A 106,090-nucleotide genomic window follows, 5' to 3' on the forward strand; every position below is an offset into this window, starting at 1 on the left:
CGTTGTATGACACGACCGATCTCGACGGGATCATCTACCACTCCCGGCTCCGCAAGAAGAACTGCATCGCGATCTACGACCGTGCAGTGACGCCTGGATTGAGCGCGCAGCCAGTGGTCCAGCTCAAGCGGCTTGCCGCTCTGGTCCCTGCCCTCAAGACCCTCAAGACCGCCCTGATCTGACATATTGCGGGTTTATGGCGAGTTTGCGGCTCAGGTCTTCCTGGCGTCTCCCGGCGTAGCCGAGACCTTCGCTCTATTCCGCTTCACGTCACCGAGCCCGTGTCGGTCTCGGCCCTGTCGGGTGACGATCGACTGACGGGGGCGCTGCGCCCAAATTGCGATTCCGACCCAGAGCGGTCCCGTGGGGCGAGGCCGGAGGCTGCTCCAAGCCGTGTGCCTCTCGGACAGGGCGCACATTACCTCACCGCCATGGTCTCCAGGCCGGCTTTACCGCGCGATGCCAAGGAGGGATGCCCTGCCGGCATCACGACAGCCGCGCTCGAGACCTGTCGTCTTGGCGGGACGCTGCGCAGCACGGACCATCCCATGGTCATCTCGACACGCACGACACACGCGCCGTGACGGCGAAGACGGCACCAAGGTCCACGCCGCAACCATCACCCTTCATGACCGCCACTGGTGCAGGGCGGACGCATCAGCGAGGGAGGGTGTCAGAGCCGCCCCGGGTAGCTGGATCGAGGCACGATGACACTGCCGGACGAGCGACGCGACAAGGGCGTCCTGCTTCCCGGATCCTTGTCCATTGCCCGCCAGTGGGGTCCATCCCCTCTCTTTCCTGAACGACCTAATCCGGCCGTCCACCCCCTCCAACCCGCGATCATAAGGGCCGAGTTGCCGCTTACGCGGCTGCCCGCACCACCCCTTTGATCGGGGTTCCCCTTCGCGTCTTCGCGCTTTCGGTGGAGAGGCCGTCCTGGCCGTCTTTTTTGGTGTTCAGTCGAGGGGACGAACCCCCGGCGAGCACAAAAAGGAACCTCGAAATGCAGAACCTCGTCATCCTCGCCGGCAACGTCGGCGCCACGCCTGAAGTCCGCACCACCCAGGGCGGCACCAAGATCACCAACTTCTCCCTCGCCACCTCGCGTCCCAAGCGCGACCAGGACGGCAAGACCATGAAGGATGGCGAAGGTCGCCGGGTCGAGGACACCGAATGGCACCGCATCACCTGCTTCAACGGCGTCGGCAAGACCGTCGCCCAGTATGTCGAGAAAGGCCAGAAGGTCATGGTCCGGGGCCGCATCCACTACACCCGCTGGACCGACGATCAGAACATCGAGCGCTACGGCGTCGAGATCATCGCCGACGAAGTGACCTTCCTCTCCTACGGCAAGAACCGCCAGCAGCAGCAGGGCGGCACGCAGGACCACGGCGGTCTGGAGGACGATGACGTCCCCTTCTGACCAAGGCAGAACCGGCCCGGAGCTGACGCTCCGGGCCTTTTCCCGTGTTCACCGCTCCGCGTCTCGCGTCCGCTCGCAGGAGGTGAACGGCCTAATTTTGAGTCATGGCCATCATGGCTGATCTTCTCACCGTCCGAGAATCCATCCACCGGCTTGGCCCCATCGTTGCATGCGCAGCAGGCGTCGGGAGCCTGACGACTAGCCCGCGAATTTTCGCCGCAAGGCTTCGACTTCGGCACGATAAACGACGGCCGCTTAAACGTGGCGCCTTTAGCGCTTCACACCACGCGGCCGCGCGTCCTCCGTCAGTCGAGACACCCTGTGGATGTGCCGTAGATCGGACATACCGGTTTCTAGCGGCCAACCCGGTGCTCTGGTTCAGAAGGCTTCAGAACGCGTCCTGCCGGGTGGCGACGCTAGCGTGAAGACCTCGAAGCCACTTCGCCATCGACGGCATAATTGCCTGTTGCCGGAAGGCACCATTTCCCTGTCGTCGATCTGCGCCAATGGATCGATGCCTGACTGCCGGTATTTCAAGGTGCAGGTGCGCGCGAGTGAAACTCCACCGTTAGTCCGGCGTCTCCCGGCATAGCCAGGACCGTCGCTCTATTCCGCTTCGCTCCTCCGAGCCCGTGACCGGTCTCGGCCCATCCGGGTAACGATCGACTGACGGAGCGCAGCACGGAAACTCCTTTCCGAAAAGCGGCAACATCCTGCCATCCTGTTCGGGCCAGCGCGGCTCTGCCGCCCGGCGAACTCTCCCCATCGGCGTCGGCACGCAGTGTGGCGGGCGGAATGGGCAGGCCTCCAATATCCTCGCGTGGAAAGCGTCACCGGCGATCCAGCGCTGAGCGCAGCGCTCCGGGCAGACGAGCTTCACCCTGCTCTTGAGGCGCAATCCTTGGGCCGGCTCAGGGCCTAGTACGATCAACCCGCAAGGGGTCCGGGCGCTGCGCTACGGCTTTCTTGCCGGAGGCAACAAAGTGATCGCGGCCCCTCCCCGTCCTGTCGGGCGCCTGTCGAGCGGGGATGAACCCCGTCGGCTTCACAGGAGCCTCGGACATGTTCAACGATATCTGGATCGCCCGCAAAAACGCTTTGAACCTCGCACGAACGCTGATGGTGGCAACTATGGTCATCGCCGTCGGCACCCAATACGCCGTCATCACCGCCGAAGATCACGACATCTCGCTCACGATCGTCAACGAATACGATCCCTTCGCCTGACCAGGGCGGGGCGACGCCCCCGCCCTTCGGACTTGTGAGGAAGTTTGCACGTGCAAACTTTTGCAGGGAGCAGCGCCATAACGCGGATAATGCGAACCACGCCGATGCGGTCCGCCGAAGCGTATGATGCGGCAACACCCTATGGGTTGAGCGCAGCGGCGGTCCTCGCAGGGGGTAGCATCGCGATCTCGTCGAGCTGGCCGCGGTCGCTCAGCATGATCCGCCACGCCTGACCGTAGGACCATTGCGCCATGTAGAACGCGCGACCGGTACATTCGACGAGCCGACAGTCTTCGCGTCGATCGATCAACGATCCGTCAGGCCCGTACCTTGCGAGGATGTCGGCGAGATCGACCCGCATCAGTGCACTGCACCCTGGGCAGCGCGTCCGCACCCGCGAGTTGGTGCGCGCCAGCAACCCGGTCGAACGCATCCACCACGGCCACAAGGTAATGATCGGTGCCACGGTCTGCATGGTTGCCAGACTAGCCGCGGTCCCGACCGCTCGTCCAGCGCGATACCCTGTTCGTCACTGTCTTGGACGTCCCAGGTCGCTCCGGGGCTTTCGGGCTCTGTCCTCGCCGAGGCGCTCTCCAGCGCAAGCCCGCTGGCGCGGGCTTCTCCACTGCGTGCGACCCGTCGGGTGCGCCGGAACGCTATGCCCCGGCAGTCCGGTCGCCTGTCGAAAGGCCCCGATCGACGGGGTCTGGGACCCAAGGAGACGAACATGGTCGACATCCCCAAGCCTTCGCGCAGCATCGGACCAGCGCGATCCGCCGTCATCGCAGGGCTGAACGACGAACTGCGGCAGAACCCGACCCAACCCGGTGCCAATCGCGTGCTGGTGTCCAGCGGCGTGGCGACCTTGATCGGTGACACCAGCCTGTTCCGGGGCTTTCGCAAGCGCGCAGAGCTGCTGCGGGCGGTCCGGGACTTCGACGCCTTTCCCGTCGGCGATGACCCCTATGGCGAACGTGACTTCGGTGCACTCACCTTTGCCGACCAACGCGTGTTCTGGAAGATCGACTATTATGACGCGAACCTGGTGTTCGGCTCAGAGGATCCGACCGACCCGGCACTGACCACGCGGGTCCTCACCATCTATCTCGCCTCCGAACATTGAGACGACCAGGATCCCGGCTCCGTCGGAGCCGGGGTTTCCCGCTGTTCGCGGGAAACAAGACGTTCTGTCATCGACGCTTTTCGAGCATGACGGCCGGGCGGGACCGGCGTCAAGGATCGGCGGTTCCCCCAATTTTCTTCGAAAATCGGCTCCCCCACCGCCCGCTGGCGCGGCCGCGTACGCGGTCCTTGACCCCTGCCCCACCCGACCGTCCCGACGCCTCCGGTTCAATCCAACAGGAGATTCACATGCTCGACCCGATCGCACGCCACGCAGCCTGGATCATGGATCTGGCTGCAATCAACGCGAACATCGACCGCAGTGGCATACCGGCACCAATGCGGCGCCCGGGCTCGAAGCGGCAGCGTCCCACCAAGCGCGGGCCCTGGTGGGAGGAGTGAGCGGCACCCTTCCGATCCTTGGCGAGCCACCCGGAGAGGATTGCACTGGCCGAGCGCGTGTGCGACCTGTAAACAAAGTATCGCGACACTTAGTTTACAGGACACGAGACGACGTGCTGATCGGCTATGCCCGAGTTGGAGCTGACGAGCGAAGCCTCGCGACGCAGGTCGAGGTGCTGCGTGCGGTCGGCTGTGCGCAGATCTTTGAGGATCGCGCCGTCAATGGTGATACGTCCGTCAAACCGCAGTTTCTTGCCGCGTTGAACGCCTCGAGCGCAGGCGACGAGATCGTGGTATCGCAGCTTGACCGGGTGGCGCAGTCCTTCGGCGGCCTTATCGAGGCGATGCGGAGCCTGCAGGACAAGGGCGTCGCATTTCGCTCGATCCGCGAGGGGATCGAAACGGTCACGCCTGCCGGCCGATCATTTTTCCATACGATCGGGGCACTGGCGACGTTCGAGCGCGACATTGAAGCGCAAGCATCAGACGACGGGCAGGCCACGCCACCCAGCGGCATCAAGCGTATCGGTCGCCCGCCGCGCATCACGCCCGAGCGTTGGGAAGAAGCGCTTTTGCTATTGCAGGGGGATCCGCCGACCCCGGTCGCGGCCGTTGCCGAACGCCTCGGCGTCACCCGGCAAGCCATCTACAAACGCCTCAAGGACGAGGGAGTCGGGTCATGATCGATCGATTGCGACGGATGCTGCATGGCACGGCAGGAGTGATATCGGTCGCGCTGACGATCGGCGAGGTCCTGTTCTGGGGCCTCATGGCGGTCCTCGTCCTGTCGATGGATCAGGCGATGATGGGGGCGGTCGGGCTGTTGCTCGTCGCGATCCTGATCGGTCGGCTGGGTATTGCGCGCGACCGTCGTGGCGCTGCCGAACGTGAACTAGAATTCTGGCCGCTCAACCGCCGCATGCCTCACGGGTGCGACGCTTGGCACCAGCGCGGTTAGGAGCAGCAAGCCCGTGCGAACAATCACCCTCAACATCGAGAAGGGCGGCGTTGGCAAGACGACGCTGGCCTGCCATCTCGCCTGGTACCTCGCCGAGCGCGGCGAGCGGGTGGTCGTGCTCGACCTCGACCAGCAGGGCAATGCGACGTCGACGCTGACCGGCTATGAGAAACCGGAGGACGGTCCCGACGAGGGACCAAAGGTGCCTTTCTCGGTCATCGGTTCAATCGAATCGCTGTTCCGTCCCGGTTTCGTCTATCCGGAGGGCGTGGAGGGCACGGCCCATGTCTTCGACGGCGCAGAGGCGCTCCACGAATTCACCACCGACTATCAGCACGCGATCGAGGCGCTCGCCGACAACTTCCCGGCGCTCGCTCCGCATTATGATTTCTGCGTGATCGATACCGCGCCCGGTTGGAGCTGGATTAATTTTGCCGGGCTAATGATGACCGATCATCTGATCGTGCCGCTCCAGATCGAGAAGCTTGCGCTCGATGGCCTGCAGCGCATCTCGGACTCGATCCGGACCGTCGAGGAACGCGGACGCGGTGGGCGCAAGATCGATTTTCTGGGGCTAGTCGCTAACAACTACCGGCTGGACAATCGGCTTCATGCGTCCAACCTCGAAGCCTTGAAGCGGGAAACCGGCGACTTCCTCTTCCCGACGCCGATCCCGCATCGCCAGCATATCGCCGAGGCGATGGATCAGGCGGTGCCCGTTTGGCGGCTGGCCAAGGATACACGCGACGCGAGCGCCCTCATGACCGCGGTGCTCGACGAAGCCATGAAGCGGGTGCTCAGAACCCTGCAAAAGGAAAAGGCGGCATGACAGCCAAGACAGGTTTCGCCCGACAGCTGAGCAACATCGGCTCGAAAGTCCTGCGCGACGAGACGCCGGCCGGGACTGCAGCGCAGGTACCGATCGACGATATCATCCCCGATCCGAACAACCCTCGAAAGTCGTTCGATCAGGCGGCATTGAACGAGCTGGCCCAGTCGATCGACGCACGCGGCATTCTCCAGCCGATCGTGCTGTCGCCCAAGAACGCCGATGGCAAATATGTCATCCGCTACGGTGAGCGCCGCTGGCGGGCTGCGGCGATTGCCAAGCTTGCGGCGGTGCCGGCGATAATCGCATTGGCTGATGAGGGTGAAGGACGCGCGCTCGACCAGGTCGTTGAGAACGAGCAACGCGAGAATCTAAAGAACAGCGAGTTGCTGGACGCGATCCGGCAGGAGCTGGCCGCCAAGGTGAAGCAGGCGGAGATCGCCAAACGCCTCGGCCGGTCGAAGTCGGTCATCGCGATGTATGCCGCGCTGACCGACGCCCCGCAGCCGATCGCCGCGGTCATCGACCATATCTCGATCCGCTCTGCCTATAACCTCATGTCGGCGTGGAAGATCGATGCCGCGGCGACGCAGGACTATATCGAGGCAGACGTTGCCAACCTGTCCGCGGCCGCCACGCAGCGCCTGGCGACGGATGTTGCGGCCCCTCCCCCTACCGTGGTTCCGGACGACGTCGCTTCCGAACGCTCCGGCGACGGGACGACTGAGCAGCCGGAAAAGTTTGCACGTGCAAACTCCAGCGATGAGACAAGCATCGCGCCAGTTGAGCCGAGAGCGGCTGGTCAGGCCAAGGGCGACGGCAAGGCCGATGCCCAACCGGCAGAGGCCGACACCGGCCCAGCGTCACCGCGTGTCCTGACGGTGTTCGTCGATGGCCGGCCGGGGCAGCTCATCTTGTCGCAGCCCGATGTCGCTGCACAGATTGTCGTGCGGCTCGACGATGGCAGCGAGGTCTCGTTGGGATCGCTGCTCCCGCAAGACTGACCTTTCTTTCCGCGTCCTTCCTCGGCTTCCAACGAGCGGTTTGATCCTGTCGAGCCGCTCGTTCTCGTTGAGGGGCAATCGGTTGCGCGGGCAGGGGAGGGGGGTGGACCTAATGCGCTCAGGAAACGGACCGAGTTTGCATGTGCAAACCTCGCAGAGAGAATTAGGTCTGATGGCAGGATAGCGCCTGTGCGGCGTATTGTATTGCGATTGGCGGATTGAGCATGTCTCGATGACGACGCTGACGACCTTTTCAATTCGCCTCGATACCGCGACGATGGCGCGCTTCGATGCGATCGCAGCAGGGCAGGGGGGGCGCAGCGCCCTCCTGCGCCAGCTGATCGCGGCGCGGATCACGGATGCTGCGGCGGTGCGACCGGACCTAGGGGAGGGGGGTCTGCGTGACCGCACGATCCGGGTTCATCTGAGCGCCAGCGAAGCCGCGGTCGTCGCCGAGCATGCGCGCGGACTCGCCATCACGCCGGCGAGATGGATCTCCCTGCTGGTGCGCCGTCGCATCCGGATCGGTCCACGCGGCGACTTCGGCTGGCGGATCCTGCTCGTCGACATCCGACGCCAGCTGCGCGGCGTGGCTCGCAACCTCAACCAGGCGACACGCGCGGTGAATGCAGCGATGATGGACGACTCCGGGCTCGACCTGCAGCGTGAGGTCGGTCGCTTGCTCGACATGCGGGTGGAAGTCGCCGAGCTAATTGGCGCAATGGATGCGGCTCTTCTTGCCGACTACGCCTATTGGCAGGTTCCCGCGTGACGTTCGCAACGCTCGATGTCGCCGAACTCGACGGCGTCTGGTCCTGGCCGAAGCGCGCGCGTCGTGTGCAGGGGGGACCCGATGCCGCCCCCTATGCGCTCGGCGGCGCCGGCCGGTCCGGCGGCGGGCCTGGATCGGCCGGCCGAATGCCCGGTGCGCAGCTTGCAGCACGTGCGCGGCTCGACCGGCTAGCATCGAAGGTGCCCGAGGTGATGGTCAAGGTCACCGGTCGCAAGCATGTCGGCGGAGCGGCGTCCGCTCACCTCGCCTATATCGGCCGGCATGGTCAGCTCGAGATCGAAACACGGGACGGCGACGTGATCGACACGAAGGCGGCGATGATCGCGCTTGGGGTGGAATGGGACAGCGACGCCGATGCCGCGCGGGGTCAGCGCGTGGCAGCGGTATCGCTCGTCTTCTCGATGCCGGAAGGAACGCCACCCTCGGTGGTCAAGGACGCGACCCGCGCCGTGGCGCAGCAGACGTTCGGCGACACCCATGATTTTGTGATGGCGCTCCATACCGATACGAGCCGGCCGCACGTTCACCTGACCGTGGCGGCAGCGGGCGAGAACGGCCGGCGCTACAATCCGCGCAAGGACGATCTGGCCCGGATGCGCGAGCGCTTTGCACGCGAGCTTCGGAGCCGCGGCGTCGCGGCGGAGGCTACGCCGCGGCGTGCACGCGGCCAGATGCGCTCCGGGCAGGCGATGAGTCTCTACAAGCAGCGTGTGGCACACCAGCTAGGCGAGCGTCCGCTGCCCAACGCCGATGCAAGCGTCTTCAACGTGGTTCGTTCGGTGATCGCAGGCACCAAGCGCTTCCAGCACACGCCGGACGAGATCGCCGGCGGCCGCAACTGGCGGAACGCGAGATCCGCCTATACCCACGCAGCCGATCGCTTGGCGCAGTCCGACGAGCCCGAAGACCGGGCGCTCGCCGCCAAGGTCCGCGGTTTCGTGACCGCATTTCCGGCGCCCGACACGTACCGAATGGCGGTCGGGAAATCAGCTTTGAGGGAGCTTAAGCCCTCTACAAACCAACAGCGTCAGCGTGACGGACCTGATCGCTCCAACGCGCGGTAGCTGCGGTCCGCTCGGTCAGTTCGGCCTCCGAAAGTTTGCACGTGCAAACTCTAGTGGCCGTGGGGCTTGGTCCACAGAGGGCTCCCGGCGGTCATCAAAAGCGGTAACCAGCTGTTTACCACATGCCGGCTAGTCAGCCGGAGTGGGAGTCCGCAACCAAGCGCCGGCTATGAGCTCGCCGTAGGGCTGCGGCGGTTCACCCTGAGACGACGCGCCAACATTACCGGGATCTTTTGCGGTTGTGAAAGAGGATCTCCCGCGATTGTTCGGCCTGGACGGCCACACGGTCCTTGATCTGGACAGGCTCGATCGTCTCGCCGCGGGCAAGCCTGCCAGCGATCTCGATCTTGGCAGCGGCCGTCGCCTTGTCCACGCCGTCGCGATCGTCACCGAATTTCGCCCGGGCCGCAACATGCGCGAGCATTACATGACTTTGTGCTGCCTTCATATCGGGGTCGCGGGCGTTTTCGGCGTGCGACTGACGCATGAACCGCTCGGATACGGCGACCGGTCCTGTCTGTTGCCGCCCGTCGATACCCTTGATGTCCCACCGGTTGCGATCGACCGGAACCCGGCCTTTGTCGCTGTCCACCTCGACCGGCTCGGTCCCGGCACGCCGCACCGCGACATGATCGCCGACGCGGCTTCCCGATCGTTCCAGCGCAGCCGATAATCCGACACCCCATGCGCGTTCGCGCCGCCCATCGGCCGTTTCCAGATCGACAAAGGGCGTGTCGCGCCTGGCCTTCTCGTTGAACTTGGCTGCGCCGATCTCAAGGATGCGCCCTTCGACCCCGCGATCGAAGTCAGGACGGGCGGGTAGCGCGATGCCAGACCGTTCCGCCGGCCGTGATGGACCACGAGACCGATCGATATGCGTGATCGAACCCTCGCCGCGACGCCGTGCTTCCTCGAGCTCCACCTTGGTCGGCGCATATCCTTCGACCTCGATCCCGCGCGCCATCGCGGCCTTCCATACTTCGCGCCGGAACTCCTCGCTGCCGCTGACCCGCAGGCGGTCCCATTGGCGATGCTGGGCGATCTCGACCAACTCGCCAGCCACCGACGCGTCACGTCCTACCAACCGTGTGCCGCCATCCCGGAACGTCGGGCTCTTTTCCGACGAGTCCCGGAAATACTCATCGCCGACCTTCACATACCGCGACCGGATATGCGCGGGCAGGCTCTCGGGCTCGTCTGCGGTCGATATCCGTCGGGTTTTGGCATCGCCGGGTTGCGGAGGGGCGCTCTCGGCGGGACGCTTCCCGTCGTCGCTGCTGTGCGGCACGGACGCTCGATCGCGAGGTTTCACCTCGGTAATCTCAGGCAGATCGACGGCATTCACTCTCGCCCCCGACGAAGCCGGCAGTGGAACCTGTTGGGGCTCAGGCACCGTGCCCGCCGCTTGGCTGGACGGGCGATCAGTGGCGGTTGTGTCCGGGTCGGTCGACATGGTTGCTCCTGTCATGAGCGCGCCTTCTCGCGCGGGCGCGCGGCGCGGTTGATTTGCTTGAGGCTCTCGGGAGCGCTCTCGACAGCGTCTGTCCCGTCATCTGCGGGGATCTGGCGCGCAAAGATGCTGGGGAAGCGTTCGATGCCGATGCTGGCAATCACGGCACTGTCCAACCGGCCGAGGCCGGTATCGATCGCTTCCTCCGACAGGTCGCCGAACAGCGATGTCGCCGGCGTTGCGATATCGGCCAGCTTGGGCGGCACTCGCAGCGCGAGCGCATCTTCACAGGGTTCGACGACCGGTATTGGTGCCGCAGGCCGGGCGACCACGGGCGCGGCCTCTACGATCGGCGCCGGCAGTATGCGTCGGGTGAACAGGCGGGATGCGAAATAGCGGATCTTGGTCGCCATCACCGGAGGCATGCCTCCACGCAGGATCAGCATGCGATCGCGCGGCAACTGCATGAGCTCCTGGGGTAACATCAGCGCACGGCGTTGGTCGGATTCCGACATCGACCGGTTCGCGAGCATCCCGTGGATGGTTCGGCTCTTGGTAGTGGCAGTCTGGCCGACGAAGCCGATCCGCTCGGACAGTTCGTTCGCAACCTTCAGCTCTTTCGGCGTGAAGGCGACCTCGACGCCGCAATTGGCGACGATCTCGTCGGCGACGTCGTTGCCGTAGACGGCGCGCAGCTGCGAGCGCGACTGGATCACCGGCAAAAGCCTGAAGCCATAGCCCGCGACGAAGCTGAAGCCGTTGGCGATGACGTTGGCACGGCCGAGGCGGGCAAACTCGTCGAGCAGGACCAGCACGCCGATCCCGTGGCGACCCGCGTCCGGCAGATCGCGGGTGTTCAGGTCGATCAGCTGCTGGAAAAACAGATTGTAGAGCGGCGCGACCCTTTCCAGTTCATCGGGCGAGACGCCGAGATAGATCGACATGCGCTCGTCGCGGATCGTTCGAAGATCGAAGTCGCTAGCGGACGTCGCCGCATCGACATGGGAATCGAGCCACAGGTTCAGCCGCGAGGTGATCGTCTGCTTCAGGCCGGATACGGTATTCTCGGCACCGCCGATGAAATCGTGGATCGCGCGCACGCCGCCCGGCGCCATATGCCGTTCCAGGTCGGCGACCTGTTTGCGCAGATAGTCCTGCGTCCCCGGCTGCGTCACCTGCCGATAGATCTCGCCGAGCGTGAACGGCACCGCGTCCATTGCCGCGACCAGCGCGCCGACCCCGACAAAGCCCGTGATCGCGCCCTGCGTCCAGAAGGGGTCGGCGCGTTCAGGCACCGGGAACAACATGGTCGCGATCTTCTGCAGCTCGGTCACGACATCGTCGTGCGCGCGGCGATCGATATGCCCGAGCGGGTTGTAGCGCGCCGTCGCGCGATCGCGCGCCATGGGATTGAAAAGGAAAACCTTTTGCCCGTGCGCCTGGCGGAACCCGGCAGTGGCATTCCAATTCTCGCGCTTGATATCGAGCACCACCACCGACCCCGGCCAGGTCAGCAGATTGGGAATGACGATGCCGACGCCCTTGCCGCTGCGGGTCGGGGCCTCGAGCAGGACATGTTCGTTCCCGCCAAAGATAAGATAGCGCCCGCGCTTACGCCCCAGGACGATCCCGTCGGTGTCTCGCATGCCCTCGCGCCGGATCTCCGGCTCGCGGGCGAACCGGGCATCGCCGTGCAACGCGCGGGGCCGACGCAGGAACGCGATCATGCCCCCGACGACCACGAAGGTCGCGATCGCCATGCCAATCGCCAGCCATTTGGTGACCCGGCGGTCGTGGCGATAATACCAGAAGAACTCGGGCAGTTTGAGGGGGTCGAGCTTCGCGAACGGCAGGCCGAGGCCGGTCCAGGCCATGAACCCGCCGAACAGGAGGATCAGGGCGAGCGTCGCGAGCCCCGTGGCGATCCAGATGGCGCCCTTAGCGGCCAAGGTCTTGGCGGCCGGCCGGGTCGTGGAACACCTCCGTAATCCGGAAGCGCCCATCGACCTTCTTCATTTGCACCACGATATCGACCAGCAGCCGCAGCAAGGCGCGGATATCGTCGCGCGACAGATCCCGCCCGCCTTCGCTCTCCTTCACGAGCAACGTCAGCTGCTCGAAAGCCAGCTGAGCGGAATCCGCGTGGACGGTCGTGATCGATCCCGGGTGACCCGAATTGACGTTGCGCAGGTAGAAGAAGGCGGTCCCGTCCCGCAGTTCCTGCAGGAGAATACGGTCGGGTCGCATTCTAAGCGCGCTCTCGAGCAGATGCTTTGCCGAGATCTGCGCGGTGCCCTGACCGTCCTTGGCATAGATCATGTGCACCTTGTTGCGGTGGGGCACATCGAGTTCGCGCGTATCCTCGATCGTGAGGATCCGTTCGTGCGCGGGGATGCACTGGATGAGGCCCTTCGAGAAGGTGGTCTTGCCCGATCCGGTGGCACCACTCACCAGGATGTTCTTGCGGGCACGCACGGCCAGATCGAAGAAGGCGCGCCATTGCCCGGCGTCGCGTAGCGCGATCAGCTCATGATCCACCGCGCCCAGTGCGGTCGTGCCGGTGACGGTCTCCGAAAACAGACCATTCCGCTCGAAGTCATCGAGGCTGAGCGTGCTGCCGCTCGGCTTCCTGATCGTCAGCGAGATCGCCTCGACCGCGGGTGGCATCAGGATCTGGACGCGTTCGCCGGTCGGCAACACCGTCGAGCAGATCGGTGCGTGCTGCGTGATATCCTGCCGGGTCCAGGCGGCAGCACTGGTCGCGAGCGTCATCAGGTGGACATCGTCGAGCCCGTCGACCTGCGCCCAGCGCCATCCGTTACGATCCTCGATCCCGACGTCTCCGCCCGGACCGTTGATGACGAGCTCGGTCACGCCGTCGGCATCGAGCAGCGCGCGGATCGGAGCGAGACAGTGCGTCAGGACGGCCGCGTCGCTCGTGACCATGGACTAACGGCCTGTTCTTAGCCGCAGGTTGTAGACATCGCTGAAGTCGAAATCCTGCGCGACGAAGATGCTGACATCCTCGCCCTGGTTCTTGCGCAGTACCGGGCGAATCTGCTGGCTGTCGGCGACGATCGTCTGCGACGCCTGCGACGGCGTCCGGGTGATGTTCGTCACGCCGTTCGACCCGATCGCGTCGCTGGCGGCCTGGCCGCCAATCTGCCCCGCAGCATCGACGACGGAAAACAGCAGTGCCGCACCAAAGCGCTGCCAGAAAAAGGATTGCACCCCGCCCGGCAGCCCTGCGCGGCCGAGCGGATCGGACGCGGGTGAGCCGAGCGCGACAGCAACGCCGCGCGGCGTGATTGCGCGGTTCCAGACGACGAAGAGCCGGTAGCGCCCTTGCTCGATACCGCCCTGGTACTCGCCCAGGACGCGTGTGCCTTTCTCCATGAGGATGACCCGGCCATTGTCCGAATAGACGTCCCGGGGCAGGACGCAGGTGGCGTAGCCCGGTTGGCTGGAGTCCATCGCGGTCTGCAGCACGCAGGGCAGGACCGCGCCTGCCAGGAGCGCCAGGTCGCGGTTTCCCACCGACGACGCCGACACCCGGGCGATCCTGGAGGTTTGGCGCAGACGGTCGAGCGCGGTCGGCGGCAGCGGGGCGTCGGTGCCGGAGGCCTGGTTCGGAACGCCACCTTGCCCAGCAGTCGTCGCGCCGTCCGACACCCCGCTGCTGCCACCATAAGCGACCAGCGTCGATCGTCGTGCGGCCTCGCGCAGCACCTGCGCCTCGCTTTTCCTCGGTGCAGATTGCGACGACTGGCTGGGTTGGTTGGTCTGCCCGGCGGGCGTGACGGTGCCGTCGATCGCCGGCACCTGGTCCGGGGTCAGCACCACCGGCGCATTGGGATCCGTGCCCGCGTCTGCAAGTTGCGGTGCCACGACACCGTCGTCTTTCACCCGGTAAGCGGTTTCGGTTGCGGGAAGGGTCGGCTTCTCCTTGCCGGCGTTCGACGAAAGCATGCCGGTCGCTGCGGCAATGCCGAACACTGCGGCGGCTGCAATCAGGCTGCCGCCCACGAACAGCCGGTTTTTGTTCGTGGTAACACCGGGAATACCGGTCGTGGCAGCGCCACCCCGCTCGATGACGACCTCGTCGTCATTCGGGACGGCATCGCTCGCGATCCCCGATCCCTGGCTGATCCGGTTCATCGTTCGTCCTCTTCCTTGGTGGTGCGCTGGACGATCGGCGATGCGGTGTCGGTCTTGTAGTCCTGCCCGTAAAAGGACGGGTTCTCGTTGTAGACGGCGAGCACCAGGCGCCCGCGGCGAAGGCGGAACTCCTTGGCCAGCGCGTGGACGACGACGAAATCGTCGCGGACATCGAACGGGACGATCGCCTCGCTGCCATCGGGCAACACCCGGTACACGGTCGGCAGCTCGCGCTGGTTGGGAAACCGCATCACGGTCGAGACGCCGTTGTCGCTGACTTCGCTCGGTTGCAGTTCGGTCGCGCCCTGAACCGTATAGGCGAGGTTCCGCTTGCCCTCGAGTATGCCGACATCCAGCGCACTCTTTACCGCCGCCCGTTCGGCGGCCTGCAGGCGTTGCGTCGCGGCCTGGCGTGCGGCCTGGCGTGCGGCTGCCGCCTCGTCGGCTGGATAGCGAAACCTGACCTGGAAATAGGTATCGGCCGCGCGCGGGCCGATCGTGCCGCGGCGCGCGACAAGCTCGAACGTGTAACTGCGCAGACCTTCGGCCGTTCGCGTCGTCACGATCAGGTTGGTCGGACCAGCAAACTCGCGCGGTTTGAGGAACAGCATGTTCTCGGCTGGAGCGACCTCCCATGAAATCGTGTCGCCAAGCGCCACATGCGCGATCCGCTCGTTCGGCGCGAACACGATCTGCGTCGCCGACCGGTAGACGCCAGTGATGTGGAACACCTCGTCCGGGTGATAGTCCGCGAACCGGACACGCGCATCGTGGCGGCCGCTGGCGGGCACATCGTTGGCCACCGCGATCGTCGAAACGACGACCGATGCTAGGATCGCCGATCGCGACAGGCGGTTCATCGTCCGACCTCCCGCGTGGCAGGCTGCCCGCCCGAGGACACAGCGTTCGGCGTCGACGGTGCGGAAATGACGACGGGGCTTGCCTGCACCGGCACGGTGACCGGTGCCTGCGTGACCTCGGGATCCGCGCGGTAGGTGCTGACCTGGAAGCCCAGCGGGTTCATCAGCCGGTCGCTCTCGGAGAGCGGCGCGCGCGAATAGTCGAACGTCATCGTCGCAATCCAGCTCGTCCTGGTCACAGTCGTGCCCGCGACGATTTCCTTGACGAACCGGACCTGCGCGACATTGGCATTGACGAAGGTGATGGCGTTCATCTCGACGCCGACCGAGCCAGCTTCCGCATAGACGACCTGCGGGCTCAGCGGATTGTCGTTGCGGTAGAACGCGGCCCAGCGGCGTTGCTCGTCCGGGGTCGACATGATGGCGACCGAGTTGAAATAGTCGCGTCGCGCCCGGGGCACCCAGCCTTCGCGGAAGCGGACATATTGCGCGACGAAATACTTCGTCACCGCCTCCTCGTAGGGCACGCTTTCCCGGCCGGTCAGCGCGGTTGTTACCTCCGCAGACCCGGTATTGCGGTCGACGGTCACCACATAGGGCGCGACCGTCTTAAGCGGCGTGAGTGCCGCGACCGCGCCGATCGATACCACCGCGATCGCGGACGCGGCACCTGCAACGATATAGGCGATCCGCCGCGAGCGGATCGCACCCCGGATCCGTTCCTGATCCCACGACCGGGCCTCGTCGAAATAGGTCGCGAGATCCCTGCCGAACACCCCGTCAGCCATTGCTCAGTTCTCCATCGGATTGGTCGGGCCCCGGGTGTCCATGTTGATGACGGGCGCGGTGTCGAGCGCGGGCACCTGCGCGTCAGGCGGCGTGACGGGCGCCGTTGGCGGGGGTGATCCGGGCGTCGGGAACATCATCGTCGGCTCGGGGACGTCAGGTGGACTGGGGGGTGCCGGACGGGCGGGCGCGACAACCGTGCCTGCCACCGCGTCGACGCTGGGCAGGACGGTGCCATAGGGGTTTGCCGGTCGCCGGTGCCGTCCGTCAGGAACCTCGAGCTTGGCGAGCTTTGGGGTCGAACAGCCCGAGACTGCGACCAGGATCGGGAGCGCCCACCGCAGAGTCCCGCGGGTTTTCATTCGTCCCATGTCAGTTGCCCCTCGATATGGCACCGCCGGGATCACCGGCGCCGCGGCGGAAGCTGCGTCCCGCGCGGTAGTTGGCAAGGTGGCCGTTTCCGCGCGCGAGATTGCCGGCCGCGCCGAACACCGCGCTGGCAAACTGCGATGCGCCGGACGCGGCTCCGCCGGCGAGACCTGAGGCGATCGCGGGCAACTGGAAGAAAATGAAGGCGCCGACGAGGAAGAAGCCGCTGGCGACCAGTCCCATTGCCAGGGGCGTCTCGCGGTCGCCCGCCATCTCGACCGCGCGCTCGCTGATCGTGAGGATCATCGTCACGACCAGGATCAGGATGACGAACAGCAGCACATAGTTGATGACCTGCGACAGCCACGACATGAACCAGCCTCGCGTGGAATCGAACAGCAGCGCCGCGACGAACAGCGGTCCGACGGTCAGCACGATCACCAGCGCGAACAGCACGAAGATCACCATCGTGAAGCCGACGCATGCGCACAGCAGGATGCACACCACCGTGACGATGATCGCGAGCGCCAGGATGATGGAATCGCGCAGGTCCTCGATGCTGAAGTCGAGGCCGACCGCGCCGAGCGCGGCTTCGCCCCAGCTGGCGTCACCCGCGGCGGCACGCTCGTCGGCGCGCTTCTTGACGGCTTCGTCCTGCTTGTCGGCCATCTCGTTGACGACATCGAAGCCGCGCCCGACGAGCTGATCGAAAAACTGCCCGCTATTGTCGACCGTCGTGCCGCCCAGCGCCGTCGAGATCTCGCTCGGGATCGTCCGGTAGAAATTCTCGGCGATGAGCGTGCCGTACTGGCTGGTGACGAGGAACCACAGCATCGACAGCGCGAACATCCGGTACAGGAGTTCGCGGGCGGGATACTGGACCGCGCCCCGGATGACCGCGTAGCCGATCAGGCCGATATAGATGGTCAGGCCGAGCGCCAGCGGTCCGCGAACATAGCCGATCATCGCCCCATAGCCCGAGCCGAAGATCGCATCGATCGGCTCCTTGAACCCGGCGAACATCGTCGAGAACAGTTGCCCGTCATATTCGAAGGCCGGTGCCGCCATGCCTATCGGGCTTTTGCCGAGAGCGCGTCGGCATCGCGGCCGTTCGCGGCCCGCCGGTCGCCCGCCCGGCGTTCGCGCGTGATGCGGGCGTCGGCGAGTGCGCCGTTGTAGCAGTTCTGCTGAAGGCTCCTGACGGGATTGACCAGCTCAGCCGGGGTCGTCTCCTTCTGACACCGTCGCCCGAGCGCCGCCAGCTCCTCCCGGTGATCGTAATAGTAAGCGGTGCTCCGCACCTGCTCGCTACACGCAGCCAAGAACAAGGCGGCGAGCCCGGCGACTGCGATCCTCATCATCCCGCGGGGCGCGCATGTCATCGCCGGCCACCCAGGAAATCGGCATCGCGCTGGCGTGCCGCGCGGCCAGCATCGGTCCGCGCCTGTGCCCGCGTCGCGGCCGCGACACGCTGCGTCATCTCCAGCGCCCGAAGCCGCGTGTCGTCGTTGCTCGCCTGCGCCTGTTCCAGGGCGATCCGCGCCTGGTGGTCCTGGACTTCCTTGGCGGTCGTCGCCGTGCCCAGCCGTGCCTGCAGCTCGCCAAGCCCAGCGGCCCGGGACTGTACGGCCTCACCGGTGATGTCGGCCACGGCCGCCGATGTCGCGATCCGGTTGCCCGTCGCTTCCATCGCATCGCGGTAGGCCTGTTCGGCAGGCGTCGCCGCGGCGCCGCTGTCGGAGGGCCGCAGGAACCGCTGGTAATAGGCCTGCGCCTTCTGGCCGATGGCGCTGTTCCCGCTCGAGGCTCGGCCGGAACTCAAATCGGTCAGGCTGTCGGTAACCCCGATCGCCCGCAGCCCGTCCTTGCCGAGCTGGCTGGCGACATTCGGAATGTCGGTCAGCTTGTTGAGGTCGTTATACAGCCGCTGCGCCTCCGCGATCTGCTCCTTGCCCTGCTCGATCATTTTCACCGTCTGCTGGATCTGCTCGATCTGCTTGGCGATCGCGGCCGGGTCGATGACGGTCAGCTGTGCGGCTGCCGGGGAGGCCCACATCGCCAGTGCAATGGTCGTCAGCAGGGTGGTTCGCATGGGCATGTCCTTTCAGCTCGGGCGGCGCGCGCGGTGGAATACGGGTAACCAGTCGTCCGGATCGGGACCGGCCTCCGCGATCGCACGCGTCATGACCGCGATCGTCTCGGTCCGGCCCGACAGCACCGCCAGCGCATCGTCTAGACCGGCGAGATCGAGTTCCACCACGACCGAGTCATGGTTCTGCTTCACGAGAAAGCGCCGGCTCTGGGGTGACAGCTCTTCCCGGATCATCCGGTACTCGGCGTGCGTCAGGCCGAGCCCTTCGACATAGTCGTTCTCCGCCCCATAGGCATTGGGGAGCATGATCCGCGTCGCGACCTGTTCGATGATGGTGCGGGCGATCTCGGAGTTGAGCGCATCGGCCGGGCTCTGCGTCGCGAACACGAGCAGTGCGTTGCGCTTGCGATAGGTCTTCAGCCCGTCCTTGGCGAAGGCGCGAAACACCGGATCGTCCAGCGCGCGCCAGAATTCATCGATCGAGATGATCATGCGCTCGCCGGTCAGCAGCGCGTCGATCCGGTTGAACATGTACATCATGATCGGCGTGCGGATCTCTCCGTTGTCGAGGAAGTCGGTCATGTCGAAGCCGAGGAAGCGCGCGTCCATCGGGAGCGCGTCGCCGGGATTGTCGAATACCCAGCCAAGCGGTCCGCCCTGGATCCAGCGTTCGAGCCGGGCGCCGATGCCGCCCTCTGCGCGCTGCCCGAGCAACGGGCGGAGCGCGCCGAGCGAACGCTGCGCGACCGGCAGCCGCATGATCGCCGCCACCCCTTCGTCGATGCGCCGATCGTCATCGACGCTCAGCGGTTCGTCATCACGGCGGACGAGCTGACGGACAAAGGCTGCGAGAAACGCGCGATTGCCCTCGGTATCGTCGAGTGCCCGGAACGGCGCGAACCCGGTCGGTCGGCCGTCTTGCAACGTGAGGTAGGTGCCGCCCGAGGCGCGGACGAAGATCTCGGCACCGCGGTCCTTGTCGATGAAGATCTGGCGCGCCCCGGTCTTCTCGGCCTGCGCCATCAGGAAGTTCAGGAGGACCGTCTTGCCGGCGCCCGACGGCCCGATGATCAGGGTGTGACCAAGATCACCGACATGGAAGTTGAAGTAATAGGGTGACGAGGCGCTCGTCTTGAGGAGCGCGATCGCATCGCCCCATTGATTGCCCGCCATATGGCCAGCCGGGTAGGTGTGGAATGGCGCCAGCGCGCAGAAATTGCGCGAGGTGATCGCGGCCGGGCGCGCCCGCCAGGGAAAGTTGCCGGTCAGCTGCGACCAGTAGCTCGCTTCGAGCGCCGCACCCTCGCGGGCGGCCACCAGGCCGGCATCGGCCAGCGCGGCGCGTGCGACCGACAGGTTGTCGCGCAGCCGTTTGCGCGTCGGCGCATAGACCGCAAGCGTGAAATGGTGCGTGCCCAGCACGAAGCGGTTCGACAGCAGATCATCGGCAGCGTCGCTCAGCAGTTCGGCCTGGCTGACCGCATCGTCCTCCGCGACGAACATCTGGCGTTGCTTCAGCTTGAACCGTTCGGAGGCCGTGGCCTTTGACATGAAGGTGAACGACTGGGTCGCGGTAAACGGGAAATCGACGTTGAGCAGCGCACCTAGCTGCCCCGTGACCGTCGTTGCCGGATACTCGCGGATCCCGAACATGCCGCCAAACGCGCTTTGATCGGCATCGCGCAACTCCAGCGTCTCGGAGTCGAAGATTGCACGGAAGGTGTAGAGGGCGTTGCCGAGATGCCCGCGGATCAGCGGGACCCGCCGGTACCGGCCGGTCATGACGAGTTGCAGGACCTCAAGCGGCTCGGAGAAGGTCAGGCCGTGATGGTCATAGGTGGCGAGCCGGCGCGGCGCGCATCGCTGCATCAGCTTTTCGAAGTCGCCGGCCTTGTCCTGCAGGACGTCGAGCGCGTCGCCATCGACCTCCAGGGTGCCGCTCGCCTTCGACAGGCGCCGCATCAGCGAGGATAGCTTGCCCGCGGGTCCCAGGTCTGGCCGGATCAGCAGCGTCACGAAGAAGCGGTTGAGGTACAAGCGCTTCGTGCCGATCAGTCCGCGGTACGCATCGTCGAGGTCGCGGGCGAAACGCGAGCGGAACTGTCCACCGGGATACTCATGCGCTTCGGAGCGGACGAGGTGGACCCAGACTGACAGTCTCGGGTCCTGCAGGTTGCGCCAGACTCCGTTGAGCTTGGTATGCCAGTCGTTGAGATCGCGCGGATCGGCGGTCTCGAAGGCGCGCCCGTCGAGTTCGAACGTGATCATCAGATCGCGATTGTCGAGCGCGACCACTTGGCTATCGACGTGGCGGGCATAGGGGAGGAAGCGCTTGGGATCCTCCTCGCGCTTGGCGACCTTGAACGGAATGGGCGTGCGCACCCTCGCGTCAGTCATGGCGGCCAAAGCCCTTGCGACGCAGGCCGCCCAGCGGGAGGGGCGAATAGCTGGATCCGCCCCAGAAGACGCGGTTGCGGCTGCGGGCCTTGGTCTGGGTCCACAGGAAGAGCAGCCGGAACGTGTTGGGGTCGTGCCGCACCACCATGCGAGCCGCAAAATAGGCCCCGCCTGCGACCGCGATGGCATAGAGCGGATTGCCGGCGACAATCATCGTGATCGCGCCCGCCATCATGATCGGAACCGCGGCTTCTAGCGGCACGCCGGCGAACAACGCCGGGCGCGTCAGCCCGAGAAACAAGGCGTCGCGCTCCAGCATCTCGCGGTCGGCGGTCATCAGCCGCCCGTGACCTGGTCGACCAGCCATTCAGCGCTGAAGATGATGAAAATACCGACCACGACCGCGATCAGGGTGGTGAAGTTCACGCGTCCGGTCAGCCAGCCAAGTCCGACGATGATGACCGCGATGACGGCGACCGTGCGCACGAACCCGTTCTGAAGGATGCCGAGCACGTTGGTCGCCAGCGAGTTGAGGCCGCCCCCGGCGGCCTGCGCTGCGGCGGGATCGGCGATCAGGCACGAGACCAGCAGGGCGAGCAGCACAGCCAACCCTTGAAGCAGCATGCGGCTCTGGGCCGGCGTTCGTGTCTTCCAGGCGCTGAACAGCAGGATCGTGGGCATGGAAGCCTCCTTGGTTTTACAGGGGATCGGACTGGAAAAGGACGACGCGACGATCCGTCTGGAGCGCGAACACGTCCCACGATGCGGGTTTGATCGCCGCCGCCCGTTCGCTGGAACCCGGCGATGTCGAAACGGTCATTGCCCGTGGGACGCGTTCGGAGGGGATGATCGGCCGTGATGAAGTGATCGCGGACGCCGCCATGGCCTGCGTAGCGGCCACGGTCGTCACTGGGCGGTGATCCCCGAGCGCGGCACCAGCACGTTCGACGCGTGCGACATAGCCGTTGCCGAAGCCGCGCGCCGGATGGCCGGTATTGTACATCGAGAACGCGATGCGAAGCGCCTGCTGCCCGTGGCCGCCTCGTCCCGCTGCGCGGTAGTTCGTCGACAGGATCCGCGCCGAGGCGGCAAGATTGGCGCAGGGCACAAACATCTGCTCGATCGTCAGACCAAGCCGCCCGAGATTGCGCGAGTTGATCTGGGCGAGTCCCAGATCGACGGAATAGCCGGCTGCGATATAGCGCCGGGTGGTCTGGACGGCTGTCGCGAGGGTCGCTGCCGGCCGCGGATTACGGGCGCCGTTGACGTTGATCGCCAACGGGTTGCCGGCGCTCTCTGTCATCGCGATCGCGGCCATGGTCCTGGGATGGACCGACGGCGCACATTGCTGCGCAAGCATCATGATGGCGGGCACATCGAGCGTCACGCGCCATCTGTCCTTTGACCATTTAGGACGGGCGAGTGCGGGACGGTCGGAGGGCAGATCGTTGTGACCGCAGGGGTCTGAGCGCTGGCACGTTCCATTTTTCGTGTCCCTGCCGTGGCTTATCTTGAGCAAGGTTGGCGGAACGGCACGGGGGATGCGAGGTGGGAAGGGTCCGGATGCAGCGTCTGTTATGTCCGATAGTCAGGTGTGGACGAACATAAGCCGTGCTGGAACAAGGACTTAGTCTTCCCCGATCTCCCGGATGACTGCAGTTTGCACTGGTTTGAAGGGGTGGGCGTGCATGATAGCGATAGTCCCATGCTTGCCAGTGATCACGCAGCACGGATCGTCTCGCACTTCGGCGGGACATGGCACGGCGACCATGGGTTTTGCCATTGCCCCGCGCATGCCGACGGCACCCCGAGCCTCTCTGTCCGGCTCGGTCGCAAGGCGGTCCTGTTTCACTGCTTCGCCGGCTGTCCGAACGAGGATGTTCTTGCTGCCATCCGCGCCGAAAATCTCGATGCGCCGCGCGAGATGGCGTATGTTCCCGTCATCGGCCGCGATTACCGGGCTTTGGCGCTCGACGTCTGGCGATCCTCCGAGCCGATCGGGCGGACCCTGGCTGCCCGCTATCTTTCAAGCAGAACGATCGATATCCCGCTGCCATCCGCACTTCGCTTCGTGCCAGTCGCGCAATTGGGCACAGGGGCCGCGAAGAGCCACTGGCCCGCAATGATCGCAGCCGCGCACGACAATGCCGGTTTCGTCAGTATCCAGCGCACGTTTCTCGATCCGTCGACGGGCGGCAAAGCGCCCGTCGGCAAGGCCAAGCGCGCGCTCGGGAAGCTCGGCCGGGCCGCGATCCGCCTGTCACCGCCTGCGAGCCACCTGGGGTTGGCAGAAGGGATCGAGGATGCACTCTCCGTCGCTATGCTGCGGGGCGTCCCATGTTGGGCGGCCGCAGGGATCGAGCGCTATTGCTGGATCGAGTTTCCGCCAGTCGTGCGGTCAGTGACGATTTTTTCCCAGCCGGGGGCACCGGCCGAAGCAGCGATCGATCGCGCTCGGCCGAACTTCGCACGACAGGACATTACCCTCTCTGTCGAACTTCCGCCCGGGGATGGAGACTGGAATGACTATCTTCAGGCATGGCGTTACGGTGCGTAACGGCTGCCGGCCTGGCAGACGATCGTCATGCTGGCCCTAAGCGTCGGCATCAGCGGCTACGCGCTTCGCGCCAGCCAGGGCACCTTCCGTGCGGCGTCGACTGCCCGGTTCACGGCGGTCGCCCCGGTCATCGTCGACGGCGACACCGTCGGGATCGACGGGATGCCGATCCGGATCGGCGGGATCGATGCGCCGGACACCGAGCCACTGCGGCGGATCTCGGCCGATCATCTTCGTCGCCTAGCGCTTCGCGATGGCGGGATGACCTGCAGCGTCGACTTGTTCGCAAGGCTGACCGCCGGTCGTCCGTGCCGCACACCGGCCACAAGCTACGGCCGCAACAATCTGTCGTGCGTGTTCAACAAGAACGGCGCCGACGTTGCGGCGACGATGGTGGCCCACGGTCACGCCGTCGATTACCGCGTCTTTTCCGATGGGGTCTACCGTCGTGCAATGCTCGCTGCGGCCGATGCTCGGCAAGGTCTCTGGAGCGAGCATTATACTGCGATGGCAACGCTCGCCGACCGGCGCGCGACGGTCAGCGACCGAAATTGCCAGCGCTGACCGTTGTTTGCACGTGCAAACCACGGCCGTGTCACTGGCCGATCTCGCGGGCCGCGATTTCCTTGTCGAGCCATAGATCGACAGCTTTCCGCATTCCGGCGTTCATGACGACATAGGTCCGTCGGGCATCGGTGGGATCTGCAATTCGTGAGATGCTGCCATGAGCGATGAGCTGGTCAATATGGCGCAACGCGGTCGTCCGCGGGCTCGCGCTGGCGATGCACAGGCTGGTCACGTCGATGCGCCGTCCTTCTTTTGTGGCGGCGTAGAGATCAAGGATCATATCCCAGCTTGGCTCGCCGAATTGGACCCCCTGAAAGATCTGCGCCCGTCGCCGCCGACCGCTCAAGATCGCCTTTGCGATCACCAAGCGGCTTCGCGACCGGTCCTCTCCGGCGCTGCGCGCTGCCAGGATCGACCGTTCGACTGCCTCACGCGGAAGTCGAACAACCAACTCTATCAGATCTTCGTCTGGGTCTCGTTCTGGTGCTGCTGCTGCCACAGGCGCCTAGACCCGTTCCGAAGGACTGGGCTGGCGTCTCGGGGGAGGAAGAATGTGCCGATCGCAAGAGCTCCGAGCCCTAGATATGCGTAAAGCACGACTCCGGACGAATAAGCGAAGAGCGTGATGTTTGGCAGAATCGCCCCCGCCGCGCCAATGAACACGTTCGCAAGCGCGAACCCGAATGCCCAGACCGGCCAATATCGAATGGTGCTCACGGCCAGCCAAAAAAATCCTGCGGTCGCGGCAATATCGATCGAGACAATAATGAGATGGGCGGGTTCCCAGTACGCAATCGACCAAAACTGGATAGCGCCCGAGACGGCTGATGCCATCAGCGTTATCGCCGCTCCGTGGCGTTCTGGGCGGCCTCCTCGCAAAACCGCGTAGCTGCAGACCGCGAGTAGCGCTGCGTTGTACAGGATCGCCAGGAATGTTTGCATAAGCATGTTGCCGGCAGATCATCTCAGATGCTCCGATACACAAGCCTCATGCCATTTCCGGCTGCGAGATATCGCCACCGATTGCCGGCTTGGGCGCGCTTCCCCCATAGGCTTCTTCGGTGAGGCCAAGGCTGGTCGCTACCTTCTCGATCGCGGGATGAGCACGCATCGCCATGTGGTGCTGGCTTTCTACTAAGGCTGACAGCGCATCGACCGTCGCCTTTACCGTGCGATGCACGAAAGCCGGCGAAATGTTGTGAGTTTCGGTCGCATCCAGGGTCGTGAGCAGAAACTGCGCGGTGTCACGCGCTGCGGCATTGATCGAGCGTTCTGCGCGACGAAGGTCGTTGGCAACGACTTGGCTGGTGTTTGACAGGTTGTGCATCGACGTCCTCATGCCGAGCGCCGAAGCGCCCTATCCAGGGTTAACGCCGAGCAGGAGTGTCAGCGCGATGATCACGGTAGCGGCGAGCGTGATGGCGGCTGGCGCGGCGATCGCGATGATCGCCCCCCATGCCAGGACCTGCTTCCACGTCAGCGTATTCGTCGGTTCGCTCTTAGTCGGCACCGGCATAGGAAGCGGCCAGAAGGGGCGGCGGGAAGGTGCAACGCTTGCAGCGTAGAACTCTTCTACCCCTGCCTCATGCTCGGCAAACAGCCGGGCGGCCTCGAAACGCGACGTTGCGCCGATGATGTCCTTTGCCAAGAGCAGCTGCTTGTCGACGGCGCGGGAACTGGCCCCCGTCAGGTAGGCGATCTCGCCGGATTTTTTGTGTTGAAACACGTACCGCAGATACTCGCGTTGCCGCTCGCTCAGCGGCGTGAAACGTTCGCTCGTCATTCTCACCTGCCGCGCGTATACCCACTAGGTCCGCTAACAGCCTGATCTATTTTGAGATAGGGTTCGAGGGGAGCCTCGCGGCGGCGAAACACCGGTTCGCCGCAATCCGCTGATAACTTAAAATTGCGGATCGATAATAAGTGTTATGTTAAATCGTATCATTATTGGATCCGATATGGGAGTCATCCCAGCGTTCGGCCGGCACCCGCGTTGCATCACATCGGTCATAATAGCGGCACGTCTTCGTACCGTCCAACTTTCCGCAGCTGGCGCACGATCCCGTTGAACGCCGCGGTGACGCCCTGCGCCCGGCCGATGTCGTTCTCCTGCGCTGCCGCATCCCAGTACAGTTCGAGCGGCCAACGTTCCGGGCAATGCGGCAACAGGCAGCGCAGTGCCAGCCGGACCTCGACGCCGTCGATGCGCGCATCCGAGCAACGCGCGACGCCATTGCGCAGGATATGAACCGAGAGCGCGATTACAACGCGCTGATGCCGCGGCAGCTTGTCCATGGCTCAGTGGAAGTCGCGTGATTTGAGCTGCACGGCGTCTTCAGGATCCATGCCGTCCGCGTGCGGCGGCCAGTAGCAGCTGCGTGGGTTCGGGCTCCAGCCCCTGTCGCCGCGATCGGGCGCCCCCGGATGCTGGCCGGCATCGCCGCGCCCGGTACGGTGCGGGAACGACATTTCGCCGACCCGGTGCAACAGGTCGCCATGATCGATGATCCGGTCGCAGATGACATGGACGACTTCGCCCTCCTTCTGGACCCGACCTTTCATCCCGATCATCGACGCCGACATGACGGCGCGGCGCTGGGCCTCGAAGCGATCGGGCCACAGGATGCCGTTCGCGATGCCGGTCTCGTCCTCGATCGTCAGGAACAGGACACCCTTCGCTGATCCCGGCTTCTGCCGGACCAGAACGATACCGGCGACCTCGACATGGCGACCGTCGCGGATGGTGGCGAGATCGGCGCAGCGCGTCACCCCGCGCCGCGTCAGCTCGTCGCGCAGGAACGTCAGCGGATGCGCGCGGAGCGAAAGCTGCAGCGCCCGGTAATCCTCAACGACCTCGCGGCCGTCGGTCAGCGGACGCAATGCAACATCGGGCTCGACCCCTTCGGCGCTGAAGCCCTGCGCTGCGCGATCGGCCGCGGCGAACAGAGGCAGCGGGGCTTCGCCCAGGCCCCTGACCTTCCACAGCCCCTGCCGGCGATCTGCGCCGAACGCGTGAAAGGCATCGGCATCGGCCAGCTTCTCGACCGCGGCGCGCTGGACGCCCGATCGCTGCCAGACATCTTCGACGGACTCGAAAGACCCCGCCCCTCTCGCACCCACGATCGCAGAGCCGTCCGTATTCGAGAGACCGCGGACCTGACGCAGACCCAGCCGAACCGCCAGGTATCGCCCGCCGGTCGGCTCCAGCGTGCAGTCCCAACGGCTGGCATTGATACAGGGCGGCCGGACGACGACGCCGTGTTCCTGCGCATCGCGGACGATCTGCGCGGGCGCATAGAAGCCCATCGGATACGCATTCATCAACGACGCGCAGAACACGTCCGGGTGGTGATGCTTCATCCAGCACGACGCATAGGCGATCTTGGCGAAGCTGGCGGCATGGCTCTCGGGGAAGCCGTAGCTGCCGAAGCCTTCCAGCTGGCGGAACGTGCGCTCGGCGAACTCACGCGGGTAGCCACGCTCGACCATCCCCTCGATGAGCTTCTCGCTGAAGTGGCTGACCCCGCCGGTGAACTTGAACGTCGCCATCGCCCGCCGCAGTTGGTCGGCCTCGGCTGGCGTGAAGCCCGCCCCGACGATCGCGACCTTCATCGCCTGCTCCTGGAAAAGCGGCACGCCGAGCGTCTTTTCGAGCACAGCGCGCAACTCGGGGCGTGGATATTCGGGTTTCTCTAGGCCTTCGCGTCGTCGGAGATACGGGTGCACCATGTCGCCCTGGATCGGACCCGGGCGCACGATCGCGACCTGGATAACAAGATCGTAGAACCGCTGTGGTTTCATCCGCGGCAGCATCGCCATCTGGGCGCGACTCTCGACCTGGAAGGTGCCGAGCGTGTCGGCCTTCTGGATCATGGCGTAAACGTCCGGGTCGTCGCTCTGCAGATCGGCCATGCCGATCCGGACGCCCTTGGTTTCCTCGAGCATGTTGAAGGCGCGGTTCATGCATCCGAGCATCCCCAGCCCGAGCACATCGACCTTCATGAACTTCAGCGCATCGATATCGTCCTTGTCCCACTCGATGATCTGGCGATCCGCCATCGCGGCCGGCTCGATCGGCACCAGGTCGTCCAGCCGGTCATGCGTGAGGACGAACCCGCCGGGATGCTGCGACATGTGACGCGGGACGCCGATCAGCTTGCGGGCAAGATCAAGGGTCAGGCGTAGCCGACGGTCGGCAAGGTCGAGGTTCAGCTCGGCGACCTGCTTCTCGCCCACCCCTTCCGCGGACCAGCCCCAGACGAGGCCGGCCAGTGAGGACGTCAGGTCTTCCGGCAGCCCGAGCGCCTTACCGACGTCGCGCACCGCACCGCGCGCGCGGTAGCGCTGGACCACCGCAGTCAACGCCGAGTGGTTGCGGCCATAGGTCTCGAAGATCCACTGGATGATCTCTTCGCGGCGCTCATGCTCGAAATCGACATCGATGTCGGGCGGCTCGCGGCGCTCGCCGGAGACGAACCGCTCGAACAGCAGCTCGTGCTTGATCGGATCGATCGAGGTGATCGCGAGCACAAAGCATACACAGGAGTTGGCCGCCGAGCCCCGCCCCTGGCACAAGATGCCGCGACGCCGCGCCTCCCGGACGATGGCGTAGACGGTGAGGAAATAGGGCGCGTAGCCAAGCTCGGCGATCAGCTTCAGCTCGTGCGTGATTTGGGTGCTGTACGCGGGGGGCACGGCCCCATCGAACATTCGCTCGACCGCTTCGCGCGCGAGTTGCTCCAACGCCTCCTGAGCATTCAGCCCCTCGATCAGCCGCTCATGGGGATATTGGTACGCCAGCTCGCCAAGATCGAACGTACAGGCGTTGGCGATGTCGACGCTGGCACGCAGCGCGTCTGGATAGTTGGCGAAGCGCCGAACCATTTCGGTCGGTGATTTCAATGCGCGATCGGCGTTCACCTCCCGGCGATAGCCGAGCTCATCGACGGTGCATTTCTCGCGCACCGCGGTGACCACATCCTGCAACAGCCGCGCTTCGGGCGCATGGTAGAGCACATCACCGGTCACGACTGCGCGGACGCCTGCGCCGCCCGCCTGCCGCGCCAGCGCATCGATACGGACCGCGTCGTTCGGTCGGCGTCGCTGGAACAGCGCCATGTAACCGCGTCGTCCATAGACCGCCTTGAGATCGGCCAAGGCGGTGAGATTGTCCGCATCCGGCTCGTGCGGCAGCAAGATGGCGATGATGCCGTCGGACCATGATGCGAGATCATGCCAGTGGAGAAGACAGCCGCCCTTCCCCGCACGCTTCTTGCCGACCGTCAGCAACCGCGTCAGCCGCGACCAGGCCGGGCGATCGGTCGGCAGCAGGATGAGGCGCCGTCCACACGACAGATCGACGCGCGTGCCCGCGATCGAGCGGACGTCCGTCGCCTTCTGCGCCTCCCAGGCGCGCACCACGCCCGCGACCGTGCCGACATCGCCGATACCCAGCGCCGGATAACCGAGCAGTGCCGCCGCAGCGAACAGCTCTTCCGGGCTCGATGCGCCGCGGAGCAACGAGAAGTGGGTCAGCACCTGGAGTTCGACATAGACCGTCATCCGAACAGCCCGTGCATCCACCAGCTAAGATCGCCGGTGTCCGCCTCGAAGCCGTCGCCGCGCCGAAATACCCAGTAGCGGCCGCCCGTCTCATCCTCGACACGGTAATAGTCGCGGACCGCCCAGACCTCGGCATCCCGGCGCCACCATTCGCCGTGGATCCGCTCGGGCCCGTCACCGGCGACGATGCGGTACAGCTTGCCGCGCCACTCGAACCGGCGGGGCGGCTGGTCCGGCAGCAACGCGATGACCTGGAACAGCGGCTCGGGCCGCGCGAGCAGGCGCGCCGGCCGCACCCACGCCGGCCAATCACCCGGCGCGACGACAGGGTCCGCGCAGACGATAGCACGCTCGGGCACATGGCTTTCGACCGGCGCAATCCGGAATACCGATCGGGCGCCGATCCTGCCGGCCACGACATCGACGAGACGGGCGGGATCCCGGACCAGCGTCTCGCCGGCCAGCACCGCGCCGAGATCGACCGCGTCGAGCGGTTCGGTATGCGGTGCCACCAGACGGAACTGCTCCAGCCCCATGCCAGGGTCGATTTGCTCAATCCGTAGCTTCAAAAGCCGCAGCAGGTGCGAGACCTCACGGGTCGGGCGCGAGGTGCCGATCGCGACGACTTGTTGGCTGCCGTCAACGCGTAGGCCGGACAGGCGCAGCGAGCGCACGCCAAGCCCCCTCGCCTGCAGGACCTCGGCAAGGTCACCAAGCAGATCCTCCATGACCTGCGCGATCGCCTCCGCGGTGGCGATCGGTTCGAGCAGGCGCCGCTCGACGCTCGGCACCACTGCATCCTCGCGGGGTGTGATGGGCTCGGCAACGCTGCCCAGCGCCTGATCGAGCCGTGTGATCGCCGCCAAGCCGAGGCGCCGGGCGAGAGGGCCGCGGGCGACCGGCAGCAGGTCGGCGATGCGTTCGAAGCCGAACTTGCGCGCAGCACCCAGCGCGGTGTCGCTCAGCCGCAGCGCGGCAATCGGTAGCGCCGCGATCGCATCGCCCGAACGGCCGACCGGCGCGCAGGTGAGATCGGCTGGGCCGAAGCGGGCCAAGGCATGCGCCGCACCGACGGTGTCGGCGACAGCGACCCGGGCGGTGAAGCCGGCGCGTTGACAGAAGGCACGCAGCCGTCGGCAGAAGCGCTCCTCCCCGCCATGGAGATGGTCGCAGCCGGTCAGGTCGAGATAGAGGCCGTCAGACGGGGTTACTGCCGCGATCGGGGTCCAGCGCCGAACCGCCAGCAGCGCCAGCCGGTCAAGCAGCTGTGCGTCTGCCTCCGGCTCGCTGGCACGGAAATCGAGATCCGACACCAGCGCCCGCGCATGCGTCGCGGCCATGCCGGCATGGATGCCGAGCGCTGCGGCACTGGCACAAGCGGCAACGACCTCCTCGCGACGGCCGACCTTGCCGATCAGTGCCAGCGGCGCTTGGTCGACAATACTGCCTGCCCTACCCGCGCCTGAAACGTCCGAGATCGCGCCCGCCTTGAACGGATGGCTTGCGGCTTCCGATCTCCGGCCAAGTTCGCGCATCGGCGGACGCGCATGCCCCGGCAATGCCTCGATCTGATGCTCGACCGTCTCCCGCGTTGGTGCGTCAATGCGCGCCCAGCGTGCGCCGGGACGCCAGCCACCGCCCCGCGGTACGGAACAGGTGCCGGGATCGGCATCGACCGGCAGCAGCAAGGCTGCGCGTTCAGGCGGCCGCAAAGCGGAGCGGTCCAGCCGTCTCAGCCGCTCGATGGCCAAGTGCGGCAGGAACAGCGAGACAACCCGTCTCATCGCAGCCCTCCACGATCAAGGAAAAGGGTTCGCCGCCCCGCTGCCGCGCAAGTTCGACCGACCAGCGCGGCCGGCCAACGCCAGCGACACCGAGGCGACCCGATGGCGCGCTGCCGATCCGCCAGCGCGTCCAGGCGGCCGATGGCTCTGCGAGCGGATCCTGCTCGCGGCTACGTCGACGGCGGAGAACCAGAACTGGAATGTCAGCGTCCGCCGCGACGAGTTGCAGGCGACGCGTCGCGACCATCGACATCCGGCCAATCTCAGCGACCACCGCTGACGGCGTGCCGTCGCGCACGGCATCCTCGATCACCGCCAGTACCGCCTCGTCATCGCGAGGCTGCGCATGAATGACGTTGGCGGATGACAGCCCCGCCTGGGCAAGACCCGGCGCGTAAAGGTCGTTGCGGCAGCTTGCCCACAGTACCGGTCCGCCGACGCGCAGCGCTTCGCGGCCTGCTACGCCGGCGAGGAACAGCGTCGTGGCCGCATCATCAGCGAGCGAACACGTCTGTGCCGTCGCCTCGTGCAGAGCGCCGCCACGCAGCCCTCCCCCGCCGAGCCGGCCGTCGAGTTCCGAAAGCCCGAACGGCATGATCCGGTGCTCGACCACAGGGGATGCGATCGTCCTCAGATGAGCAAGCGTGGCAGGAAGCGGAGCGTGGGTAGGAAGCATGGTTGGAAGACTCTACTTGTTCCCTCTATGTTCCGTTACGGGGTCCAACAATGCAAGGGCTTTGATCGTCCCGATCCGGCCAAGAGGCTCGCCTCCCCCTCCCACACACGAGGAGAACGGACAAAATACGTACCGGCAACAAATCGCGAATTATTCGCTTTCGTTCTGCGACTCGGTGACTCATAGAATCGTCATGCCGATCCGCCCCGAGAACCGCTGGCTCTACCCGATCGACTGGCGGCAGCTGTCCCTCACCGTTCGTATCGACCGGGCCGGTGCCCGGTGCGAGCATTGCGCGCGACCGCACATGCGCCGCGTGGCGCATCTGGGGGATGGCCGCTGGTGGGATGCCGATGCAAAGTACTGGCGGTCCGCCCGCGGCAAGCGGATCGCGATCAAGGGTGGCTTTTCGCTCGCCGCGGTCCGCACGACCTACGTCGTTCTGGCCTGCGCGCATCTCGATCACGATCCTGGCAACAGCGCGCCCGCCAACCTCGCGGCGCTGTGTCAGCGCTGCCACATGATCCACGACGCAGCCGAGCATCGCTGGCAGCGCTGGTGGAACGTGTTCCGGCTTCGCGCCATCCGCGACCTGTACGAGGATCCGCGCATGACCCGTGAACGCCTTTCGCAGCGCTGAGCGGCCTAATGGTGCTCCTGACGCGCGTGTGACGTATCGTCTTTGTCTCGCTGCCCGTCATGACTAATGGTCGCGCTGACTTTCCAAGGAGTAGACTCGCATGAACATCAGTGAACTGGCCAAGGGCGTCGCAGGGGTGACCGGCACCAGCGAGGCAGACGCGAAGACTGCGATCAACGCGGTGTTCGACCAGATCGCCGGCGCCGCTGCCAAGGGCGAAGAGGTCGCGATCCCCGGGTTCGGCAGGTTCGCGGTCAAGGATCGCGCCGAGCGTGACGGCCGCAATCCGGCGACTGGCGAAGCGATCAAGATCGCGGCGTCGAAGAAGCTGGCATTCACTGCGGCCAAGGGGCTGAAGGACAAGCTGTAGGATCATTGTGCCGGCGGGTTTGTCCGCCGGCACCCACCTGTGAGGCGCACGACATGTGCAATCGCTATCGAATGACCGCGAAGCAGGGCGAGCTTGCGGCGACCTTCGGTATCCGTCCGCCCTACGAACGGGACGAGACGTTCCCGGTCGGCGACATCTTTCCGACAGGCATTAAAACGCCCTTCTATGGCTCGGTGATCGTACAGGATGGTACGACCCGCCGACTTGAGCGAATGGAATGGGGCGTGCCGACGCAGGTGCCGAGCAAGCGCGATCCCGCGGTCAAGCTGACCAAATACGTGACCAACGTGCGCAACCTCAATTCGAGCTTCTGGCGCTTGATGCTGACGACACCGTCGCGACGCTGTCTGGTGCCGGTGACCGCGTTCTCCGAATACGGCGTTGCCCCCGGCGAGGACGGCAAAAGGCCGTTGCACTGGTTCGATGTACCCAGCCGGCCGATCTTCGCTTTCGCAGGCATCTGGCGACCGACCGAACGCGGCAATGCCTATGGGTTCCTAACCACCGAGCCGAACGCCGTCGTTGCGCCGATCCATCCGAAAGCCATGCCCGTCATCCTGCACGACGATGATTACGAACGGTGGCTCACCGCCCCGTGGGACGAGGTGAGGGAGACGGTGGCACCCTACCATTCGCAGCTGATGAGGGTGGAGTGATACGCCTAGAAGGGATGTAACCGTTGAAGGAACGTTGGTTCATGCTTTCGGATATGAAATCCGCGAGCGGGCAAACTTCGTGTCTTCGCGGGTAGCGACTTTGGCCTTCCTCAGATCCAATGCCGCCTGATGACCTGTGGCTCGCTGGTGCGCCGCGGCCACCAGCGTGTTCGCTTCGTCGAGGGCGACGGTCGTCAGGACATATTCGGCGACGCGGGCTGCTTTCGCACTTCGAGCGGCTGGCACAGGTAGCTTAACCTCGTGTCCACAAAACCGGCAGCAGCTCTGATAGCCCATTCTTCATCGGTGCAGCCGCTTGCATAGCGCAGCCCGCTTCTGTCATGCTCGCAACGATCGGTTTCAGCCCAGCCCATGTGATCCTCGTGGTTTTCGCAAACCCCGGTGAAACACAAGCTACTGCAATCGCTCAACTAAATTTTCGGTCGGGCTCTTAGGATAAGCAATACCTGCCGGCTTCACACGCTTGTCATTATAATGTAAAATAATAGAGTGGGTCAACTGTGTCCCGCGGCAATCCATTGAAAGATCGTAGCGATGCTATCCGACTGAAGGCGGTGGAGCACACTGAACATCAGATAATTAGCCGCCGTTTCCAGTCATCATCCTTCAAAAATCTGGGCGAGGCGTACATCCAGGCGTAGCCCTAAAACGATCGCGGACGGAATGTCAGTTTTACGGGTTGGGGCGAATATCGGATCTGGATTGATGACGTATTGGATATTAGGCAATATTCTGACGCCGGGCATGGCTGCATATCCATAATTGATCTCTCCAATAATCTCGTTCGATTCTGGCGAGCCTGTGCCACCCGCCTTCATTCTCAAATCGTGAAGATATTTTATCTGCTGATTGCTGAAATGCGTGTTGGTCACCAGAAAGCCGATCGTGTCGGTGTCACGGTGCTGGAACGTGCCGGTCTTGACGAAGCCGGCGGAGGCGAACCAGTCGAGTTGGGCGACGTTGCCGACGTTGAAGAAGACCCGCGCGAACAGTGCGAGGTTGCGCGTGCTCTTGCCGGCGGCGCGCTGGATCGTCTGGTCGGCCATCGCGTACAGGCCAACGCGGTTGCCCCCTTGCGCAACGCGCGCGAGCCCGGACACGACGGATGAATTGCCGTTGCGGTCGTAATAGGGGCTCTGGCCGCCGTCGGTGTTGATATAGACCCCGGCCTTGTAGCGGCGCGGCAGGCGCTCGTCCGCGAACGCCGTCTGATAGCCGACCTCGTTCGCAATGAGCACCCCGGTGCCCTTGCCCAGCGAGAAATCGAGGCCGCCCTTGCCCTTCATGTTGAGGTCGTTGTCGTATTCGAACACGCCGGTCTGGATGTACCAGCGTTTGTTGATCGCGTAGCGTGCCTTGGCGGTCCAGGACGAATTGGGAAAGGCGGTTATGCCGATGTCGCTGATGCCGCCGTAAGCTGTGAGGCAGCTCGTGTTGCTCATGAACACGCAATTGAAGGGCGAGTTGTTGAAATAGCTGTTCACCGCGGCGCGGCCGACGAGGATGTTGAGCTTGCTGAAATCATGCTCGACGTTGAACTGTGTCAGCCGTGGCCCGGCGACCGGCCGCCAGGTCTGCTGGAAGCTGATCGAATTGCCGATCGAATCGCGACCGAGGCTGTCGCCGGTAAACCAGGCCGCCTGAATATGAACCTTCGTGTCGGACAGCCCGATCAGCTTTTCGAGATCGAGATCGGCCGCGGTCGAGACCCAATGCGATTCCGCACTGCCTTGCCGAATGCCGCCAACCGGGTTGGCCGCGACGTTGCCGACGACGTCGAGCACCAGATCGACGCCTGCCATCTTGAGCGCGCGCAACTCCTTGCCGATCGGATTGTCGCGCTGGAACCGCGCAATGCCGGTCGGTGCCGCGTCCGCCGGCCCCTGCTTGGTGTTGGGATAGAATACCGTCGGACGCGGTACGTCGTGCTCAGCCTGCGTCGTGTCCCCTTCGGTGCTTGCCGTCGACGCGGCCAGGACCAGAGGCGGTTGTGCCTGCGACGGTTGGTCTTGGGCCACTGCGGCAAGCGCGAGGGCGAGAGCGATGGACATGACAGTCTCCTGTCCGACCGCGTACGTCGCAGTCGGCTGTTATCGTAAGGCGGGGACACGCAGCGATCCTCGACCGCTGCGCGGGGGTTCAGGCGGCGACCGGGTATTTCGCGCGCAGCCGCGCGTTGCCGATCGTCGCCGCCAGCGTGCGTTCGTCGAGCTTGCCTTCCCACTTGGCGATCACGACGGTGGCGAGCGCGTTGCCGATCAGGTTCACGAACGTCAGTCCCTCGGCGAGAATGCGGTGGATGCCGAGGATGAGCGCGATGCTGGCGACCGGGATCGTGCCCGTCGTATTGAGCGTCGCCGCGAGCACGACGAACGCCGCACCGGCAACCCCCGCCGCGCCTTTCGACGTGAGCAGCAGCACCGCGATCAGCCCGAGTTCGTGCCACAACGTCAGGTGCGTGTTGGTCGCCTGCGCCAGGAACACCGCGACCGTCGTTAAATACAGGCAGGTGCCGTCGAGGTTGAACGAATAGCCCGCCGGGATGACGAAGCCGACGACGCTTTCCTCACAGCCGACCTTGCGCATCTTCTGGATAAGGCGCGGGAGCACCGTCTCCGTCGACGTGGTGGCAGCGACGATCACGATCTCGTCCCAGAGATAGCCGAGCAGGCGCCACAGGCTGACCCCGCACCAATGCGCTATCCCGCCCAGCACGACCGCAGTGAACAGGCCGCAGACGACGAAGAATTCGATGATGAGCTCACCTAGCGACCAGAGCGACGCCGTGCCGAACTGGCCGACCGTGAAGGCGATCGCCCCGAAGGCTCCCAACGGCGCGAAATACATGATGTAGCCGATGATCCGGAACAACGCCTGCGAGGCGCTGTCGATCAGCGTGTAGACGGGCTTGCCACGCTCGCCGATCGCCGCGATCGCGATGCCGAACAGCACCGAGACGAACAACACCTGCAGGACATGGCCTTCGGTCAGCGCGCTGGCGAACGTATCCGGGATGATGCCCATGAAGTATCCGGTGATCGACTGGTCGTGCGCGGTCGCGACATAGGTCTTGATCGAGGCCGTATCGATCGCCGCGACGTCGATGTTCATCCCCGCGCCCGGTTGCCAGATATCGACCATCACGAGGCCGAAGATCAGCGCAAGAATCGTCACCGCCTCGAAATACAGGATCGATTTCAGCGCGACGCGGCCGACGCTCTTCATGTCGTTCATGCCGGCAATGCCGTGGACGACGGTGACGAAGATCACCGGCCCGATCATCATCCGGATAAGCTTGATGAACGCATCGCCGAACGGCTTCATCGCCACCGCGGTCGTCGGCGCGAAATGGCCGAGCAGGATGCCGATCACCGTACCCGCCAGCACCTGAAACCAGAGCTGGCCGAACACGCCGAAGCGGCTCGCCTTTCTGGTCGTCTCTCCTAGGTCCGTCATCGTTTTTTTTCTTTCGTTGTGACGTGCCGGCGTTCTCAGCCGAAAATGATGCCGTCGAACAGCTTGCGGGCGGTCCGCAGCATCGCGGCGCCGATGACGGTACCGTCCTCGTCGAGATCGATAACGCAGCCGGTCGTGCCGCTGGGATGCTCGACGTCGAGCGATTTGGATCGGCCCTCCGGCACCGCCGCGAGATCGTGCGCAGGCGAGCCGTCGAGCAGGCAGGCGGTCGCGACACTGACCGCGCCGAGCACGCCGATCGAGGCATGGCAGCGGTGCGGGATGAACGAGCGCACGCTGATCGTACCGCCGTTACGCGGCGCGGCGACCAGCATCAGTTTGGGCACGGACTGTTCGGTGACGTCGCCGAGGTTCATCAAGGGCCCGGCCTTAAGCCGGATCGCCTCGACCCGCGCCTTAAGCGTCTCGTCGGCGTCAAGCGTCGCGCGGTCCTCATACCCGGTGATGCCGACGTCGGCCGCGCGCAGCACGATGCAGGGCATGCCGTTGTCGATCAGCGTCACTTCGATGCCGTCGACGACATCCACCGCATTGCCAGTCGGCAACAATGCCCCGCAACTCGAACCGGCAATATCGGCAAAGGCGAGCGGGACGGGTGCCGCCGTGCCGGGAACGCCATCGATCCGCGCATCGCCCTCGTACGTGACGACGCAGCGTGGGGTCTGCACCGTCGCAGTGGCGAGCTTGCCAGTGTTGACCATGAAGATCGAAACCTTCGTCGTCTCGTCCTTGGCCTCAACCAGACCGTGTTCGATCGCGAAGGGCCCGACCCCGGCCAGCATGTTGCCGCAATTCTGGGCGTCGCTAACGATCGCCTGGTCGACGAAGACCTGCAGGAACAGGTAATCGACATCGGCGCCCTCACGCGTCGACCGCGAGACGATCGCGACCTTGGAGGTCAGCGGATCAGCGCCGCCCATCCCGTCGATCTGGCGTGGATCGGGCGAACCGAAGGCGCGCAACAGGAACGCGTCGCGCGCCTTCGTATCTGCCGGCAGATCGTCGGCGAGGAAGAACCCGCCCTTAGACGTGCCACCGCGCATCCACATCGCGGGGATGCCGGCCGCGGTCGGAAGCTCAGACATATTTCAGGCCCTTGGCCGCGAGCCGCTCGCGCATCGCGTAGATGTCAAGCCCGAGTTCACCGCCGGCCATCCGATCACGCTTTTCCTTTTCACGCGCCTCGCGGGCCTGGGCCTCGGCGAGCACCGCCGCCGCATCGGCGCGGCGCACGACGCAGACACCGTCGTCGTCCGCGACGATCACGTCGCCCGGCTCGATCCGTTCGCCCGCACAGACCAAGGTCACGTTGACCGAACCCAGCGTCTCCTTGACTGTCCCCTGCGCATAAATCGCCTTGGACCAGACCGGAAACTGCATCTCGGTCAGGTCGCGGACGTCGCGAACCCCCGCATCGATGACGAGACCGCGACACCCGCGCGCGATCGCCGATGTCGCGAGCAGATCGCCGAAATATCCGTCCTCGCAAGGTGACGTCGGCGCGACCACCAGAATATCGCCCTCTTTTACTTGTTCAATGGCGACGTGCATCATCCAGTTGTCGCCAGGTGGGATCGACACCGTGACCGCCGACCCGGCGATCCGCGCGCCTGTGTAGATCGGCCGCAGGCGGCTGGCGAGCAGGCCGATCCGCCCCTGCGCCTCATGGACGGTGGCGACGCCGACTTTCGCAAAACCGTCGATGACCGCCAGATCGGCGCGTTGGATGGTGGTGATGACGCTGGGCATCTCTGATCCTCAATCCTTTTTAGCTGCCCTAACCAAGACGCCCCGGACGTTGCCAACGCAAAACAGATTTGCGCACCAGCCATAAGTTCTGCTGAGGTCTTGTGATGCCCACCTTTCCCGATCTCAACCTACGCCACCTCGATGCCGTCGCCACGGCGGCCCGGGTCGGCAGCATCAGCGCCGCCTCGCTCGCCATGAATCTTTCGCAGCCCGCGCTTACCCAGGCGGTGGCCAAGGTCGAGGCATCGCTCGGCCATCGGCTGTTCGATCGCCAACCCGGCGGCGTGGTGCCGACCGAGGCGGGGCGTCTGATATCCGGCCGGATCGAACGTGCGCTGGGCTATATCGCTCGCGGTGGCCACAGCGTCCGGCGCGGCGCTCGCCTGCCCCCGCTGCCGCATGTCGAGCGGCGCATCACGCTCGGCCAGTTGCGTGCGTTGATCGCGGTCGACGCTGCGGGGAGCTTCGCCTTGGCTGCCAAGCAGATCGGCCTGTCCGAACCGGCGTTGCACAGGGCGGCGCGCGATCTTGAGCAATTGCTGGGGATTGCGCTCCTGACCCGGCAGGGCCGTACCGTGCAACCAACTCCGTCCGCTGCCCGACTGCTGCGGTTCGCCCGTCTGGCGCGCGCCGAACTGGAGGCGGGAATCGCCGAACTGGCCGCGCTCCTGTCCGAAGGCGCGGGCCATATCGTCGTCGGAACAATGCCGCTCGCTCGCGCGATCCTGCTGCCCCAAGCCTTGGCACGGTTCGCCCGAACCTATCCGATGGCATCGGTCGACGTCGTCGAAGGACCGTATATGGATTTGCTCGCATCGTTGCGCGAGGGGGCGATCGACGTGCTCGTCGGGGCGATGCGCGACCCTCTACCGGTCGCCGACGTGGTCCAGGAACCATTACTCGTGGACGACCCGGTGATCGTCGGGCGAGCCGGTCATTCGTTGCTGGCCGAACCTGGTTTCGCGTTTTCCCGGCTATTGGAATTCCCTTGGGTCATTGCGGGGCTGGGAGCGCCCGTACGGCGTCGGTGGGAACAGATGTTCACTGACCGGGGACTGGCGCCGCCGCGGTTGCGGATCGAATGCGGGTCGGTGCTCGTGGTGCGCGGCCTGATGCTGGAGGACGACTGGCTGACGCTGATGTCGCGCGACCAGTTCCTGTTCGAGGCGCGTGCGGGACTGCTCGCCGAGATTCCCGGTGCGGGGGATTCACTGCGTCGCCATATCGGCTTGACGATCCGCGACGACTGGCGCCCGACCCGCCTTCAGACGGCATTCCTCGACACCTTCCGCGCCGTCTGCACGGAATGGACCTCAGGAAAAGCAATGGATCGTCAACCGTTTCGATATGCATGACCGAGCACGCTGTATTAGCGGATGTCGCGACCAAGCCGGAGGCACCACGACGCCTGCCAGCTTACCGCGACGGGACCGCTGCCATGATCATTGACTGCCACGGCCATTATACCACGGCCCCTGCCTCACATAATGCCTGGCGCGACCGGCAAGTCGCGGCGATCGCGTCGGGCGGCGACATCGACCCTGCTTATCCCGCGCTCTCCGACGACGAGATCCGCGAGACGATCGAGGCGAACCAGTTGCGGCTGTTGCGCGAGCGCGGCGCCGACATGACCATCTTCTCGCCGCGCGCGTCGGCGATGGCGCCGCATGTCGGCAGCGAAGCGGTCGCGCATATCTGGGCACGCCACTCGAACGACCTGATCAAGCGCGTCATCGATCTGTATCCCGAGACCTTCGCCGGGGTGTGCCAGCTCCCGCAATCCCCCGGCATCTCGATCGCCAATTCGATCGACGAACTCGAGCGTTGCGTCACCGATCTCGGCTTCATCGGCTGCAACCTCAATCCCGATCCGTCGGGCGGCAAGTTCGATTCGCCACCGCTCACCGACCGCGCCTGGTATCCGTTCTTCGAGAAGATGGTCGAGCTCGACGTCCCGGCGATGATCCACGTCTCGGGCAGCTGCAACCCGGCGATGCACGCCACCGGCGCCTATTACCTCGCCGCCGACACCATCGCTTTCATGCAATTCCTCGAGGGCGACCTGTTCCGCGACTTCCCGTCGCTGCGCCTCATCATCCCGCATGGGGGCGGCGCGGTGCCCTATCATTGGGGGCGCTATCGTGGCCTTGCCGACATGCTCAAGCGCCCGCCGCTGGCCGAGCACGTGATGAAGAACGTCTTCTTTGATACCTGCGTCTATCACCAGCCGGGCATCGACCTGCTGTTCGAGGTGATCGACGTCGACAACATCCTGTTCGGTTCGGAAATGGTCGGCGCGGTGCGCGGCATCGATCCGCAGACCGGCCAGTATTTCGACGATACCAAGCGCTATGTCGACGCACTCGTCATCTCGGATGCCGACAAGCGCAAGGTGTTCGAGGGCAATGCCCGCCGCGTCTATCCGCGCCTCGACGCGCAACTTGTCGCCCGGGGGCTCTGATGTCGGACTTCACCATGGACCCGGAATGGATCCGCTACGATCCCGCGCCAAGCAAACCGACCTACATGCCACCGCCCGGTGCGGTCGATGCGCATTGCCACGTGTTTGGGCCTGGCGACGTTTTCCCGTATGCGCCGGAGCGGAAATACACACCCTGCGACGCCGGCAAGGACCAGCTGTTCGCGCTGCGGGACCATCTCGGCTTCGATCGAAATGTTATTGTTCAGGCGACGTGTCACGGGGCCGACAACCGTGCTTTGGTCGATGCACTCCGCAGCGCCGGGGACCGCGCTCGCGGCATTGCAACGGTGCGTGGCACGGTAAGCGATGCGGAACTGGCCGAGTTCCATGCAGCCGGCGTGCGCGGCGTTCGCTTCAACTTCGTCCGCCGCCTCGTCGATCCAAAGCCCGACGCTTATTACCGCGCGATCATCGACCGGATCGCACCGTTCGGCTGGCATGTCGTTATCTACTTCGAAGCAGAGGATCTGAAAGAGCGCTGGGACTTTTTCACCTCGTTGCCGACGATTGTCGTGGTGGACCACATGGGTCGCCCGGACGTGACGCAACCCGTAGACGGTCCAGAGTTCGGTCGGTTCATCCGCCTGATGGCCGAGCACGAGAATATCTGGACCAAAGTCAGTTGCCCCGAACGCCTGTCGAAGGTCGGTCCGCCCGGTTATGACGACGTCATCCCGTTCGCGCGCACGCTGGTCGAACGCTTCCCCGACCGCGTTCTCTGGGGCACGGACTGGCCTCACCCCAACATGACGACGCACGCACCTGACGATGGCGCGCTCGTGGATATCATACCGCGTATCGCGACCAGCGTCGCACTTCAGCACAAGCTCTTGGTTGGTAATCCGATGCGCCTCTGCTGGGCGTAGTCTGCTGGCGGGTCAGATCAGGCGTGGCGATGTGGGTTGATACGGGACCCGTCGAGACTACCGATACCGGTATCACCAAATCCTGCAGCGCCTACCCCGCCACCGCCACCGCCTGTGCGCTCCCAAATATCATGGGAGAGCGACACGGCGAAACGAAGGCGGACTCCGTTCAATAGGACATTTCGAGTAGCGGGCGTTCCGATGCGCAGTTCGTCGCATATCGAGCTTTCCCGGGAATCGTCTCGATGAAGAACCTGATGATCGCCCCCTCTTGACGATAACCGCTCTGCTGCCCTTTGCAACTGCGAGCTCGTCCGGCACGCATGCGATGGCGGCGCAGCCCGCGTACGTCCTCGAAATTTTCCGCCACATTACGCCCACCAAGGGGCGAAGAACCACAACAGCTTCACCGACGTTAATAACGGCGATCCGGTACTGCTCGGCCGCGACGTTGCGGAACAGAAGGGGGTGCGTGATCCGCACGTTGCGCGCGGGCCGGACGGCACCTCCTGTCTGGCGATGACCGATCTCCACATCTATGCCCGGCGCGGAGGACTACGCTCGACGGAGTGGCAGCGCGACGCGGACAGCTACGGTTGGGGGAAACAACCGCCGATGATCTTCATGAAGTCGTATTACCTGCTGCATTGGACGCTCGCGACCGTGCGGGTCGACCGGCTGTTTGCGTCGACCGCGTAGATCGGCGCCGCTTGGGAACCCGAACCGATCTACGAATCGATTTCGACGCGGATCAATAGCGGCTATGTCTTCGATCCCACCAAGATCGATCCCGAGACGGCCGGCACCGAGGACCGACGCTCTGCGGCGGCATGGGACCAACACCTATGTCCTGATGTACGACGTCTTTCGCGCGCAGCCGGTCAACAACATGGGCCTATCGGAAACGTCCGACTTCGTTCATTTCCGGAACCCCGGACGCCTCAACGAACCCGGCTTGCCGGTGAAATCCACGAATTTCTCGCAGCCCAAGCATGGCGCTGTCGTAGCGATCACGCCGACGGAAATGCGGCGGTTTCAAACGCATCTTGCGCGCGGACTGTCTGCTGTGGAGAGGATCATGCCGTGCCGCCGGCACTGCCTTCGCGCCGGGCGACGACTGCCATCGTGATCGCAACCAGCGCCAGCGCCACGACGAGCCACGGCGCCACCCCCCGAAGCCCCTCCAACGCGGCCGATATGGGGTTCGCCACGCCGGTAAGACGCTCGAGCGCCCAGGCAAGTGCGGCGACCCCTGCGAACAGTGCCCCCGCCAGCCGCACCGGCCTATAGCGTCCCGACCAAGCCAGCAACATTAGCCACGGCACGACCGCCGCTACCACGAGCAGCTGCACGACCTCGATACCGAGATTGAAACCGAGCACCGCGGCAGCCTGGTTCCAGCCGTCCAGCCCGCCACCGGCGATGACCTGGCTGAAGGCCAGCCCGTGGACCAGGCCGAACCCGGCGGCGACCCATGTCTCGCGTCCACGCAGCAGCGGTCGCCAGGCGTGAAGCGCGGACACGAAGATCGACAGCGCGATCGCGACCTCGATCGGCATGGTCGGGATCGTCACCTTGCCGAACGCGCCGATGACCAGCGTCAGCGAATGGCCGAGCGTGAACGCGGTCACGAGACTGGCGAGCCGGAGCAGCGTCCGCCGGGTGCCGATATAGCCGCCCCAGCGCCGCCCACCCTCGCGACGCAACGGCGCCGGCAGCAGCAGCGCGAGCAGGAACAGCAGGTGGTCGGTGCCGTCGGCGATATGCGCCATGCCGAGCCGGAAGACCGCTACGAAGCCGGTCCAGAACGAGCCCAGCCGGCGGTCTACGTCGATGCCGGTGGTCAGGAAGCGGATCGTGCCGAGCAGCGTCGGTTCCCCACCGAACACGCCGTTGCGCCAATCGGAGCGTACGAATACGAGCACCGTATGCGTCATCACCTCATGGTTGATGACCGAATAATCGAAGCGGAACCGCCGGACGGGCGCGCCAGGCGGCGGCGTCAGGCGGAGATGCGCGATCAGATCGGCATGACCTTGATCGAGATTCTGGTCGACCCTGAGCGATTCGACGCGCACCTGCCACGGGCGGCCGTCGGGCGCGACCGGCCGGACATGCTCGACGATATAGGCGGGAAGCGCCGGACCATAGCGCGCGACCGTATCGAGTGGCACATCCATGACCGGATGCTTGAAGCCCAGCTCGAACTGGTCGAGCGGCATGTCGAGCTCGAGCCCGACATCGGCGCGGTGGAAATCGAGGAGCGCCGCGGTTCCCGGCAGCGCATGCGCCAGCGCCGCTGCTCCCGTGACCAGGAACAGCAGCGCCACGCACCACCGCACGAGACGGGTCATCACGTCCCGCTGAAGCTGCTCGACCCGTTGCCGAACTGGCCTCCATAGTCGGCGACCTTGTCGCGCCAGATGCTGTGGTAATGGACCTGGCTGCTGTAGATGACGCCGTTCTGCACCACGAACTCGATCCAGATGCGCGGGCCATCGATGCGGATGTACGACCGGTTGCTGCCGGTTCCCGACGGGAACGCCGCGAAATCCGCGGTGCCGCCGGCGCCCTTGGCAAAGCCGACATAGGTCGTGGCGAGCTGGCTGGTGCTTTCGTAGACGCCCAGCAACTGGCTTGCCTTGTCGCTCGGCTGCGTGTTGACGTAGGATTCGATCAGCGACCGGACCAGCCCCTGCGTCGTCGTGTCCAGGCTGGTGTAGAGCAGGCCGCGGCCGGTCGTCGGATAGGCGAGCGAGCCGAAATTGCTGTCTGTGTTGCCGTTGGCGCCTGCGACCACGTCGTTGTACGTTCCGCTGAGCAGCGCACCGGACGCGTAGCTGGTGTTGGCCTGCAGCGCCTGGGCGAGGTTATAGGCCGCCAGGCGCTGGGTTTCGACCGGCGCGTGCTGCGTCCCGGCAGTCGACGCGGTGACCGATCCGTTGACCAGCACCGACCCGGAGGTCGTGACCACCCAGTTCGGCGGCTCGACACCCAGGAACGCCGGCGACCCCGAGACATAGGTCCCGTTGTACGTGATGTTGTACGCGAGATGATGGCCGGCGAGCTGCAGCATCCACGGCGCGGTGGTGGAGGGTGTGCCGAGAATCGCGATCGAGTACAGGCCCGATCCATAGCCGCTGGTCGCAAGCACATCATCGGCGCGGCGGATCTCGTCCGCCTCGGTCTTGCCCGCGGTGCTGAGCGCGGTCGCCAACAGGTTTTCCGCGGCCGTCAGCTGCGCGTCGGTCAGCGTCGAGGTGTTGAGACGCAGCCCCTGGCGGTTGCCCGGCAGGTTGGTCCACTGGATCGCGTTCGCCCGCGTCAGCGTGAAGCGCGCGGTGCTGGTGGTACCGGAGGTGCCCGTCTCTGCCGTCTGCGTGCTCGACAGCGTCGCGAGGAACGCGTTCGCCGCGGTCACGACCGCCGCCGTTCCGGTGCCCTGACTGACCCCGGTACCGACGGCATTGGTGCCGGTGGAGGTCGTCGTCGCGGTGGAGGTGTTGGTTGTCGTCGCGGTCGTCGTCGTCGCGGTCGAGCTGCTATCGTCGTCGCTGCCGCAGCCCGCAAGCACCAGCAATGACGTCAACGCCAGATGAGACCCTAATCTAGTGAACCTTGCCATACCCCGTACCTCGCCTGTTCGTACCATGCTTTGCCGTTCGTAGGGCATCCAGGTTTCCGCAGTATTTCCGCCGCGACACGGCCGGAGTGCCAACGCGGGTTCGCCCGACCGGCATGTCAGAAGCGCAAGTCCGACAGCACGCCGAGGTAGTTGCCGTTCTGGCCGCCATGGGCGGCGAACGAATCGCTTGCCGAGAAATAGGTCTCGAACAGGCGGAACTGCACGCGCTTGGTCGCCTGCCACGACGCTTCGAGGTTGAGGTCGGTACCGATCACGCGGCTCGACGCATAGGGCGCGAACGACGATCCCGCAGGGCCGATATACACGCCGTCGGCGCGGCTGTTGCGCCACAGGAAATCGGGACCGACCATGATCGTGACATCCTTGCGCGGCTTCACCGTGACCGACGGATAGAGGTCCATCAGGTTGGACAGGTTGAAGAACGCCGCTTCGCTGATCAGCGGCAGCCGCGGCGCCGCGGCCACGAAGGTGCCGGCCTTGCCGTCGGTCAGGTCGCCATCGCCGCTGAACACGTTGCCGCGCAGGCCGAGCCGCGGCGTCATCGGCGCCTCGGCGAAGGTATAGCCGCCTTCGAACAACACCGCCCAGGCCCGGATATCCTCGGTGGTGAAGGTGCCGCTCTGGTACGTGCCCTCTACATCGAGGTCCCAGCTGGAGGTGCGCCGCCAGATGCGGGCGCCCCAGCTGTTGCGGTCGTCCTTGCCGGTGCCCTCCCGCAGCACGCCGCGATCGCGGTTCATCTCGTACCAGTAGACGTCGGTGCCGAAGCCCGCGACGCGGTTCGGCGCGCTCACATAGACGCCGGTGAAGGCGATCGTGTGGTTGGGGCCGTCGTCGAGCGTACCCGGCTTGATGTTGACCGGGCGCAGCGCGAAGACGTCGACCGAAACCGTGCCGGGCAGGATATAGGTCCCGCGCACGCCCTGGTAGGTGAATCGCTGGTTGAGCCCCTCGCGCACCCCGACCAGCTTGCCGTTGCCGAGCGGCATCTCGAACCGCCCCGGCCGCACCGTAATCTTGCCCGCATCGCCCAGCGGCAGCGTGATATCGACGAACGCCTGCTGGATATCGAGCTTGCCGCGATTGGGTGCGGTGGCGGTCTGTTCGCCGAATTCGCGATTGTCGCCGAGCTCGACGAACGCGCGGACATACTGGCCGACATGCAGGTCCGCCAACAGGCGGAGGCGGAGCTGGACCGGATCGTTGTTGTCGCCCGTCCGCAAGCCGAGCGCCGAATGGTTCCAGTCGGTATAATAGACGCGCGCCTCGCCCCCGAGCGACAGATAGGTGTCGGCGGACCCGATCGGGATGTGGCGGATCTTCTCGAGGATCGGCGCGTCGGCAGCAGGGGCGGCCGACCAATTCTCGGTCCATCGGATCGCCTGCGGCACGCCCTGCGGACCCGAACGGCCACCGGGCAGCGCCTCGGCGGGCAGTGCCTGCGACTTGGGCGGACGGACGCCCGGCGGAGTCTGGCTGCTGAGCGGTCCGCCGGCTGCCGACGACGTCGTCGATTCCGGCGGGACGCTCTGCGCCAACGCGCTGCCTGCCAGCAGCGTGGCGGTCAGCGCCGCGACGCCCTGCACAGACTTGGCGATCCGAATACGATAGCTGATCATGGTGTAATCCTCTCCTAATCCCCGCGTTCGACGCGGTGGACCGATGTCTTGATGGCGGCAGCGCCCCGGGGCGCTGCCGCTCCCAGGCTCAGGCGACGGTGCTCTCGCGGTAGCGCACCAGCGAGAGCGCGAGCGCGCCGACCGCCGTGCCGCACGCCATGACGGCCGCGACCCATGACAGCGACCAGCCGGCGGTGAACAGCACGCCGGCGACGATCGGCCCGAGAGCCGCACCGGCACGACCTATGCCGATCACGAAACCGGTTCCGCCCGCGCGCAGCGATGCCGGGAACGACTGGGCGATCACCGCGTAAAGCCCCGCGGTCGCGCCGTTGGTGAAGAAGCCGCCGACGCAGGCGATGATCGACAGCCCGGTGAGCGTCGTGAACCCCTGCCCGAAGGACGTCGCCGCGATCGCACCGCAGGCCATCGCACCGACCACCAGCGCACGCACGCCGAACCGCTGCGTCAGCAGGCTCAGGGCGATCGCGCCGCTCGCCCCGCCGACATTTGCCCAGACCAGCACGCCGCCTGCCGAGGCCGGTGGGAAGCCCATGTCGACGACGATCTTTGGGATCCACTTCACCAGGAAGTAGAAGGTCATCATATGCGAGAAATAGGCGATGGTGAGCAGGATCGTCACCGCGGCGGTACCGGGGGTGAACAGTTTGGGCAGGCTGAAGCCCGCCTTTGCCGGGTCCTGCGGCGGCAACGCGGACAACGGCGCGCGGCCCTGATGGACCATCGTGCGGTTGATCCGCCCGAGCGCATTCGCCGGGCGCTTGTGCACCAGGAAGGCGATCGTCTCGGGCACCAGCCACAGGACCAGCGGGATGAAGCACAAGGTGGCGATCGCGCCGAACTCGAACACCGCCTGCCAGCGTCCGGTGTTCGCCAGCAGCAGCGAGGCGACGAGCCCGCCGACGATCGCGCCCATCGGATAGCCGCCGCTCATCACCGCGACCGACAGGTTGCGGCGCCGCGCGTTCGAACATTCCGCGACGATGGCGTTGGTCGCCGCCAGCATCCCGCCGATGCCTAGGCCGGTAAACAGCCGGAAGCACGAGAGCGTGACGACGTCGCCCGCGGTGGAGGCCAGCCCCATGCCCAGCGCCATGATCGCCAGGCACGCCAGGATCGTCGGGCGGCGACCGATGCGGTCGGCGAGCGTGCCGAGCACCAGTGCGCCGATGCCCATGCCGAACAATTCCATCGACAGGACCAGTCCGAGCGCGGCGCGGTCGATGCCCCAATCCTTGGCTATGCCGGGCGACGCAAAGCTGATCGACAGCACGTCGAAGCCATCGAGCGCGTTGAGCGCGGTCGCTATGCCGATCGCGATCACCTGTCGGTGATGCATCGGTTCGCGCGCGATGATGGCGCGGGGATCTTCCATGGTCGTCTCCTGATTCCCGATCGTTGCCGGGTGGTTTTGCTTAGGGTTCGCTGGTGGTCGCGGGCGCGCCTAGGTGGTCGGTTGCGCCGCGACCGAATAGGTGACCTGCTGGTTGCGGGTTTTCTGGAACGCCTCGAGCGTCTCGCCGCGCATCGCCGCATAGATGTGCAGGTTCGAGATGCCGCTGACCGCGCCGAGTTTCTCCAGCAGGAAGAAGATCGCGCCGTAATGGATCAGCCCCCGCCAGTCGCGGCGGTGGACCAGATCGCGCTCCTCGTCCGACAGGTCCCCGGCGGCAAGCGCTGCGGTCTCGTCCGCCTGAAACGCCGCGCGGACGTCCGGATCGACCAACGCGTGGAGGAACTTGTTGATGCGGTAGCCGCGCGCACTGCGCTCCAGCGTGTAGGGATAGGTGCCTTCGATCGTCTCGGCGCCGCGCAGTTGCGCGCCCATCCGCTCGCGGTGCTCCGCTGCGGCGGACGCGTCGAGCGGCGCCGCCTCATTCTCGTACACCGCGGTCGCGATCGCGGTCATCGACGGCAGGTAATAGCTCTGGTGGACGCAGCGGATGCTCGCCGACAGCGCGCCGCGCATCACCAGCCACATGATGACCTCGGAGCTCTCCATCCCGCCGAGCCGCGCGTAATCGGCATGCGTCATCCGCGTCAGCGCCACCGGATCCTTTTCGAGCAGTTCGAGAAACCGCACGTCCCATTCGGTGTTGTTGAAGCCGCAGCGCTCGCCGTGGACCTGATGCGACAGGCCGCCGGTGGCGACGATTGCGACCTTCAGATCCTCGGGATAGCTTTCGATCGCCGTGCGTAGCGACTGGCCGAGCTTGTAGCAGCGCGCGGCCGAGGGGATCGGAAATTGCAGCACGCCGATCTGCAGCGGCACGATCTCCACCGGCCAGCCGCCCGCATCGTGCGGCATCAGCACCGACAGCGGCGAGAAGCAGCCGTGATCTAGCGGCCGATCGCGGAAGAAGGTCATGTCGAATTCGTCGGTGACCAGCGACTGCGCGATGTGCCGCGACAAAGCGGCGTGGCCACCGATCGGCGGCATCTCGCGCGTCCCGCCGCCTTCGTCGGCGACGCGGTACACATCGTCGACGCCGAGCGCGAAGGCGGAATACTGATCGAAGAAGAACGACGTGATGTGATCATTGTAGATCACGAGCAGCACGTCCGGTTTCTTGGCATCGATCCATTGCTGCACCGGCAGGAACGCGTCGAAGATCGGTTTCCAAGCCGGATCCGTCTGCTTCCTGGCATCCAGCGCGAAGCCGATGGTGGGCGTATGCGAGCTTGCGATCGCGCCGATAATCCGAGCCATGCATCATCCTCTGTGCGGCAATTTCGCTGGCCTCGATGCCAATCCCGCCGATTGCAGCAATGTGCACCGGGCCCTATGGTGCGGTCGATGGCGAAACCTGAAAATCGGATGGACTTTTCGCCTAAACCCGCGGCGGGCAGCGTCACGGCGACCACCACGCCCAACTATGTCCTGTACGGCGATACCGGGACGCCGCCCGACTGGTTCGTCAATCTCGAGCCGCTCGAGCAGAGGTCGAGCGAACGCGGCTGGATCATCGCGCCGCACACCCACCCGCGCTTTACCCAGGTGATCCTGTGCCGCGACGGCGGCGGCGAGATGACCATCGACGGCGAGCGCCGCGCCTTCGGCCCGGCCAGCGTGATGGTCGTGCCGCCGTTTCGCATCCACGGCTTCGACTATGCCGAGGCGACCAGCGGCTGGGTGCTGACGATCGAGAATAACTATCTCGCAGGACTGCTGGTCCGCGCGCCCGCGCTTGAGGTGGTGCTCCGCGATCCGGGCGTGTTCGGTCTCGACCCCGCGATCCTGCCCGCGTGCGAAGCCGAACTGGACGGCCTCGCGGCCGAACTCGAAAGCCGTGCGATAAGCAGTGCGATCGGCGCGGAAATCCGGCTGCTGTCGATCCTGTTGCTGCTGCTGCGCCATTGGCCGGCCAAGGCCCCGTCGCCGGCCGTCCATGGCGGCCGGGCCGAGACGGTGCGGCGCTTCAAGGACATCGTCGAGCATCGCTTTCGCAAGCACCCCGCCCTGCCCGAAATCGCGCGCGAGCTCGGCGTCAGCGTGTCGCAACTCCGGCTGGCGTGCAATTCGGTCGCGGGCATGTCGCCGATGGCGCTGCTGCACGACCGGGTCGTCGCCGAGGCCAAGCGCTGCCTCGCCTACAGCAACATGAGCATCGCCGAGATCGCGGACTGGCTAGGCTTCACGGACACGGCGTATTTTTCCCGGTTTTTTGCGAAGGCGACCTCCCAAACCGCATCGTGCTACCGTACCAGAAACAACGGAAGTGCCGAAATGATCGACCAAGATCGGATCGTGCGACCCCGCCGCTAAAGAGTTGACGATTATGTCCTTTACAAATCTAGCGAGCAGCGCGGCGCCGAAAAAGGTCGGCCGATAGTTTCAGGGCAGCTTCGGACAACGGAGCGAGCGGGTGAGCGGCGCAGTAATTATTGACCCACGCGTTGGCGCCGGGAATATCGGAGCCCTCAAGAATATTCGTTATGTAAGTGATCGCCGAGAGTACGCCGTTTTGCCCCGAGATAAATCTGGCCAAACAGGTCTACATCGTGGCGTTATCGACACCGCCGTCGCGGCGCGCCTGTGTCCAGTGCCCGCAAGATTGAAGCCCGGGACCGTATACGGTCCAAGGCCTGGGTCGAGCACTTATCTACAGGTAATCGCCAGCGCGAGACCGATCATTCAGGCTTTTCCACCGGCTTATGCTTGACCAGCTTCCTACTCCTCTCCTTATAGCGCTCGGGATCGTCATCGGTTTCAAGGTCGTTCGGCTTGCTTGAAAACGTTGAGCTGGAATTTTGAATTGTCAGTTTTGGACATCGACTGTTCGCCCCTGCCGTGCGCAACCAGATCGTCTTCGGCGGCGGCGAGCCGGCGTTCCCGCGCACGCCAATCGAACCGCGTCCGCCAAAAATCGACGAGGTGCTTGAGATCCGCGAGGCCGACACCCGACTGCCGATTACCTGCGTCTGGCAGTGCGCACTAGATGTTTGGTCCCGCGGGTTTGAGATGAACCGGCTGGGGTCATCTGTCCAAGCTTTGTAGATGGCTTCGTATGGCGTGAGCTCGCGCAGGGTCTTCAGACGACGGGCGAAGTTGTGGGCGGCGAGGAAATCGGCGAGGTGCTGCCGCAATTGGTCGTGCGTCTCGTAATGGTAGCGCTTGAAGGTCGCCTCCTTGATCCGGTTGATCCGTTCGACTTGACCGTTCGTCCACGGGTGGCGGGGTTTGGTGAGGCGGTGTTTGATATCGAGATCGCCGCAGGCTAATTCGGAGGAATGGCAACTTCTTTGCGCGCATTTCCTTGATGTCCTCAGGCGTCCAGCCGTCGCCGGTCGGATCGGTGAAGTGCGTACCATTATCGGTAAGCACCGTGTGTATCTGATGCGGCACGGCTGCGACGAGATGCCGCAGGAAGTAAGCAGCGACCCGGCGTGTAGCTTTCTCTTGCAACTCAACGAAGGCGAACTTGGACGTTCGGTCGATCGCCACCAGTAGGTACAGCTTGCCTTGCTCGGTCCGCACCTCGGCCAGATCCACGTGGAAAGAACCTATAGGATAAGCCTTGAACTTCTTCCTGACCGGCTTGTCGCTATCAACATCGTGCAGCCGGCTGATGCCGTGACGTTGGAGGCAACGGTGAAGCAACGAGCGTCAGATGTGGGATCGTCGCCTGCAGAGCATACAGGCAGTCATCCAGCGGCAGCATCGTGTGGCGCCGGAACGCCACCACCACTGCCTCTTCCTTGATCGTCAAAGTCGTAGAACGGGCATCCCTGGGTCCGGTTCTAAGATTAGCCGTCGATGAGCGCTTGCGCCACATCGCGACCGTCTTCTGGTTGACGCCGTGACGCGTCGCCAGCGCCCTCAAGCTCTCTTTTCTATGCTGTATCGCTCGACGGACGACCTCTGTCGTTGTGGCGCTCCCGTGTAGAAACTGGCCCATAGTGCATCCTCCCACTCGCTTGTGGTTATTGCACCATCAATCCCTGGGACCAAACACCTAGAAGCGATCGCCTGTGACCTGATTGTAGTGCACCTCCACGACCAGCTTACTTTCCTTACCGCTGTTCCATCGCTCGGTCTGCCGGGAGCCTTGCCGACCGATCACGACACCGACGGCGCCGTATCAAGCAGCTGCTTGAGGTGCAGCGCGTCGCCAAGCGCAGCCGAGGGAAGAAGCACCGGGTCGGCCGCCCCGCAGCGCAGTCGACCGCGATCCCGTAGAAACGCAGGCGCTGCTCCACGTACGCTGATCGGTACATAACGGGTGAGCCACGTAGTCTGATTTACTCAAGGCCCCGCCAACCACCAGCCGGTAGCCCGGCTTCTGACACCGTGGCAGAAGCCGCAGCCACACGAGCAACCTGATGGTCGGCGAGCAGCGCTTCAGCCTCAGGCGTGAACCAGCTCGCGTGACGACGCTTATATACGATCTGCGTTTCGCTACCGCATGATGCCGCTTCGATGAATCCTGCGACCACTCTAGCGTCGAATTCCGCGCTCGGCAGCAGCCGCAGGAGGAGAACTACCAGCTTGCTCCCTGTACTTGGCTGTGACGACGGCGGCGTAGATGCTGCACTTCGAAGCGCCCTCTCAGCGCTGCGCTCATCGTGCACGCTCCCACAAGACCATATCGTCGCGGTATAGTCGGCATATTCGCTCCCGCCGCGCTGGCGAAACCTCAGCCGCTGCTGTGTAGCTCTCATTGAGCTTCAGGACGGGCGATAGCTTTCGGTCCGGAAGCAAATGACCGAGCCGCCCGAGATCGTCGATCGGGATCAAATGCTTCACCTTTAAGCGGCGCGCGGTGTCCGTCAGATACCAGGATTGGGAGCGGAAGATATGATCAATCGCGAATGGGTTGCCCTGTTGCTCAAGATGATCGAGCGCATCGTCTATCGAAGCGAAATTGGCATAGGTCGATCGGAACGGGGCAGACACCTGTCGGTGCGCCCCGCCCGACTTTGCGAACCGGAAAGCCGAAACGAATCGTTCGACCGGATCGCGCACTATCGCGACAGTGATGGCCGATGCCACGAAGTCAGGTGCAACGCTTTCGTAATAGCGCATCGTGTCGTGCGTGATCGTCTGACCGTAAAGCGCCATGCTCACCGACGTGCCAGCATTCTTGGGTACATGGATGAACAATACGTCGCTGGCGCGGATGGCGGCGAGCCGCCGGCGGCGCTTGGCGTTTAGCGGCACCGGCAAGCCCATGCCAATGAGGCGTTCGGGGATGTCCCCGGTCAGCTTGACGGCGAAAAGCCCGGCGAGGTGACGACGCCAGCGATAACTCTTGGCGGTGAGTGGGGTGAACTGCATCGCCGCCGAGTGCAGACGCCCCGTTTCACACGAATGTCCCGATCCTTTCGCGAGTGTAACACCTGCGCGAAATATGGCAGCAATCTCCGCGGGCGATCATCCACACGGCGCAAATGGTGCGCCGCAAAGGGGTGCCTTATGATACGCTATGCTTATGTCCTTATGCTCGCGAGCGCCGCGCCGGCCACCGCCGAGCAGCAACCCGACGGCCCGCGGCCACGACCCGATGTCACGGCAATGCACCAGCGCGAGGGCGACGATCTGGCGCTTGTGCTCGGCCTAAGCGCGGCGCAGCGGCCGGCGCTTGCCGCCTTCCTAGCCCTCGACGCACCGCACGAGCCGCGGATGATGCGCCCCGACACGGCGCCGGGTTTCGAACAGCAGCTCGCCGAGCAGGAACGCCGGTTGGCCAAGCGCAACGCCGACGACGGCAAGCGCATTGCGGCGATGCGCACATTCTACGCGGCGCTCGACGCGCGCCAGCGCCGGGTGTTCGAGGCGGTCTTGCGCCTGCGCAACGGACCGGGCGGCCCCGGCGGTCCGGGGCCCCATGGCCTGCCGAATGGCCTCAGGCCGGACCGGGGCTAACCACGTCGGGGTGACTTTGCGTCACCCCGCATTCCCTATGCTGCGGTGACCTCGGGCAGGAAATAATAGCCGTTGCCACGGACGGTGCGGATCAGTTCAGTGCCGTCGAATTTCAAAAGTTTACGCCTCAGCCGCCCTATATTGACGTCAATCGTGCGGCCGCGCGACGTGCTGTCTTCGCGGTCCGATTGCTTAATCATGTCCGCACGCGAATGGATTTTCTGCGGCTCGCTCACGAAGGCGTTGAGCAACTGGAACTCGCCCTCGGTCAAGCGAACCGTCTCGCCGTTCGGCGCATTCAGCTCGCGCATGCGGACGTGGAGCGTCCAGCCGGCGAACGCGTACGTACTGACTTGCGTGAGCGGCTCCGTCGCGATCCTATTCGCGGCGGGGTGTACACCCCGCCCCCCCCGCCGCCGCAGTACCGAGCGAATCCGCGCCAGTATCTCTCTTGGACTAGATGGCTTTGTGACATAGTCGTCGGCACCGAGTTCTAGCGCAACGATCCGGTCGACCTCGCTAGCCAACGCCGAGAACATGATTACTCCCGGCGCGTCCGGACCTTGGGCAAGCGAACGCAGCACCGACAGGCCGTCCTCGCCTGGTATCGTCATGTCGAGCACGATCAGTTCGCACGGCCGCTGGCTGAGCCGCACGCGCAGGGTTTCGCCGCTTTCGACCGCTTCAGCCCGCAGCCCGCGATCGACGAGGAATTCGGTCAACAGCTCGCGCAGGCTGGGATCATCGTCGACGATGATGATCCGGGCGCTTTCCGCGGTCAATTGGTCCCCTCCACGAGGCGTGGCGGGCTCTCGGACTCTGGTCTGGTTACTAATCATGTCCCGTCGATGCGCCACATGTTTTTCCGAAATATGTCCGGGACGTATCGATGAGGACCTAAGGAGATACGTTACGACGCGGTAAGATCCGGAAACATTGCGCACACATGGCCATGGTATGAAAACTCGATGTTTATTCCGAATTTCGATGCAACTGGTACGACCTTGCTGGTCGTCGACGACGACCACGCCATCCGTAGCATGCTGGCCGAGAGCCTCGGCATGCACGGCTACTGCGTCGAGACGGCCGCCAGCGCGCACGAGATGGACACCGTGCTCGCGCATCATCCTGTAGCGCTTGTGCTGCTCGACGTGATGATGCCGGGCGAGGACGGCCTCGCCGCCTGCCGGCGCGTTACCGCCAAGGGCGGGCCGCCGATCGTTCTGCTCAGCGCGCTCGGGGACGAGACCGACCGGATCCTGGGATTGGAAATCGGCGCCAGCCATTATCTGTCCAAACCGTGCAGCCCGCGCGAGATCCTGGCCACCGTCCGCGCGGCGTTGCGCCAACGCCGCGGGCTGGATGCGTTCGAAACCCAGGCCTTCGCGTTCCTCGACTGGTGCGTCGATTTCTCCGCGCACGAGCTGCTCGATGGCGACGGCACGCTGATCGCCCTGACCGATGGCGAATTCGCCGTCCTGCGCGCGTTCGTCGAGCGCCCCCGCCGCGTGCTCACGCGCGACGCGTTGCTTGAGGCGGCGCGCGGCCCCGATACCGACGCGTTCGATCGCGCCATCGACGTACAGGTCAGCCGATTGCGACGCAAACTGCGGTCGCGCGGCGACGAGATCATCCGCACGGTCCGCAATGAAGGCTATTTCTTCGTGCCGCGCGTGGTGCGCGCATGAACGGCATGGGCCTCACGGGCGCACGATCCTGGCCGCTGTTCGTCCGAATCTTTGCCCTGATTCTGTTCACGGTGCTGCTGGTTCAGCTACTGAACTTTGCCGCTGTGCTGTTGATGCCGCCGCCAATGCCGGTGATCTATTCGACCAACCGCATCGCCACCGTGATGCGGGCCGGGACCGATCCGACTGGTCTGCTCGTAGCGAACACCTCGCACCGCTCACCGCATTCGGTTGACGACCCGCGCGACCGGCGCGTGGCCCGGCTGATAGCCGGAGACCTCGGGGTGCCAACCGCGTCCGTGACGGTGGAAGGGCATCGTTATGGCCCGCCGATGATGGTCGGTGTGTTTCGCCCGCCGGTTCATATGGGCGGGCCCCCGCCACGCTTCGCGCTAGACAACGGCCTGTTCGGGTCGTTCGCCGTGTCGCTGAAGGTCGCGCCCGATACCTGGCGCGTCGTCCGGCCCGCGGGCGGCACGACCGGATCGTGGCGGACGCGGATCATCCTGTGGTTCCTTGTCGCGATGGCGGTAGCCGCCCCGATCGCTTGGGCGCTCGCGCGCCGCGTTGCCAAGCCGATCGGGCTGTTCGCTGCCGCTGCCGAGCGGCTAGGCCGCGATCCGCGCGCGGAACCGCTGCCGGTGCGCGGGCCACCTGAGATCGCCGAAGCGGCCAGTGCCTTTAACGTCATGCAGGGCCGGCTCAACCGCTATGTCGAGGATCGCACGATGCTGATCGCTGCGGTCGCGCACGATCTGCGCACGCCGCTGATGCGGTTGTCGCTGCGGCTTGAAAAGGCACCCGACGCGATCCGCATCGCCAGCGAGGACGATATCCAAGAGATGAGCAACCGGATCGGCGCGGCGATGGCATTCGTCCACGACATGACGCGTCACGCCAGTCGCCAGCGGCTTGACCTGCGCTCGCTCGCCGAAAGCATTGCCGATGATTTTGACGACTGCGGCGCGTCGGTGACGCTGGTGCCGGGCGCACCGCTGACGGTAGAGGGCGACATGCCCGCACTGAAGGCGCTGCTCGCCAACCTTGTCGACAACGCGATCAAATATGCCGGCAGCGCCGATGTGCGCCTGTTCCGCGCGACGGATGCTGTGATTATCGAGGTAGCAGACAACGGCCCAGGTCTCAATCAGCACGACCTCGACCAGGCGTTCGAGCCATTCTTCCGCGGCGAACGCTCGCGCAGCCGCGACACCGGCGGCAACGGGCTGGGTCTCGCCAGCGTCCGCGCGGTCGCGCGCGCGCATGGCGGCGACGCAAGTCTGGAGAATCGGCCGGACGGAGGCCTGCTGGCACGCGTCACCCTACCCGGCTAACGCGCTAACCGAGCATGGGATCGCCACACGGGGTTCGTGTGTCTCTCCGGTGTCGACACGTGGCCGCCCCATGGTGGGGTAAGACAAAGCGGCGTAGATCGCTCGACGCCAAGCGCCGCCCTGGCCGCCCCGGCGGTAAGTGCCAGCAGGCCCATGTCGGTGGCGGCGTTGGTGACGTGCTGCTCATCGATCAGCTTGTGTTTCGCATCGACCGCTACCTACGCGTTGTAGCCGACCGTGGTCTTTGGCTGACCTGCTCCCCGAAAGTCATGCCATTGGTAAGTTAGCTCGTCAGATGGAGACGAGTGATGCGGCGAGGCCGATTTACTGAGGATCAGATCATTGGCGTTTTGCGCGAGCATGAGGCTGGCGTGAAGACCGCCGACCTGTGCCGGAAGCACGGCATCAGCGATGCGACGTTCTACAACTGGAAGGCGAAGTACGGCGGGATGACGGTGTCGGAGGCCGCGCGGTTGCGGACGCTGGAGGATGAGAACCGTCGGCTGAAGAAGCTGCTGGCGGAATCGATGCTGGACGTGTCGGCGTTGAAGGATCTGCTGGGAAAAAACTGACCCGGTCTGTGGATCGCTACGCTGCGGTGGAGAAGCTGATGGCCGATCACGGCTTCTCCGAGCGTCGCGCCTGCAGACTGATCGGGGTCAACCGGTCGGCATGGCAATATGAGCCGCTTCGCGGGAAGGACGATGCTGTGCGCGAGCGAATGCGCGAGATCGCCAACGAGCGTCGTCGGTTCGGCTATCGCCGGCTGGCGATCCTGCTCAGGCGTGAGGGCAAGGGCATGAACCTGAAGAAGGTCTACCGGCTGTACCGCGAGGAGCGGCTGACGGTGCGCAAGCGCGGCGGCCGTAAGCGAGCGTTGGGCACACGGGCGCCGATGGCGATCCCGCAGGAACCCAACCAGCGCTGGAGCCTCGACTTCGTGTCGGATGCATTGGCCTGCGGCCGACGGTTCCGTTTGCTCAACGTCATCGACGATTACAGCCGGGAATGCCTGGCCTGCATCGTCGATACTTCGCTGTCAGGGCCACGCGTCGTGCGAGAACTGACGGCCATCGCCGAGCGTCGCGGGCTGCCGTGCATGGTGGTCAGCGACAATGGCACCGAGCTGACTAGTCACGCTGTCCTCGCATGGTGTCAGGACACCGGCGTCGAGTGGCATTACATCGCGCCCGGCAAGCCGCAGCAGAATAGCTTTGTGGAATCGTTCAATGGTCGCTTGCGCGACGAGTGCCTGAACGAGCACCTGTTCCCCTCGCTGGCTGCGGCGAGACGGATCATCGAGGCATGGCGGACGGACTATAACACTGTGCGTCCGCACAGCAGCCTCGGCGGCATGGCACCCGCCGAGTTCACCAACCGCCCCCGCCAAGGGCATGAGGACAACGAAGCTAACTTATCAGCGGCCTGAAAATGGGGAGCACGTCAGATCCAAGAGCCCTGGGAGGGCGCAGCTTGCCGGCATCAATCTACACTTCGCTCCGGCGCGGATCATACACCTTACTGCATCAAGCGTAGCGGCGACGAGGATTATTTGGTGAATGGCGACATGATAGTCCCGGTGGATACCACATATCTGGGGTTCTGATCCGACCGGGCGTGTCCACAGGAGCGAGTGATGCTAGACGAACAGCTCTGGCCATTCGTTCATCTCGTAGGGCGGTATTGTCTCGGCAACTAAATCAGCCTGTACGACGTAAACTGGGCATTTCTGGCTCGTCCGCTTTCGATGCAAGCACTGCCCCCTCTTCTGACGTGTTCCGCGCCGTTAATCGATTTCGTACCCATACGTATTGGGTTAAACCTTGGGAGGACCAGTAGCAGAGGCGGGCCATAAGTCGCGGTTCAGTGCTCCCTTGTCATAGTCAAACATGGCCGGGCATTCATCCTGAGCGCACAGCGGGGGCTATATGAATGTCATCCGGCGAACATTGCACGCCAGAATGACGGCGTCAGGTATAAGCAAACTAGCATACCAATCCTCATTCAATCATTTGACGATGGGGCTGTGCCGATGACATCACCGGCTCGGCTTCGCAAATCCGACCGAGATGTCGCACCGGTAAAACGGGTTCCTCCGGGCAACGCAGGACGGCTCTACCGATCGAGGCGAAGACACACGAAGAACCAGACGCTCGAGTTGACGCCGGGCGCGGAGAGGGATCGTCTGTGGTTGAAAGAAGACATGTGCCTTCTGCACGTCGGGTTATTACGCTGGCAGCCGAGGTCTACGCGACCATCTTCGCGACACAAGCACTGCAGGCACAGAGCGTGCCGCCGGATTCGCCCAAATCTACGGAATCGGGCGGGCCGGTTGCCACGCAAGCGATGACCGGCGTCAGACCCGCCAAATCGCAAGCGCTCCTGGCAGAAGTGCTGCCGGGTGGTCGCCCCGGCCCCGAAGGATTGCCGCAATTCTACCGGTGGACCGAGAATTGGTCCGCACCGCCAAAGGCGAATGCACCGCTGATCGAGAAGATCCGCCACATCCCGATCACGGGCGACGACGTGTATCTGTCGCTCGGCGGCGAGGCGCGGCTGTATTATACGAACTGGAACCATACGGTGCTCGGCGCGCGCGCCAAGGATGGCGAGGACCCGGTCCAATCCCGCCTGCGGCTGCTCGCCGATCTCCATGTCGGGACCTATGTCCGCGCCTTTGTCGAGCTCGGCGACAATCGCGATCTCGACGCATCGTTCGTGACGCCGCCCAATAGCGACAAGCTCGACATCGCCCAGGCGTTCGTCGACGTGACGCTGCCGCTTGGCTCGGCGGGCAAGGTCACCGTACGCCCGGGGCGGTTCGAAATGCCGCTCGGCAATGGCAAGCTGGTCGACACGCGCGAAGGGTTGAACACCCGCTTCACGTTTCAGGGCGTCCGCGCGACTTACATCCTGCCGGGAAAGATTTCGGTCGACGTGTTCGGCGTACGCCCGATCGCGATCCAGCCCGGCACGTTCGACGATAATCCCAACCATGCCACGACGTTCGAAGGCATCTACGTCAGTGCGCCCAACCGGATCGCAGGGTTCGGCATCGATGGCTATTGGTATGCGGTCAACCGCGACAGTGCGGTGCTGCGCGAGGGCACGGGTCGCGACCAGCGCAACAATTGGGGCGGACGGCTATGGCGGCGCGGTCCGGCGTGGGACATCGACCTGGAAGGCAATCACCAGAGCGGCACCTTCAAGGACAGCAGCATCGATGCCTATGCCATCCTGTTCGAAGGCGGCTATACGCTGGCCGCGCAGCCGCTCAAACCGCGTCTCGGCCTGCGCGCCAACCTGTTCAGCGGCGACAGCAACCTGAGCGATGGCAAGGCCGGCACGTTCGTCGCGGCGTTCGGACGATCCTCACTGATCACCGAAGGCGCTTTCTTCGGACTGTCGAATTTGATGGACCTCTATCCGTCCTTGACGCTCAAGCCGCGCAACAATGTCACGGTCTTGATCGGTCCCGATTTCCTGTGGCGGAACACGAAGGCCGATGGGGTCTATCTCGGGCCGTCGGGGTCGTTCGCGCCCTATGCCTCGAGCCGGGCAATCGGCACCGATCTCAACCTGGATGCCTCGTGGCAATTCTCAAAACGCATGCAGTTTCGGGTGTTCGAGACCTATTTCGCCGCGAGCGACTCTTTCCAGGCCCATGGCGGCCGCAACGGCAATTATTTCGGAATGCTCGCCGACTATCGTTTCTGAGCGGTCTACGCCGCGCTGCGGCCGGTCGCCGTGTGCGCCAGGAGATGCACGAACTGCTCGCCGAGCGCCGACAGGCGGCCGGAGGCGCGAACCTTGTAGCCGATCGTCCGGCTCCCCGCATCGGCGAGCGGGATCACGGTGAGCGCCCCGTCTGCGGGCTTGGTCTGGACCGGCGACACGATCGTCACGCGGTCGCTCGCCCCGACCACGGTTTCCAGCAACTGCAGCGAGTTGGCGAGGATGCAGTTGCGCGGCCATGCGACCCCGGCGGTCATGAACAGCGCCTCGACGTGACTACGATAGGTGCTTCCCGGACGCGGCAGGATCCACGGAGCATCGACGAGGTCCGCGAGCGTCAGCGCGGTGCGCTGCGCAAAGGGGCTGAGCGGACCGACGGCGACGGCGAACGGATCGTCCATCAGCACGCGCTCCACCACGTCCGCGCTCGACATGAACATCTCGCCGACCGGGCCGACGATCACGTCGATCGCGCCCGAGCGCAGCATCGGCACCAGCGTCTGGTCGAGGCCGTCGATGATTTCGATGTCGACCGGCTCGCCGCCCCCGACGAGGCTGATCAACGTATTGGCGAGCAACGTCGGGATGACGCTCGGCGTGGCGCCGATCCGCAGCGGGCCCGCGACGCCGTCGACCCGCCGGCGCACCTCCGTCTCGGCATCGGAGAGCAACGCCTGCAACCCTTCCGCGCGCCGGACGAGGATCTCACCATAGGGCGTGAGTTCTGACCCGCGACGGCTGCGCGTCAGCACCGGCACGCCGAGACGCCGCTCGAGCAGCGCGATGCTGTTCGACAGCGCGGGTTGCGACATACCCTTTTCCGCCGCCGCGCGGGTGAACGACCCCGTGCGCGCGATCGCAAGCAAATTGGCAATCTGAATTGCGTCGACAGCCATAAGAAAACCTTAGCACTCATGCATGATCGATCATTTGACCGAGCATCTACCGTCATGTCAACGATCCGTTGCAGCGATTGAGAGGAACACCATGGGTTCGGGTGAGAAGGACAGTGCGACGCGGGCCGACGCCGCACGGCCCCTGACGGCCGGGCTCGCCTTTTCGGATCGCATGGAAGCGTTGCTCGACGGGCGCGTTATCGTGGCGGGTGCCTCGCTGGACATCGCCTGCCGCCCGCCGCAAGCGCTGTTCCGCTCCGTCCTGCGGGATCAAACCTATGACATTTGCGAATTTTCGCTGGGCAGCCATATCGCTGCCGTCGCAGCGGGATCGCCAGCTTATGTAGGGTTGCCGATCTTCCTGTCGCGCGCGTTCCGGCACGGCAACGTCTATGTCCGCGCCGACCGCGGGATCGCCACCCCACGCGACCTGATCGGCCGCCGTATCGGGGTGATGGATTTCCACCAGACGGCAGCGGTGTGGGTGCGCGGCATCCTGGCCGACCAGTATGGCGTCGCGCGTTCGTCGATCGAATGGATCACCGGCGGGCTTTCCACCCCGGTGCTCGAGGATCGCGCGCCGCTCGATCTCCCGCCTTCCCTGTCGGTGCGCCGCTCGCCGCAAACGCTGAACGCGCTGCTCGAGGAGGGCGCGATCGACGCGCTGATCAGCCCGACCGCGCCGACGCTGTTCGTGCACGGCGATCCGCGGGTCGCGCGGCTGTGGCCCGATCATCGCAGTGCGGAAAGCGCCTATTTCCACGAAACGGGGATCTTCCCGATCATGCATCTGCTAGTGCTCAAGCGGCAGCGTCTCGACGAAGCGCCGGGGTTGCCGCGTGCTTTGTACACCGCCTTCGAAACGGCACGGCAATTGGCCTGCGCCGATATGGCGCAACGCGATTATCCCAAGATCGCCTCGCCCTGGCTGATGGCGGATCGCGCGCGAACGCTTGCAGACCTCGGAGCGAACCCCTGGACCTACGGCATCTCCGCCAATCGCGCCGCGCTCGAGGCGATCCTGCGCTACGCCGAGGAAGATGGTCTGACCAAGCGCAGATTCTCTCCCGAGGATCTGTTTGCGGATGTGCGCGGCGATGACGGACTTCCACCAATGGACAGGCAGGGCTGACGATGACCGAGGACTTCCTGATCGAGGCGCTGCGCAGCGTCCAGTTCGACGTGACGGACCTCGCGCAGGCCGAGGCATTTTATACCGATGTCTGGGGCCTGACGGTCGCCGAGCGGGACACCGACCGGCTTTGGCTGCGCGGGACCGGAGACGATCCCTATCTGCTCGGCCTGCACGCTGCCGAGCAGGCGGCGATCCGCGATATGACCTTCCGCGCGGCGTCCGCCCAGGCGCTGGAGGCGCTGGCACGGCGCATTGCAGACTCGGGCGTGCCGCTGACGACGCCGCTCGGCGCCATCACCGACGAGCCGGCCGGCGGCATGGGCCTCACCTTCGCCGATCCGCGGGGCCGGTTCATCCGCATCGTCCATGACGACCGGCGTGCGATCGCAGAGCCGCTGCAACGCGACCGCCCCGAGCGGCTGGCGCATGTCAACATCAACAGCACCGATGTCGATGCCGATGTCGCGATGTTCGAAACCCTGCTCGGCTTCCGCCTCACCGATCGATCGAAGATGATGGGTTTCGTGCGTACCAACAGCGATCATCACAGCATCGTGATCGCACAGGCGCCGGTGAACACGCTCAACCACGTCGCCTTTCTTCTTCCGGATTGGGAGGGGGTGATGGTCGCGTCGGGTCGGCTCATCGACCATGGCCATCCGATCGCCTGGGGTGTCGGCCGCCATGGGCCGGGCGACAACGTCTTCGCCTATTTCATCGACCCGTTCGGCTTCGTCATCGAACACACCGCCGAAGTGCTGCAGGTCGACGATCGCTACCGCGTCGGTAGTCCGGACGATTGGACCTGGGCGCCCGGCCGGACCGACCAATGGGGGATCGCACCGCCCAAATCCGACGCCTGCAAGACCGCGCAGCTGGCGATCCCGTTCGCGCGACAGGCCGCCTGATCCATAAGCAATCCTGGGCACCATGCCACTTTCCATCATTTGACCATGGGTAAGGCGGCATGGCACCCACCCTTTACGGCAGATAACGATGCCGAACGGAGAGACCCGACGTGCACAGTTTCGATATCGTGATTGTCGGTTGCGGCCCGGTCGGTGGCGCGGCCGCCAATCTGCTTGGCCGGGCCGGTCTCGACGTGCTGGTGGTCGAGAAACAGACCGATCCCTATCCGCTCCCGCGCGCGGTCCATATCGACCATGAGGTTATGCGCATCTTCCAGGCGGCGGGCGTCGTCGAGGCATTTGCGCCGCTGACGCGCGATACGCAGGGCCATCTGCACATCGGCGCCGACGGCGATGTGCTGCGCTATCTCGGGACCGCCGGACAGGCCCGGCGCTTCGGCTGGTCGAACGACTATTTCTTCTATCAGCCCGAACTCGAAGCCCTGCTCCGGGAGCAGCTGTCGGCGATGCCGAACGTCACGCTCTGGACGGGCACCAGCGCGATCGGCGTGGAGCAGGACACGGCAGGCGTCACGCTGACGCTGGCGCGCGAAGACGGCGAGGTCGAGGTTCGCGCCCGCCATGTCATCGCCTGCGACGGCGCGTCCAGCCCGATCCGCGCGATGCTCGACGTGTCGCTGGTCGATCTCGATTTCGAGGAACCGTGGCTGGTGGTCGATGTGGAGATGGACGGACCGGTCCACTTTCCCAGCTATCCCAGCTTGCCGATCGGCGCCGATCTGCAACAGCTATCGGTGATGCTGTGCGATCCGCAGCGCCCGACGACGATCGTGCCGGGGCGCGGCAATCATCGGCGCTGGGAGTTCATGCTGCTGCCGGGCGAGCAGGACGACGCGATGCGCGCGCCCGCGCGTGTCGCCGCGCTCGTTGCGCCGTGGATCGGCGACGTCCCGCACAGGATCGTTCGCGCCGCGACCTATCGTTTCCACGGCCTGGTCGCGGACCATTGGCAGGTTGGACGCGTGTTTCTGGCCGGCGATGCCGCGCACCAGACGCCGCCCTTCTTCGGACAGGGCATGTGCCACGGCATGCGCGACGTCGCGAGCCTCGCGTGGAAGCTCGCGCTGGTGCATCGCGGGCTCGCGTCGGAGCGGCTGCTCGACGGCTATCAGGGCGAGCGCGAGCCGCAGGTGCGCGCGGTGATTTCGGCGGCGATCGACGCCGGCAAATATATCTGCGAGCTCGATCCCGTCGCCGCCGCGGCACGCGACCGGATCATCCGCGAGCGCGAAGCGACGCGGACGATCCACACCGCCGCCGATCTGATCAGCCCGATCACTGGACTGGTGCTCGATGGCGGCGCGGGCGCCGGCGAGCGGTTCATCCAGCCGCGACTGACCGATGCGCAGGGTCTCTCCTACCTGCTCGACGATGTTACGGGATCCGGGATCCGTCTCTTCGTCGCCGGCGAACCCCTGCTTGATCCCGCCAGCGCAGCGGCATTCCGCAGGCTGGGCGGGACGATCGTCTCGGTCGACGCGCTGCAGTCCGATACCTTCACGGCCTGGCTGAGCACGCACGACGCCGTCGCGGTGCTCGTGCGACCCGACTTCTACGTGTACGGCACCGCCCGTACGGCGAACGATGTCAGCGGTCTGGTCGACGCGTTCCTGAGCGGAGTCGGCGCATCGGCGGCGGAGCGCGTGGCGGCATGACCCGCCTGACCCTCGAGCAAGCGAGCCATATCGTCGATGCGGCGCTCGCCGAGGCGGTGACGCTTGCCGCCAAGCCACTCGCGGTGGTCGTGCTCGACGCGGGGGGCCACCCCCTCGCGCTCAAGCGGCATGAGGACGCCAGCCTGTACCGCGCCGACATCGCCACGGCCAAGGCGCATGGCGCGCTCGGCATGGGCAGCGGCAGCCGTACGCTGGCGGAGCGCGCCGCCGCATCGCCGACTTTCTTCGCGGCCCTTTCCGCGGTCACGGCGGGGCGCATCGTCCCGGTGCCCGGCGGCGTGCTGATCCGTTCTGCCGATGGCACGATCATCGGCGCGGTCGGCATCAGCGGCGATCACTCGGACGTCGATGAGAGCTGCGCGATCGCAGGCGTTACCGCGGCGGCGCTCATCCCCGACCCCGGAGGCGAAGGCCGCGGCTGAGCAAGCGGCGGTACCGCACGCGCCATCGACGACTATTCCCGCGTTTGAAGGACCCACACGATGAAGTTCATCAGCTACCAGACAGGCGAGCGCACGAGCTATGGCGCGGTGATCGACGGCAAGGTCGCCGATCTCGGCGGTCGGCCGGGCGCGCCAGCAGATCTCAAGGCGGCGATCGCGGCCGGGGCGCTCCCGCGCTCGGCCGACGGACTGGACGCGTCGTTGGAGCTCGCCGACGTCACGCTGCTGCCGATCATTCCCAATCCTGCCAAGATCCTGTGTGTCGGCCACAATTACGAGGATCACCGCAAGGAGACCAACCGCGCCAAGACCGACTATCCCTCGATCTTCACGCGCTTCGCCGACACCCAGATCGCGGCTGGGGATGCCATTCGCCGTCCGCCCGAATCGACCATGCTCGATTATGAAGGCGAGTTGCTGCTGATCATCGGCAAGGGTGGGCGCCGCATCCACCGCGACGCCGCGATGGACCATGTCGCGGGGTTCGCCTGCGCCAATGATGCATCGATCCGCGACTTCCAGTGGCACACCGGACAGTTCACCCCCGGCAAGAACTTCCCCGGAACCTGTGCCTCCGGCCCCTGGATGGTGACGCCGGACGAAGTCGGGCCGCTCGATACGCTGTCGATCACCACCCGGCTGAACGGCGAGGTGATGCAGCAGGGCCGCTTCGACCAGCTGATTTTCGCGATCCCCGATCTGATCGCCTACTGCTCGACCTTCACCCCGCTTTCGCCGGGCGACCTGATCCTGACCGGCACGCCCGGCGGCGTCGGTGCGAAGCGACAGCCGCCGGTGTGGATGAAGGCCGGCGACACGGTCGAAATCACCATCGACCAGATTGGCATGCTGACAAATCCGGTCATCGACGAAGCCTGAAAACAGGCCCGCATGATCGAGTTCAAGAGACGATTCACGGAGAGCGACATGGCCCTGATCGACGTAGAGAAAGAAATGTCCGAGGCGCCGCTATCGGGCGCGCATATCCGGTTTGCGGCTTTGATCGGGACCGTGCTGTTCATCGACGGCTATGATCTGTTCAACGCCGCTTATGTCGCGCCTTACGTCAAGGCGCAGTGGAGCCTCACCAGCCAGCAGATCGGCCTGATGCTCTCGCTCGGGATTGCCGGACTCGCGGTCGGCGCCTTGCTGCAGGGGCCGCTCGCCGATCGCTTCGGAAGGCGGCGTGTCATGCTCGCGGGGATCTGGTTGCTTGGCCTCGCTAGTCTCGCGCTTGCGCTGCTGGCGAACAGCTTTGTCGTGTTCTGCGCGCTGCGGGCCGGTCTGGGAGTGGCGCTCGGCATGTTGTCGCCGATCGCCTTCGTCTACATCAACGAATGGGCACCGGCACGCTACGCCAATCGCTACGCCACGATCTCCTTCGTCTTGCCCTTCTCGCTCGGCGGCATCTTTGCAGGCATCGCCGGCCTCACGCTCGCCCCCGATTTCGGCTGGCACGCGCTGTACTTCGTCGGCGCGTCGGCGCTTCTGATCGCGATGCTGTGCCATGCCGTGCTGCCGGAATCGGTGCGGTATCTGGCAGCGCGTGGCGACTGGACGCGGGTCGCAACGGTATTGGCGAAAGCTCGCCCGGATCGCGCGGCTCTCTATCGAGACGCCAACGGGTTCGAGACCGGTACCGCCGAACAGGCCGGCGGCATCGCGACGCTGTTCGATCGCGATCATCGCGCGACGACGATCGCCATCTGGGTGGCGAGCGCGCTCAGCCTGTTCTGCCTGCATGGGCTGACCGCATGGCTCCCTTCGATCCTGTTGCACGAGGGTGCCGCCGTGCAGACCGCGTTCGGCTATGGCACCTTGCTGATGACGATGCAGATCCTGGGGGGCGCGGTCGCTGGCTGGTCGGCCGATCGCGTCGACCGGGTCGCGGTGATGGCAATCGGCTTCCTGGGCGCTGCCGGCTCTCTGATCCTGCTCGCTTTCACGATCCACGGCGCGTTTGCCTTCGTGGCGGTAGCGGGCGCGGGGTTCTTCGTGTTCGGCACGCAGGCGGTCATGAACAACTTCACCGCGGCAAGCTACGAGACCCGACTGCGCGGCACCGGAGTCGGAACGGCCGTCGCGTTCAGCCGGGTCGGCGGCGTCGCCGGGCCGATCCTGATCGGTTGGATGCAAGGCGCTGAAGGCGCTTTGTGGTGGACGCTGTTCATGCTTGCAGCCGCACAAGTCGTTGCCGCGATCGTCATCGCCACGCGGTTGTCGCCTAGCGGCAGAAAAAGCTACGCGATCGCGCATCGCGCTGGCCCTACGCCGCTCCAGACCGGTCAATAAGCAATCCTGAGGAGGTGGCCAGCAGGACCGACCCAGAAGACGACATTCGGGGTGCTCTTCCCGCCCCCCGAAACCGGCCATTCATTCATCTCCGTCGCACGTCCGGTTCCGGGGTATCTTCGGGCAGACTAAAACGGCTGTGGTCGGTGGAGAGCGGACCGGCTGCTTCTCGCCTTAAACCTTGGGTGGCTGTAATCAAAGCTCCACTCGCCAGTAAGCCCGGAAGAGAAGGAGGGTTTGGAGGATAGCCACTCCGGCGAAGACACCGAAAGCCAGCCCGACAAGGTGAGTGTCAGCTTTGCCGCTGAACACTCCGAACATCAAAGCAAGCCACGCGGGCAGCCCAACGCCCAAACTGATGATCTTCGCCCAGCGTGGCAGCACCCGCCAATCGCCGTCCCGAGCAGTGTAAAGGTCATGCTCATAGTCCACCCGTCGATGCTGCCACTTAGGATCAACGTCCGCAACTAGCTGCGGACGCGCGCACCGCCAATGTCTGCTTGTCGGCGCTCGCGGACATGCGCCTTCATCGCCTTTGAGCGATCGGAGACCGGTATACCGCCCTTGGGCTGGCATATGCGGCGAGAGGGCTGGCACGCGATAGCGATATTAGAGCAAAGCTGCTTGCCGCCGCTGAATGTGCAGGCGAGGCATCGTTGTTTGACGTCAACGCACCGTTCTGGCGCGGCGAGTAGCATTACCAACGTCAACAGCATGACCGTTCTCCGGACTGGAAGGGCAATTGCCTCTCCGGCAGGCTACCGGCGCTTACTAGTAGACCTCCAGTGTCCGGAAGTCGGCGGTTTCTGCCGATCTCGGCTTTCCCGATAGGATGGACCAGCCAGGTAGCAGTCGGCTCGGGTTTCGCTTGGAATCGCTCGAGTCTATGGACGCCGCATGACAAAGCCACCTCGCGAAGCCGGCACCTCGAAGAAACCACCTCTCAATGGTTGGCTAGGGATAGGCATCGTGCTTGTCACCATGACGATCTCATCCTTCGTTGCTTACGCTTACCTGCTACCGTAAATCCCGCTCGATCAACCAGTCGCATGCCGCGGTGCTCGCTATCGGGAATGCCGAACCACGCCCCAATGACCGACTTCGGGCGATCTGGTCCGTCCAGTTCGGGGGTCCGCTCTTGCGGTCGCGAATGTCGCAACGTGGGCGACAGCGGAAGGGCGGCTTCTGGCGTCCGCTTTGCCCGGGCCAATGTCGCGACGTGGTGGAAAGCAGACATTCGCTAGACGTGCTTTAAGCCGACGAATATGCCCTGAACATGGCGAGATACATGGCGGGCGTGCGCGGGCGATTTCGTGAGATGCTGATCGTTGTCGCTCAGACCCTGCCGGTCTTTGTCGTCGTCACGTATATGTCGACGCCGGAAAAGGCCCTCGTGACGACAATGGCGTTCTTTTCGATCTGGACGGCAGTTTCCGCCCGCTGGGATCAACGGGACAAGCCGGGCTTTTGGTGGCTGGTGGGTTTGGTATTGGTCGCCAATGCGCTCGCGATCTGGGCTATTCCAATGAACACAAAGTTCTCGTCAGGTCATGTCGTCGCATACCCGGTTGGCATGGCTGAAGGCTTCGTTGTTTATTGGATGCTTGGCTGGCGGCAACGGCGCGACTCAAGCGTCCGCTAATCGGCGACCGAGGCAGAGCCGATCGCCGCGAACGGCACAAGGTGGTGGATACCGGACGTAGCCGATAAGGGCTAAGCGAGAGATCGCGCAGCGTATTTCTCAATGAGCTTCCAACCGTGGACACGCATCTCGGGCAGATTAGCAAGCTGATCGTCGCTTGCCTGTCCCAAATGTCGGTCTTCTATCCAAATCTCACCACCTGCGGTTCGCTCCGTTGCTTGCCGCTCCCCATCGGTGACGTCTGTTTGGCCGATGATCTTCCAACGCTTCGACCGTATTTCCCTGCCAGATGTGTAGTACACAGTAGCATCATGGTCTTTAAGATCGATCTCGCGCGGCTCCGTGCTCACGGATTTCCCGAGATAAAGCTGGATAGCGACGACATCAGAGAAATACTGCGATGCGAAGATTACCTTAGCCGCAATAGCAGCCTCACCGGCCGGTATCGCGAGAATGCTGCCCAAAAATTTATCGTTCAAAGCCGATCCCCCCGAAGTCCGCTGCCTTATGACGTGAGTCAGGGGATGACTGCAATTGGGCGTTAGCGGTCATTCCGTCGATCGTCGGACCGAATGTCGCATTGTGGTGGAAAGCGGACATTGCGCATTGCCACTGTTCCGCGCACGTTCCGGTAATGAGAAGGTCGGTTGCACTCCTGTCCCTCGTTCTGGCGGTTTCCGCATGCGGAACGGACGAGCGCCCCTTCCGAATGGTGCAGTTTTGCTTAGGTGACATAGGCCAGATTGCCACCATGAACGCCGTGCTCCGGGACGTCGCCGCAGCCAACAGGCTCCCCTTTTACGACAACAGCAAAGCAACCGAAGCTGACCTAAACTCGGCTGCCAAAATTCAGCACAATCTGTCGGTGGCTCATCCGACCGTAAACGTCGGAACGGTGGGGCCTGAAGCATTAGGGTTCAGCGCTGGAAACTTTGCCGGGGCACCTTCGCAGATCGTCGTCGGGTTCTCGAAAGGCGGCGACATTGCTAAGGCACGAAAACTGTCGGACGACGTGGTGCAGGCGCTTTCGAGACGGTGGCGCATCCGCGACGTGCCCAACGTGGAAACGACCGGCGCATTCCCGTTGAGGAACTGCGACGGCTGACATCCCAATGTCCGCAAGTGGGCGCTAGGGGACAAGGCCGATTCCTTAAATATCGACCACGGCTCAGTCTTGTTCGCTCCCAGCGCGGAAGGCGATTGCCTTGTCGATAAGCTCCGCAGCAAGCGGCTCGCTGGTCAGAACCGCCAGTAGAATGCAGTGCTTTGCGTGTTGCCGCTGTCTATCTTTCCGATCGGACCGGGCCGCATTCAGCGCCTCAATATGGCTGGCCTCATCTATCGGAAATGTCACAATTGGCTCCCCCAGGCGTCGCGGTGAAACTCACCAGAGCGCCGTAAAGGTTCCTCGCGCAGAAAATGAAGGGCGGTGAACTTAGTGGCTCGGCCGGGCCAGGCAGCGGCGGATGTGTCGTCGGCCGGGCCAATGTCCGGCTTTGGGTATTTTTCGCCCCCTGCCGTTGGGGTATCGAAAGCTTTAAGCAGGAGCGCGGTCAAGCCGCCGTAAGGCGTAAGAGGCGTCGACACGGCAGATGCGTCCTCCGCCTAATTCGAACTAGTTGGATGACTACTGACGAAGAGCAATCGGTCGCTTCAACCGGTAGTGTTAGATCGAATTTGAACGATTCTGCTTGTCCAGATGTACTGCGGCCATGGTAACTGCAAGATACGCTTTTCTTCCGAATCAGATCTTATCGGATGAAATTGCGGATCATTGAGGAGGCGGCCATGAAGATTCAGACTGGAACAGTCCCATTTGAAAATGTAGTATCGGGCAGCGATTCCACTACCGTAAGCTTCGGAAAAGATTTTGATGAACCACCTGAAGTTATGGTGGCAATCTCCGGATTGCGGACGGATAGTGATGAAAACTTCACAAGCGTAAATTTGACGGCCACGAATGTGACCGAGGCTGGTTTTGTTATGACTTTGACCGTTACGGCACAATGTAAGGCGGAATGGCTGAACGCCTCTTACATGGCTTTTAGCTAAGTAGAATTATTTTCGCGGCGGAGGGTATCTCCGCCGCAATTCACGTCTGGTCGTGATGGTTAGCGGACGTTCTCGCGCAACCCCGGATCAACGCGCGAAGCGGTTTCTAACGGGTAGCTTTCCAAAACCTGCGCCGTTCCGATAGGAGAAGTGGACGTGTAGTACACTACCCAACGATCGCCACGACGGGGCATGGCCGTTCCATCATCGCAAGCCGCGCTTCCACAGCCTCGATTAAAAGCGAGCAGTTCGGGTGATCCATCACTGACAATCATTTTAATTACCGACGCCGTGACCCGCCAAGGTGCTTCGTATTTTGCATTAAGGCGGTGCAGCTTCTGTATTATCGGATTGGAAAGGTGGTGTGCGTCAGTTATCTTCACCAGCGCTACCCGAAGATCGGCTCGCCATGCGTAAACCGCTTTGACGCGCTGCTCTGGTGATATGAATACCCGGCAGGCTTGGGCTGGTTGCACCAACATCATAGCCGCCAACGTCGCGCCAAAAGTTACTCTGATCCGCTTCATCCCGCATACCTAGCATGAAACTAAAAGTCGGCAGTTGGGCGGGAACCGACAGGCAGCCTTGCGGCGGCAACGACCCAGGATCGGCCATTCGGGCCAACCTTCCCGCTCCCCAACTTCAGCCATTCGTTAAGGCCGGCCCTCGGCGACTTTCAGCAGTCCAGATCGATCGCGTGGACAACTCGAACTGGTGGTAAGCGGAACGGCCGCTTTCGGCCTACACTTTCCATCGACGGACAAAGGTAAGCGCTTTACCATCGGCATCACGGCACGCCGCTCGAGGAATCCGCGTTGGGAACCAATGTACCGCCACTGACGAAGCAGAAGCCGGATGGGACGACATACACGCGCCGAGAGGATGTCGAAGACGCTCTTGAACGGCTTGTCGGACTTCCGCGATCAGAGATCATCGCCGCCTTGAAGATCCGCGATGCCCGCTCGCGGCTCTATGTGCAGTCGGAATGCATAGTCCATCTGATCCGGGCGACGCGATCCGACAACGATCAGGCCTATTTCGGCGAACTCTATCGCGAGCTGATGCGAAGGATCACGGCCGTGCTGCCGCGGGTCGAGGGAGAGCGCGCAGGCATGTCGGAGAACGTGCATGCCGCCGACGCCCGGGATCGCGTCCGCGACTTATTCAACGAGAAGGTGAGCGTCGATCGCAAGGAGGCGGGCTCCGATCTCGACTATTACGAAGTGATGTTCGCCGATGCCATAGCTGCGCTCCGGAAGACGGCCATGAGGCGCGCCACGCGGTCGGCGGCTCGGAGCGAACGCATCGAGGCCGACGACGACGGCAGCGAGCCGTCGCTGGCCGTGAAAAGGGCCGTGGGCAGCCTGGACCTGAAGCAGGAACTGCTCTCCGAGGATCCGATTTACCGGTCCCGCGTGATCACGGCGATACAAGCTCTACCAGACAAGCAACGCAGAGTGATTGAGATGATCCTTCAGGAAATGCCGATCGACTCTTCAGACGAGAGTGTGATGACCATCCGCAAGATGATCGGGGTCTCTTCCGAGAAGACCGTCCGCAATCGACGCGACGCGGCGTTCGATACGATACGCCAAGCGCTCGGGATCGGATCAGGCGATGAGTAACCACAACCAACTGAGCGACGAAGACGTCCTGCTGGCGTTCGCGGTGGAGCCGAAGCACGACCGCGCGACCCTCGAACGTTACCTGAAGTCCTGTCCGCATCTGGCCGACGATCTGATCGACCTGTCGCTCGACATGCGGCTCCGGCGAGCGGGCGACGGCGCCAGCACACCCGTCGACGAGGCCTGGGTCGAGGAATCTTGGGCGGCGTTCCAGGCAACAATGCCCACCAATGCCGGTGCAGCCGTCGTCGATCCCTTCGAGACTGCATCAAGCGAAGATCTCGTCGCGCTCCGCCGGACGCTGGGCGTGCCCAGTGGCGTCATCCAGGGGTTCAGCACGAGGCTGGTGGACATCACGACGGTGCCGGCGTGGATCGTCGATGCCGTCGCACGAGGCGTCAGGACCAGCGTCGGCGATCTGCGGGCGTTCATGACCGCCGGGCCCCGACTGGCGACAGACCTGAGCTACAAGTCAGATGAGGCCCCCGCTGCAGCCACCGCCAAAATCACCTTCGAGGCGCTGTTGGTCCAGTGCCGGGTGAAGGACGACAAGCGTCGCGAGCTTCTGGAAGACCGGGACTGAATCGGTGGACGCGGTCGAACTCGCACGTCAGCAGGCCGCCGCGCTCCATGCCCGAGCGGTGTCCGAGGGTGCCGACCCATGGTCGCCGATAGCGATCGTCAACGCGGTCGCCTCAATGCGCTGCCTCGACAACGAGGCCGTCGAGCCGGGCAGCGATATCCTGGCTGGCGGGCGGGCGCAGTTCGATCCGAAGGGACGGGCGATCCGCTACGAGGACGCAGGCTCGGACTTCGACAAGGCGTTCCTCATCGGACACGAACTCGGTCACGCAACCCTAGGCGATGACCGCATTGAGCACGTTGCCAAGGACGTGGATCCGACGCGGTCGTCCGAGGCCGCGCCCGTCGGCGAGGATCGTGTCGTCGACTATAGCCGCCGGCAGCGACGCGAGATCCAGATGGACCTCTTCGGACGCGAGCTGATCCTCCCGCGCGCTCGCGCGAGGTCCCTCCACCTCGACGGGATGACCGCGACGGAGATCGCCGACAGGCTGGGCGCGCCGTTCGACGTCGTTGCCATGCAGCTGCTCGACGCCCTGCTGCTGCCCGAGATCCAGCCTCCCGCTGCGGATCCGGCCAAGAAGCCTCCGAAGCCTCTGAACCCGGAGCAGGCCGATGCAGCGCGGCATCGCGGCGCGCCCTATCTCCTCGAAGCCGGCCCCGGCACCGGCAAGACCCAGACGCTGGTCGGCCGTGTCGCCGGGCTCGTCGAGGAAGGCGTCGATCCCACGGGCATCCTGGTGCTCACCTTCTCGAACAAGGCCGCGGGCGAGCTTTCCGAGCGGATCGCCTCCATACACCCCGACGCGGCGTCGGCGATGTGGATAGGCACCTTCCACGCCTTCGGCCTCGACATCGTCCGCCGCTACCATAAGCAGCTGGGCTTCGCCGCCGAACCCCGCATGATGGACCGCAGCGAGGCGATCGCGATCATGGAGAAGGAATACCTGGCGCTCTCCCTGACGCACCATCGCGAGATCATGAATCCGGCCAAGCCCCTGAGGGAGATGCTCGGCGCGATTTCGCGGGCCAAGGACGAGGTCGCCGAGCACGAGCGCTTCACCGAACTCGCCCAGGCGATGCTCGACCACGCCGTGGATCCCGACGCGCACATGGCGGCGCAGCGGTGCATCGAGGTCGGCCTAGTGTACCGCCGGTACGAGGAGCTGAAGCAGGCGGCCGGCGCGGTCGACTTCGGCGACCTTGTGTCGTTCCCCGTCAAGCTGCTCGACACCGATCCCGAGGCCGTGCCGGTGCTGCGCGGCAAGTACACCCATGTCCTCGTCGACGAATACCAGGACGTGAACCGCAGCAGCGTCAGGCTCCTTCAGCGACTGACCGACGGGGGCAGGAACCTCTGGGCCGTCGGTGACGCCCGGCAGGCGATCTACAGGTTCCGCGGTGCGTCGTCATACAACATGTCACGGTTCGCGACCGACGACTTCCCGGGCGCCACCGGCGGCAGGCTCCGGCTTAACTACCGGTCGACGCCGGAAATCGTCGATGCCTTCTCGGCGTTCGGGCAGGGCATGCGCGCCGGATCGAACGACGCGTGGCTCGGCGCCGACCGGCCCTCAAGCGGACACAGCCCAGAGCACGTGACGTTCGGCGACAACGACGACGAGGCGGACGCGCTGGCGGACGAGATCGAGCGCCGGTCGGCGGACACCGCGTTCCGGGACCATGCCGTACTCTGCTCGGGCAACGACCGGCTGACCCGCATCGGACGCGAGCTCGAACGGCGCGGCATCCCGGTGCTCTACCTCGGCAACCTGTTCGAGCGGCCCGAGATAAAGGACCTGCTCTCCCTGCTTTCGCTGCTGGTCGACCGCCGCGCGATGGGGCTGGTCCGCAAGCCGACGCTCCCCGAGCTGGCGACCGGGATGACCCTCTCCGGCGCCACCGCTGTAGTCCAGCACCTGGGCAAGACCGATGCGGAACCGCTCGCCTGGACCCAGACGACGTGGGCGCTGCCCGAGCTATCGCCCACGAATGCCACATCGTTGCGGGCCATGATCGCCATGCTCGATGGCTTCGGGATCTTGTCGCGTCCGTGGCCTGTCCTGGCGCGCATTCTCCTCGATCGCACGCGCACTGCCGCCTCGATCGCTACCGCGGACGATGTCGCCAGCCGAGCGATGGGGGTGGCGATCTGGCAGTTCATGGGCTTCCTCCGCGCGGAACGCGCAGGTCCCGGCCTGCCGGTCCAGCGCATGCTCGATGGCATCCGCCTTCTCGTGCAGCTCGCCGACGAGCGCGACCTAAGGCAGTTGCCCCAGGCGGCGCAGGGCATCGACGCCGTCCGCCTGATGACCATCCACGGCAGCAAGGGACTCGAGTTCCCGGTGGTGCACGTCATGGGGCTGAACAAGAACAGCCTGCCCACATCCTCCGCCACCCGCCGACCCACCTGTCCCGTTCCAGACGGCATGATCACCGGGGGCGAAGGGAACGAGAGCAGCACCATGACGCTTGCCGCGATCGACCACGACCTGGAGCAGGAATGCCTGTTCTACGTCGCCGCCTCACGGGCGAGGGACAGGTTGCTCCTCTATTCGGCGACACGCACCGCGTCGTCCGGGACGGGGTCGCCCCGCAGACGCGACCCGTCGCCCTTCATCGCACGTCTCGGCGTGAGCGCCACGCGTGCCGCAACGCCCCGCACCGACCGAACCGCCGATCCCGAAGACAAGCCTCTGCCCGTCCGCATCGGCCCGCCGATCCGGATCACTACCTCCCAGCTCCACCTCTATTCACGCTGTCGCCGGCGCTACCTCTACACCCATGTTCTGGGCGTGGGCGGAAAGCGGACATCCACGACCATTACCAGCATGCACGACATCGTGCGCTCCGTGATCGAAGACATGGCCGGACGGCAGCCCACCGCCGGATCCGCATCCGAAGCCGTCACCCTGCTGGATCGGCTTTGGTCGGAAGGGCCGCTCGCTGGCGACGAATACGCCATCCACCGCGAGATCGCGGGCTTGCTCGTCCAGCGTTTCGTCGACCTGCGCGCCGGAGGCACCCTGGCGGCCCCCGTGACACTGGAGACGCGCATCGGGGACGACACCCTCATAGCGATCCCCGACGATCTCTTAACCAACTCCTCTGGTCAGCGCATCGCCAGGATGGTGAGAACCGGGCATCGGTCCTCGAAGACGGGGGAGGATGTGGCGGACGCCGCCTTCCAGATCGCAGCCGCCGCATCCCTTCCGGGCTGCACCGCCGAGATCATCCATCTCGGTGACGACGATCCCACCACGCGGGTCACGTTCGATCACAAGGGATTGGGCAAGCAGACGGAAAAGCTCTCGAAGGCCTTCACCGCCATCGGCGAAGGCCGGTTCGAGGCCGACCGCTCCGACCGCACATGCCCCTTCTGCCCGGCCTTCTTCACCTGCGGCCCGATCGTGGACGGCAGCCTGCAAAAAAATTCCTGACCGGAATTACCGGTCAGGCCGTGCTGCCGGGATTGCCCCTGTGAGACCGACGCAATCACGCCTCGGTCCACGGGAACAATACACAATGTCCATCATCGAGAGCCACGACATCGACGATGTCGAACTCGCCGTGCAGCAGGATCGCCCGCTGCGCCCCGGCCGCTACCGCGTCTCCTTCGCCCTCGACGGGGTCGACTACAGCCCCATCATCCTCGACGATCCCGTCCCCCTCGGCCGCCAGATCCTGAAGGCCGCAGGGATCAAGGACATCGATGGGTACTCGCTGTTCGTCATCACCCAGGAAAGCGACTTCGAGGACGTCCGCGCCGATGAAGAGGTCGATTTGCGCGATCGCCTCGCCCACCGGTTCATCGCGTTCAGCACGGACCCGCTCTACCGCCTCAAGCTCGACGACAGCCGCATCGTCTGGGGCCAGCCGAGCATCCCCGAATCCGTCCTGCGCTCGCTCGCCGGGATCGACGACGACAGGGCGGTCTTCCTCGAAGTGCGCGGCGGCACCGACAAGCTGATCGAGGTGGGCACCCAGGTCGATCTCACCTCGGAGGGCGTGGAGAGGTTCATCACGGCCAAGGCCAAGACCTCGTACTTCTTCTTCGTCAACGGCCAGCGCTACGAAACCGAGAAGAAGAAGCTCACCGGCGCGCAGATCAAGGCGATGGTGCCCGGCTGGGACGAAACCCACGACCTCGCGCTGGAAGGGCATGGTGACGAACCCGACCGCACGGTCGGCGACGACGAGAGCATCAGCCTCGATCCGGAGCACGGCGTGCGCCGCTTCTCGTCGGTGCCCAAGGCGAACTTCGGCTGATGTTCGGGCCCGTCACCATGCAGCTGGAACAGCTTCGGGAGCGGTTCGGCGGAGCGGACGTCCGGCAGGTAACGAGCGACGTGATGCTCGTCACCGTGCCGAACGTCCGACTGCCGGAGGGGTGGTCGAAACCCTCGACCGCCATCCGCTTCATCATTCCGTCGGGGTATCCCTACGCGCTTCTCGACTGCTTCTGGACCGATGCCGACCTCACCCTGCAGGGCGGCGGCCAGCCCCAGAACACCGGGATGAACCCGATCCCCGGCGTCACCGAGCCGTTGCTCTGGTTCTCCTGGCACCTGACCGCGCCCTGGAACCCCAACCGTGACACCCTCACCACGTGGATGAACGTGGTGATCAACCGCATGAAGGAAGTACGATGAGCGGCATCCGATTCCCGTCGCCGATCTACGGCCAGCTCGCCGCAACGCTTCTCGACGCCCACGGCGTCGAAAGCTGCGCCATCGCCTATGCCCACTACGTCCCCGGTGCAGACGCGTGGATCGTCGCCGACGTCTCGCCCGTGCCGGACGGCGCCTACGATCGCCGCGACCGCATCTCCGCGGTGCTGAAGGCCGAGTATCTGCTCGAAGTCGCCAATCGCAGCCGGGTCACCGGTATGGCGGTGATACTCATCCACACCCACCCCGACTACTCGACGCATCCCATATTCTCAGCGACCGACGACGACGGCGAGGCCCAGCTCGCCCCCTACCTCGCGCGGCGCGGCGCACCCGTTCCCCACGCCGCGCTCGTCATCGGCGCCAACGGCTGCCGCGCCCGCCGCCTCGGATCGAACGACGAGATCAAGGTGTGGGAGGTCGGACGGCACCTTGCCCTGCATTCCCCCGGACCAGACTGCGCGGATCTGCAGCGCGAGGACCGGCAGGTCCGCGCGTTCGGCGAACCCGGCCAGCGTCTGCTGAAAAGCCTCCGCTACGGCGTCATCGGCGCCGGAGGCACCGGTTCGCTCGCCTGCCAGCAGCTCGCCCATTTCGGCGCGATGGACGTCACCGTCATCGACCCAGACGACGTCGAGACCACCAACCTCAACCGGCTGGTGGGTTCGGTGCCCGGCGATGTCGGAACGCCCAAGGTCGAAGTCGCGGCCAGGATGATCCGGGCCGTCAACCCCGAGGCGCACGTCACGGAGCTCCAGGCGGACATCGTCGACGCCCATGTCGCCGATCTCCTGCCCACCTTCGACTTCGTGCTCCTGTGCACCGATTCGCACGCGAGTCGGGCCGTCGTGAACCAGGCCGCGCACCAGTATCTCGTGCCGGTAATCGACATGGGGGTCAGCATCACGGCCTCCGACCGCGTCATCACGCACGTCACCGGACGCATCCAGATGATCGCGCCGGGACTGCCCTGCCTCACCTGCACCGGCGCGCTGGATGGCAAGGCCATTCTTCGCGAGCTCCAGACGCCGGAGCAGCGGGCGGCAGATCCGTACGTGCAGGGCGTCCACGAACCCCAGCCCGCCGTAATCTCCGTCAACTCGACCGTCACCTCGCTGGCGCTTACCATGCTGCTAGGGGCCGTCACGCCCGTGCCGACGCGTCCGCGCCACCTCGCCTACGACGGTCTGCGCGGCCGGGTGAGCGAGATGGCCGTCGCCAGCCATCCGGGGTGCATCGTCTGCTCGACCGCCGGCGCGCGCGCCAAGGGATCGATCTGGCCGCTTCCTGTCCGCGGGGCATCTGCGAAGGGGGAAAAGGAATGACGGCGCCGGCAAGGATGCTCCACCTCGTCGGTGAGGCCGAGTATCGTGACGAAGCGGAGGCCAAGCTCGCAAAGCCCGGCGATGCCACGTTGGTGGTCCGCGGGCGCACGCGTTCGGTGGTCATGGCCTGCCCCGACGGCTGCGGCGAGACCCTCGTCGTCAACATCGACCCCCGCGCTGGCAAGGCTTGGCGCATGGACACCCGTGGCGAGGGCCTGACCCTGTATCCATCCGTCTGGCGTGACGGAGGGTGCAGGAGCCACTTCATCGTGTGGCGCGGTTTCCTCATCTGGTGCGACCGTTTCACCTTGGGGAACCAGGAACCGCGATACGATCCCTCGATCGAGGAGGCTGTCCTCTCGGCGATGGACGTCTCCACACCCCTGACCGCTGAGGCGATCGCGTATGCGATCGATGAGCTTGTTTATGACGTCAATCGCGCAGCCAATCGTCTGGTCGGCTACGGTCTCGCCCGCAGCTGGAAGGAGAGCCACACTTGGTTCTTCGTCCGAGCCGATTAATCGGATCAATTGCGCCCCTCGCGCGCGAAAGAAAACAAGTGCTCGAACACCCCGCGCGAGACCGCTTTGACCAGCGATTGGGTACCATAACGGCCAAGCGCCCGTTCTGATGAGAGGCCGTTTGCCGCCGCAGGCCGCCGAAAGCAGACAGACCGTTTTCCACCCACCAACGGCGGGGGGTCGAGCCCCCTCCCCCGCCACTTGAACGGACGGCAGCTTAGGCGTCCGGACGCCCGAAAGCGGACGGGCAGTTTCCCACCAATTTTGCACGAATGCGGACCTTCCGCCGTCACCCGTATTTCTGAAAGCCGCCCGTGCGCCCGGCGACGTCACGGCATGCTCGATGATCACGTCGACGGGGGATGCGATGGGGTTTGCAGACTTGCCACTCTAGCGATACCCGTGGTCGCATGCTAAAAATTCGACTGAAACGGGAAACGGAGCAAAACGCGCGTGCGATGAAGCGGCTTAGGAAGGTCGAGCTGTCGGTCACAGGGCTCGGCGATGAGGATTTGCTCGATCTTGCGGATATTTTCAAAGAGATGCCGGATACGGCTATCGCGCGATACGCTTTTGACGAAATGGCCCGGCGCAAAATCAGTCTGTGATCCACAGGGCCGTGACGGTTAGCATTTCGGCTTTCGACCAAACCGCGCCGACTGCTACATTGTGTTCACATCAGACGGCTTAGGCATGAACTTGTAGACCGTGCCTCGGGAGATGCCGAGCTGACGAGCGATATGAGCGGGCTTCACGCCATCGGTGAGCAGCTTTCGCACCGCGTCCGGATCGATGCGTGCTTTGCCACCTTTATAGACCCCCCTCGCCTTCGCAGCTTCGATGCCTTCGGCTTGGCGCTCGCGTCGAAGGTTCGTCTCGAACTCAGCAAACACGCCGAGCATATCGAGGAATGCCTTCCCTGCAGCGGTGGAGGTATCAATCGGCTGCTCGGTCGCTTTCAGGGCCACCCCCCTGCCCTTCAGCTCGTGCACGATATCCTGAAGATCCTTCATCGATCGGGCGAGCCGATCAATCCGAGTCACGACCAGCGTGTCGCCTTCGCGGAGAAAATCCAGCAAGACCTGCAGCTCGGTCCGTGATCCACGCTCGCTGCCGGATTTCTTTTCTGATCGGATCGTCTGACATCCTGCGGTGCGCAGTGCCGCTTCCTGAATGCCAAGGTCCTGCTCCAAGGTCGATACACGTGCGTAACCAAAAAGCGACATCTGGACCTCGTCTGTTCAGTCAGGCTCTAGACCGTCTACACGGAGTGTTCAATCGCAATGCGGACGACCCTATTTGAACGCAGAGACTGTTTAAAGCGACATGGCCACTCAGGGTATACCCAGACTGGCCTAGAGTGCGTGATAGGTAAGGCCCGATGTCAAAGCTCGCATTGTGTCACATCACTTAAAGTGGCATAGGCTACTAAAAAGCATTAAGGAAGGGCGCCGCGATGGCTACGCAGTCCATAGACGTTAAAGTTGCCAGTAACGGTCGGATGATTTTGCCGGCATCGGTTCGCAAGGCGATGGGGCTCCACGGAGATGCGAAGGTCATTTTGACGGTTGAGGACGATCAGGTCCGTCTGTCGCCGATCGGTCACGGGGTTTCTCGCGCTCAGGCGCTTTATCGAGAGCATGCCAAGCAGGCCCGAACAATCGACGACTTCCTATCTGATCGCAAGGCAGAGGCCGTCACCGAGGCAGGCGAGTCTTCGCATTCGGACCGGCAGGGAGATCCGGCATGACATCTGTTGTAATGGATGCATCCGCGGTGCTGGCGCTGGTTCGGGATGAACCAGGCGCCGACAATGTCACACCTCACGTCGGACGAGCAGCGATCTCCGCCGTCAATCTGCAGGAGGTTATCAAGGAACTCCTGCTTGGTGGTTTGGGCGCAGCCACCATCCGCGAGATCCTAGACGAGCTTCGTCTTGATGTACGTCCTCACGACGTGGAGGCAGCGTATGCGGCCGCTGAGCTGCACACTCAAACGAAGGAGTTTGGGCGCGGACTTGGTGATCGCTCCTGTCTAGCGCTTGCGATCCTACTTGGCGTTCCCGCCCTTACTGCAGATCGCGAGTGGAAGAAGGTAAAGGCCAAAGGGCTCAAGATGGAGCATATCCGCTAGCAGCCGATCCCGCTTATACCGTGCCTAGTCGACTTTCACCGCCGAAATAGATTGTCACAAATGTGTTTTGAAACCACCTCGTTCTGCAACGGAGTTGTGCGACGACTGAGCAGCTAAAGGCCGGCTATTGCCTCAGCTGTCGCAAAAGTAGGACATCCGCGACAACTTGGCGGTAAGTACCTGCCCCGGGCGATTGGTTCGGACAGCCCCGCAACCAGACGTTCCGGCTGTTTATGTGGGCGAGGGTGCAGTGCAAGCGTCAGTTCGGGGCGGCGTCCATGCCCCCTCTACCTTGACCTACACTTCAACGCGCTTGACGGATATCGGATCAGGTTGCGACCTCTCCCACCCAGCAGGAGCATAAAGCCTATGAAACCGGCTAGGATGGTTGGAAGCAAATAAGCCAGACGGATCGCGAACTGCTGTTGTGGCAAGACGACGCCGTTACCGTATCCGCAGGCGCTCAGCGACGCCATCACCCCTGCCCCGCCCACGCCCATGGCGCCGACGAGAACGACGTTGAACAGCGCGTAACTACTTGCCGCCGTTCGACGTCCCGCTTCGGCGTCGCGCGCGACGCCGTCTGCAGTTATGGCACGCAACAGGATGAACTCGGTGGATCCAGTGGCGTAGCGAAGGATCAGAAAGGCCGCAGCGGCAGCCGGCATCGCCATCGGCACGGCAAATCCGACGATCGCGACCATCATTTGCCATGCGTAAACGGTCATGAACACCTGTCGCCAGCCGCGGCGATCGCTCCATCGCAACCAGAGCGGAACGACGATTAGCATCATCGGATATTGGACGAAGGCGAGACTGCTCCCCCACCCGCGAAGCGCGAGTCCGTCCACGATGAAGAAAATCAGAGCGCTGCCGCTGGCACCCTCGGCAAGGCCAGTAAGGGTGTAAAGCAACAGCACGGTCCCCGCGCTGGGATCACGCATGATTCCAGAAAGCTGCCTTAGCGGAAACACACCGGCTGCAACCATCCGCCGGGTCGGCTCGCGAACAACCCATGTGAGCAGCAGGGTCGCGAGCGGCGCCAAAACTGCGATTATTTTGGCAAGCAGGCCCATCTGGTCAGCCGGTGACGCCGCGTAGCGGCGTTCCGCCGTGGCCAGCGTCAAAAGGATCAGCCCGCCTCCAAGAGCGGCAAACCAAATCTTCGTGCCCTGGACCCGCGTGCGCTCCTGCGCGTCGATCCCGATCTCCAGCCCCCATCCGCCGTGCGGCGTGACCATCAACGCGTAGCCAAAGTGCAGTGTGAGTGCCCACAGGAGGATGATCGAGATGGGGCTCCCCGGTGGCGCCCTGAATAGGCCGAGAGCGCCCACGCTTACCAACGGCGCGCCAAGCAACAACCATGTCCGGCGGGCACCGAATTTGCCGCTCATACGATCGCTGGCCCATCCGATCACAGGGGCGGCAGCGGCATCGAACACGCGCGCCAGCAGCAACAGACCGCCGATCGTTGCCAACGACAAACCCACCGTCTGCGCGAGAAACGCCGGCAGATAGGTGCGCCAGGCGATCTCGATGCCCTGGAACACGATGACAGGCAATGAGAAGGCGACGAGTTGGACGGGCGTTAACCGCGGTGACATGGCAGAACGCACCTTCGATGTGAAGTTGCCCATTGCCGTGGGGATGTGACGATCCCGGGACGTTCAGACTTGGCCTAGCCGGCGGTCAGCGTTGCAATAACCTGCCCGATCTCTGCCTCGGCGCCGGCGATTCGTTGCTCGCGATCCTGAACAAAACCGTAGACGCCCGTCACCCCAACCAGGAAGCTCGAGAAGATTGCGGCATCGATGTGATGGATCGGACTAGCGGGCCCGAGCAGCGCGGCCAGATAGTGACCGCTGGTCCGTCCGCGCAGGTAGCGCAGATGTCCGCCGAACGGGCGCAGCGCGGGATTGCGGGCGCAGGCCAGCAGTAGTTCGTCCAGTCCCAGGGTTCCGGCAAACTCCCGCACAACTATTTCGGCGAGTTCGTGCGCCAAAGCCTTAGGTTGCATGGCGGGAAGGTCAGCCAGCTCGTCGGCAGTCCTGGTCGCAGCCCGTCGGTAAAGCGCGTCGAACGCGGCCGCCAGGAGATCGGCGCCGGTCCGGAACTTGTGGGAGACGACACCCAGCGTCAGACCGGCATCGACGGCAACGGCCCGATACGTCAGGCCTGCAACCCCACTCCGCTCGACGATTGCGCCCGCCGTGGCCGCGATCCGTTCAGTGACGTCATCACGCAACGGCGGAAGAACAAGACCGGCGCCGGCCAGCGCGTGGGCTCGGTCCCGCCAGGGTGACGAGGACGAGACCTGCCCGCAAAGCCAGGCACTCCAACCAGCGCAGACTTCGCCGAGCGCCGCCCGATCGATCTGCCGGTTCCACGGCACGAGATGGAATCCGCTCTCCCCGGCAAAAAAGCGGGCGGTCGTGGTCGCATGTTGCGCGATGCCGAGACGTTCGCAGAGCTCGGTCCAGAAACAGCTCCACAGCGTCGTCCACCGTCTAGCCAGCGGTATGAAAGTTGCCTGCTTGACCGCGTTCAGATGGCATTCCCGCCAGGCGAAAGCGAGCCTGCGCTCGTCATGGCACCAGTCGTCAATCAGCCCGGCTAGCAAAGCGCCAAGCGCGGGAGGCGGCATGGCGTCATCCGGCAGCAAATCGATTTGACGCGTGCACCAGGCCTCCGCGGCGTCGATTGCACACTCCTGCGCAGAGACCAACAAGCGTTCCAGACTGCCAAAATGGTGATAGAGGGACGACACCTGAATGTTCGTAGACGTGCACAACGAACGGACCGAGATCGTCGCGCTGCCACCAGATTGCCAGGCGCCCAGTGTCGCGTCGATCAACCGTTCTTTTGTCTGTTTTGAAAGCCTCGTCCCATTCTCTGGCGCGGTCGCCATGCCTCCTCTCTCCTTCACGAGCACATTGCCGACGCGCGTATTAACATACAAGTGTCACGGCATTGACATACAGCCGTTCTAGTCGGGCATCGAAATCAATGGGGGTCCGCATGCCAAATTCCAGTTTCTCGAAGCGTTTGCTACGTGCCGCCGCCGCGGGGGCGTCGCTGTTCGTCCTTGCCAGCGGCTCAGCGGGGCTGGCCCAAGTCGCACCTGTTACGGCACCGGAAGCGGCGGAGCCAACGGAGGGATTGCAAGACATCGTCGTCACCGCGGAGAAGCGGCCCCAAAGCCTGCAGAAGACCCCGATTTCCATCTCGGTAATGCGCGGCGACGATCTGGTGAACCGCCATGTCCAGTCGCTCACTGATCTCGGGGATGGCGCGATCCCTTCACTGCGCGTCGCGCCGTTCTTTTCGCGCCCCGGTGCACTGATCGTCAACATTCGTGGCGTCGGCGTGCTGTCCGACAGCAACCAGCCCGCACGTGACCAAGGCGTCGGCATCTATATCGACGGCGTTTACATGGGGCGTCCGCAGGGACTTGGCGCCGCGCTCTATGACATCGAGAATATTGAAGTGCTAAAGGGTCCGCAGGGCACCCTGTTCGGCCGCAATACAGAAGGTGGCGCAGTCAACATCGTCACGAAGCGACCGAGTGGCAAGTTCAAGATGAACACGACCGTCGGCGCTGGTAATTTCGGCAGCTACAAGGCGGAAACGCATATCGACTTACCGGAATTCAACAATATCAGCATCAAGCTGGACGGGGTGGTCACCCACCGCGAAGGTACAGTCAAAAATCCCCTTAAGAGCCAGTCGGACTTCAACGGCTTTAGCAAGCGCGGCGTGCATGGCGAGATTTTATGGAAGCCATCGTCGGACTTCACCGTCGATCTGGCGGCCGACACCTCCTACGACGCATCGACGACATTGTACCAGCAGCAGATATCGGCGGGCACCAACAAGCTCGCCGCTGCGGCCAGGCTTCAGCCTCACCGCGCCAAGGAGGCTGCAGTTGGCACGATCGAACAGCCGAGCATTGGCAAATCGAGCGGCGTCCGACTTAACCTGGAATGGCAGGCAGCACCCTCGCTGATGCTCAAGTCGATCTCCGCCTATCGCAAGCTGACCCAGAGCCAGTTCGACAACGCCTCGGTCGCCACCTCCATGCAGCAGGCGGTCACGACGGCAAACCCGAACGGTGACTTCAACCGTCCGTCGACGGTCACGACGCCCGGCACCGGCTTCGTCACCAGCTATCCCGGCTTCGCCTTCGGCCGGTACAGCTTGGCCTATTTCAAGCAGGACCAGATCAGCCAGGAGCTGCAGGCGATCGGCGAGTTCGGCGATCAACTGCAGTATGCCGTCGGCGCGCTCTATTATCGGGAAAAGGTGTCGGATAACGCACAGGCGTACAACACCAACGCCTTCCTGGATGCCGCCGGCAGCACTTACACCGTGCTCAATATCGATCCCGCAAACCGCGCGATCGATCGCGCCAGCCATGTCAAGACAACCAGCATCGGCGCTTATGGACAGGCGACCTACACACCGTCGATCCTGAACGACCTGGTGCACCTGACGGGCGGCGCGCGCTGGACACGAGACGAGAAGGTGGGCGCGCTGACTATCGTCAACAACGTCGCACCGATTCTTCCAATCAACGGCGTGAACGTGCAGGCACCGATCGGATTGGACGCGCACTGGTCGCGTGTCGATCCGATGGTCAACCTCGCGATTGACGTCACGCGGGACGTGCATGTCTATGGCAAGTGGAGCACCGGCTATAAGTCGGGCGGCGCAAATTCCCGGGCGACCGACTACAAACCGTTCAACCCGGAAACGGTCTCCATGTTCGAAATCGGTGCCAAGACCGAGTTCTGGGACCACCGGGCCCGCTTCAACATTGCGGCTTATGCAGGCACATACAAAGACATCCAGCTCGACTTCAGCGGCCTATACGAAGACGTGGTCAACGGCGTTCGTGTCACGACGACCCGCACGACGACCAACACGGTCAATGACACGGGCAAGGGCAAACTGAAAGGTATCGAAGCAGAATTCACCCTGGCCCCAGTCACTGGCCTCACCTTGTCGGCCAGCTATGCTTATAACAGCGTGAAAATTCCGGACGCGCTCAATCCATTCCCGCAGACGGGTGGCGTACTCATTACTGTGCCGATCCCGATCTATCAGGTCTACACCCCGAAAAATTCGGCAAGCGGATCGATCGATTATGCATTTCCGCTGAATGATGTCTCGCTGCTCTTTCACCTCGATGGCAATTATGACAGCGGATACTACGGCGCCTACACCGATTCCGCCTATGATCCGGTGACGCGGGCCGTTACCTACAAACAGCCTAAGGGCGATTCCGGGCTGGTCTTCAACGGTCGGATCGCCGTCGCCGATATCGACATGGGGAATGGCGGTACGAAGCTGACCGTATCGGCCTGGGCTCGCAACCTGTTTAACGAAGAGCATGTGTTCCTGAAGTCGGGCGCTCCCACAACCGGCGTCGCTGGCTTCTTCAACGAAGCCCGCACCTTCGGCGGCGAAGTCAACATGAAGTTCTAACCACTAATACGGATCCGCGCGCGCCTTCCGGTTCTGGAATGGAGCGAAATGACCGTTAAGCTGCGTCCGAGGATGATGATGCCATGATCAAGATGAAGAACCTTATCCTTTCCAGCCTCGCGCTGGTGCTTGCGGCGCCAATCGCGTCGCCTCTCGGCGCCCGCGGGCCTGTAGTCGCCATTCCACAGCCGCCGGTGAAATCGCCGCATCAGCGCCTCCTGCCGCTCCAGGGCGGCCAGAACTTCCGTGATCTCGGCGGCTACCGCACCGTCGGCGGCCGTACGGTACGGTGGGGCCTGCTCTACCGTTCCGGCTCAATGCATAATCTGACGGTCGCGGATTATGGTTATCTTGGCAAGCTCGGCATCCGCGCTGTGTGCGACTTTCGCGCACGCGAGGAACGTCAGGTCGAGCCAACCAACTGGCCTGCGGGCAAGTCGCCGCGCATGCTGGCGGATGATTACAGTATGAGGACCATGGGTGGGGGCAATTTCGATCTCACGAAAATCACCCCGGAACAAGCCAAGGGAGCCTTGGCGGCGATGTATCCGTCAATCCTGACCCAGTTCAACGGTCAGTATCGTCGCATGTTCGCGGAGCTGCTCTCCGGCAACGCGCCGCTCGCCTTCAACTGTTCGGCCGGCAAGGACCGCACCGGCATCGCCGCCGCCCTGCTGCTCACCGCCCTCGGCGTACCGCGTGAGACGGTGATCGAAGACTATCTGCTTTCGAACCGCTATTATCACCCCGAGCGCGCCGGTCCGTCTGCCGACCAAGGGGCGAACCCTTGGCGCAATATATCTCCAGCCGTGATGCGGTCTCTCTCGGGCGTGAACCGTGACGCGATCGAAGCCGTCTTCAAGATCACCGACCGCCATGCCGGGGGAACCGCCGGCTACCTTCGCGACGAACTTGGGCTTGGCGCGCCCGAGATTGCTAGCCTGCGCCGGATGTACACCGCCTGAGCCCCAAGTGGCGGCGTTGCCGGTCTGCGACGCCGCCTGTCGACGCGAAGTCATCGTTACGAATGTCTGGACGTAAACATTGCGAACGTCAGCATGGCTCTGGATAGCGGCCGCTTTTGTGTCCGGGGCATGCGGCACGAGGGCTTCAGCCGATCTGCCCGCCGAGTTGCGCAAAGGGGGATATGTTTTGTTGATGCGACACGCGCATTCGCCGACGGAAGCGCCCACGCCATCAGCTGCAGATCCGGCAAACACGAAACGCGAACGTCAGTTGGACGCCGAGGGCAAGATCCAAGCGCGCCAGTTCGGACAAGCGACGAGAAAACTTGGTCTCCGTTTCCGCCGGATTCTGAGGAGCCCGGCTTTCCGAGCCCGCCAGACCGTGAGGCATGCTGGGCTGCGCGAACCTGAAATCGTTCAAATCCTGGCGATGAGTGACCAACAAACAATGATGGTTGCAGCAGACGGTTTGTCGGGCGGGCAGTTGCGTGCGCTTGCTGCGCAGCGTCCGCGCGTACCCGGTCGCCTCCCGGATGCGGGCGGACCAAGTCTTCTGCCGGTGCGGTAGGTGGCGACGGCTTGGCGGGTGCCGATGCAGGCACTTTCGGCGTCAGCGCCATGTTCGGCTCGGACGCGACCGCGTCCGTCATCACGCCATACGAAATGAATTGCAACGGCTCGCTTGCGATGCTCTCCGCCTTCCGCTGCGCCGACCGCCAGTTATAGATAAGGCTCTCCGCGATGCCGAGCCGCCGCGACACCTCGCGCACCGTCACGCCCGACACCGACGCCTCGGCGACCACCGCCGCCTTCTCCGCCTCGCTGTAAATCCGCCGGCGCTCCTTCCGGGTGATAACCTCCATCCGCCCCATCTACTTACCTCCTTCTGGACTCCAGAAGGAGACCACCGCAGGCCCAGACATCGACCGCTACGCCGAACGCCGCAACACGCGGGTCACCGGACGCTTACGCCTTCGAGGACCTGCTCGTCGTAATGCTGGTGGTGCAAAACTCAGCACATTCGCGACAAAGCGCGGCAGACGCCGTCGACGATCAAGAACGTGCAGTGCGTCCCCGAGGTCGGGGTGGTCGGCAAAATGTTAGCCCTGTCGCGCAATGCGGGAGGCTCGTTCAGCATTAAAGACAGACGAACCTCACGCACATGCATGCATGCAGCTCAGCTCAGCTCAGCGCGATAAGCCTCCAGGAAAGGCAGCAACAGCGCCAGCAGCGCTTCCGGTTTTTCCTCCGGAACGAAGTGCCCGCAATCAGGAATTACGGCACAGCGAACATCATCGGCGACGCGGCGAAGCTGCTCTTCCACCGCACCCCCGCACGCCAATGCGCCAGCAAAACCCAGCACTGGCATTGTCAGCCGGGTCTTCATCCTCTCGCGATTGGCCGGGATGTCGTCGTCGATCGCCCGGTAATAGTCGAAGCTCGCGCGCAGCGTACGACGATCGCTTTTGATGAGGTCAATGTAGAAGGCGCGGATGTCCGCTGGGATCGGGTTCGGCACGGGGATTTTGGTGAACTGATAGTCGAAGAAGATTTCCTCGCGACCAGCCACCAGCTCCTCGGTCACGCCCCGCACGCGGCAGAAGTTGTTGTGCCACAGGAAGTCGTTGAGCGGTCGCTCGTCAGGGATCAGAGGCGGGGAGACGGCGACGCCGGGAATAATTGCCTCGCCCAGCGCGATCCGCGCAATACGCTCCGGTTGGTCTGCCGCCATCGCGTAGCCGACCCACATGCCGCAATCGTGGCCGACCATTGCGAAGCGTTCATGTCCAAGCGCGGTCATCAACCCGAACAGATCGCGGCCAAGCGTCCCCTTGTCATAGCCATTCTCAGGTTTGTCCGTGATGCCGAGACCGCGAGGATCGGGTACGACCAGGGTGAACCGCTCGGCCAGCGGCAGCATCACGTCTCGCCAAATGTACCAGTTCTGCGGCCATCCGCCGAGCAGCAGCAGCGGCGGGCCCTCGCCTCCAATCACGGTGTGCAGCTCGATCTCTCCGGTCGGCACACGGTAGCTCTCAAACACGTCGGCGAAGCCCGCCGGCAGGCTCGGAACTCCGTGGACGGAACCGAACCCGGCTACTTTCGGGAATGGCGTACGAATCATGTAATACGGTCCTTGTGTTTAGCGATCGCTACAGACTAGGACGTTGCCTTTCTGTGTCAAGCTGTGTTTAGTGATCGCTATGGATAAGCCTCGCCAACGCCGTTCTGCAGGCCCACGCAGCTTCGACCGAGCTCAAGCGATCGAAACCGCAATGCGCCTGTTCCGACGCCACGGGTACGAAGGCGTGTCGATCGCCAATCTGACGACCGCAATCGGCATCGCGCCGCCTAGCCTCTACGCGGCCTTTGGAAGCAAAGCGGGCCTCTACCGCGAAGCGCTCGATCTCTACGCAGGCCTGCCAGGTGCGCTGGACGGCATGGACGGTGCCGAGACGCTGGAGGCGGCGGTGGCTGGGTTATTCGATGCGGCGATCCGGGCAGTAACGGTCGAGGAGCGCGGTTGCATGATCTCTACCGGCCTGATCGAAGGCGCCATCGAGCAGCAGGAACTCGCACTCGAGTTGTGCGAACGCCGGCGCGCGCTACGCGACCGTGTCGCGAATGCCCTATCACGCTGGCTTGAACGAACCGAGGCAGAGCGGATGGCAGCGTACCTGTCGGCCGTGCAGCAGGGTATATCGGTGCAGGCACGGGACGGCGCGACGGTGGAAGAGCTGTTGCGTATCGCCGACGAAACCGTCGCAGGCATTGTCGCCAGGCGGATCACTCACGCCTCGTGATCTCCTTGCCGACATGCTTAGCCGGATAGCCCCGCTGCCGCGGTTATACTGTCGCGAAAAGCGGGACATACGCGACAAGAAATCAGCACTTCCGCGACAAGCTCTGGCATTTCGCAACACACGCGAACTCCAAGCCGGACTGGCTTTCATCAGGGGTCCAGAGATGTCTGATTTCTCGCGTGTTCGGGATCGGTAGAATGGACTGACGCCTTTGATCCGTGACGCAGCCCATCGATCAGCAGATCCAGCATCCGCGCGGTGTGTGCCGCGCCGTCATCGCCGCTCGCGACGGACAGGTTTCCAATCGCGCGCAGCAGGTCATAGGGCTCGATATCGGCGCGCCCTTCGTTCGCCGCAGCCGCCGCGGCGAGCAGGGACGCGAGGGCAGGTTCGAACCGAGCCCTGAAATACGCAGGCAGCGGACCGAATGCCGGGTCGCCCGAGTGCAAGGCGGTTGCCAGCCCCTTCTTCGTTCCCAGGAATACGGAGTAGCGTCTCAGCCAGCGCGCCAGAGCCTCGCCTGGCTGATGGTCCGCTGCCAGGGTGCTGGCTTCCGCGGCGCAGGCATCGACTTCGCGTCGAAATACCGCCGCGATCAGGTCCGAGCGCGTCGGGAAGCGGCGATACAGCGTCCCCATGCCGACGCCGGCTCGCGCCGCGATCTCCCGAACCGTCGCGTCGACGCCGGACTCGGTGAAGACGGCCTTAGCCGCTTCCAGCACGGCATCCTCATTGCGCCGCGCATCGGCGCGAACACGCCGCTTCGGCGTCGCATCGCTGTCAGTGGCTGCGTTCACGTCGTCCGCCAAACGCGTCTCCCGTCTTTGTCGCTTGATATGCGGAGCATTGCTCCGCATATGGGTGTCATGCGGAACATTGCTCCGTATCCCTGATGTAGGCGATCTGCCCGTTGCCGCCAACAAGAAGCGAGACACGATCCATGAACAACCTCATCGACAAGGCTCGTCACCTGCCGATCGGCGACGCGGTCACCACAATTTCGATCAGTCCCGTCACGCTTCCCGCACCGGGGCGCGGCGCGCCATTGGAGCTCCGGATCACAGCTCCAATGAATGGCAGCGACCTGCCCGTGGTTCTGCTGTCGCACGGGCACGGACCCTCGCTCTACATTCCCTCAAAAGATGGCTATGGACCGCTGGCCAACTTCTTGGCGGAGCACGGCTTTGTTGTTATTCAGCCGACGCACCCTAACTCCAAAGTGGGCGGCCTCACCCCTGATGCGCCGGGTGGTCCGCTCTTCTGGCGCGAACGCGTCGGGGATATGACGTGCATCCTCGACCAGATGGAGGCGATCGAGGCCATGGTGCCGGCGATTGCCGGTCGGCTCGACTACGGCCGGATCGCTGCGATCGGCCATTCGCTGGGTGGCCATACCGTCAGCGTCCTGCTCGGCGCACGGCTGACCGCTTCCGCAGATGCTGCGCCCGGCGTTGACATGCGCGAACCACGGATCAAAGCGGGCGTGCTGCTCGCCGTGCTGGGTCGTGGCGAAGACTTGAACGGGCCAATGGGGCTGCGCTATCCCGCGCTCGGCCTCGACTTCTCGACCATGACCACACGAACTTTGGTGGTGTTCGGCGACAGCGATGCCAGCCCGCACCTGACGGAGCGCGGTGCCGACTGGCATGCCGATCCCTATCATCACGGTCCGGGAGCAGACTGCCTGCTGACCCTCTTCGGAGCAGGGCATGGCCTGGGCGGGATCGCGGGGTACGACGCGAAGGAAACCGACGATGAGGATCCAGATCGCCTCGCGGTCACCCAGCGCATGACATGGGCCTATCTGCGTTCCACGCTGTATCCCGGCGACCCAGCATGGGTGAACGCGTGCAAGGCGTTAAAGCACGAAGCAAGCGACATCGGCCAAGTTGACTACAAGTGAGCTAGCAGCCTGTTGCCCTCACTGAGGGCGACAGGCCATTCCGCACCGGGTAGCAGGCCCGAGTTGTCGCACAAGCGACGACATACGCAACGTCCGAAACTCAGCATATTAGCGACACTGGGTGGTGGTGGCCCTACTTGGGCGAAAAGTGCCGCTTTTAGCACGCACTGATGGTCGTTCATCCTAGCGCCTACCGACAGGATCGTACCATAAGGTCGCGCTTCTGTTTCTAGGATGCAGGCGTTGCTGGAAGGATGTCCTTGCTCACGACTTTCGAGAAGCTTCTTGCCTCGCGCTTCCTGGTCCCTGGCGCAGGTGGGCGCTTAGCACTGCTCATTGCGGCGATCGGGTGCGCCGGCATCATGATCGGCGTCGCGTCGTTGGTTTTAGTCGTGAGCTTCATGAATGGCGCCGAGGTCCGACTTGCAGGGCAGATCGCGTCGGCGGACGGCCATCTGTTCGTCAGTGGTCCGAGGCTTCGGATTGCTCGCCCGGCCGAGGTGCAACGGACGCTTGAATCCATTCGCGGGGTGCAGGCGGCAACCGCATCGCTAGACGCTTCCGGTCTGATTACCGCTGGCGGAAGGTCATTTGCGGCTGACCTGCAAGGTGTGCAGCCGTCGCAGATAAGCGTCAGCCCTCTGTTTAACGGCTCAGCACACAGCATTGCAGGCGCTGCTCCCACGAGCTCAGGAACGATGGCATTGGGGAGCGATCTCGCGGACAGGCTTGGGATTGCTCCTGGCGATCACGCAGCGATAACGATGGTCCGCTTCGATCGTGATGGACTTGCTGTCGACAATCACGATCTCGCCGTCTCCAGCGTCGTAAGCACGCAGGTACAGTCGTTCGACAGTCGCCGCGTCATAATGCCGATCGCCGACCTTCGAGCGATCCTGAGAACGGACAGTGTCGCCAGCAAAATCAATGTACGACTCAGCGATCCTGAACACCAAGATGCGGTTGTAGCGACCATCAAGGAACGACTGGGGCCGGGCTATACGGTTGCTACCTGGCAGAGCATGAACGCAACTCTGTTCACGGCGCTGGCGCAGGAACGGCTGGCCATGACGTTGATCATATCGTTGGTAACGCTCATCGCCTTGTCGAACGTACTGTCGTCGATGGTGATGCTGGTTCGCTATAAAGTGCGCGAAATTGCTATTCTTCGGACAATGGGCATGTCGCGATACTCCACGGCAAAGGTGTTCATTGTCGTTGGCGTGACAATCGGCCTCGTCGGCGAGCTGGCTGGTTTGGCACTCGGGTTCGGTCTGAAAGCCGCCAAAGATCCGATCACCGCCGGAATCAGGGCGATGATGGATCACCCGCCTATCGAGCTCGACGTCCTGCTTTCTCTTCCCTTGGTAATCTCTCCCACCGAGATTGCCTGGGTCGTAGCGCTGGTTGCGATCGGCGTCGTGACCAGCACAATTTACCCAGCTCTACGGGCAGCTGCTGTGGATCCAGCTTCTGTCCTCAGACACACCTAGCTCCGTCGCAAAAGGCGGGACATACGAGACATCCGAAACTCAGCACTTCCGCGACAGGGTCATGGCAGCTAGCGCTCTTTTCGGCCGTTCAGCACTGCTCCTGCGACCTTCAAAACCGGACGCCCATTTAGAAAAGTGAAGTCGCCTTCGCGACCGAGATTAAGGATCCAGCCGCTTCGTCCCCGATCCAAATATCCGTTGGCGTTTAACCGTATCTCGACCGCGATCAGGTATCGCTGTCGTTCAGCGGCATCGAGAGTGTTGCCGGCGTTCTCGCCCAAGCGGCCGGCGGAGATCTTACACGCTGCCGCAACGTCAACTCTTCGTTGAGCATTCCGGCGTAACCATCCTGCGTGATGGAGAACAAGCCCGTGACAATTGCTAGCGGCGTTCAAGAATTCCTGAGAGTGCTGCAACCCCGCACCTCGGCGCTACCGGAAATGGCGACAGCGGTGTTGATCCTCAATGAGGATCGCCACGTCGAGTACGCCAATGCGAGTGCGGAAGCTCTTTTCAGTCCGGTCGATCCGATCGGCTGCACGCTGGCAGCCTTGTTTGCGAGTTGTGGCGCAACTGGCGGCGATAACGTGCTCGCGGCCGAGGACGCCGACGTGGAAGTGGCGCCGATGAGGCTCCAACTTGCCGACGACCGTCTGCTTGATTGCACTCTCCGTTCGCTATCGAGTGGCGGCTTCGTCCTGAGCATGGACGATGTCACGACCTATGTTCGTAATGCCGAACTCGCTGATCGAGATGCCCTTACAGGTCTTGCCAATCGGAAGGCGCTGAGAGAGCGGCTTGTGGAACGCCTCGCCGCCGCAGCGCGAAAAGGTCAGGCAACGGCCGTGCTCTATGTTGATCTCGACCGCTTCAAGGCGGTGAATGACACGTTGGGACATCCTATCGGCGACGCACTGCTCCGGAAGGTTGCGGAGCGTTTTAAGAGCGCGCTTCGCGACGGCGACATAGTGGCGCGCATAGGCGGCGACGAGTTCGCTGTTATCCAGTCCGACGCGCCACAGCCGGCGGCCGCGACAGCGCTGGCGTCCCGTCTGGTTGATCTGATCGGCCGTGCCTATGCGGTCGAAGGCCACATGCTGCACATCGGTGCGAGCGTCGGTATCGCGATTGGGCCGGGAGATGGCTCTGAGCCGGACGCCTTGCTCAAGAATGCCGACCTTGCGCTCTACCGCGCCAAGGCAGACGGGCGTGGCTGCCACCGCTTCTTCGAGTTGGGCATGGATGAGCGTATGCAGGCGCGGCGGGCCATGGAGGTTGACCTTCGACGCGCCTTGGCTCTCAAGCAGTTTGAACTTGTTTACCAACCGCAATTCAATCTCGCCTCAATGGCGGTCGTGGGTTTCGAGGCGCTTATCCGCTGGCACCATCCTGCGCGTGGGGCTGTCTCCCCTGGCGAATTTATTCCGCTTGCCGAGGAGATTGGCGTCATCACAGCCATCGGGGAGTGGGTTTTGCGCACCGCCTGCAAGCAGGCTGCCAGCTGGCCATCGTCGGTGACGATAGCCGTCAATCTGTCACCGGCTCAGTTCCGCAACGCCAAGCTCCTGGAAACGGTCAAATCGGCGTTCACCCAGGCTCAGTTGCCGCCTGAGCGTCTCGAGCTTGAAATCACGGAACGTGCCCTTCTCGACGACACCGATGCTGCACTCACTGTACTGAACAATCTGCGTGAGTTCGGCGTCGCTGTGTCGATGGACGACTTCGGCGTCGGTTACTCGTCGCTAGGTCACCTCCAGAAGTTCCCATTCGACAAGATTAAGATCGATGAGTGCTTCGTCCGAGATATCGAGGCCCATGCGGATCGACGCGCGGTCGTCCGTGCCGTGATCACCCTTGCCGGGACGCTGGGCATGAAGACGATTGCCGAGGGCGTCGAGACCGAAGCCGAACTTGCCTGCCTCCAGGCCGAGGGTTGCCAGGAGGTCCAAGGGTACCTCACCGGACGACCTATGTCGGCCGAGGCGGCCTCCGCACTGATCGAGCCCGCGCCTCTCGCGCTTGCTTCCTGAGGAGACATCCGATGTCGAACGACCTTTACCGGCTGGTGTACTACAGCCGCAATGCCATCACCGGGGATGCGGAGGCGGTCGCAAGCGAGATTGCCGCGATTTTGGCGAAGAGCCAGGCGAACAATGAGCGCGTCGGCGTAACCGGCGCGCTCATGTTCAATTCCGGATGCTTCGCCCAGGTACTGGAGGGCTCACAGTCGGCCGTTGAAGAGGTATTCGAGCGCATCCAGCAGGACGAGCGACATGGCGATGTGTCCTTGTTGGCGTTCGATCCAGCACCCGAACGAGCGTTCGAGAATTGGTCGATGGGCTTCGTCGGGTCGTCGATAGACGATGCGGCGCGCTACAGTGGGCTCGCCCAAGACACCGGCTTCGATCCTGCGCGTATGACCGGTGAAGCACTGTTCGCAACGTTGCATAGCCTGGCGCTTGAAGAAGAGCACGCGGCTGCGTGAGGTCGATAAAGGCGCTCGCAAGTCGTTGGTCAGCACGGCTGAGGAGTGTATCGCCTTGCTGAGAAATCGTGCCTTGAAGCTGTTCATCTATGCCGCCGAGGTATGCACTTGACGGAACTGGACGCAACGAGCCGGCGCCTAACGTGCTCAGGTTGCCGGGAAGGCCGCGAGATCGGCTTCGAAATTGCTATGGCATTCCAGCCGATTGTAGATCTGCGCTCTGGATTGCCGTTCGCCTACGAAGCGCTGGTTCGCGGACCGCAGGGAGAGAGTGCGGCAAGCGTTCTTGCTCAGGTGACCGACGAGAACCGCTACGCGTTCGATCAGCGTTGCCGCGTCGCCGCAATCGAGGGCGCAGTCAAGGCCGGGATCCTGGATACTGAGGCAAGGCTCTCCATCAACTTTCTGCCGAACGCGGTCTACTCGCCCGCGGCCTGCATCCAACTGACGCTGAAGACCGCCTCCGCAGCGGGCTTTCCAACCAATCGCTTGATCTTCGAGTTCACGGAGAACGAGAAAATGGTTGATCCTGCCCACATCGCGGACATCGTGGCGACCTACCGGAAGATGGGGTTTGGTACCGCGCTCGACGATTTCGGAGCGGGGTATGCAGGGCTCAGCCTGCTCGCCCGCTTTCAGCCCGATATTATCAAGCTCGACATGGACTTGGTCCGCGGCGTCGATGTGAGCACACCGCGCCGCATGATCATCGAAAGCATGGTAACGCTGTGCGAGAAGCTGGGGATCATTGTCATCGCCGAGGGCATTGAGACCGCTGCCGAGTTCGCGACGCTGCAAGCCATCGGGATCCGATATGTTCAGGGCTATTCGTTCGCCAGGCCCGGTTTTCGCGTACTGCCAGCGATCGATCTCGGTTCGGCTCGTGGGATGGCCCATCGGAGCAAGTGAAACGATCACTTAAACAATATTCTAGCTAATTCTGCTTCAAAGCAATTGGGTCGCAATTCACCAGGTTGCGCCATCACGCTGTCGCAACAAGGGCAACATACGCGACACCGGAAAGTCAGCATTTCTGCGCCACAGCTGGAAACGCAGCTCACTCCCATTTGTGGACATCAATTGTCCGCGCTGGTTCCGCGGAGTAGGTTGTTTGATTGACTCTGTGGCACTGAGCATGTTGGCTGCCTGTAACTAGCTGGCCCCACGCATGGATCCTGATCGTTGAGCCTCTTTACGTAACAAGGGCAATACGCGATGAACCAAATCCAGCGCGGCACCGGTCGCAAGTTGCTGCTTATCCATGGTCTAGGCGGCAGCTGGCGGTCGTGGAGCACCATTCTGGAAGCGCTCAGCGCCAACCGCATGGTGATCGCGATTGATCTTCCGGGACATGGCGCGACCCCTGCGGAACACGATAGCGGAACTTTCGACGGGCTGGTCGACAGCGTTCAGCGCTACATCGTGCACAACGAGCTGGTTGGGATTGACGTCGTCGGCAGTTCAATGGGCGCGCGGTTGGTGCTCGAACTCGCTCGACGCGGTGTTGTCGGCAATGTCATCGCGCTTGATCCGGGCGGGTTCTGGCGCGGGTGGGAGCGCACATTCTTCAAGACCACCATAGGCGCTTCGGGACGTTTGCTGCGAGCGATCCGGCCCGGTCTGCCAATGCTGAGCCGGAATGCGGCGTCGCGCACTGCACTGCTGGCCCAGTTGTCCGCGCACCCATGGGCGCTCGATCCGCAGATCGTGGCGACCGAGCTCAAGGGTCTTAGTACGACGCCGACCTTCGATTCTTTGGTCGATAGCCTTGCGACGGGTCCCGAGCAGACCGGACCTGCTGCCGACAGCACCGGCGGGATCGTGATCGGGTGGGGCAAGCACGACAGGCTCTGCCTGCCGAGACAGGCGGCGCGTGCGATGGCTGCATTTCCTTCTGCGCAACTGCACTGGTTCGAGTCCAGCGGCCACTTTCCCATGTGGGATATGCCCGACGAGACGGTCAACGTGATCCTTCACGCTACCCAGTCAACAGTGGACGTTGTTGGCGGATAGAGGCTGCGCCTAGTTGACCCAAAGTCGGTCACTCGCGGACCTGTTGCGCAACCCGGAACCGGACATTGGCTCAGGGTATGCTCCGGCTACCGAAAGGCGGCGGACGGCTTGGCTGCCGCAAAAGTGGGTGCCTGTCGCCGCCATTATCGGACGAGCTGGTTTTCAGCAAGTTCGGACATGCCGCTGTCGCAAAAGCGGCGACATACGCGACGTCCGAAACTCAAGAGTCTCGCGACATAGCTGCCGGACTCGCTGAGAGTAGCTCATGCAGTGAAGCGATTTTGCGGAACGGACGATATGCTGATCGGGTTGAGCTTCTATATCTGCCGCTAACCGGCGCTCTCCGTTTCGAAGGTGCCGGCCTTATGCATACGTTCGAGCTGTTGCTCGTGCTCGTCGCAGCTTCCGTGGGGCTCGCATATGCCGCAGAGCGGCTGCATGTCCCGCTAGCCGTTGCACTCGTGTTCGGCGGTATGGTGCTGGCGTTCGTTCCCGGTATCGGCACGGTCGAACTCGACCCGGAACTGGTACTGGCGCTTTTCCTACCGCCCCTGCTTCAGGCTAGCGCCTATCGAACCGATTGGCCGGCGTTCCGCTTCAACCTGCGACCAATCCTGTCGCTGGCGCTCGGCGCAGTCTTCTTCACCGCGGCTGCAGTGGCGATCGTTGCCAAGCTCCTCTTGCCCGACCTCCCCTGGTGGGCAACGATCACGCTGGGCGCGATCGTTGCTCCGCCGGATGCGGTTGCCGCGGCCGCTGTACTCAAGCAGGTAAAGCTGCCCAAGCGCATCGTCACGGTGCTGGAAGGCGAAAGCCTCATCAACGATGCCTCCTCGCTCGTCCTGTACCGGTGCGCTGTTGCCGCCACGCTCGCGGGCACGTTCAGCTTCGGCGAAGGGGTCCTTCAGTTTTTCGCCGCAGCGATCGGCGGCACGCTGGCCGGGTGGCTCGTCGGGCGTGCGGCCATGTGGATCTTCGCACGCCTCGAAGACACGCTGCTCGACATCACCGTCAGTCTGCTGGCCGGGTTTTTCGCGTACTTCCTCGCCGAGGAAGTTCATGTGTCGGGCGTGCTGGCGGCGGTCGCCTGCGGGCTTGTGCTCGGCCGTCGTCAGCACGCTGCCTTCACCGGGGAGACGCGGCTTGGCCTGTCGACGGTGTGGGGCTTCGTCGAATTCTTACTTACCGCGCTCGTGTTCATGCTCATCGGCCTCCAGCTGCGCGGCATCGTCGAACGTCTGGAAGGGTATGACGCACAAAGCCTCGGCCTGATCGCACTGGCGGTTTCGGTCACGCTGATTGTCAGCCGCTTCGTCTGGATCTTTCCGGCGACTTTGCTCCCCCGTTTGCTGTCTCGGACGACGCGGGACGCGGATCCGATGCCTCCATGGAGCTATCCGACCATATTGTCCTGGGCAGGCATGCGCGGGGTGGTCAGCCTGGCGACGGCGTTGGCCCTCCCCGCCCGCTTTCCGGGCCGTGACATCATCGTCTTCCTGGCTTTCTGTGCGATTTTCGCAACGCTGGTCCTGCAAGGTACGACGCTCGGCTGGGTGATCCGTCGTCTGGGGCTTGAACAGGAGGAAGTAGGATTACCCGAACCGGATACCGCCAAGGCGCGTGCCGAGCTTGCCGTCGCATCGCTGGATGCGGTGCAGGAGCATCTTGACAGCGATGCCTCGGAGCATGGTGAGGCGGCGGCAGAGTTGGTCGAGGAGTATAAGGTGCGCGCCGAGCGGGCGAGCATCGAGGGGCAGGACGTGGAGACCAAGATCGATCAACTAGTTGCCCAGCAGCGCTTGCGCCTCGTCGCCATCGAAGCTGCGCGCGAAAAGCTGATGGAGCAAACTGACCAGATCGATGCCGAGGCGCACCGGGCACTTGGGGAGGAGCTCGATCTGGAGGAGCAGCAGATCCACCGCGCGCTTGGCGACACGATCGACCTTTCGGTTAAGTGAGGGCGTACACTTACATCCGCACGATGGAAGGCTTCGCCTATCTGGCGGTCGTGCTCGACCTCTACTCCCGTCGCGTGGTGGGATGGTCGTTGCAAAGCCGTCAGACAACCGATGTGGTTTTGCAGGCCCTGCACATGGCGGTCTGGCGGCGTAAGCCTAAGAACCGCGTGCTGATCCATTCGAATCAGGGTTCGCAGTTTACCAGTATAGACTGGTCTGCCTTCATCAGGGCTCACAATCTGGAACACTCCATGAGCCGGCGGGGAAACTGCCACGATAAGGCCGTCGCCGAGAGCTTCTTCAATCTCCTCGAGCGTGAGCGCATTCGGCGACGCACCTATAACGCGCGCGAAGAAGCCCGGCAGGACGTGTTCGATTACATCGAGATGTTTTACAACCCGATCCGCAAGCATGTCAGGAACGGGATGCTGTCGCCCGTCGAGTTTGAACGGCAGCAGGCTTTGATGGCTCAAGGCGTCTAGAAAACTAGGGGCTATTCACACGTCGTGGTGGAAACGACGGTCGACGATTGCCGAAATCGTGACCGAATTACGCACTTTGAGTCCCCCAAGTCGATATCCGAATACAGTCCCTCGATTGAACCCATCAGCTTTGTACGGCCACGCCACGAGCATGCGCTAAGCGCACGTCGTTGCGAACGCTCAGGCTCACCCGAAAACATTTGAACGCCTTCACAGTGCGTGATTGCCGTTGCAGAAGCATCGCATGCACACCGACGACGCCGATACCGTGCACTACCGACTGCGTCGCCAGAGCCGAACGCCGGTGTGGCTGGCCTTGTCGTGGCGCGCACTGGTCGCGCTGGGCCTGATCGGTATCGCGCTGGCCGTCCACTGGTTCGACCGGGAGGGCCTCCGCCAGAATTCCGGCGCGCCAGTGACCTTCGCCGATATCCTGTATTTCACGATGATTACCGTGACGACGGTCGGTTATGGCGACATCGTGCCGGTGACGCAGCAGGCGCGGATGTTCGATACCTTCGTGGTCACGCCAATCCGGCTGTTCGTGTGGCTCATTTTTCTGGGAACGGCGTATGATTTCCTGCTCAAGGGCGTCTGGGAGAAATGGCGTATGTCGGTGATCCAGCGGCACCTCGAGGGCCATGTCGTCGTAGCCGGTTTCGGCACGAGCGGGTCCGAGGCGGTCAGCGAGCTCGTCCGGCGCGGTGCCGATCCGGGCATGATCGTGGTGATCGACGAGGATGTGTCTGCGCTGCGCACCGCCGAGGGCTTTGGGACGACCGTGATGGAAGGCAACGCAACGCGCAACGCCGCCTTGGAAGCCGCCCGTCTCGCGAGTGCGCGCGCCCTGATCGTCTCCGCCGGTCGCGACGACACGTCGATCCTGATCGTACTGACGGCACGGCGGATCGCGCCGGAGCTGCCGATCAGCGTGGTGATCCGGTCCGAAGATAACGAAGCAATCGCACATCAAGCAGGTGCGACCGTGGTCATCAATCCTGCCAGTTTCGCCGGCCTGCTGCTCGCCGGTTCGACGCACGGGCCGCACATCGCGGATTACATGGCCGATCTCGCCGCGACTGGCGGGCGGGTTGCGCTGCACGAGCGCACCGTGACCGCAGACGAGGTCGGCAAGCCGCTTGCCGACATCGCGACGGGGCTTGGCCACCGGATCTATCGCGGGCATCAGGATTTCGGCTTCTGGGAACCCGAAGCGCGCCGCCTGGAGGCGGGTGACCTTATAGTCGAGGTCGTTCCTCGCCACTGATACGCCGTATCCCGGCATCTAATATGCTGGCCGTCGCGATGCCGACGGCATAGTCCGACCGTCCATGCCGCGAACCCTGATCACCCTCGATTATGGGAACGGCTGAGAGCACAGGCACCTGACATTTTCGGCAAAATTGCTCGCCGTCCTGCAGACGCGGCGAAAATGCGCGCCGAACACACGCTTTCATTCGAAGGCGATCGTGGGGCATGGCGTATGACCGACTCGTAGCGGGCTTCGCTCGCCTATCGGGTTGTTCGGGCACGGGTACGATGCGATAGAGCGCGCGGGTGTTCGCGTGTCGGTGCGGACAGGTTTTTACGCTGGTCGGGCCGCCAACGACAAACCTGTTTCCGGAGACTTCATCATGAGCCGACCGCGCTCTGCAATGCCAAGCTCGATTCGCCGTTTCCTCGAAAGCCAATCCTCGGCAGGGTTGGTGCTTATGGGAGCCGCGGCTCTAGCGCTCATAATTGCCAACTCGCCCCTCGGGCCGAACTACGAAACCATTCTTCACATGTATGTCGGGCCGCTGTCGGTCGGGCACTGGATCAACGACGCGCTGATGGCGGTATTTTTCCTGCTCGTCGGCCTGGAGATCAAGCGCGAGATGCTGGATGGTCAGCTTTCGACCTGGCCGCGTCGCGTCCTGCCGGGGATCGCCGCTGCTGGCGGTATGATGGTCCCCGCCTTGGTGTATCTCGCGCTCAACCGCGGTCCGACCGCAGCCGGTTGGGCTATTCCAGCTGCCACGGACATCGCGTTCGCACTCGGCGTGATCGCACTTCTGGGCAACCGGGTTCCCGCGTCGCTCCGGGTATTTCTGGCAGCACTCGCGATCATCGATGATCTTGGCGCCGTGATGATCATCGCCGCGTTCTATACGGCAAAGCCGTCGCTACCGGACCTGGCCGGGGCTGCTGTAGCGATCGCGGTTCTGATAAGCTTCAACCGCTTCGGCATCCGCCGCCTGACGCCCTATCTGCTGGTGGGCGCGGTCCTTTGGGTCCTGATGTTCCGTTCGGGCATCCACGCGACCCTCGCGGGCGTCGTGCTCGCGTTGACGATACCGATGCAGTGCACGCCCGGTCGTCCGGACGGGAACTCCGACAGTCCGTTGCACAGGCTCGAGCATGCGCTGCACCTGCCGGTCGGCTTCATCGTCGTGCCGATATTCGGTTTGGCCAATGCCGGCGTGGCAGTGCTCGCCCTGCCCGCCGAAGCCTTGGTCGCACCCGTCACGCTCGGCGTTGCGCTGGGGTTGCTGATCGGGAAAGTCACGGGCGTATTCGGCTTTGCCATGCTGGCCGTTCGTCTCGACCTAGCGGATATGCCAGCGCACGCAGGGAAGCGGCAGCTGCTGGGGGTCGCATTGCTATGCGGGATCGGCTTCACGATGAGCATCTTCATCACCTTGCTAGCATTCCCGGGGAGCCAGATCCTGCAGTCGGAAGCGAAGCTTGGTGTGCTAGCCGGTTCGTTCGTCTCGGGTCTTCTGGGCTACGCACTGTTGCGCAGCGTCGGTGCCGCGCGGCCGAAGG

General features: G+C 63.9%; 103 protein-coding genes and 3 pseudogenes (1 of these 106 running past the window's edge). 59 read left to right on the top strand and 47 right to left on the bottom strand.

Going from position 1 to position 106,090, the window contains the following annotated elements; genetic code table 11:
* The 3 genes from U1701_RS16515 to U1701_RS16525 form a co-directional block, all read left to right on the top strand.
* Positions 1 to 182 carry the end of an RES family NAD+ phosphorylase gene (locus U1701_RS16515; protein ID WP_332783676.1) on the top strand. It extends 394 nt beyond the left edge of the window, so the window shows 182 of its 576 coding nt (coding positions 395-576); its start codon lies off the left edge, out of view; its stop codon occupies positions 180 to 182.
* An 821-nt stretch (positions 183 to 1,003) separates the two neighbouring features.
* Positions 1,004 to 1,423 carry a single-stranded DNA-binding protein gene (locus tag U1701_RS16520; protein ID WP_332783677.1) on the top strand — a complete coding sequence of 140 codons (420 nt, stop codon included), beginning with the start codon at positions 1,004 to 1,006 and terminating at the stop codon, positions 1,421 to 1,423.
* 1,062 nt (positions 1,424 to 2,485) lie between these two features.
* Positions 2,486 to 2,650: a hypothetical protein gene (locus tag U1701_RS16525; RefSeq protein WP_332783678.1), complete on the top strand. Its 165-nt coding sequence runs from the start codon at positions 2,486 to 2,488 to the stop codon at positions 2,648 to 2,650.
* A gap of 139 nt (positions 2,651 to 2,789) precedes the next feature.
* On the opposite strand, the gene U1701_RS16530 is transcribed toward U1701_RS16525, so the two are convergent.
* Entirely contained in the window at positions 2,790 to 3,125 is a 336-nt protein-coding gene (locus U1701_RS16530) for a hypothetical protein (RefSeq protein WP_332783679.1), read from the bottom strand.
* A gap of 252 nt (positions 3,126 to 3,377) precedes the next feature.
* Here U1701_RS16530 and U1701_RS16535 point away from each other — a divergent pair, with 252 nt between their 5' ends.
* From U1701_RS16535 to U1701_RS16570, 8 genes are all read left to right on the top strand, one after another.
* Positions 3,378 to 3,773 carry a DUF3768 domain-containing protein gene (locus U1701_RS16535; protein ID WP_332783680.1) on the top strand — a complete coding sequence of 132 codons (396 nt, stop codon included), beginning with the start codon at positions 3,378 to 3,380 and terminating at the stop codon, positions 3,771 to 3,773.
* A gap of 248 nt (positions 3,774 to 4,021) precedes the next feature.
* A complete protein-coding gene (locus tag U1701_RS16540; RefSeq protein WP_332783681.1) occupies positions 4,022 to 4,174 on the top strand; it encodes a hypothetical protein in 153 nt (50 codons plus the stop codon).
* 113 nt (positions 4,175 to 4,287) lie between these two features.
* A complete protein-coding gene (locus U1701_RS16545) occupies positions 4,288 to 4,857 on the top strand; it encodes a recombinase family protein (RefSeq protein WP_332783682.1) in 570 nt (189 codons plus the stop codon).
* Positions 4,854 to 5,132: a hypothetical protein gene (locus U1701_RS16550; protein ID WP_332783683.1), complete on the top strand. Its 279-nt coding sequence runs from the start codon at positions 4,854 to 4,856 to the stop codon at positions 5,130 to 5,132. The genes U1701_RS16545 and U1701_RS16550 overlap by 4 nt, the downstream gene beginning before the upstream one ends.
* Before the next feature lie 13 nt (positions 5,133 to 5,145).
* Complete coding sequence (locus U1701_RS16555; RefSeq protein WP_332783684.1) at positions 5,146 to 5,961, top strand: ParA family protein; 816 nt, start codon at positions 5,146 to 5,148, stop codon at positions 5,959 to 5,961.
* Entirely contained in the window at positions 5,853 to 6,965 is a 1,113-nt protein-coding gene (locus U1701_RS16560) for a ParB/RepB/Spo0J family partition protein (protein ID WP_332783685.1), read from the top strand. The genes U1701_RS16555 and U1701_RS16560 overlap by 109 nt, the downstream gene beginning before the upstream one ends.
* 232 nt (positions 6,966 to 7,197) lie before the next feature.
* A complete protein-coding gene (locus U1701_RS16565) occupies positions 7,198 to 7,737 on the top strand; it encodes a hypothetical protein (protein WP_332783686.1) in 540 nt (179 codons plus the stop codon).
* Positions 7,734 to 8,822, top strand: coding sequence for a relaxase/mobilization nuclease domain-containing protein (locus U1701_RS16570; RefSeq protein WP_332783687.1), 1,089 nt, complete (start codon positions 7,734 to 7,736; stop codon positions 8,820 to 8,822). Before U1701_RS16565 ends, U1701_RS16570 begins: the two co-directional genes overlap by 4 nt.
* Positions 8,823 to 9,042: 220 nt before the next feature.
* Here U1701_RS16570 and U1701_RS16575 read toward each other — a convergent pair whose 3' ends face one another.
* From U1701_RS16575 to U1701_RS16640, 14 genes are read right to left on the bottom strand one after another with little or no spacing between them, the layout of a single operon-like run.
* Positions 9,043 to 10,290 (bottom strand): LPD7 domain-containing protein, encoded by a 1,248-nt coding sequence (locus tag U1701_RS16575; protein WP_332783688.1) that lies wholly within the window; start codon positions 10,288 to 10,290, stop codon positions 9,043 to 9,045.
* Positions 10,287 to 12,221: a type IV secretory system conjugative DNA transfer family protein gene (locus U1701_RS16580; protein WP_332783689.1), complete on the bottom strand. Its 1,935-nt coding sequence runs from the start codon at positions 12,219 to 12,221 to the stop codon at positions 10,287 to 10,289. Before U1701_RS16580 ends, U1701_RS16575 begins: the two co-directional genes overlap by 4 nt.
* A complete protein-coding gene (gene virB11, locus U1701_RS16585; RefSeq protein WP_332783690.1) occupies positions 12,211 to 13,218 on the bottom strand; it encodes a P-type DNA transfer ATPase VirB11 in 1,008 nt (335 codons plus the stop codon). The genes U1701_RS16580 and virB11 overlap by 11 nt, the downstream gene beginning before the upstream one ends.
* A gap of 3 nt (positions 13,219 to 13,221) precedes the next feature.
* The gene (virB10, locus tag U1701_RS16590; protein ID WP_332783691.1) at positions 13,222 to 14,430 is read right to left on the bottom strand and encodes a type IV secretion system protein VirB10; all 1,209 of its coding nucleotides are present in this window, start codon (positions 14,428 to 14,430) and stop codon (positions 13,222 to 13,224) included.
* On the bottom strand, positions 14,427 to 15,290 hold the full coding sequence (locus U1701_RS16595) for a TrbG/VirB9 family P-type conjugative transfer protein (protein WP_332783692.1): 864 nt from the start codon (positions 15,288 to 15,290) through the stop codon (positions 14,427 to 14,429). Before U1701_RS16595 ends, virB10 begins: the two co-directional genes overlap by 4 nt.
* Positions 15,287 to 16,078, bottom strand: a complete 792-nt coding sequence (locus tag U1701_RS16600; RefSeq protein ID WP_332783693.1) for a VirB8 family type IV secretion system protein — start codon at positions 16,076 to 16,078, stop codon at positions 15,287 to 15,289. Before U1701_RS16600 ends, U1701_RS16595 begins: the two co-directional genes overlap by 4 nt.
* A gap of 3 nt (positions 16,079 to 16,081) precedes the next feature.
* The gene (locus U1701_RS16605) at positions 16,082 to 16,447 is read right to left on the bottom strand and encodes a hypothetical protein (RefSeq protein ID WP_332783694.1); all 366 of its coding nucleotides are present in this window, start codon (positions 16,445 to 16,447) and stop codon (positions 16,082 to 16,084) included.
* A gap of 1 nt (position 16,448) precedes the next feature.
* On the bottom strand, positions 16,449 to 17,513 hold the full coding sequence (locus U1701_RS16610) for a TrbL/VirB6 family protein (protein WP_332783695.1): 1,065 nt from the start codon (positions 17,511 to 17,513) through the stop codon (positions 16,449 to 16,451).
* 2 nt (positions 17,514 to 17,515) lie between these two features.
* Positions 17,516 to 17,803 (bottom strand): EexN family lipoprotein, encoded by a 288-nt coding sequence (locus tag U1701_RS16615; RefSeq protein ID WP_332783696.1) that lies wholly within the window; start codon positions 17,801 to 17,803, stop codon positions 17,516 to 17,518.
* 20 nt (positions 17,804 to 17,823) lie between these two features.
* Positions 17,824 to 18,537 (bottom strand): type IV secretion system protein, encoded by a 714-nt coding sequence (locus tag U1701_RS16620; RefSeq protein WP_332783697.1) that lies wholly within the window; start codon positions 18,535 to 18,537, stop codon positions 17,824 to 17,826.
* A gap of 12 nt (positions 18,538 to 18,549) precedes the next feature.
* Complete coding sequence (locus U1701_RS16625) at positions 18,550 to 20,934, bottom strand: VirB4 family type IV secretion/conjugal transfer ATPase (RefSeq protein ID WP_332783698.1); 2,385 nt, start codon at positions 20,932 to 20,934, stop codon at positions 18,550 to 18,552.
* A complete protein-coding gene (locus tag U1701_RS16630) occupies positions 20,927 to 21,271 on the bottom strand; it encodes a type IV secretion system protein VirB3 (protein WP_332783699.1) in 345 nt (114 codons plus the stop codon). The genes U1701_RS16625 and U1701_RS16630 overlap by 8 nt, the downstream gene beginning before the upstream one ends.
* On the bottom strand, positions 21,271 to 21,615 hold the full coding sequence (locus tag U1701_RS16635) for a TrbC/VirB2 family protein (protein ID WP_332783700.1): 345 nt from the start codon (positions 21,613 to 21,615) through the stop codon (positions 21,271 to 21,273). Before U1701_RS16635 ends, U1701_RS16630 begins: the two co-directional genes overlap by 1 nt.
* A gap of 16 nt (positions 21,616 to 21,631) precedes the next feature.
* Complete coding sequence (locus U1701_RS16640) at positions 21,632 to 22,453, bottom strand: lytic transglycosylase domain-containing protein (RefSeq protein WP_332783701.1); 822 nt, start codon at positions 22,451 to 22,453, stop codon at positions 21,632 to 21,634.
* Between the two features lie 75 nt (positions 22,454 to 22,528).
* Between U1701_RS16640 and U1701_RS16645 the strand changes: the two genes are divergently transcribed.
* Together U1701_RS16645 and U1701_RS16650 are read left to right on the top strand one after the other, a co-directional pair.
* Positions 22,529 to 23,491, top strand: coding sequence for a DUF7146 domain-containing protein (locus tag U1701_RS16645; protein WP_332783702.1), 963 nt, complete (start codon positions 22,529 to 22,531; stop codon positions 23,489 to 23,491).
* Between the two features lie 27 nt (positions 23,492 to 23,518).
* Positions 23,519 to 24,055, top strand: a complete 537-nt coding sequence (locus tag U1701_RS16650; RefSeq protein ID WP_332783703.1) for a thermonuclease family protein — start codon at positions 23,519 to 23,521, stop codon at positions 24,053 to 24,055.
* 31 nt (positions 24,056 to 24,086) lie between these two features.
* Here the strand turns inward: U1701_RS16650 and U1701_RS16655 are convergent, their stop codons facing one another.
* The 8 genes from U1701_RS16655 to U1701_RS16690 all read right to left on the bottom strand — a co-directional run bounded on the left by U1701_RS16655 (position 24,087) and on the right by U1701_RS16690 (position 31,999).
* A complete protein-coding gene (locus U1701_RS16655; RefSeq protein WP_332783704.1) occupies positions 24,087 to 24,338 on the bottom strand; it encodes a hypothetical protein in 252 nt (83 codons plus the stop codon).
* Between the two features lie 176 nt (positions 24,339 to 24,514).
* The gene (locus tag U1701_RS16660) at positions 24,515 to 24,892 is read right to left on the bottom strand and encodes a hypothetical protein (RefSeq protein WP_332783705.1); all 378 of its coding nucleotides are present in this window, start codon (positions 24,890 to 24,892) and stop codon (positions 24,515 to 24,517) included.
* Positions 24,893 to 25,046: 154 nt separating this feature from the next.
* Entirely contained in the window at positions 25,047 to 25,385 is a 339-nt protein-coding gene (locus U1701_RS16665; RefSeq protein WP_332783706.1) for a hypothetical protein, read from the bottom strand.
* 30 nt (positions 25,386 to 25,415) lie between these two features.
* Positions 25,416 to 25,841: an RNA polymerase subunit sigma-70 gene (locus U1701_RS16670; RefSeq protein ID WP_332783707.1), complete on the bottom strand. Its 426-nt coding sequence runs from the start codon at positions 25,839 to 25,841 to the stop codon at positions 25,416 to 25,418.
* 224 nt (positions 25,842 to 26,065) lie between these two features.
* On the bottom strand, positions 26,066 to 26,353 hold the full coding sequence (locus U1701_RS16675; RefSeq protein ID WP_332783708.1) for a hypothetical protein: 288 nt from the start codon (positions 26,351 to 26,353) through the stop codon (positions 26,066 to 26,068).
* A 3-nt stretch (positions 26,354 to 26,356) separates the two neighbouring features.
* On the bottom strand, positions 26,357 to 29,620 hold the full coding sequence (locus tag U1701_RS16680) for an error-prone DNA polymerase (protein WP_332783709.1): 3,264 nt from the start codon (positions 29,618 to 29,620) through the stop codon (positions 26,357 to 26,359).
* Positions 29,617 to 31,404 carry a Y-family DNA polymerase gene (locus U1701_RS16685; RefSeq protein WP_332783710.1) on the bottom strand — a complete coding sequence of 596 codons (1,788 nt, stop codon included), beginning with the start codon at positions 31,402 to 31,404 and terminating at the stop codon, positions 29,617 to 29,619. The genes U1701_RS16680 and U1701_RS16685 overlap by 4 nt, the downstream gene beginning before the upstream one ends.
* On the bottom strand, positions 31,319 to 31,999 hold the full coding sequence (locus U1701_RS16690) for an ImuA family protein (RefSeq protein ID WP_332783777.1): 681 nt from the start codon (positions 31,997 to 31,999) through the stop codon (positions 31,319 to 31,321). The genes U1701_RS16685 and U1701_RS16690 overlap by 86 nt, the downstream gene beginning before the upstream one ends.
* A 274-nt stretch (positions 32,000 to 32,273) precedes the next feature.
* Between U1701_RS16690 and U1701_RS16695 the strand changes: the two genes are divergently transcribed.
* The 3 genes from U1701_RS16695 to U1701_RS16705 all read left to right on the top strand — a co-directional run bounded on the left by U1701_RS16695 (position 32,274) and on the right by U1701_RS16705 (position 33,767).
* Complete coding sequence (locus U1701_RS16695) at positions 32,274 to 32,720, top strand: hypothetical protein (protein WP_332783711.1); 447 nt, start codon at positions 32,274 to 32,276, stop codon at positions 32,718 to 32,720.
* Positions 32,721 to 32,820: 100 nt separating this feature from the next.
* On the top strand, positions 32,821 to 33,090 hold the full coding sequence (locus tag U1701_RS16700) for an HU family DNA-binding protein (protein ID WP_332783712.1): 270 nt from the start codon (positions 32,821 to 32,823) through the stop codon (positions 33,088 to 33,090).
* Between the two features lie 53 nt (positions 33,091 to 33,143).
* The gene (locus U1701_RS16705; RefSeq protein ID WP_332783713.1) at positions 33,144 to 33,767 is read left to right on the top strand and encodes an SOS response-associated peptidase; all 624 of its coding nucleotides are present in this window, start codon (positions 33,144 to 33,146) and stop codon (positions 33,765 to 33,767) included.
* Between the two features lie 39 nt (positions 33,768 to 33,806).
* On the opposite strand, the gene U1701_RS16710 is transcribed toward U1701_RS16705, so the two are convergent.
* The 5 genes from U1701_RS16710 to U1701_RS16730 form a co-directional block, all read right to left on the bottom strand.
* The gene (locus U1701_RS16710) at positions 33,807 to 34,064 is read right to left on the bottom strand and encodes a hypothetical protein (protein WP_332783714.1); all 258 of its coding nucleotides are present in this window, start codon (positions 34,062 to 34,064) and stop codon (positions 33,807 to 33,809) included.
* A 323-nt stretch (positions 34,065 to 34,387) separates the two neighbouring features.
* Positions 34,388 to 35,839, bottom strand: a complete 1,452-nt coding sequence (locus U1701_RS16715; RefSeq protein WP_332783715.1) for a carbohydrate porin — start codon at positions 35,837 to 35,839, stop codon at positions 34,388 to 34,390.
* A gap of 88 nt (positions 35,840 to 35,927) precedes the next feature.
* Entirely contained in the window at positions 35,928 to 37,244 is a 1,317-nt protein-coding gene (gene dctA, locus U1701_RS16720) for a C4-dicarboxylate transporter DctA (protein ID WP_332783716.1), read from the bottom strand.
* A 35-nt stretch (positions 37,245 to 37,279) separates the two neighbouring features.
* A complete protein-coding gene (locus U1701_RS16725) occupies positions 37,280 to 38,350 on the bottom strand; it encodes a 4-oxalomesaconate tautomerase (RefSeq protein WP_332783717.1) in 1,071 nt (356 codons plus the stop codon).
* Positions 38,343 to 39,014 carry a 4-carboxy-4-hydroxy-2-oxoadipate aldolase/oxaloacetate decarboxylase gene (locus tag U1701_RS16730; protein WP_332783718.1) on the bottom strand — a complete coding sequence of 224 codons (672 nt, stop codon included), beginning with the start codon at positions 39,012 to 39,014 and terminating at the stop codon, positions 38,343 to 38,345. Before U1701_RS16730 ends, U1701_RS16725 begins: the two co-directional genes overlap by 8 nt.
* Positions 39,015 to 39,118: 104 nt before the next feature.
* On the opposite strand from U1701_RS16730, the gene U1701_RS16735 reads away from it, so the two are divergent.
* From U1701_RS16735 to U1701_RS16750, 4 genes are all read left to right on the top strand, one after another.
* A complete protein-coding gene (locus tag U1701_RS16735; protein WP_332783719.1) occupies positions 39,119 to 40,369 on the top strand; it encodes a LysR family transcriptional regulator in 1,251 nt (416 codons plus the stop codon).
* A gap of 83 nt (positions 40,370 to 40,452) precedes the next feature.
* Positions 40,453 to 41,475: an amidohydrolase family protein gene (locus tag U1701_RS16740; RefSeq protein WP_332783720.1), complete on the top strand. Its 1,023-nt coding sequence runs from the start codon at positions 40,453 to 40,455 to the stop codon at positions 41,473 to 41,475.
* On the top strand, positions 41,475 to 42,362 hold the full coding sequence (locus tag U1701_RS16745; protein WP_332783721.1) for an amidohydrolase family protein: 888 nt from the start codon (positions 41,475 to 41,477) through the stop codon (positions 42,360 to 42,362). Before U1701_RS16740 ends, U1701_RS16745 begins: the two co-directional genes overlap by 1 nt.
* A gap of 435 nt (positions 42,363 to 42,797) precedes the next feature.
* The gene (locus U1701_RS16750) at positions 42,798 to 43,061 is read left to right on the top strand and encodes a hypothetical protein (protein ID WP_503676864.1); all 264 of its coding nucleotides are present in this window, start codon (positions 42,798 to 42,800) and stop codon (positions 43,059 to 43,061) included.
* 377 nt (positions 43,062 to 43,438) lie between these two features.
* Here U1701_RS16750 and U1701_RS16755 read toward each other — a convergent pair whose 3' ends face one another.
* From U1701_RS16755 to U1701_RS16775, 5 genes are all read right to left on the bottom strand, one after another.
* Positions 43,439 to 44,716: a HupE/UreJ family protein gene (locus U1701_RS16755; protein WP_332783723.1), complete on the bottom strand. Its 1,278-nt coding sequence runs from the start codon at positions 44,714 to 44,716 to the stop codon at positions 43,439 to 43,441.
* Complete coding sequence (locus U1701_RS16760) at positions 44,716 to 45,951, bottom strand: DUF3500 domain-containing protein (RefSeq protein WP_332783724.1); 1,236 nt, start codon at positions 45,949 to 45,951, stop codon at positions 44,716 to 44,718. Before U1701_RS16760 ends, U1701_RS16755 begins: the two co-directional genes overlap by 1 nt.
* Before the next feature lie 152 nt (positions 45,952 to 46,103).
* The gene (locus U1701_RS16765; RefSeq protein ID WP_332783725.1) at positions 46,104 to 47,627 is read right to left on the bottom strand and encodes an alginate export family protein; all 1,524 of its coding nucleotides are present in this window, start codon (positions 47,625 to 47,627) and stop codon (positions 46,104 to 46,106) included.
* 88 nt (positions 47,628 to 47,715) lie between these two features.
* A complete protein-coding gene (locus tag U1701_RS16770; protein WP_332783726.1) occupies positions 47,716 to 49,023 on the bottom strand; it encodes an MFS transporter in 1,308 nt (435 codons plus the stop codon).
* A gap of 69 nt (positions 49,024 to 49,092) precedes the next feature.
* Complete coding sequence (locus tag U1701_RS16775; RefSeq protein WP_332783727.1) at positions 49,093 to 50,358, bottom strand: gallate dioxygenase; 1,266 nt, start codon at positions 50,356 to 50,358, stop codon at positions 49,093 to 49,095.
* Between the two features lie 87 nt (positions 50,359 to 50,445).
* On the opposite strand from U1701_RS16775, the gene U1701_RS16780 reads away from it, so the two are divergent.
* Positions 50,446 to 51,414, top strand: a complete 969-nt coding sequence (locus U1701_RS16780; protein ID WP_332783728.1) for a helix-turn-helix domain-containing protein — start codon at positions 50,446 to 50,448, stop codon at positions 51,412 to 51,414.
* 677 nt (positions 51,415 to 52,091) lie between these two features.
* Here the strand turns inward: U1701_RS16780 and U1701_RS16785 are convergent.
* From U1701_RS16785 to U1701_RS16790, 3 genes and pseudogenes are all read right to left on the bottom strand, one after another.
* Positions 52,092 to 53,047 (bottom strand): annotated as a pseudogene (locus U1701_RS16785) (IS481 family transposase); the annotation flags it as partial.
* A 343-nt stretch (positions 53,048 to 53,390) separates the two neighbouring features.
* Positions 53,391 to 53,810, bottom strand: coding sequence for a DUF72 domain-containing protein (locus tag U1701_RS18865; protein WP_503676863.1), 420 nt, complete (start codon positions 53,808 to 53,810; stop codon positions 53,391 to 53,393).
* Positions 53,710 to 54,426, bottom strand: coding sequence for a sulfotransferase family 2 domain-containing protein (locus U1701_RS16790; RefSeq protein ID WP_332783729.1), 717 nt, complete (start codon positions 54,424 to 54,426; stop codon positions 53,710 to 53,712). Before U1701_RS16790 ends, U1701_RS18865 begins: the two co-directional genes overlap by 101 nt.
* Before the next feature lie 138 nt (positions 54,427 to 54,564).
* Between U1701_RS16790 and U1701_RS16795 the strand changes: the two genes are divergently transcribed.
* Positions 54,565 to 55,014, top strand: coding sequence for a Spy/CpxP family protein refolding chaperone (locus tag U1701_RS16795; protein ID WP_332783730.1), 450 nt, complete (start codon positions 54,565 to 54,567; stop codon positions 55,012 to 55,014).
* Positions 55,015 to 55,049: 35 nt separating this feature from the next.
* Here the strand turns inward: U1701_RS16795 and U1701_RS16800 are convergent, their stop codons facing one another.
* Positions 55,050 to 55,871, bottom strand: a complete 822-nt coding sequence (locus U1701_RS16800; protein WP_332783731.1) for a response regulator — start codon at positions 55,869 to 55,871, stop codon at positions 55,050 to 55,052.
* 111 nt (positions 55,872 to 55,982) lie between these two features.
* Here U1701_RS16800 and U1701_RS16805 point away from each other — a divergent pair, with 111 nt between their 5' ends.
* The 4 genes from U1701_RS16805 (at position 55,983) to U1701_RS16820 (ending at position 61,753) form a co-directional block, all read left to right on the top strand.
* Positions 55,983 to 56,702, top strand: a complete 720-nt coding sequence (locus U1701_RS16805; protein ID WP_332783732.1) for a response regulator — start codon at positions 55,983 to 55,985, stop codon at positions 56,700 to 56,702.
* Positions 56,699 to 58,036, top strand: a complete 1,338-nt coding sequence (locus U1701_RS16810) for a sensor histidine kinase (RefSeq protein WP_332783733.1) — start codon at positions 56,699 to 56,701, stop codon at positions 58,034 to 58,036. Before U1701_RS16805 ends, U1701_RS16810 begins: the two co-directional genes overlap by 4 nt.
* Before the next feature lie 308 nt (positions 58,037 to 58,344).
* A protein-coding gene (locus tag U1701_RS16815; protein WP_443026084.1) for an IS3 family transposase occupies positions 58,345 to 59,465 on the top strand; the annotation gives its coding sequence in 2 pieces (ribosomal slippage) (positions 58,345 to 58,594 and positions 58,594 to 59,465; 1,122 coding nt in all).
* Positions 59,466 to 60,382: 917 nt separating this feature from the next.
* On the top strand, positions 60,383 to 61,753 hold the full coding sequence (locus U1701_RS16820) for an alginate export family protein (RefSeq protein WP_332783734.1): 1,371 nt from the start codon (positions 60,383 to 60,385) through the stop codon (positions 61,751 to 61,753).
* Positions 61,754 to 61,758: 5 nt separating this feature from the next.
* On the opposite strand, the gene U1701_RS16825 is transcribed toward U1701_RS16820, so the two are convergent.
* Complete coding sequence (locus tag U1701_RS16825; protein WP_332783735.1) at positions 61,759 to 62,667, bottom strand: LysR family transcriptional regulator; 909 nt, start codon at positions 62,665 to 62,667, stop codon at positions 61,759 to 61,761.
* Between the two features lie 91 nt (positions 62,668 to 62,758).
* Between U1701_RS16825 and U1701_RS16830 the strand changes: the two genes are divergently transcribed.
* The 7 genes from U1701_RS16830 to U1701_RS16860 all read left to right on the top strand — a co-directional run bounded on the left by U1701_RS16830 (position 62,759) and on the right by U1701_RS16860 (position 70,784).
* Complete coding sequence (locus U1701_RS16830) at positions 62,759 to 63,799, top strand: substrate-binding domain-containing protein (protein ID WP_332783736.1); 1,041 nt, start codon at positions 62,759 to 62,761, stop codon at positions 63,797 to 63,799.
* Between the two features lie 2 nt (positions 63,800 to 63,801).
* A complete protein-coding gene (locus U1701_RS16835; RefSeq protein ID WP_332783737.1) occupies positions 63,802 to 64,710 on the top strand; it encodes a VOC family protein in 909 nt (302 codons plus the stop codon).
* Positions 64,711 to 64,820: 110 nt separating this feature from the next.
* Complete coding sequence (gene mhpA, locus U1701_RS16840; RefSeq protein ID WP_332783738.1) at positions 64,821 to 66,386, top strand: bifunctional 3-(3-hydroxy-phenyl)propionate/3-hydroxycinnamic acid hydroxylase MhpA; 1,566 nt, start codon at positions 64,821 to 64,823, stop codon at positions 66,384 to 66,386.
* On the top strand, positions 66,383 to 66,829 hold the full coding sequence (locus U1701_RS16845) for a GlcG/HbpS family heme-binding protein (protein ID WP_332783739.1): 447 nt from the start codon (positions 66,383 to 66,385) through the stop codon (positions 66,827 to 66,829). Before mhpA ends, U1701_RS16845 begins: the two co-directional genes overlap by 4 nt.
* Before the next feature lie 60 nt (positions 66,830 to 66,889).
* Positions 66,890 to 67,729 (top strand): fumarylacetoacetate hydrolase family protein, encoded by an 840-nt coding sequence (locus U1701_RS16850; RefSeq protein ID WP_332783740.1) that lies wholly within the window; start codon positions 66,890 to 66,892, stop codon positions 67,727 to 67,729.
* Positions 67,730 to 67,777: 48 nt separating this feature from the next.
* Complete coding sequence (locus tag U1701_RS16855) at positions 67,778 to 69,142, top strand: MFS transporter (protein WP_332783741.1); 1,365 nt, start codon at positions 67,778 to 67,780, stop codon at positions 69,140 to 69,142.
* Between the two features lie 1,276 nt (positions 69,143 to 70,418).
* The gene (locus U1701_RS16860; protein ID WP_332783742.1) at positions 70,419 to 70,784 is read left to right on the top strand and encodes a hypothetical protein; all 366 of its coding nucleotides are present in this window, start codon (positions 70,419 to 70,421) and stop codon (positions 70,782 to 70,784) included.
* Between the two features lie 71 nt (positions 70,785 to 70,855).
* Here U1701_RS16860 and U1701_RS16865 read toward each other — a convergent pair whose 3' ends face one another.
* Entirely contained in the window at positions 70,856 to 71,263 is a 408-nt protein-coding gene (locus U1701_RS16865) for a hypothetical protein (protein WP_332783743.1), read from the bottom strand.
* 272 nt (positions 71,264 to 71,535) lie between these two features.
* Between U1701_RS16865 and U1701_RS16870 the strand changes: the two genes are divergently transcribed.
* The gene (locus U1701_RS16870; protein ID WP_332783744.1) at positions 71,536 to 71,889 is read left to right on the top strand and encodes a hypothetical protein; all 354 of its coding nucleotides are present in this window, start codon (positions 71,536 to 71,538) and stop codon (positions 71,887 to 71,889) included.
* Between the two features lie 683 nt (positions 71,890 to 72,572).
* Positions 72,573 to 72,836, top strand: coding sequence for an H-type lectin domain-containing protein (locus tag U1701_RS16875; protein WP_332783745.1), 264 nt, complete (start codon positions 72,573 to 72,575; stop codon positions 72,834 to 72,836).
* A 59-nt stretch (positions 72,837 to 72,895) separates the two neighbouring features.
* Here U1701_RS16875 and U1701_RS16880 read toward each other — a convergent pair whose 3' ends face one another.
* On the bottom strand, positions 72,896 to 73,363 hold the full coding sequence (locus U1701_RS16880) for a hypothetical protein (protein ID WP_332783746.1): 468 nt from the start codon (positions 73,361 to 73,363) through the stop codon (positions 72,896 to 72,898).
* A 414-nt stretch (positions 73,364 to 73,777) separates the two neighbouring features.
* On the opposite strand from U1701_RS16880, the gene U1701_RS16885 reads away from it, so the two are divergent.
* The 8 genes from U1701_RS16885 to U1701_RS16920 all read left to right on the top strand — a co-directional run bounded on the left by U1701_RS16885 (position 73,778) and on the right by U1701_RS16920 (position 82,167).
* Positions 73,778 to 74,461, top strand: a complete 684-nt coding sequence (locus U1701_RS16885; protein ID WP_332783747.1) for a DNA-binding response regulator — start codon at positions 73,778 to 73,780, stop codon at positions 74,459 to 74,461.
* Positions 74,454 to 75,044: a hypothetical protein gene (locus tag U1701_RS16890; protein WP_332783748.1), complete on the top strand. Its 591-nt coding sequence runs from the start codon at positions 74,454 to 74,456 to the stop codon at positions 75,042 to 75,044. The genes U1701_RS16885 and U1701_RS16890 overlap by 8 nt, the downstream gene beginning before the upstream one ends.
* 4 nt (positions 75,045 to 75,048) lie before the next feature.
* Positions 75,049 to 78,483: a UvrD-helicase domain-containing protein gene (locus tag U1701_RS16895; protein WP_332783749.1), complete on the top strand. Its 3,435-nt coding sequence runs from the start codon at positions 75,049 to 75,051 to the stop codon at positions 78,481 to 78,483.
* 40 nt (positions 78,484 to 78,523) lie between these two features.
* Positions 78,524 to 79,312: a multiubiquitin domain-containing protein gene (locus U1701_RS16900; RefSeq protein WP_332783750.1), complete on the top strand. Its 789-nt coding sequence runs from the start codon at positions 78,524 to 78,526 to the stop codon at positions 79,310 to 79,312.
* A complete protein-coding gene (locus tag U1701_RS16905; protein WP_332783751.1) occupies positions 79,312 to 79,695 on the top strand; it encodes an E2/UBC family protein in 384 nt (127 codons plus the stop codon). Before U1701_RS16900 ends, U1701_RS16905 begins: the two co-directional genes overlap by 1 nt.
* Positions 79,692 to 81,038, top strand: a complete 1,347-nt coding sequence (locus tag U1701_RS16910; protein WP_332783752.1) for a HesA/MoeB/ThiF family protein — start codon at positions 79,692 to 79,694, stop codon at positions 81,036 to 81,038. The genes U1701_RS16905 and U1701_RS16910 overlap by 4 nt, the downstream gene beginning before the upstream one ends.
* The gene (locus tag U1701_RS16915; protein ID WP_332783753.1) at positions 81,035 to 81,559 is read left to right on the top strand and encodes a ubiquitination-like system serine protease family protein; all 525 of its coding nucleotides are present in this window, start codon (positions 81,035 to 81,037) and stop codon (positions 81,557 to 81,559) included. The genes U1701_RS16910 and U1701_RS16915 overlap by 4 nt, the downstream gene beginning before the upstream one ends.
* Before the next feature lie 410 nt (positions 81,560 to 81,969).
* A complete protein-coding gene (locus U1701_RS16920; RefSeq protein ID WP_332783754.1) occupies positions 81,970 to 82,167 on the top strand; it encodes a hypothetical protein in 198 nt (65 codons plus the stop codon).
* 54 nt (positions 82,168 to 82,221) lie between these two features.
* On the opposite strand, the gene U1701_RS16925 is transcribed toward U1701_RS16920, so the two are convergent.
* A complete protein-coding gene (locus U1701_RS16925; protein ID WP_332783755.1) occupies positions 82,222 to 82,785 on the bottom strand; it encodes a recombinase family protein in 564 nt (187 codons plus the stop codon).
* A gap of 230 nt (positions 82,786 to 83,015) precedes the next feature.
* On the opposite strand from U1701_RS16925, the gene U1701_RS16930 reads away from it, so the two are divergent.
* Positions 83,016 to 83,309, top strand: coding sequence for an AbrB/MazE/SpoVT family DNA-binding domain-containing protein (locus U1701_RS16930; protein ID WP_120301432.1), 294 nt, complete (start codon positions 83,016 to 83,018; stop codon positions 83,307 to 83,309).
* Positions 83,306 to 83,692, top strand: coding sequence for a type II toxin-antitoxin system VapC family toxin (locus U1701_RS16935; RefSeq protein ID WP_332783756.1), 387 nt, complete (start codon positions 83,306 to 83,308; stop codon positions 83,690 to 83,692). Before U1701_RS16930 ends, U1701_RS16935 begins: the two co-directional genes overlap by 4 nt.
* A gap of 287 nt (positions 83,693 to 83,979) precedes the next feature.
* On the opposite strand, the gene U1701_RS16940 is transcribed toward U1701_RS16935, so the two are convergent.
* A complete protein-coding gene (locus tag U1701_RS16940; RefSeq protein WP_332783757.1) occupies positions 83,980 to 85,329 on the bottom strand; it encodes an MFS transporter in 1,350 nt (449 codons plus the stop codon).
* A gap of 41 nt (positions 85,330 to 85,370) precedes the next feature.
* On the bottom strand, positions 85,371 to 86,600 hold the full coding sequence (locus tag U1701_RS16945) for a TetR/AcrR family transcriptional regulator (protein ID WP_332783758.1): 1,230 nt from the start codon (positions 86,598 to 86,600) through the stop codon (positions 85,371 to 85,373).
* 110 nt (positions 86,601 to 86,710) lie between these two features.
* On the opposite strand from U1701_RS16945, the gene U1701_RS16950 reads away from it, so the two are divergent.
* The 3 genes from U1701_RS16950 (at position 86,711) to U1701_RS18760 (ending at position 90,712) form a co-directional block, all read left to right on the top strand.
* Positions 86,711 to 89,179 (top strand): TonB-dependent receptor, encoded by a 2,469-nt coding sequence (locus tag U1701_RS16950; protein ID WP_332783759.1) that lies wholly within the window; start codon positions 86,711 to 86,713, stop codon positions 89,177 to 89,179.
* An 83-nt stretch (positions 89,180 to 89,262) separates the two neighbouring features.
* A complete protein-coding gene (locus U1701_RS16955; protein ID WP_332783760.1) occupies positions 89,263 to 90,144 on the top strand; it encodes a tyrosine-protein phosphatase in 882 nt (293 codons plus the stop codon).
* A 193-nt stretch (positions 90,145 to 90,337) separates the two neighbouring features.
* Positions 90,338 to 90,712 carry a histidine phosphatase family protein gene (locus U1701_RS18760; RefSeq protein ID WP_443026085.1) on the top strand — a complete coding sequence of 125 codons (375 nt, stop codon included), beginning with the start codon at positions 90,338 to 90,340 and terminating at the stop codon, positions 90,710 to 90,712.
* 184 nt (positions 90,713 to 90,896) lie between these two features.
* Here the strand turns inward: U1701_RS18760 and U1701_RS18765 are convergent.
* Positions 90,897 to 91,016, bottom strand: a pseudogene (locus U1701_RS18765) (IS66 family insertion sequence element accessory protein TnpB); the annotation flags it as partial.
* 305 nt (positions 91,017 to 91,321) lie between these two features.
* Positions 91,322 to 92,269 (bottom strand): alpha/beta fold hydrolase, encoded by a 948-nt coding sequence (locus tag U1701_RS16965; RefSeq protein ID WP_332783762.1) that lies wholly within the window; start codon positions 92,267 to 92,269, stop codon positions 91,322 to 91,324.
* A 151-nt stretch (positions 92,270 to 92,420) separates the two neighbouring features.
* Here U1701_RS16965 and U1701_RS16970 point away from each other — a divergent pair, with 151 nt between their 5' ends.
* Positions 92,421 to 92,948: a TetR/AcrR family transcriptional regulator gene (locus tag U1701_RS16970; protein WP_332783763.1), complete on the top strand. Its 528-nt coding sequence runs from the start codon at positions 92,421 to 92,423 to the stop codon at positions 92,946 to 92,948.
* 149 nt (positions 92,949 to 93,097) lie between these two features.
* Here U1701_RS16970 and U1701_RS16975 read toward each other — a convergent pair whose 3' ends face one another.
* The gene (locus tag U1701_RS16975) at positions 93,098 to 93,757 is read right to left on the bottom strand and encodes a TetR/AcrR family transcriptional regulator (RefSeq protein ID WP_332783764.1); all 660 of its coding nucleotides are present in this window, start codon (positions 93,755 to 93,757) and stop codon (positions 93,098 to 93,100) included.
* Positions 93,758 to 93,888: 131 nt separating this feature from the next.
* Here U1701_RS16975 and U1701_RS16980 point away from each other — a divergent pair, with 131 nt between their 5' ends.
* Together U1701_RS16980 and U1701_RS16985 are read left to right on the top strand one after the other, a co-directional pair.
* The gene (locus U1701_RS16980; RefSeq protein ID WP_332783765.1) at positions 93,889 to 94,851 is read left to right on the top strand and encodes an alpha/beta hydrolase family protein; all 963 of its coding nucleotides are present in this window, start codon (positions 93,889 to 93,891) and stop codon (positions 94,849 to 94,851) included.
* A gap of 260 nt (positions 94,852 to 95,111) precedes the next feature.
* A complete protein-coding gene (locus U1701_RS16985) occupies positions 95,112 to 96,344 on the top strand; it encodes an ABC transporter permease (RefSeq protein ID WP_332783766.1) in 1,233 nt (410 codons plus the stop codon).
* A gap of 68 nt (positions 96,345 to 96,412) precedes the next feature.
* On the opposite strand, the gene U1701_RS16990 is transcribed toward U1701_RS16985, so the two are convergent.
* On the bottom strand, positions 96,413 to 96,625 hold the full coding sequence (locus tag U1701_RS16990; protein ID WP_332783767.1) for a hypothetical protein: 213 nt from the start codon (positions 96,623 to 96,625) through the stop codon (positions 96,413 to 96,415).
* Between the two features lie 75 nt (positions 96,626 to 96,700).
* Here U1701_RS16990 and U1701_RS16995 point away from each other — a divergent pair, with 75 nt between their 5' ends.
* The 8 genes and pseudogenes from U1701_RS16995 to nhaA all read left to right on the top strand — a co-directional run.
* Positions 96,701 to 98,374 carry an EAL domain-containing protein gene (locus U1701_RS16995; protein ID WP_332783778.1) on the top strand — a complete coding sequence of 558 codons (1,674 nt, stop codon included), beginning with the start codon at positions 96,701 to 96,703 and terminating at the stop codon, positions 98,372 to 98,374.
* Between the two features lie 11 nt (positions 98,375 to 98,385).
* Positions 98,386 to 98,829 (top strand): BLUF domain-containing protein, encoded by a 444-nt coding sequence (locus U1701_RS17000; protein ID WP_332783768.1) that lies wholly within the window; start codon positions 98,386 to 98,388, stop codon positions 98,827 to 98,829.
* 189 nt (positions 98,830 to 99,018) lie between these two features.
* The gene (locus U1701_RS17005) at positions 99,019 to 99,738 is read left to right on the top strand and encodes an EAL domain-containing protein (RefSeq protein ID WP_332783769.1); all 720 of its coding nucleotides are present in this window, start codon (positions 99,019 to 99,021) and stop codon (positions 99,736 to 99,738) included.
* Between the two features lie 306 nt (positions 99,739 to 100,044).
* Positions 100,045 to 100,842 (top strand): alpha/beta fold hydrolase, encoded by a 798-nt coding sequence (locus U1701_RS17010; protein ID WP_332783770.1) that lies wholly within the window; start codon positions 100,045 to 100,047, stop codon positions 100,840 to 100,842.
* 365 nt (positions 100,843 to 101,207) lie between these two features.
* Positions 101,208 to 102,800: a Na+/H+ antiporter gene (locus U1701_RS17015; RefSeq protein WP_332783771.1), complete on the top strand. Its 1,593-nt coding sequence runs from the start codon at positions 101,208 to 101,210 to the stop codon at positions 102,798 to 102,800.
* 8 nt (positions 102,801 to 102,808) lie between these two features.
* A pseudogene (locus tag U1701_RS17020) lies at positions 102,809 to 103,282 on the top strand (IS3 family transposase); the annotation flags it as partial.
* A 244-nt stretch (positions 103,283 to 103,526) separates the two neighbouring features.
* Positions 103,527 to 104,549: a potassium channel family protein gene (locus U1701_RS17025; protein ID WP_332783772.1), complete on the top strand. Its 1,023-nt coding sequence runs from the start codon at positions 103,527 to 103,529 to the stop codon at positions 104,547 to 104,549.
* 367 nt (positions 104,550 to 104,916) lie between these two features.
* The coding region (gene nhaA / locus U1701_RS17030) for a Na+/H+ antiporter NhaA (RefSeq protein WP_332783773.1) at positions 104,917 to 106,090 on the top strand (1,174 nt) is incomplete at its 3' end.

The sequence above is a fragment of the Sphingomonas rhamnosi genome, from assembly GCF_036663615.1.
Lineage (GTDB): Bacteria > Pseudomonadota > Alphaproteobacteria > Sphingomonadales > Sphingomonadaceae > Sphingomonas.

Excerpts from the sequence above, each read along its gene's own strand:
- U1701_RS16520 (WP_332783677.1), top strand. The coding sequence starts at position 1,004 with ATGCAGAACCTCGTCATCCTCGCCGGCAACGTCGGCGCCACGCCTGAA.
- U1701_RS16525 (WP_332783678.1), top strand. The coding sequence starts at position 2,486 with ATGTTCAACGATATCTGGATCGCCCGCAAAAACGCTTTGAACCTCGCA.
- U1701_RS16530 (WP_332783679.1), bottom strand. The coding sequence starts at position 3,125 with ATGCAGACCGTGGCACCGATCATTACCTTGTGGCCGTGGTGGATGCGT.
- U1701_RS16535 (WP_332783680.1), top strand. The coding sequence starts at position 3,378 with ATGGTCGACATCCCCAAGCCTTCGCGCAGCATCGGACCAGCGCGATCC.
- U1701_RS16540 (WP_332783681.1), top strand. The coding sequence starts at position 4,022 with ATGCTCGACCCGATCGCACGCCACGCAGCCTGGATCATGGATCTGGCT.
- U1701_RS16550 (WP_332783683.1), top strand. The coding sequence starts at position 4,854 with ATGATCGATCGATTGCGACGGATGCTGCATGGCACGGCAGGAGTGATA.
- U1701_RS16565 (WP_332783686.1), top strand. The coding sequence starts at position 7,198 with ATGACGACGCTGACGACCTTTTCAATTCGCCTCGATACCGCGACGATG.
- U1701_RS16575 (WP_332783688.1), bottom strand. The coding sequence starts at position 10,290 with ATGACAGGAGCAACCATGTCGACCGACCCGGACACAACCGCCACTGAT.
- virB11 (WP_332783690.1), bottom strand. The coding sequence starts at position 13,218 with ATGGTCACGAGCGACGCGGCCGTCCTGACGCACTGTCTCGCTCCGATC.
- virB10 (WP_332783691.1), bottom strand. The coding sequence starts at position 14,430 with ATGAACCGGATCAGCCAGGGATCGGGGATCGCGAGCGATGCCGTCCCG.
- U1701_RS16595 (WP_332783692.1), bottom strand. The coding sequence starts at position 15,290 with ATGAACCGCCTGTCGCGATCGGCGATCCTAGCATCGGTCGTCGTTTCG.
- U1701_RS16600 (WP_332783693.1), bottom strand. The coding sequence starts at position 16,078 with ATGGCTGACGGGGTGTTCGGCAGGGATCTCGCGACCTATTTCGACGAG.
- U1701_RS16605 (WP_332783694.1), bottom strand. The coding sequence starts at position 16,447 with ATGGGACGAATGAAAACCCGCGGGACTCTGCGGTGGGCGCTCCCGATC.
- U1701_RS16610 (WP_332783695.1), bottom strand. The coding sequence starts at position 17,513 with ATGGCGGCACCGGCCTTCGAATATGACGGGCAACTGTTCTCGACGATG.
- U1701_RS16615 (WP_332783696.1), bottom strand. The coding sequence starts at position 17,803 with ATGAGGATCGCAGTCGCCGGGCTCGCCGCCTTGTTCTTGGCTGCGTGT.
- U1701_RS16620 (WP_332783697.1), bottom strand. The coding sequence starts at position 18,537 with ATGCGAACCACCCTGCTGACGACCATTGCACTGGCGATGTGGGCCTCC.
- U1701_RS16625 (WP_332783698.1), bottom strand. The coding sequence starts at position 20,934 with ATGACTGACGCGAGGGTGCGCACGCCCATTCCGTTCAAGGTCGCCAAG.
- U1701_RS16630 (WP_332783699.1), bottom strand. The coding sequence starts at position 21,271 with ATGACCGCCGACCGCGAGATGCTGGAGCGCGACGCCTTGTTTCTCGGG.
- U1701_RS16635 (WP_332783700.1), bottom strand. The coding sequence starts at position 21,615 with ATGCCCACGATCCTGCTGTTCAGCGCCTGGAAGACACGAACGCCGGCC.
- U1701_RS16650 (WP_332783703.1), top strand. The coding sequence starts at position 23,519 with ATGCTGGCCCTAAGCGTCGGCATCAGCGGCTACGCGCTTCGCGCCAGC.
- U1701_RS16655 (WP_332783704.1), bottom strand. The coding sequence starts at position 24,338 with ATGATCCTTGATCTCTACGCCGCCACAAAAGAAGGACGGCGCATCGAC.
- U1701_RS16660 (WP_332783705.1), bottom strand. The coding sequence starts at position 24,892 with ATGGCATCAGCCGTCTCGGGCGCTATCCAGTTTTGGTCGATTGCGTAC.
- U1701_RS16665 (WP_332783706.1), bottom strand. The coding sequence starts at position 25,385 with ATGCACAACCTGTCAAACACCAGCCAAGTCGTTGCCAACGACCTTCGT.
- U1701_RS16670 (WP_332783707.1), bottom strand. The coding sequence starts at position 25,841 with ATGACGAGCGAACGTTTCACGCCGCTGAGCGAGCGGCAACGCGAGTAT.
- U1701_RS16675 (WP_332783708.1), bottom strand. The coding sequence starts at position 26,353 with ATGGACAAGCTGCCGCGGCATCAGCGCGTTGTAATCGCGCTCTCGGTT.
- U1701_RS16680 (WP_332783709.1), bottom strand. The coding sequence starts at position 29,620 with ATGACGGTCTATGTCGAACTCCAGGTGCTGACCCACTTCTCGTTGCTC.
- U1701_RS16685 (WP_332783710.1), bottom strand. The coding sequence starts at position 31,404 with ATGAGACGGGTTGTCTCGCTGTTCCTGCCGCACTTGGCCATCGAGCGG.
- U1701_RS16690 (WP_332783777.1), bottom strand. The coding sequence starts at position 31,999 with ATGCCGTTCGGGCTTTCGGAACTCGACGGCCGGCTCGGCGGGGGAGGG.
- U1701_RS16695 (WP_332783711.1), top strand. The coding sequence starts at position 32,274 with ATGCCGATCCGCCCCGAGAACCGCTGGCTCTACCCGATCGACTGGCGG.
- U1701_RS16700 (WP_332783712.1), top strand. The coding sequence starts at position 32,821 with ATGAACATCAGTGAACTGGCCAAGGGCGTCGCAGGGGTGACCGGCACC.
- U1701_RS16705 (WP_332783713.1), top strand. The coding sequence starts at position 33,144 with ATGTGCAATCGCTATCGAATGACCGCGAAGCAGGGCGAGCTTGCGGCG.
- U1701_RS16710 (WP_332783714.1), bottom strand. The coding sequence starts at position 34,064 with ATGGGCTATCAGAGCTGCTGCCGGTTTTGTGGACACGAGGTTAAGCTA.
- U1701_RS16715 (WP_332783715.1), bottom strand. The coding sequence starts at position 35,839 with ATGTCCATCGCTCTCGCCCTCGCGCTTGCCGCAGTGGCCCAAGACCAA.
- dctA (WP_332783716.1), bottom strand. The coding sequence starts at position 37,244 with ATGACGGACCTAGGAGAGACGACCAGAAAGGCGAGCCGCTTCGGCGTG.
- U1701_RS16725 (WP_332783717.1), bottom strand. The coding sequence starts at position 38,350 with ATGTCTGAGCTTCCGACCGCGGCCGGCATCCCCGCGATGTGGATGCGC.
- U1701_RS16730 (WP_332783718.1), bottom strand. The coding sequence starts at position 39,014 with ATGCCCAGCGTCATCACCACCATCCAACGCGCCGATCTGGCGGTCATC.
- U1701_RS16735 (WP_332783719.1), top strand. The coding sequence starts at position 39,119 with ATGCCCACCTTTCCCGATCTCAACCTACGCCACCTCGATGCCGTCGCC.
- U1701_RS16740 (WP_332783720.1), top strand. The coding sequence starts at position 40,453 with ATGATCATTGACTGCCACGGCCATTATACCACGGCCCCTGCCTCACAT.
- U1701_RS16745 (WP_332783721.1), top strand. The coding sequence starts at position 41,475 with ATGTCGGACTTCACCATGGACCCGGAATGGATCCGCTACGATCCCGCG.
- U1701_RS16755 (WP_332783723.1), bottom strand. The coding sequence starts at position 44,716 with ATGACCCGTCTCGTGCGGTGGTGCGTGGCGCTGCTGTTCCTGGTCACG.
- U1701_RS16765 (WP_332783725.1), bottom strand. The coding sequence starts at position 47,627 with ATGATCAGCTATCGTATTCGGATCGCCAAGTCTGTGCAGGGCGTCGCG.
- U1701_RS16770 (WP_332783726.1), bottom strand. The coding sequence starts at position 49,023 with ATGGAAGATCCCCGCGCCATCATCGCGCGCGAACCGATGCATCACCGA.
- U1701_RS16775 (WP_332783727.1), bottom strand. The coding sequence starts at position 50,358 with ATGGCTCGGATTATCGGCGCGATCGCAAGCTCGCATACGCCCACCATC.
- U1701_RS16780 (WP_332783728.1), top strand. The coding sequence starts at position 50,446 with ATGGCGAAACCTGAAAATCGGATGGACTTTTCGCCTAAACCCGCGGCG.
- U1701_RS18865 (WP_503676863.1), bottom strand. The coding sequence starts at position 53,810 with ATGAGAGCTACACAGCAGCGGCTGAGGTTTCGCCAGCGCGGCGGGAGC.
- U1701_RS16790 (WP_332783729.1), bottom strand. The coding sequence starts at position 54,426 with ATGCAGTTCACCCCACTCACCGCCAAGAGTTATCGCTGGCGTCGTCAC.
- U1701_RS16795 (WP_332783730.1), top strand. The coding sequence starts at position 54,565 with ATGATACGCTATGCTTATGTCCTTATGCTCGCGAGCGCCGCGCCGGCC.
- U1701_RS16805 (WP_332783732.1), top strand. The coding sequence starts at position 55,983 with ATGTTTATTCCGAATTTCGATGCAACTGGTACGACCTTGCTGGTCGTC.
- U1701_RS16810 (WP_332783733.1), top strand. The coding sequence starts at position 56,699 with ATGAACGGCATGGGCCTCACGGGCGCACGATCCTGGCCGCTGTTCGTC.
- U1701_RS16820 (WP_332783734.1), top strand. The coding sequence starts at position 60,383 with ATGACCGGCGTCAGACCCGCCAAATCGCAAGCGCTCCTGGCAGAAGTG.
- U1701_RS16825 (WP_332783735.1), bottom strand. The coding sequence starts at position 62,667 with ATGGCTGTCGACGCAATTCAGATTGCCAATTTGCTTGCGATCGCGCGC.
- U1701_RS16830 (WP_332783736.1), top strand. The coding sequence starts at position 62,759 with ATGGGTTCGGGTGAGAAGGACAGTGCGACGCGGGCCGACGCCGCACGG.
- U1701_RS16835 (WP_332783737.1), top strand. The coding sequence starts at position 63,802 with ATGACCGAGGACTTCCTGATCGAGGCGCTGCGCAGCGTCCAGTTCGAC.
- U1701_RS16845 (WP_332783739.1), top strand. The coding sequence starts at position 66,383 with ATGACCCGCCTGACCCTCGAGCAAGCGAGCCATATCGTCGATGCGGCG.
- U1701_RS16850 (WP_332783740.1), top strand. The coding sequence starts at position 66,890 with ATGAAGTTCATCAGCTACCAGACAGGCGAGCGCACGAGCTATGGCGCG.
- U1701_RS16855 (WP_332783741.1), top strand. The coding sequence starts at position 67,778 with ATGGCCCTGATCGACGTAGAGAAAGAAATGTCCGAGGCGCCGCTATCG.
- U1701_RS16860 (WP_332783742.1), top strand. The coding sequence starts at position 70,419 with ATGGCGAGATACATGGCGGGCGTGCGCGGGCGATTTCGTGAGATGCTG.
- U1701_RS16870 (WP_332783744.1), top strand. The coding sequence starts at position 71,536 with ATGAACGCCGTGCTCCGGGACGTCGCCGCAGCCAACAGGCTCCCCTTT.
- U1701_RS16875 (WP_332783745.1), top strand. The coding sequence starts at position 72,573 with ATGAAGATTCAGACTGGAACAGTCCCATTTGAAAATGTAGTATCGGGC.
- U1701_RS16880 (WP_332783746.1), bottom strand. The coding sequence starts at position 73,363 with ATGAAGCGGATCAGAGTAACTTTTGGCGCGACGTTGGCGGCTATGATG.
- U1701_RS16890 (WP_332783748.1), top strand. The coding sequence starts at position 74,454 with ATGAGTAACCACAACCAACTGAGCGACGAAGACGTCCTGCTGGCGTTC.
- U1701_RS16905 (WP_332783751.1), top strand. The coding sequence starts at position 79,312 with ATGTTCGGGCCCGTCACCATGCAGCTGGAACAGCTTCGGGAGCGGTTC.
- U1701_RS16910 (WP_332783752.1), top strand. The coding sequence starts at position 79,692 with ATGAGCGGCATCCGATTCCCGTCGCCGATCTACGGCCAGCTCGCCGCA.
- U1701_RS16915 (WP_332783753.1), top strand. The coding sequence starts at position 81,035 with ATGACGGCGCCGGCAAGGATGCTCCACCTCGTCGGTGAGGCCGAGTAT.
- U1701_RS16920 (WP_332783754.1), top strand. The coding sequence starts at position 81,970 with ATGCTAAAAATTCGACTGAAACGGGAAACGGAGCAAAACGCGCGTGCG.
- U1701_RS16925 (WP_332783755.1), bottom strand. The coding sequence starts at position 82,785 with ATGTCGCTTTTTGGTTACGCACGTGTATCGACCTTGGAGCAGGACCTT.
- U1701_RS16930 (WP_120301432.1), top strand. The coding sequence starts at position 83,016 with ATGGCTACGCAGTCCATAGACGTTAAAGTTGCCAGTAACGGTCGGATG.
- U1701_RS16935 (WP_332783756.1), top strand. The coding sequence starts at position 83,306 with ATGACATCTGTTGTAATGGATGCATCCGCGGTGCTGGCGCTGGTTCGG.
- U1701_RS16940 (WP_332783757.1), bottom strand. The coding sequence starts at position 85,329 with ATGGGCAACTTCACATCGAAGGTGCGTTCTGCCATGTCACCGCGGTTA.
- U1701_RS16945 (WP_332783758.1), bottom strand. The coding sequence starts at position 86,600 with ATGGCGACCGCGCCAGAGAATGGGACGAGGCTTTCAAAACAGACAAAA.
- U1701_RS16950 (WP_332783759.1), top strand. The coding sequence starts at position 86,711 with ATGCCAAATTCCAGTTTCTCGAAGCGTTTGCTACGTGCCGCCGCCGCG.
- U1701_RS16955 (WP_332783760.1), top strand. The coding sequence starts at position 89,263 with ATGATCAAGATGAAGAACCTTATCCTTTCCAGCCTCGCGCTGGTGCTT.
- U1701_RS18760 (WP_443026085.1), top strand. The coding sequence starts at position 90,338 with ATGCGACACGCGCATTCGCCGACGGAAGCGCCCACGCCATCAGCTGCA.
- U1701_RS16965 (WP_332783762.1), bottom strand. The coding sequence starts at position 92,269 with ATGATTCGTACGCCATTCCCGAAAGTAGCCGGGTTCGGTTCCGTCCAC.
- U1701_RS16970 (WP_332783763.1), top strand. The coding sequence starts at position 92,421 with ATGCGCCTGTTCCGACGCCACGGGTACGAAGGCGTGTCGATCGCCAAT.
- U1701_RS16980 (WP_332783765.1), top strand. The coding sequence starts at position 93,889 with ATGAACAACCTCATCGACAAGGCTCGTCACCTGCCGATCGGCGACGCG.
- U1701_RS16995 (WP_332783778.1), top strand. The coding sequence starts at position 96,701 with ATGGAGAACAAGCCCGTGACAATTGCTAGCGGCGTTCAAGAATTCCTG.
- U1701_RS17000 (WP_332783768.1), top strand. The coding sequence starts at position 98,386 with ATGTCGAACGACCTTTACCGGCTGGTGTACTACAGCCGCAATGCCATC.
- U1701_RS17005 (WP_332783769.1), top strand. The coding sequence starts at position 99,019 with ATGGCATTCCAGCCGATTGTAGATCTGCGCTCTGGATTGCCGTTCGCC.
- U1701_RS17010 (WP_332783770.1), top strand. The coding sequence starts at position 100,045 with ATGAACCAAATCCAGCGCGGCACCGGTCGCAAGTTGCTGCTTATCCAT.
- U1701_RS17015 (WP_332783771.1), top strand. The coding sequence starts at position 101,208 with ATGCATACGTTCGAGCTGTTGCTCGTGCTCGTCGCAGCTTCCGTGGGG.
- U1701_RS17025 (WP_332783772.1), top strand. The coding sequence starts at position 103,527 with ATGCACACCGACGACGCCGATACCGTGCACTACCGACTGCGTCGCCAG.